This is a genomic window from Nocardia neocaledoniensis (genome assembly GCF_003182135.1).
In the GTDB taxonomy this organism is placed as follows: Bacteria; Actinomycetota; Actinomycetes; order Mycobacteriales; family Mycobacteriaceae; genus Nocardia; species Nocardia neocaledoniensis.
The window spans coordinates 1-110,362 of record NZ_QGTL01000007.1; the positions used below are offsets into that span (position 1 = coordinate 1).

A 110,362-nucleotide genomic window follows, 5' to 3' on the forward strand; every position below is an offset into this window, starting at 1 on the left:
CGCTCGTAGAGGTCGATGCTCACGTCGGCATCGGACTTCATCAACGCGTCGGCGGCGTAGATACCGGCCGGTCCTGCGCCCACGATCGCAATGCGGAGCGGGCGGGTCGCTGCACTCTGTTCGGTCATTTTCTACGCGCACCCTTTGGTCGATAACGTTTGACGGCGTCAACTCAGCCTAGGCTAACTTGACGATCCGGCTGTCGGCAGCTGCCTTCTCCCCGGCAGCGAGCCACACTTCTGGCGATTCTATCTGCGGTGTCGTGGCCGTCCGGCGTGCGGTGTGGTCGCCGGCGCCGGGTCTGTCAGGATTACAGCATGAACGAGGAGCAAAAAGGGTCGGACGACCAGCCCATCGTGGTGGATCAGACCGACAAGCGTTCCATCGTCCCGTTCGTCGCGGCCGCCGTGATCGCGGTCCTCGTGCTCATCGGCATCGTGCTCGGCGGGCTGCTCTCGCCCGCTGAGAAAAATGTCACAGAGGCCGATCGGCTCACGGCCGCCGTCTCCAACTATATCGACGCGCGCTCGCGCAGTGAGCTGCGTCCGCCGCCCGGTGTCGCCTGCCCTGGCTTCGACGAGGTGGCATCCGGCCTGTCCGAGCGGCTCGGCGGCCCGAAATCGGAAGTGACGGTCGACAAGAAGGGTTTCGACAAGGCGACCGTCAACGGCGACCGCGCCAAGATCGACGCCACCGTCCTGATCGGTGACAAGTCCTCGACCAGCACCTGGAACCTGACCCGCGTCGACGGTGCCTGGCTGGTCTGCACGCCCTGACCGTTTGACACGGTGACCTGTGCCGGGGCAATCTCAGACCGCAAGGTCATGAGTGCCAGCGCCAAGCCCCGGCTCGCTGGTCGGCAACCCTCCTCCGCGGTGGGGTGCTCCGGGTGACGACCTGGCCGTGTGCTGGACAACCGCCACGGCAAGAGCGGATTCACGCAGGAGGTTCGACATGACTTACGCCGGCGACATCACCCCTGAGAAGGCGTGGGAGATCCTGACCGAGCATCCCGACGCGGTGCTCGTCGACGTGCGCACCGAAGGCGAGTGGGCGCAGATCGGCATCCCCGACACCAGCTCCATCGGGCGCCCGGCCCACTTCATCGAGTGGGTCGACGGCACCGGCACCCGCAATCCCGAGTTCGCGGCCCAACTCGCGCAGGCGCTGGGCGACCGGCCTGCCGACGCGCCCGTGGTGTTCCTGTGTCGCTCGGGTCAGCGCTCCATCGGCGCGGCGACCGTGGCGACGGCGGCGGGCTTCACCCCGTCCTACAACGTGCTGGACGGTTTCGAGGGCGGCCCCGACGCGTTCGGGCAGCGCGGCAGCGTCGGCTGGCGCGCGGTCGGCCTGCCGTGGCGTCAGGCATAAGGAGAAACGCATGATCACCGGTGGTTCGTTCGACAAGCCACTGCCCGAGGGCGTCGGCCCCGCCACGCTCGGTGTTCGCGGCGGCCTGCGCCGCTCCGGTTTCGAGGAGACCTCCGAGGCGCTGTACCTGACCTCGGGTTTCGTCTACGAGAGCGCCGAGGCGGCCGAAGCCTCCTTCACCGGCGAGGTCGAGCACTTCGTCTACTCCCGCTACGGCAACCCGACGGTGGCCATGTTCGAGGAGCGCATCCGCCTGCTCGACGGCGCCGAAGCCGCGTTCGCGACCGCCTCCGGCATGTCCGCGGTGTTCACGGCCCTGGGCGCGCTGCTGAAGGCGGGCGACCGGCTGGTGGCCGCGCGCAGCCTGTTCGGCTCCTGCTTCGTGGTGTGCAACGAGATCCTGCCGCGCTGGGGCGTCGAGACCGTCTTCGTCGACGGCGACGACCTCGAGCAGTGGGAGCAGGCGCTCTCGGTGCCCACCCAGGCCGTGTTCTTCGAGACCCCGGCCAACCCGATGCAGACCCTGGTCGACGTCCGCAAGGTCACCGAGCTGGCCCACGCCGCGGGCGCGAAGGTGGTGCTGGACAACGTCTTCGCCACCCCGCTGCTGCAGCGCGGGTTCGAACTCGGCGCCGACGTGGTCGTCTACTCCGGCACCAAGCACATCGACGGCCAGGGCCGCGTGCTCGGCGGCGCGATCCTCGGCGCCCAGGACTACATCGACGGCCCGGTCAAGAACCTGATGCGCCACACCGGCCCCGCGCTGAGCCCGTTCAACGCGTGGACCCTGCTCAAGGGTCTCGAGACGATGCCGCTGCGCGTGCGTCAGTCCACCGAGTCGGCGCTGAAGGTCGCCCAGTTCCTGGAGACCAACAAGTCGGTGAACTGGGTGAAATACCCCTTCCTGGAATCACATCCGCAGTACGACCTGGCGACCTCGCAGATGTCGGGCGGCGGTACGGTGGTCACGTTCGAGCTCGCGGGCGAGGACGGCAAGAAGCGCGCGTTCGAGGTGCTGAACCGCCTGCGCATCATCGACATCTCCAACAACCTCGGCGATGCCAAGACGCTGATCACCCACCCCGCCACCACCACGCACCGCGCGATGGGCCCCGAGGGCCGCGCCACCATCGGCCTGTCCGACGGCGTCGTCCGCATCTCGGTCGGCCTCGAGGACCTCGAAGACCTCCTCGGCGACCTCGACCACGCACTGAGCTAGGAAACGGATGGCCCGCCGCGTCAGCCTGTCCAAATCAGGTGGGCCGTCTGTCCTCACCCGAATCCTGCGCTGGATCTTCCGCCTGATCGCGAACTTCTTCGAATGGCTCCTCGGCCTGCTGTTCTGAACCACCGGATTCGGCAGGCGTTGTCGAACCGGCGGGGCTGATTTCTGGCGGTGAAAGTGGCTGGTGGCCACTAGAATCGGTGGATGAGTACCGGGGGAGTGCCGCGTTCGGCGACCAATTTCTATCCGTCTGTTTCACGCATGGTGGGGCTGCTGGCGATCTCGCTGGTGTTCGCCGCCGCCGGCATCTGGATGATGGCGCGCGGCACACCGGTGATGGTGGTCGCCGGTGCCGCGGGCGCGCTGTTCGGCCTGCTCGGCGCGGTGGCCACCGGTCTCCGGTTGATTCTGCGTCGACCGGAACTGACCGTCACCGACATCGGCGTGACCCATCGCCAGGGCGGCTACCTCGCGTGGTCGGACGTGACCCACGCGCGCATCGCCGTCCAGCACACCTCGGGCACCGAGGTCCGCTACGTCCAGCTGGGACTGCGAGACCCGGAAACCTTCTACGCCCAGAGTTCCTGGTGGACCCGCCAATTGGCGAAAGTCAACGCCCGCCTCGGCTACGGCGGCCTCAACCTCCCCGAATCCACCCTCGGCGCCCCCGCCGAACAAATCCTCGAAGCCCTCCGCCACCACCACCCCGACCTGCCCGTGCAGTCCTAGCCGACAGGGTCGAACACCGCGAAGCCGAGCTGTTCGGCCACCGTGGCCACGTTCTTGTCATGGGTCACGATGGTGAGGTCTTCCAGACCGCTACGTAGCGCCGAAGCCAAATGGATGGCATCCAGCGTCCGGATGTGCGAAATGATGGCCTCGGCCTCGTTGAGGACGGCGTGGTCGATCGGGATGATATCGATGTAGTCGATGATCCGATCCCGCTCGAGAACCGGCAGTCCCTCGCGGCGTAGCACCCTGGTCATCTCGGTACGCAGCAACCGGGAGGAGATGACCCGGCTGCCCTCACCGCCCGCGGCATCATCGAACCACTCGGCGGCCTGGGGCGAGTGACCGAGAATGATCCGGATCGCCACCGACGTGTCGAGGTAGAACGACCTCACCACTCGCCCTTCTCCGACTCCAGCAAGTCGTCGATAGAAGCGGCCGTCCGGAGCTCATGACGGCGAATCGCCCTGGTACCGGGCCGCCCGGACGCCTTGCGCGGAATGATCTGTGTCGATGACACGGCGGGCACGATGTATCCCACCCGGTGGTTGTGCCGCGTCAACTCGTAGACCTCGCCCGACTCCACGTCGGCAACCATGGCGGACGGGTTCTGACGCAGCTCACCGACACTGATGGACTTCATATCCGCCAGTATAGGTCTGAATTATCTACCAATGTCTACAGGCGAGCATCCGGGAGGGCTGGCGTCGCGTGGGCTGGCGCACTTCGGCTACTCTGAAGCGGTTCTTCGGCGCCGCTGCGGCTGCGCATGCAGCTGCCCGGCTACGACCAGGGGATTCAACCGTGCAGAGGGGGCACGTCGGTGTTAGAAGCCGATACTCAACAAATCATCGAAGTGGCGAACAAGCTCGACGGCGTCGGAAATCAAGTGGATGCTCTGGACATCAGATCGACTGCCAGTCCGGCGCTCCCAGGCACTGATATAGCGGTTCTCTGTGCAGAACTAGCCGAAAAGACTGAAGGGGCGTATCTGCGAGTCGCCGAGAGAATGAAATCCGTTGCGTCGAATATGCGTACGTGTGCCGCGCAGATTTCTATGACGGACTCGGAATTCGCGGGCAAAATGAATGAAATGGACTACACGGCGGCCCGATCTTGACTAAGCAGATAAAGCCGAAGAAGTCCGAACTGGATCGGTGGGACCTCGATGGTCTGCAGGCCTGGGTGAACAAACTCAAGTCCGTGAACGATGGTTTCCTGGAAAGTATAACCTCCTCGCGGAATTACTTCGGCGAAGTGGCTTCAAGTTGGCAAGGTGTGGCCTACAACGCGGCTTACGAAAGGGTTGACGAGGATTTCGAGCAGTCGCGGCGCATCTTCTATGAAATTGAAGACGTCCCGACTGCTGCACAGTCTTCGGTAACGAATCTCTGGTTGCTTCGCCGTGCGGCGCTGGATAAATATTCGGATGCAACGCTGGCGGGATATGCTGTATCCGATGACTGGATTGTCAGCGGCAGCGACAAAGGTTCAGTATCGAGATCGGATTGCCAGGCGGCCCTGAATATCGCATTGGATTCGCTATCGATCGAGATATTGAACATGCAGGGTATCCTCACGTCCAATGCTCTGACCTACTGGCGCGTTACAACGTTACAGTCGACCCCGACGGAATGACGACATGGCCGAAGCCACCGTTGAGCTGGGTGTTCGGTGCAATGCCGATGACAACCGGCGAAAGTAGGTTGCTGACGGATATTGGACTGGATGGAGCCCGGGATGCATACGGCGTGTACAAGACCGCGGTCCATGAGTCCGAGAACGTTTTTGAGGGTCAAGGAATAACTGACGGTCATTCGGACGCGTTTCGCCATGCATACTGGAACGCCATGCTGGCGAACAGATTCGGTCCAGAATTTGCTGAGGAGTACGCGACGGCCCACGAGAGAACTGGTACCAACACTGCGACGGCCGAAGCGATGGACCTGCATAACAACGAGGTCGGCAGGCGTATCGCTTCAGAACATCCAGATGCTGGCCCAGAGGAATTGGCTGCACGTATCAAGGATGCCGTGCAGGACGGCCAGATGGTCGTAGTCGATTCGAGCGGCCGACTTGTCCCGAGCGACACGGTGGCTCTCGGTCAAACCGGCCGCGCAACAGATCTTCCCGCTACCGGCGGCACCAACCCGGTCGATCATGGCATCGACTTCAAACCTGGTGGCTACAATCCCGGAAGCGACGGTGAGAACTATGGTACGAGTGATAACTAGAGGAGCCCATATTCTTTTTGCGCTGATATTGGGTCTGATCGTGACGGGATGTGGGGTCTTGGGAGATCATCTGCAAGAGGACAAGTTTCTCTCCGGGCAGCTGGCCGACCTTCGGCAGCGCGGAGGCGCGTTGCGGCTCGCGGATATCACCGAGCCGGGGTGGGACAAGGTATACGTATCGCATCACCCGGTCAGCCGCGATTACGTGGAGAAGATGGTCGGTGCAGAGGTGGAAATGGAAGATGCATTTCTGGGGACCGGGAACGTCCTTGTCTTCCTCGAGGGTGGCATCGTGCGCGAGGCGAGCTATATCAGTCCGGATCTGCTGCCGCCCGGCACGTACAGCAACAATGTTCGGATTGTGGCACCTGGCTTCCCCGCCCTGCTCCAAGCGAATGACGGCTAGGGGCAGGGCGGCGAGGCGGTAGTGGATCAGACCTTGTCGTTCTCGCCGTTGGCGAGGGCTTTCTGGAGGGAGTTGAAGACCGTCAGGCCCTGACCGACCATGCCGTTGACGAGTTCGCCGACGCCGTCGGGTCCGTTCAGGACGGTGAGATTGGCGTTGGCGAGGCCGGTGGAGGCCTGCTTGACGATCTCGGGCAGCTGCTCGATGAGGAGCTGGTCGAGGGCGATGCGGTTGTTGGAGGCGGCGGCTTCGGCCTGGATGCGGGTGCGGTCGGCTTCGGCCTCGGCCAGAATGCGGACCCGTTCCGCCTCGGCCAGTGCGGGTTTCACGACCTCGGCCTGCAGCTCCTGCTCGCGCAGTTCGGCGTTCTTGCGGGCCTGCTCGGCCTGCGCGGTGAGCACTTCCTGGCGGGCGATGGCGTCGGCGAGCGGACCCGCCTGTGCCGCTTCGGCATTGGCCTTGTCGATGTCGCGCTGATACTGCGCTTTGAGGATCGAGGTCTCGCGCTCGTACTCGGCGCGGCGGCGCAGCGATTCCTGCTCGGCCTCGGCGGCGCGCTGCGCGGCCTGGGCCTGGGCGATCTGGGCGTCGCGCTGCACGGCCGCATTGTGCGGCGCGGCAAGGGCGTTGATGTAGCCGAGGTTGCCGTCGTCGATGGACTGGATCTGGAACGAGTCGACCCACAGGCCGATGTTGCTCATCTCCACCTTCGAGGCGATCAGCACCTCGTCGGCGAGCTTCTGCCGTTCGCGGATGATCTCCTCGACGGTCATCGAGCCGACGATCGAGCGCAGGTGGCCGGAGAAGATGCGGCCGGTGAGCACCGACATCTCCTGCTCCTGCTCGGACAGGAAGCGCTGTGCCGCGTTGACGATCGACTGGGTGTCGTTGGCGACCTTGAACGCGATCACCGCGCGCACATCCAGCTGGATGGCCTGCTTGGTGACGCAGCGCTCCCTGATCTCGGACTCGAACATGGCCAGCGAGAGGTAGCGGACCTTGCGGAACAGCGGGATCACCCAGGTGCCGCGGCCGATGACCACCTTGAACGGCGCGTTGTCCTTGGTCTTGGCGCCGCTGACCAGCATCGCCTCGTCGGGATCGGGAACGTGATAGCCCAGCATGTTCAGTTCTCCTTTGTGAGCGGAATCCAGGCGACGACGTCGACCAGCCGGCCCGGGTGGACCGCGACGATCAACACGGTGGCTCCGGCCGCGATCGGCTCGTCGGCGCGGGCGAGATAGGTCTCGGTGCCCCCGCGGATCGCGACGAGCACTTCGCCCAGCGCTCCCGCCGCACGGATCGGGGAGGTGATGGTTCCCGTCAGGCCCTGTACGGGGTCGGTCATCGCGCTGAGTCTCCTTGTCTCGCACCGAATGACGTCAGCGTACGACGTGGGACCTGCGGGCGGGTTTCGAAATTCTTATTGACAGTATGCTGTCGAATATGACAGCATACTGTCATGACGATCAAGACAGTCCACATGGCCGTGTACGACACCCTCGCCGACTGGGAAGTGGGCGCGGCCACCGCGCACATCGCCAACAACGGCTGGCATCGCGAGCCGGGAACGTTCCAGGTCGTGACGGTCGGGCTGAGCACCGACCCGATCACCACCGCGGGCAGGCTGCGGGTGACGCCGGACCTCGCGCTCGCCGATCTCGACCCGGCCGACAGCGCGATGCTGATCCTGCCCGGCGCCGACCTGTGGGAGGGTGACGCGCTGGCGCCGTTCGAAGAGGCGGCGCGGCGGTTCGTCGCGGCGGGCGTGCCGGTCGCCGGCATCTGCGGCGCCACCTTCGGGCTGGCCCGCGCCGGTCTGCTCGACGATCGCGCGCACACCTCCAATGCCTCGGAATACCTTGCCTACAGCGGGTATTCGGGTGGGGCGCACTACGTCGACGCGCCCGCCGTCACGGATCGCGACGTGATCACCGCCGACTCCATGTCGCCGTTCGAGTTCGCCAGGGAGGTCTTCACCCGGCTGGAGGTGTCCGAGCCGCGCATCATCGAGGCCTGGTATCAGCTGTTCGCGCACCGGGATCCGGCGGCCTACGCGGTGCTCGCCGAGTACGAGGCCGCCCACGCCTGATGAACGATCAGGAACTGTTCTCCACCGCCGCCATCACCTCATTTCGCCTCAACGGCCAATTCCTCGCCATCGCCGAGGAATTGGCCGCGCCGGCCGGTCTCACGGCCGCCTGGTGGCAGGTGCTCGGCGCCGTGCTCGCCGAACCGCTGCCGGTGGCGGGGATCGCTCGGCAGATGGGCATCACCCGCCAGAGCGTGCAGCGCGTCGCCGACCTGCTCGTCGCCAAGGGCCTGTGCGAATACCGCCCGAATCCCGCCCACCGCCGCGCCAAACTGGTCGCGGCCACCGATCAGGGCCGTGCTGCCGTCCAGCAGATCAACCCCCAGCACGCGGTCATCGCCCGCAAACTCGCCGCCGCCCTCGGCCCCACCCAATTCGCCGCCACCGTCACCACCCTCACCCACCTCTCCACCGTCCTCGACACGATCCTCACCGAGGAAACGTCCTAGGCGACGGTCGAAGTCTGCGAGCCGTCCTGCGCGCCATGGCCTGGGTGGATACGCTCGCCGGGTCGAGGCATTCGAATTGGAACTATTCGAGAGCGGCAGGTCTCGTCATCCGGCCGGCGGGCACGATCCTGCCCGCGTCGCGGCCGTGCGGAAGAAGATGCGCTCCGTGGAACGGGCGTATCGGCTGGCGGAATTGCGGGAAGCCAAGCACCTCAATCAAACCGAACTGGGCAACAAGATCGGGATCGGTCAGCGAACCGTCTCCAAGATCGAGCACGGTGAGATCGAGCGATCGCGGCTGGAGACGATCCGGAAGTACGTCGAGGGTCTTGGTGGGGAGGTCGAGGTGGTCGCCCGGTTCGGCGACGAGGCGTACACGATCGCGTGATGCGGGGCGGCCTGGTCAGTAGCAGGAGGCTTGGAAATTCCTGCGGATCAGGGGGTCGTCGGTGGCGGCGAGGTCGGGGAGGGTGCCGGATGCGGCCTCGGGCGATGATCGCCAGGTGGTCGGCGTAGCCGGTGGTGAGGAGGAGGGGGAGGTCGTGGGTGATGACCAGGACGGCGGCGCCGGTGTCGGCGTAGGCGCGGAGGGATTGCCAGACGGCGTGGGCGGTGCCCTGGTCGAGGGAGGCGGTGGGGCTGTCCGCGACGAGGAGATCGGGGGCGGCACGCAGGGCGGCGGCGACCGCGGCGCGCTGGATCTGGCCCGCGGAGTGCTGTTTCGGCAGCAGGTCCATCACCTCGCGCGGGTAGTACGCGGCGGCGCACGCTCGGTCGAGGGTCATGGCTCTGTCGGGGGCGGCTATGCTCCTGAGCTGCTCGCCGACGGGCCGGTGCGGGCCGAAGGCGTCGATGCCGTCCTGGGGGATGTAACCGACGCTGCCGTCGACCACCACCTCGCCGGTGACTCGTGCCGACGCGGGCAGACGACCGGTCAGGGCGTAGGCGATCATCGTCTTGCCGGCGCCGGGGCCGCCGAGCAGCGCGGTGATCCGGCCGTCGGGCACCCGTAGATCCACGTTCGTGAGCACGGTGTCACGCCAGCGGCCGGTGTCGATGTCGACGGTGAGAGAACGCAGTTCGGCTGCCACTCTCCCAGTGTGCCCGCCGGACAGCGCGACGCCCCCGGCACCGGGCGGGTGACGGGGGCGTCGGAGCGGGACTCAGCTCTGCAGAACGGCTTCGATCTCCAGGGTCAGGGTGATCTTGTCACCGATGACCGCGCCGCCGTCGGGCAGCGGCATGTCGATGTCGAGGCCGAAGTCGCGACGCGAGACCACGGTCTTGGCCTCGAAGCCGGCGACCGGGCCGTTGCCCATGCCCGGGTTGACGCCGAGGAACTCGACCTCGAGGGTGACCGGCTTGGTGTTGCCACGCACGGTGAACTCGCCGTCGACGACGAAATCGTTGCCATCGCCGCGGAAGGCGGTGGACTTGAACGTCATCACCGGGAACTGCTCGGCGTGGAAGAAGTCGGCGGTGCGCAGGTGGCCGTCGCGCTGGGCGTTGTCGGTGGTGAGGGAGTCGACCCGGATCTCGGCGGTGGCCGAGGCGGTGCCGTCCTCGCCGATGACGAGCGCGCCGTCGAAGTCGGTGAAGCGGCCGCGGACCTTGCTCACCATCAGGTGGCGGACCGAGAAGCCGACGGTGGAGTGGGTGGGGTCGATGGCCCAGGTGCCCGCGGTGAGGCCGTTGGTCAGTGCGGTGGTCATGGAAACTCCTTGTGGGTCGGTGTCTAGCGGGGCAGGTTGGCGGCGAGCAGGTCCGCGAACGGGGTCGGCTCGTCATAGGGGTCGGCTGGTCCGGCGCTGGGCCTGCCGAGGATCTGGGTGGCGAATTCGCCTGCGGCGCGGTCGATCCGGTTGGTGAGGGACTGGTCGGCGCCGCGCGCGCCCCAGTCCGAGGAAGCGGCGTACACGGCGGTGGGTACGACGACGGAGCGCAGGTAGGCGAACAGCGGACGGACCGCGTGTTCCAGTGCCAGCGAGTGGCGTTCGGTCCCGCCCGTGGCGCCGGCCAGGACCGGCTTTCCCGCGAGCGAATCCGGTTCCAGCACATCGAAGAAGGTCTTGAACAGACCGCTGTAGGACGCGCTGAAGATCGGGGTGACCGCGATCAGGCCGTCGGCGGTGACGACCTGGTCGATCGCGGTCCGCAGCGACGGCGCCGGGAATCCGGTGAGCAGATTGTCGGCGAGATCGCGGGCGTGGTCGCGCAGGTCGACGAAGTCGAGTTCGACCTCGGCGCCCGCGGCGCGCAGTTCGCGAGCGGTGGCGGTGGCCAGCCGGTCGGCCAGCAGCCGGGTCGACGAGGGCTGCGACAGCCCGGCCGACACCACCGCGATGCGGGTGGTCATGCGGTCACCTCCGTGGCATTCTCGGCCGCGAGCAGCGATGCGTGGGTCGGGGCGTCGGGCACGTGGGCGGGACGGCCCGCCGCGAACTCCTTGCGCAGCACCGGGACCACTTCCTCGCCGAGCAGGTCGAGCTGCTCGAGCACGGTCTTCAGCGGCAGGCCCGCGTGGTCCATCAGGAACAGCTGGCGCTGGTAGTCGCCGAAGTTCTCGCGGAAGGTGAGCGTCTTCTCGATCACCTGCTGCGGGCTGCCCACGGTGAGCGGGGTCTGCGCGGTGAATTCCTCCAGCGACGGGCCGTGTCCGTAGACGGGCGCGTTGTCGAAGTAGGGCCGGAATTCCCGGACGGCGTCCTGGGAGTTCTTGCGCATGAACACCTGCCCGCCGAGGCCGACGACGGCCTGGTCGGCGCTGCCGTGGCCGTAGTGCTCGTAGCGGCGGCGGTAGAGCTCGATCAGCCGCTGGAAGTGGTCGGTGGGCCAGAAGATGTGGTTGGCGAAGAAACCGTCACCGTAGTAGGCGGCCTGTTCGGCGATCTCCGGGCTGCGGATGGAGCCGTGCCAGACGAACGGCGGGACGTCGTCGAGCGGACGCGGCGTCGAGGTGAACGACTGCAGCGGGGTGCGGAACTTGCCTTCCCAGTCCACGACGTCTTCGCGCCAGAGCCGGTGCAGCAGGTGGTAGTTCTCGATGGCCAGCGGGATGCCGTCGCGGATGTCCTTGCCGAACCACGGGTAGACCGGGCCGGTGTTCCCGCGGCCGAGCATCAGGTCGACGCGGCCGTCGGCCAGGTGCTGCAGCATCGCGAAGTCCTCGGCGATCTTCACTGGGTCGTTCGTGGTGATCAGCGTGGTCGAGGTGGACAGCATGATCTTGTCCGTGCGGCCGGCGATGTAGCCGAGCATGGTCGTCGGCGAGCTCGGGACGAAGGGTGGATTGTGGTGCTCGCCCATCGCGAACACGTCGAGCCCCACCTCCTCGGCCTTCTGCGCGATCGCGACCATCGCCTTGATCCGCTCGGCCTCGGTGGGGGTGCGGCCGGTCGTGGGATCGGTGGTCACATCACCGACGGTGAAGATTCCGAACTGCACGTGCCCTCCTTTGGTTGCCATGGCAACTATAACTCAGGGTGGTCGTGGCGTATTCCCGAACTCGTTCAGGGACGGGCGGAGGGGTTGATGACCCGGCCGAACGCGTGCAGATCGGACTCGAGCGCGTAGTAGACGCGCAGGGCGACGACGAAGGCGACGAGGCCGCCGACGCAGAGGGCGACGATCGAGGCGAGCACGGCCTGCTGCTGGGTGGGGTCGAGGAACACCAGACCCACGGCGACGCCGAGCAGCGGAACCGACGCGGCGATGCCGAGATAGATCCGGCTGCGCCGGGCCAGGCGACGCAGCGGAACGGTTTCGGCCGGGGATCGGTGCCCGGCGGCGATCAATGCCGGGTAGTACCAGCGGAGGACGAAGAACGTCACCGGGAAGTAGCTGTAGACGACGGCGATCGCCGCGGCGATCATCTGGGAGGCGATCAGGTTGGCATACAGCCCGGCCGACAGATCGGCGGTCTCGCGCAACTGAATCAGGAAGACGACCATGGCGATCATCCACCCGGCGAACGCGACGACGGCGACGCGATCGCCGCACGCGAGTGTGTCCGCGCGAGCCTTGACGAGGGTCCGATCGTCGTAGTGTTTGCCACGCCGTAGTCCCTCCGGGACCAGGAACACCAGTCGGCACCAGTACAGCAGCAGCGCGACACCCAGCGGATAGCCGATGCCGGCGGCGATCACGGCGAGTCTGGTGATCTGGCTCTGCGCGTCCGCGTCGAGTTCGAGGGACAGCAGTTCGGTGTTGTGCGCCGAGAGGTACAGGGCGCCGAGCACCTGCCCGATCACGCTCGACAGGGTCACGACCGGCAGCGGCCGGTTGTGCAGCCGTCCGCGCACGCTCTGGGCGGGTGGGTCGACGAGGTCGCGGGCCTTGCGGTCCAAGGCGAGGTCGAGATGCCGGGCGAGGTCGGCGCCGGAGGCGAATCGGTCGTCGGGGTCGGGCGACAGGCAGGTCAGCAGGGCATGGCACAGCACCTGTGGGCAGTCCGGCGGCGCGGCGGCCCGCAGGCGGGCGTCGATCGGCTGCCGGCGGCGTTCGATCATCCTGGTGAGCACACTGTCGGAATCGCCCGTCGCGACGTCGTCGGCGAACGGATTGCGGCCGGTCAGCAGTTCCCACAGGACCACCGCGAGCGCGTAGAGGTCGCTGCGGGTATCGAGGTCCGCGGCGGAGGTCGGTAGGCCGGGATCGCAGGCTTCCAGCTGCTCCGGTGACATATAGGCCAGCGAACCGCCGAAGTACGCGACGGGGCTGGCGCCGGGGATGTGGGTGCTGAAGCTGATGTTGAAGTCCGCGAGTTTCGGTTGGCCGTCCGCGGTCAGCAGCACATTGGCCGGTTTGACGTCGCGGTGCAGCACACCGCACCGGTCGGCGTAGTCCAGCGCGGTCGCGAGTCGGCTGCCCAGCCAGGCCACTGCCTCGGGCCAGGTCAGCTTCGCCAGGGCGGCGCGGGTCGTGGACGCCACCGGCGTGAGCACGCCGTCCGCGGCGATCGCGGCATCCACCGCGTCGAGCAGCAGCTGACCGGTCCGCCGTTCCACCGGCGTGGCCCGGACCAGGCGCAACACGCCCAGCAGGGTGCCGCCGGGCACGTACTGCATGTACATCAGCTTCAGATGCTCGTCCGTGCGCCGGCGCTGGTCGAACACGCGCACGATGTGCTCGTGATCGAGTTGGGCCAGGGTCTGCGGTTCGGTGCCGCGATCCTGCGAGATCTTCACCGCGACGAGCCGCTGCATGGACCGTTGCCGAGCGAGGAACACCCGCGCGAACGCGCCCTGCCCGAGCCGGAGCAGCAGGTCGAAGTCGTCGATGGTGCTGCCGACGACCAGGTCGTCCAGCGCGTCGACGGTGGCCGGATCGGCGATGAGCGTGGTACGGAAGCTGTCGGAGGTGAGGGTCGCGGTGTCGAGCCGGGTCGCGATCTGCGCCATCTGCGGCGCGAACTCCTGCTCGTATTCGCTGAGATCGAGGTCCTGATCATGCCCCCGGCTGCGCACACTGATCTCCTCGTAGATCAGGTCCGGCGGCAACGGCGCCGAATCCAGTTCCGGAAATTGCGCCCGGTACTCCGCGAGCCGCTTGCGGGTGCCCGCTCCCCGCCACCGCCTGCGCAGATCGACCTTGATCAGCTCGATCAACGCCGAGCGCCGCAACCCCCGGTCAGCGGGCAGATGGGCGGCCAGATCCGGCGGCTCACCCGAACTCTCCCACGCGTCGTCGAAGCCCGCGACCAGCCGCGTCAACGCGCTCCGCGTCGCCGCTGCCCGATCAACACCGCCGTCCGAATCCATGTGGCCACCCGATCCCCATGATTTGCCGCGCACTCCGAGGATATGTGATCAGCGTCTCATGCTCCGGCGGCTATGCCAGAAACGGCGTGCGGGTGCGATTGAGCAGGTCGGCGACCGAATCGACCACCAGCGTCGGGCGGAACGGGTACTGCTCGACCGAACTCTTGGTGGAGATGCCCGAGGTGACCAGGATCGTGCGCATCCCGGCCTCCAGGCCGGAGATCACGTCGGTGTCCATGCGGTCGCCGATCATGACCGTCGACTGGGAGTGCGCGCCGATGCGGCGCAGGGCCGAACGCATCATCAGCGGGTTCGGCTTGCCGACGTAGTACGGCTCCTTGCCGGTGGCGCGGGTGATGAGGGCGGCGACCGAGCCGGTGGCGGGCAGCACGCCGTCGCGGGACGGGCCCGTCGCGTCGGGGTTGGTGGCGATGAACTTGGCGCCGCGGTCGACCAGCCGGATCGCGGTGGTGATCGCCTCGAAGGAGTACGTGCGGGTCTCGCCGAGCACCACGTAGTCGGGGTCGCTGTCGGTGAGCACGTAGCCGATCTCGTGCAGGGCGGTGGTGAGACCGGACTCGCCCACGACATACGCGGTGCCGTGCGGGCGCTGGTCGTCGAGGAAGGTGGCGGTGGCCAGCGCGGAGGTCCAGATGGATTCCTCGGGGATGTCCAGGCCGGTGTGCCGCAGACGCGCCTGCAGGTCGCGCGGGGTGCGGATCGAGTTGTTGGTCAAGACGAGGAAGGGGATCTCGTTCTTCCGCAGCTCGGCCAGGAACTCGTCGGCGCCGGGGATCAGTTGATCCTCGTGCACCAGCACACCGTCCATGTCGGTCAGATACGACAAGATCTGCTCATCCTTGGCGGTCATCAGCTAATCATCGGCTAAAACCGGCGACCGTGCGACCAGACAGTAGGGATCGGCGTTGGTTAGTGTCGAAGCGGCAGGGGCTGCGACGAAGCGAATGACAGGAGTGGCTGAGATGGTTGATCTCAAGCTCGGATACAAGGCGTCGGCGGAACAGTTCGGGCCGCGTGAGCTCGTCGAGCTGGCGGTGGCGGCCGAGGAGCACGGGCTCGACAGCGCGACCGTCAGCGATCACTTCCAGCCGTGGCGGCACAACGGCGGCCACGCGCCGTTCTCCCTGGCCTGGCTGGCCGCCGCCGGTGAGCGCACCGAACGCATCATGCTCGGCACCTCGGTGCTCACCCCGACCTTCCGCTACAACCCGGCCGTCATCGCGCAGGCCTTCGCGACCTTCGGCTGCCTGTACCCGGGACGGGTGATGCTCGGTGTCGGCACCGGCGAGGCGCTCAACGAGATCGCGACCGGCTACAAGGGCGAATGGCCCGATTTCAAGGAGCGTTTCGCGCGCCTGCGCGAGGCGGTGAACCTGATGCGTGAGCTGTGGACCGGCGACCGCGTCGACTTCGACGGCGAGTACTACCACACCGTCGGCGCCTCCATCTACGACGTGCCCAAGGGCGGCATCCCGGTCTACATCGCCGCGGGCGGCCCGGTCGTCGCGCGCTACGCGGGCCGCGCCGGCGACGGTTTCATCTGCACCTCGGGCAAGGGCATGGACCTCTACACCGAGAAGCTGCTGCCCGCGGTCGCCGAGGGCGCCGAGAAGGTGGGCCGCGACCTCGCCGGCATCGACAAGATGATCGAGATCAAGATCTCCTACGACACCGATCCCGAACTGGCACTGCAGAACACGCGCTTCTGGGCTCCGCTGTCGCTGACCGCGGAACAGAAGCACGACATCACCGACCCCATCGAGATGGAGGCCGCCGCCGACGCGCTGCCGATCGAACAGGTCGCCAAGCGCTGGATCGTGGCCAGCGACCCCGATGAGGCCGTCGCCCAGATCAAGCCCTACTTGGACGCGGGCCTCAACCACCTGGTCTTCCACGCCCCCGGCCACGACCAGCTGCGCTTCCTCGACCTGTTCAAGCGTGACCTGGCTCCTCGCCTGCGCGCCCTGGCCTGACCGCGAGCCCGAACCGCTCGGCCAGCTTCGACATCTCGTCGAACTGCCGAGCGGGTTCACTCGCCGACGCGCCGACGACAATGCGGGTGACTCCCTGGGAGGCAAGGCCTTCCGCGCGTTCGGTCGGCATGTCGATCGAACCCCAGCGGGTGTACTCCAGCGCGGCGGGATCGCGACCCGCCTCGATCGCGGTGTCGCGCACCAGCTCCCACTGCCTGGCTCGCTCGAGCGGGGCGAGCATGCCGCCGGGGAACCAGCCGTCGCCGTGTCGACCTGCCCGGCGTGCGGCGGCGAGGCTGGAGCCGCCGATGTGGACGGGCAGTTCGGTGGTCCCGTACGGCTTGGGATAACTGCACAGCCCGGTGAAATCGAAGAACTCGCCGTGGAATTCGGTGCCGTCGGCGCCACCGGACCACAGCGCGCGCAAGACCTGGATCGCCTCGTCGGCGCGCCTGCCCCGGCTGCGATAGTCCACACCGAGGGCCTCGGCTTCCCCGGGCAGTGCGCCGAGCCCCACCGTGAGCAGCCGCATCCGGCCGCGCGAGAGCTGGTCGATGGTGGCCAGCCGCTTGGCCAGCACCACCGGATGACGGTAGGGCAGCAGCAGCACGCCGGTGCCGAGCAGCAGGCTGCTCGTCGAGGCCGCCACGAAACTCAGGGTGTCGAGCGGGTCGACGAAGGCGAGCGTCGGATCCAGTTCGATCGGCCCGACCTTCGCACCGGGATGGAGCGCGATGTGATCGGGGAGGTAGAGGCCTTCGAAACCGCATCGCTCCGCGTGCTGGGCGAAGGCGACCAGCCGATCGGGGTCGGTGCCGTAGAGCGGGGTGTTGTAGCTGATCGCGAACTTCACGATCATCGGCAACGCGCGTGGGGCGCGACCTATGCCCGGCGCAGGGCGAAGATGCGGAGGTCGCGGGTGGTGCGGTCGCGGTAGGCGGCGTAGGCGCCGGTGATCTCGACGAAGCGGGCGAAGACGGCTTCCTTCTCCGCGTCGGGGACGAGGGTGGCGATGACGGGGATGCGCTCGCCCGCGATGGCGACGGTGGCCGAGGGGTTCGCGAGCAGGTTGGCGGTCCACGCGGGGTGATGGGCCTGGCCGAAGTTGGAGCCGACGACGTAGAGGGTGTCGCCGTCGTGCACGTAGAGCAGCGGCTGGGTGCGCGCGACACCGGACTTGCGGCCGGTGGTGGTCAGCAGGATCACCGGCGCGCCGATCGGGCCGAGCACGGTGTACTTGGCGTCGGTGCGCTCGAGCAGGGCCCGGTCCAGCGGCGTCGCGGTGCGGATCAGCCAGGAGCCCGGCTTGGTCGCGGCGAAACGATTGGCGGCACGGGAGACCAGGGAGGTGCGCGAACCCCACTGCCGATCCGGGAACTGCGGTGTCATGGGCCGGACTATAACGTGGCCGATCGCGCCACACCGAACGCCCGAATCGCCGAGAATTCACTAAGCTCGCGAGCATGGTCGAACAAGCGCCGTCCACCGTGTACATCGCCTCACCGGAGGGTGACACCGGAAAATCCACGGTGGCGCTCGGCGTGCTGCAGATGCTGTGCGCGACCACCGCCCGCGTCGGGGTGTTCCGCCCGATCACCCGCTCCACCGACGAACCGGACTACATCCTGGAGCTGCTGCTCGAGCACAGCACCGCCGACATCGGCTACGAGCAGGCCGTCGGCGTCACCTACGAGGACGTGCACCGCGACCCCGACGCCGCGATCAGCGAGATCGTGATGCGCTTCCACGACGTGGCCAAGGCGTGCGACGCGGTGGTGATCGTCGGCAGCGACTACACCGACGTGGCCAGCCCGAGCGAGCTGCGTTTCAACGCCCGCATCGCGGTGAACCTCGGCGCGCCGGTGTTGCTGGTGGTGCGCGGGGCCGAGCGCAGCCCCGGCGAGGTGAAGCAGCTGGCCGAGCTGTGTCGCAGCGAACTGGTGGCCGAACACGCCCAGCTGGTCGCGGTGGTGGTGAACCGGTGCGCGCCCGACGAGATCAACGAGATCGGTGCCGCCATCGCCGATTTCGACGTGCCGTCGTGGACGCTGCCCGAGGTGCCGCTGCTGATGGCGCCCACGATGGGCGAACTGTGCGGGGCCATCGACGGCGAGATCTACAGCGGCGACCCGGAACTGCTGCAGCGCGAGGCGCTGCGCATCATGGTCGGCGGCATGACGGCCGAGCACATCCTGGAGCGGCTGTCCGACGGCGTGGTCGTCATCGCGCCGGGCGATCGCTCCGACGTGCTGCTCTCGGTGGTGAACGCCCATGAGGCGGCGGGCTTTCCGTCGCTGGCCGGCATCATCATGAACGGCGGCATCCGCCCGCATCCCGCGATCGCGCGCCTGATGGACGGCCTGCACCCGAAGCTGCCGATCCTCACCACCGAACTCGGCACCTACGACGCCGCCAGCGCCGTACACCGCACCAGGGGCCGGATGTGGGCGGGCAGCCCGCTCAAGGTCGACACCGCGCTGGCACTGATGGAGGAGCGTGTCGACGCGCCGGAGCTGCTGAAACGCATCCAGGTGCCGCCGTCGCACGTGGTGACCCCGCAGATGTTCGAGTACCAGCTGATCGAGCGGGCGCGCGGCGACCGCAAGCGCATCGTCCTGCCCGAGGGCGACGACGACCGCATCCTCCGCGCCGCCGGGCGGGTGTTGCAGCGCAAGATCGCCGACCTCACCATCCTCGGCGACGAGACCGCCGTGCGTGCGCGCGCCGCCGAACTCGGCGTCGACATCGCCGCGGCGCAGGTGCTCGATCCGCGCACCTCCGGCTACCTCGACGAGTTCGCCGCCGAGTACACCGAACTGCGCAAGCACAAGGGCATGACGCTCGAGCGCGCCCGCGAAACCATGGCCGACATCTCGTATTTCGGCACGATGATGGTCTACAAGGGCATCGCCGACGGCATGGTCTCCGGTGCCGCGCACACCACCGCGCACACCATCCGGCCCTCCTTCGAGATCATCAAGACGGTGCCGGGCGTGGCCACGGTGTCGAGTGTGTTCCTGATGTGCCTGGCCGACCGGGTGCTCGCCTACGGCGACTGCGCCGTGGTGCCCGATCCGACCTCGGAGCAGCTGGCCGACATCGCCGTGTCCTCGGCGGGCACGGCCGCCAGGTTCGGCATCGAACCCAGGGTGGCGATGCTGTCGTACTCGACGGGCGAGTCGGGCAGCGGCGCCGATGTCGACAAGGTGCGCACCGCCACCGACCTGGTCCGCGAGCGCGCGCCGCAGCTGCCGGTGGAGGGCCCGATCCAGTACGACGCGGCCATCGAGCCCGCCGTGGCCAGCGCCAAGCTGCCCGATTCGGACGTGGCCGGGCGCGCGACGGTGTTCGTGTTCCCCGATCTCAACACCGGCAACAACACCTACAAGGCGGTGCAGCGCAGCGCGGGCGCCGTCGCGATCGGCCCGGTGCTGCAGGGTCTGCGCAAGCCGGTCAACGATCTGTCGCGCGGCGCGCTGGTCGCCGACATCGTCAACACGGTGGCGATCACCGCCATCCAGGCGCAGGGGGAGCAGGCGTGAGCGACCTGGTACTGGTCCTGAACTGCGGGTCGTCCTCGATCAAATACCAGCTGCTGCACGCTGATTCGGCCGAGGTGCTGGCTTCGGGACTGGTCGAGAAGATCGGTGAGGCGCACGGCGGCCGGATCGTGCACGAGTGCGGTGACCGGAAGCTGGTGCACGACGGGGAGATCGCCGATCACCGGGCGGGTCTGCGGCAGGCGTTCGCGATGTTCCGCGACACCGGGATCGACCTGACCACCATCGGGGTGGGTGCGGTCGGGCACCGGGTGGTGCACGGCGGCGAGGTGTTCTGGCAGCCCACGCTGATCACCGACGAGGTCGTGCGCACCATCGACGAGCTGTCGGTCCTCGCGCCGCTGCACAACCCGGCCAATGTGATCGGCATCGAGTCGACCAGGGAACTGCTGCCCGGCATTCCCGAGGTCGCGGTATTCGACACCGCCTTCTTCCACACCCTGCCCGAGGCGGCCAAGACCTACGCCATCGACGCGAAGATCGCCGCGGCGCACGGTGTTCGCAAGTACGGCTTCCACGGCACCTCGCACCAGTACGTGTCGGAGAAGGCGGCGCAGTTCCTCGGCAGACCGGCGAGCGAGCTCAATCAGATCGTCTTCCACCTGGGCAACGGCGCGTCGGCCTCGGCCGTGCGCGGCGGGGTCGCGGTGGACACCACCATGGGCATGACCCCGCTCGAGGGACTGGTCATGGGCACGCGCCCGGGCGATCTCGACCCCGGCATCATGCCGCAGCTGATGAACGCGGCCGGGCTCGATCTGCCCGCGGTGGAGCAGCTGCTCAACCGCAATTCCGGGATCAAGGGCCTGTCGGGGGTGAACGATTTCCGCGAACTGCAGCAGCTCATCGACAACGGTGACGCGGCGGCGAAACTGGCCTACGACGTCTACATCCACCGCCTGCGCCGCTACCTCGGCGCGTACCTGGTGGAGCTCGGGACCCTCGACACCGTCGTCTTCACCGCGGGCGTCGGCGAGAACAGTGCCGCGGTGCGCGCCGACGCGCTGGCTGGGCTCGCGGGGCTCGGCATCGAGGTCGACGCGGAGCGCAACGAGACCAGAACGCCTGGCGTGCGGGTGATCTCGCCGGACTCGGCGCCGGTGACGGTGCTCGTGGTGCCGACCAACGAGGAGCTCGCCATCGCGCGGGCCGCGCACCGGTTGGTCGGCGGCTAGAACCAGGACTTCGCGCGCAGCGAGTTGGCGAGGTCGACCAGGGCGTAGCGGTGCACGCGGCCGGGGGCGTTGCGCGCGATCGAGCGCAGGCCCGATTCGGTGCCGTCGCGCAGGTCTCGCTCGTCGAAGGGATGGCCGAACAGCTTGGCGTCCTTGCGTTTCGGTGTGTTGCCCGCCTGCAGCCAGGCCAGCGCGGTGCCCTGGACCAGGGTGCGCATGAGCGTCGAGCGATGCTCCCCCGGCGGGATGGACTGGGCGCGCGAGGCGGCCAGGCGCAGCACCTGCTCGTCGAGCTCGGCGACGGGAGCGCTGGTGAGTAGCAACAGGATCGCGGTGGTCTGCGCGGTGGTGAAGTGCCGCGACGACGCGGGCACGTCGTCGAGCGCGTGCACCGCCTCGCCCACCCGGCCTGCCACCGCCTGCTGCCTGGCCAGGCCGAACGCCGCGCTCACCACGGCGCGGTCGGTGCGCCACACGGTGCCGTAGTAGCGCTCGGCGAACGCGCGCCACTGCTCGGGGGAATCGGTGTCCCAGTGCTGCAGAATCAATTCCGCGGTCGCGGCCAGCGCCAGTTTGGGCGCGATCTCGCCGGGCAGCACCCGCAGCACCGCCTCGAAGGCCGCGAAGGCGGACTCGTAGTCGAGTTCCAGCAGACACGCCTGGCCGGTGAACCAGTCGGCGCGCCAATCGGATTCACCGGAGACGCGGTCGAGCAGGTGCAGGACGGCCGCCGATTCGCCGAGTTCCAGGCGGGCCCGTGCCTCGGCGAAGACCAGCTCACCGGCGAGGGTCTCCGGCGCGTTGTCCGGGTCGGCCTCGGCGCGCTCGCGCGCCTCGTGCAGCGCCTCCAGCACGCGCTCCGGTTCGAGGTTGGCCGTGGCGGCCAGCAGCGGCGCCGAGGGATCGGCGGGGTCGAGCAGCGGGACTGGCAGCGCGGCGACCACATCGCCGGAGTCGAGCAGCGGCGAGCGGCCGACGCCGTCGAGGTAGGCGTCGGTCTGGCTGATCAGTTCCTCGGTGCCGAAGCTGGCGCGCTGGGGACTGAACACTGTGGACAGCTGGGGATGTTCGGTGTCGGTGTCGTAGGCGAGGATCTCGCGCAGCACACCGGCCAGCTGGGCCGACATCGCCCGCGCCGACGGAAACCGTTGCGCCGGATCGGGGTCGGTCGCGGTGAGCAGAAAACGGTGGAAGAACTCGTAGCGGGCCAGCAGCGGTTCGGTGGCCGGGTCGGGAATGCCGTCGACGTAGCGGCCGTGCTCGGTGGGCAGCGCCAGGGTGAGGGCCGCGAGCGTGCGCCCGACGGTGTACACGTCGGAGGCGGGGGTCGGGCCGGTCCTGGCGATCTCCGGAGCCTGGAAGCCCTTGGTGCCGTAGAGGTTTCCGTACGCCTCGATGGGGGCCACGGCGCCGAGGTCGATGAGCTTGACCTGGTCCTCGGTCACCATCACGTTGTCGGGCTTGAGGTCGTTGTAGGTCAGGCCGATCGAGTGCAGGTGTTCCAGCGCGGGCAGGATCTCCAGCACGTAGGCGATGGCCTCGGCCAGCGGCATCCGTTCACCGGACGGCCTCGCGTCGAGGATGTCGCGCAGCGAACGGCCGCCGACGTACTCCATCACGATGTAGCCGATGCTCGAGCCGTCCGGGGCGGTGTGCTCGACGAAGTTGTGGATCTTGACGATGCTCGGGTGCGTCACCTCGGCCAGGAACTGCCGCTCGGCCACGGCCACCGCCTGCGCCTCCGCGTCACCGGCGTGCAGCAGGCCCTTGAGCACCACCCAGCGGTCGCTCACATTGCGGTCGATCGCCAGGTAGATCCAGCCGAGCCCGCCGTGCGCGATGCAGCCCTGGATCTCGTACTGCCCGGCGACCATGTCGCCCTCGTGCAGGGACGGCCGGAAATCGTATGCGGCGCCGCAGGTCTCGCACACCCCTGCTGAGGAGGCCGCGCGCGCGGGCGTCGACCGGCCCACCGGATTCGCGCACCGCCAGCAGAACCGCCGTCCCTCCGACACCACCGGGTCCGACAGCACGGCCGCGCGCGGATCCGCGGGCGTGACGGTCGGAATCGGCACCAGCCCGGCGCCGAGCCGCCGCGTCGGGCGCGATCGCGCCGTCCGCACGCTGCGGCCCGACCGCGCGGTGCTCGGGCCGGTGTGCGGCGTGGAGGTGCCGGGTTCGGCGGTGGTCGCCGAGGTGTCCGGCGGTTCCGTCACCCGCCAGGGCGCGTCGTCGGCGGGAACGTCGGCGCGCTGCGTGGCGGGCGCGTCATCCAGTTGCGCCCCCAACGGCAGGAAGGGGCGCTGGGCGGCCTGCGTCGCCGGTGAGAGGCCGGCTCGCGGCGTCATCTCGGTGGGCGGTGGAACGTCTGGATGCGGCGTGCCTTCGGCGGTGTCGGGGCGGTGGGCGGCTTGCGTCGCCGGCGGGAGGTCGGTGCGCGGCGTCATCTCGGTGGGCGGAGTGTCGATGTGGCCCCGGGTCGCCGGTGGGAACTCCGCACGCGCCGTCGCCTGGATGGGCGGCGGGACGTCTGCGTGGGGCGCGCGCTGCGCCGAGTCTGGGCGCTGGGCGGCTTCGGTCGCCGGCGGCAGGTCGGGCCGCGGCGTCGCCGGTGGAATGTGCGGGTCGACGGGAACCGCGGCCGGGCGGTACGCGACTTGGGTGCCCCGCGGCTGGTCGGGCTGGGCGCGCTGGGCGGCATGGGGCAGCTCACCGGCGTCGGCCTGCCCGTGTTCGGCGCGCGGCTGTTCCGCGCGGGCGCCGACGATGGGGAGGGGGAGGGTTTCGTCGTCGGCGGGGGCGGGCGGCAAAGTCCAGCCGCCGGGGAGCTCGCCTTCGGGGCGGTGGGACAGCTCGGTGGGCTGGGACTCCGGATCGGGCTGGGCCGGAGCGTCTTTCGGTGACTTCTCGCTCATGGCCTCAGTCCCGGTAGGTGGGGGCGGGCGGGCTCGGCGGCTCACCGAGGGAGGCGAGCCAGCGGCGGTGGATGCGGGTCCAGGTGCCGTCGTTGCGGATCCGGTCGAGGGTGGCGTTGACGAAACGGACCAGGTCGTCGTCGCCCTTCGGGATGCCGATGCCGTACGGTTCGGCGCTGATGCTCGCGCCCACCACCTCGGTGTAGGGGTCCTGGGCGGCCAGCCCGGCCAGGATCGCGTCGTCGGTGCTCACCGCGTCGACCTGGCGTTGCTGCAGCACCACCAGGCAGTCGGCCCAGGTGGGCACGGTCAGGATGGTGGCGGCGGGCTGATCGCGGCGGATGTGGTCGAGCGAGGTGGTGCCGCGCGCCACGCACACCCGCTTGCCCGCCAGGTCGGCCAGGCCGTTGATCCCGGAGTTCTTCACCGCGAGCACCCGCTGATCGGCGCGCAGGTACACGGTGGAGAACGCCACCTTCTCCTTGCGTTCGCAGGTGATCGTCATCGTCTTGGCGATCAGGTCGACGGTGTGCTCCTGCAGTGCCCGCTCGCGCTCTTCCGAAGCGAGACTGCGGTATTCGATCAGGTCCGGGTTGCCGAGCAGGTCGCGCGCGATCTCGCGGGCGATGTCGGCGTCGAAGCCGACGATCCGGCCGGTGAGCGGATCGCGGAAGCTGAACAGGTTGCTCCCGGCGTCCAGGCCGACGATGAGCCTGCCGCGGGCGCGGATGGCGTCGATGGTCGGCCCGCGCGAGGTGCTCGGCCGCAGGCTGGCCGTCGGGTCGCCGCAGTCCACCTCGGAGCGCGGCGGCACCGGCGTGTCGGTGCCGATCGGAATCGCCTTGGCGGGCAACGGTGGTTCGGAGTACACGGTGTGTTCGGCAGGGGTCGGCGTGCTGTCGGAACAGCCACCCGCCAGCGCGGCGACCGCGAGCACCAGCGCCGCCGCGGCTCGGCCGGGCCTCACCGGTACTCCCGCAGTCGCGGCCACAGTCCCAGCGCCACGCACACCGCGCCGATGACGCCGAGTACGAACGCGCCGGGCGCCAGGAACGCCAGCACCTCGATGGCCTGGGACACCTTGCTGCGCAGGGTGTCTCGGGCCGAGGCGGCGGCCTTGTCGAGGGCCTTGTCGATCGCGTCGACCTGTGCGGCCGAGTCGGCCACGCTCGCGCCGGTGGCGACGGCGGTCGCGCCGGCGAAATCGCCACGGGCCAGGGTGTCGTTCATCCGCTGATGGGCGGCCTGCCAGCGGGTCAGCGCGGCACGCGCGTCGGCGACCTCGGCGCGGGCGGGCGCGTCCTGCGGGTAGCCGGTGAGTAGTTCGGTGAGCCGGGTGGTGTTGGCGTCGAAGGTGCGGTCGTAGTCGCCGGTGGCGTCGCGGCGCACCAGCTTCACCATCTCTGCGGACCTGGCCTGCTGCACCAGGATTCGGCTCTCGGCCAGCCGGGCAGCAGGCACCGCGCCCTGATCGCGGCAGCGGATCATCGCCACCGCCGACACCGAGCCGGCCGCCACGGTCCACACCAGGGTCAGCGCCAGCGCGCCGGTGCCGATCAGCAGGCCCATGTTGAACACCCGCCGCGATCGGCGCGCCAGCTCCACCTGGACCCAGAGCAGCGCCGCCAGCGTCAGCATCAGCAGCACGATCGCGGGCCACGGCGGCAGCACGTGCCGGTGCTGGGCGCCGGTCACCGCGTCGAGCCGATGGTTCTCCAGCTCCTCGGCCATCGGCAGCAGCGTGGTCTGCATCTGGTGCGAGGCCTCGCTGAGATAAGCCGCGCCCACCGGATAGCCGCTGCGGTTGTTGGCGCGCGCGGTCTCGATCAGACCGGTGTAGACCGGCAACCCGGTGGCGATCCCGGTGCGGAGTTTGCGGTCGGCGCCCGTGGGGTCGGCGGCCTCCTCCTCGGACAGATGGCCCGATTGGGTCACCAGTTCGGCCGCGGCCTCGCCGATCGCCTGGGTGTAGCGGTCACGCACCGCCACCGGCTCGAGGCCACCGGCCAGGAACGCGGTGCCCGCGGCGGCGTCGGCGATGGAGAGGGAGGTGTAGAGGTGATTGGCCGAGTGCGCGTCGGGCTCGGTGTCGTCGAGCAGGACGCCGAGAGCTTGCTGACGGTCGCTGACGGTCGTCGAAGTCACCGCGCCCGCCGTCACGCACAGCACCATGAGCACCAGTCCGGCCGTGACCAGTCGCCCCGGTGAGGACCGCACGAACCCGCGCAGGCGGGCCGGGTGCAGCTGGGCGCGCAGGGCCCGCACATCGGGCGCGGGTGGTCGTTCGGTGACGATCGCGGGCCGGCGCAGCGACGTGCGCCTGCCCGTCAGTGGCTTGTTCGCGGCGGCGTCCGCGCTGTTGGCACCGGGTGTGGCCTGGGCCGACGAGGCCGAACGGACGGCCGCCACCTCGGTCGAGGCAGTCCTGTTCCCCGAGTCGACCATCGTTCACCTCCCGGTGCTGTCCGCGCACCCATCGTGGTGCGGAGTTTATTGTGGTCTTACTGGTGGCGCAGCCCCTCAGACACCCCCGAAGCGGTTGCTGCTCGGCTGCTACGGAGGAAAGAGTATTGGATGCGCGGTGACGGGGACGGCTGGTCCAACAGCCCGGGTGGTGTTCGGCACTGGGGGAAATTCGGTGCGGCGGGTCTGCTGCTGCGCGCACCGCTGCCCGGCGGCGGCTCGGCGGTGCTGTTGCAGCACCGGGCACCGTGGAGTCATCAGGGCGGCACCTGGGCGATCCCCGGCGGCGCGCGCGATTCGCACGAGACCGCCGAACACGCCGCGGTGCGGGAGGCATGGGAGGAAGCGGGCATCACCGCCGACGCGCTGTGCGTGCGCGCCGAACGACTCACGATGACCGCCCCGAGCGGCTGGACCTACACCACCGTCGTCGCCGATGCCGAGAGTCCGCTGGCGACCGTCGCGAACAGGGAGAGCTCCGAGCTGGTCTGGGTGCCGGAGAACGAGGTGAGTGACCTGCCGCTGCATCCCGGCTTCGCCATGGCCTGGCTCGAGCTGCGCGCGGTGCCGGTGCGCGTGCGGTTCGCCGCCGAGCCCACGGTCGCGCTGCCACGCACGGTCGAACTCCCCGAACGTGGCTTTTACTGGCTGCACACCGCCGACGGCCCCGGCGACGACGTCGTCATCGGTGGCGACCCCGCCGACGAGCTGGCCGAGGCCCTCACCCGGGTGCTCACCTAGCTATTCGGCCGACGCCGCGACCAAGGCCTGCTTGAGCTCCCGCGCCGCCGCCTCCGGATCGGCCGCCTCGGTGATCGCACGCACCACGACGACCCGCCGCGCGCCCGCGCTCAACACCTCGGGCAGCCGTTCGGCGTCGACTCCGCCGATCGCGAACCACGGCATCGTCGGATGCGCCTCGGCGGTGGAACGCACCAGGTCGATCCCGGCCGCCTGGCGACCCGGCTTCGTCGGCGTGGTCCAGACCGGGCCGGTGCAGAAGTAGTCGAGATGACCCTCGATCGCGGCGAGCCCGGCCTGGGCGCGATTGTGCGTCGAGCGGCCGATCACCACATCGGGGCCGAGGATCCGGCGCGCGTAGGCGGGCGGCAGGTCGCCCTGGCCGAGGTGCAGGACGTCGGCGCCCGCGGCCAGCGCGATGTCGGCGCGGTCGTTCACCGCGAGCAGCGCGCCGTGCCTGCGGGTCGCGGCCTTGATCTCGGCGAGCGCGCCGAGCTCGGCCTTGGCCTCCAGCGGGCCGAACTCGGCCTCACCGGGTGACCCCTTGTCTCGGAGCTGCACGATGTCGACACCGCCCGCGAGCGCGGCGTCGACGAAGCGGGCCAGATCGCCCTTCTCGCGGCGCGCGTCGGTGCACAGATACAGCAGCGCGTCGGCCAGACGCTCCCTGGGCGGGACGGATCGGTTCGGATGGGAGGGCTGCACCTCCCAAACGGTAGTCGCGCTACCGTTGAGACGCGAACGCCGAGGCGCTCGGCAGGCGGAAAAAGACAGGTGGAACGGTGATGCGAACTCTGGCGGTCGTTGGCGGCGGCGCCGTCGGACTCGCCGTCGCCTGGCAGGCCGCCGAGGCGGGCTGGACCGTCACCGTCTTCGATCCCGCGCCCGGCTCCGGCGCGTCGCACGTGGCGGGCGGCATGCTCGCGCCGCTGTCGGAGGGCTGGCCGGGGGAGGACCGGGTCCTGGAATTCGGCGCCGCCGCGCTCGCGGCCTGGCCCGCGTTCGGTGAGCGGCTGCGCGCGGTGACCGGTGAATCGGTGTTCGTCGCCGACGAGACGCTGACCGTCGCGCTCGACGGCGCCGATGCCGCCGACCTGCGCACCGTCGCCGACTGGCTGGCCGGCTTCGGCCACGACCTGCGCGTGCTCGACCGCGCGGGGGTGCGCGCGCTGGAACCCGCGCTGGCCCGCACCGTCCGGGCCGGTCTGCGCGCCGACACCGAACTCGCCGTCGACAACCGCCGCGTGCTGCGTGCGCTGCGGGCCGGGTGCGCCGCCGCCGGTGTCGAGATGCGCGCGCAAGCCGTCGCCGCGTTGGACGAACTGCCGCACGACCGGATCGTGCTCGCGGCGGGCGCGCGCTCGGCCGAGCTGTGGCCCGGGCTGCCGGTGCGGCCGGTGAAGGGTGAGATCCTGCGGTTGCGGCACCGTCCGGGCGTGCGCCCGGCGCCGAGCCGGGTGATCCGGGCCAGGGTGCACGGGCGGCCGGTCTACCTGGTGCCGCGCGAAGACGGACTCGTGCTCGGCGCGACGCAATACGAGGCGGGGTTCGACACCACCGTCACCGTGGGCGGTGTCCGTGACCTCATCGCCGACGCCGAGACGATTCTGCCCGGCATCGGCGAATACGAGCTGGCCGAGGCCAACGCGGGCTCGCGCCCCGGCACCCCCGACAACCTGCCGTTGCTCGGCCCGCTCGACGAGCGCGTCGTCGCCGCCACCGGGCACGGACGCAACGGCATGCTCACCCTCGCCCTCACCGCGACCCTCGTGCCCGCGCTGCTCGAAGACGAGTCGCCCGCGCTCGCGGAACTCGCCGCACCGCAACGCTTTCCGGCGTTGCGTTTGTCGTCCTCAGGAGGAGTTCGATGACCTCGACCAGTATTCCGATCGGCGTCACCGTCAACGGTGTCGACCACGAGTTCGCCGAGCCGCTCAGCGTCCGCGAGCTGCTGACCAGGCTGGAGCTGCCGTGTCAGGGGGTCGCCCTCGCGGTCGACGGCGCGGTGTTCCCGAAGTCGCGGTGGGACGAGCAGGTCGAGCGCGGCTGGACCATCGAGGTGCTCACGGCGGTGCAGGGTGGCTGAGGTCGCGCCGCTGCGGATCGCGGACAGGGAGTTCGGCTCGCGCCTGATCATGGGCACCGGCGGCGCCGAGAACCTGGCCGTGCTCGAGGACGCCCTGGTGGCCTCGGGAACCGAGCTCACCACCGTCGCCATGCGCCGCGTCGACGCGGCGGGCGGGACCGGGGTCCTCGATCTGCTCAAGCGCCTCGACATCACCCTGCTGCCCAACACCGCGGGCTGCCGCAACGCGGCCGAGGCCGTGCTCACCGCGCAGCTGGCGCGTGAGGCGCTCGACACCAACTGGGTCAAGCTCGAGGTCGTCGCCGACGAGCGCACCCTGCTGCCCGACCCGTTCGAGCTGCTCGACGCGGCCGAACAGCTGGTCGACGCCGGTTTCGTCGTGCTGCCCTACACCAACGACGACCCCGTGCTCGCCAAGCGCCTCGAGGACGCGGGCTGCGCCGCCGTGATGCCGCTGGGTTCGCCGATCGGCACCGGCCTCGGCATCGGCAACCCGCACAACATCGAGATGATCGTCGCCGCCGCGGGCGTGCCGGTGATCCTCGACGCGGGCATCGGCACGGCCAGCGACGCCGCCCTCGCGATGGAACTCGGCTGCTCGGCCGTGCTGCTCGCCACCGCCGTCACCAGGGCCCGCGAGCCCGAACTCATGGCCACCGCCATGGCCGCCGCCGTCCGCGCGGGCCACCTCGCCCACCTCGCGGGCCGCATCCCCAAACGCTTCTGGGCCCAGGCTTCCTCCCCGGCGAGGTAGTCCTCGTCTCAGGGTCGGGTCATCCTCGAGGATGACCCGACTCGCGACCTCACGGGGACGCGGGGGCGACGGATCTGCGGCAAGCTGGTGGGCATGATCGAGCTGAAGGGCCTGACCAAGCAATTCGGCCAGACCGTCGCGGTGCAGGACCTCACGTTCACCGTCCGCCCAGGACAGGTGACGGGATTCCTCGGCCCGAACGGCGCCGGTAAATCGACGACCATGCGGATGATCCTCGGCCTGGACCGGCCGACCTCGGGTTCCGCGCTGATCGACGGCAAGAGCTACCAGGAGCTCGAGCGCCCGCTGACCCAGGTCGGCGCGCTGCTCGACGCCAAATGGGTGCATCCGAACCGGTCGGCGCGCGCGCACCTGGAGTGGCTCGCCGCCTCCAACGACCTGCCCAAGTCGCGGGTCGAGGAGGTGCTGCGGCTCGTCGGTCTCTCCGAGGTGGCGAACAAGAACGCGGGCGGTTTCTCGCTGGGCATGTCCCAGCGGCTCGGCCTGGCCGGTGCGCTGCTCGGCGACCCGAAGGTGCTGCTGTTCGACGAGCCGGTCAACGGCCTCGACCCCGAGGGCATTCTGTGGATCCGCCGCTTCATGCAGCGGCTGGCCGCGGAGGGCCGCACCGTGCTGGTGTCGAGCCACCTGCTCTCGGAGATGGCGCAGACCGCCGAGCACCTGATCGTGATCGGCCGTGGTCAGCTCATCGCCGACACCACCACCAAGGACTTCATCGACCGCGCCTCCGAGCAGTCGGTGCGCGTGCGCAGCCCCCAGCTCGACCAGCTGCGCAGCCTGCTCACCTCGCACGGCATGACCGTGCGCGAGGAGGGCGATTCCGCGCTTCTGGTCGCCGGCGTGACCAGCGACGAGGTCGGCAAGGTGGCGGGAACCAACAACGTGACCCTCTACGAGCTGGCGCCGCAGCAGGCCTCGCTGGAAGAGGCGTTCATGCGGATGACCGGCGGCGCCGTGGAGTACCACGGCGCGGGCCTCGACCAGGTGATGGGAGGTGCGCTCTGATGGGCGTGCTCGCTGCGGAACGGATCAAACTCACCTCGACGCGCTCGCCCTGGTGGTGCTCGGCCGTCGTGGTCCTGCTCAGCGTCGGCCTGGCCGCGCTGATGGCCCTGATCACCAATATCGACGCCGAGCCGGGGCAGGGGCCGCCGCCGCTCACCCCCGCGCTGGCCGCCTCCGGTGTCGCCGGGTTCGGCGTGATGGTGCTGATGATCATGGCCGCGCTGACGGTGACCAGCGAATACCGCTTCGGCGTCATCCGCTCCAGCTTCCTCGCGGTGCCGAACCGGTCGAAGGTGATCGTGTCCAAGGCCGGCCTGGTCGGTGTGTACGCCGCGGTGCTGACCGGAGTTCTCGCGCTGGTCGCCTTCGTGGTGGCCAAGGTGATCGTCGGCGACGAGGCCCCGATGCTGGTGCTCGACGGCAACTGGCGCGCGATCTACGGCATTCCGATCTACGCCTTCCTGTGTGTGCTGCTCGCGATCGGCGTCGGCGTGCTGGTGCGCCAGGCCGCGGCCGCGATCTCGCTGATCGTGTTGTGGCCGCTGCTCATCGAGGGTCTGCTCGGCGCGTTCGGCAGCTTCGGCCGCGCGGTGAACCCGTTCCTGCCGTTCGCCAACGCGAACCGCTTCCTCACCACCGAGGAGGTGTCGGGTAACTGGCACTGGGGCGTGTGGGGCAGCCTGATCTACTTCGCCGTCTTCGTGGCGATCGTGTTCGCCGGCGCGCTCGTGGTGGTCAACCGCCGCGACGCCTGACCAAGCCAGCCCGGGCTGCCCTCGCAAGTGCCCGGGCCACCAGGGTCGCGACCTTGTCGGGAGGTCGCTCGACCCGGCCTTCGGCTTCCGCTGCCCGGTCGCCGAAGGTACGACCGCCGATCCGCTGGACACAAACAGCGGATCGGCGGTTGTCGTTGGGTGATATACCCTCGGTGCGTGAGTGAAACGCCTTCTGGCGGGATGGATCCGCGGCGGCGCGACAAGGCCGCGGAGGTGGTGATTCCCTTGGAGCCCACCGTCACCGAGCCCTCGGAGCCGACCTCCGAGGAGCCCGAGGCGCGATCGGGTCGGCGGCGCGCCCAGATCTCGTCGAAGCTGCAGGCGGCCAACCGCCGCGCCGACCTGATCGGCGCCGTGCGCAAGGCCAGGCAGCAGCTGCCCGGCGACCCGTCGTTCGGCGATCCGCTGTCGGTGAGCGGCCCCGGTGGCGCCCGAGCCGTCGCGCGCGCCGCGGACAAGTTCGTCGGCGGCACCCCCAGCGCCGCGAAGGAGATCGGTTTCGGCGCGCTGCAGGTGTGGCAGGCCGCCCTGGAGCGGATCGGGCGTGGTCGCGGCACCGAGGAGGTGACCGTCGTGTTCACCGATCTGGTGTCGTTCTCGAGCTGGTCGCTCGCCGCGGGCGACGAACGCACCCTGGAGCTGCTGCGCAAGGTCGCCAGGGCGATCGAGCCGCCGATCGCCGAGCGCGGCGGTCAGGTGGTCAAGCGGATGGGCGACGGCCTGATGGCGGTCTTCTCCTCGCCCGACCGCGCGGTCCGCGCGGCCGTGGCCGCCCGTCGCAACCTCGCCTCCGTCGAGGTAGACGGGTACCGGCCGCGCATGCGCGTCGGCCTGCACACGGGAACCCCGCGCGAGATCGGCGGTGACTGGCTCGGCGTCGACGTCAACATCGCCGCCCGCATGATGGAGGCGGGCGGCAACGGCAACATGATGCTGTCCAGCACGACTCTCGCCGCCTTGCGCCCGGAAACCCTCGAGGAGCTCGGCGCGATCGTCAAGCCCTACAAACGCAACTTCTGGGCCGCCCCGCTCACCGGCATCCCCGAGGACGTCCGCATCTTCAAGCTCAGCGTGCCCAGCTGAGGCCTACTGCAGCCAGAGCACCGCGCCCACTGCGGCCATGACGGCGGCCACGAGCAGTCCGATCGACATCGATCGATTGGTCTTCCAGGTGGTGAAGGCACCGCCGATGAGGAACCCGGCGAGGGCGAACAGCAGGATGACGGCGGTGGAGGACGACATGTCCCCATCTTGCCTGGTGAATTGCTCGCGATTAACAAGCACGCATGCTTGCTTTTTTCTTGACCCGGTGTGATCCTGGGGTTCATGAGTGCACTCTCGGCGAACCCGGACCTGATCCGGATCGGCAACTGCTCCGGGTTCTACGGCGACCGGCTCAGCGCGATGCGCGAGATGCTGGAAGGCGGCGAGCTCGACGTCCTGACCGGCGACTACCTCGCCGAACTCACCATGCTCATCCTCGGCCGCGACCGGATGAAGGACCCGAGCCTCGGCTACGCCAAGACCTTCGTCAAGCAGATCGAGGACTGCCTCGGCCTCGCGCTCGAGAAGAACGTGCAGATCGTCACCAACGCGGGCGGCCTGAACCCGGCCGGGCTGGCCGAGCGGCTGCGCAAGGTCGCCGCCGACCTGGGGCTGGATGCCAAGATCGCGCACGTCGAGGGTGACGACCTGGTCGCCCGCGCCGGTGAGCTCGGCCTGGGCCAGCCGCTCACCGCCAACGCCTACCTGGGCGCGTGGGGCATCGTCGAATGCCTGAACTCCGGCGCCGACATCGTCGTCACCGGCCGCGTCACCGACGCCTCGGTGATCGTCGGCCCCGCGGCCGCGCACTTCGGCTGGGGCCGCACCGACTACGACGCCCTGGCCGGCGCGGTGGTGGCCGGGCACGTCATCGAGTGCAGCACCCAGGCCACCGGCGGCAACTTCGCCTTCTTCACCGAACTCGCCGACCTCGGCCGCCCAGGTTTCCCGATCGCCGAGATCCGCCGCGACGGGTCGAGTGTCATCACCAAGCACGAGGGCACCGGCGGCGCGGTCACCGTCGACACGGTCGAAGCGCAGCTCATGTACGAGATCCAGAGCGCGCGCTACGCGGGCCCCGATGTCACCACCCGGCTCGACAGCATCACGCTCAGCCAGGAGGGCGCGGACCGGGTGCTCATCAGCGGTGTCACCGGCGAGGCGCCGCCGCCGCAGCTCAAGGTCTCGCTGAACACCCTCGGCGGCTTCCGCAACGAGATGTCGTTCATCCTCACCGGCCTCGACATCGAAACCAAAGCCGCGCTGGCACAACGACAGTTGGAGTCCTGGCTGCCGGTGCGGCCCGCCGAGCTCAACTGGACCCTGGCCCGGCTGGACCGGCCCGACGCCGAGACCGAGGAGCAGGCCAGCGCCATCTTGCGCTGTGTGGTGCGCGATCCCGACCCGAACAAGGTCGGCCGCGCGTTCTCCAGCGTCGCGGTGGAATTGGCGCTGGCCAGCTACCCCGGCGCGAGCTTCACCGCGCTGCCGGGCAACGGCTCGCCCTACGGCATCTTCACCCCCGGTTTCGTCGACGCACACGAGGTCCCGCACACCGCCGTGCTGGCCGACGGCACCCGCGTCGCCATCGAGCCCGCCGCCGAAACCGCTGTGCTCGAGCCGGTTTCCGAGCCGGAACTGCCCGCCGATCTGCCGCCGTCGGAGACCACGCGTGTTCCGCTCGGCACGATCGCGCTCGCCCGCAGCGGCGACAAGGGCGGCGACGCGAACATCGGCGTCTGGGTGCGCACCGACGCGCAGTGGCGCTGGCTGGTGCACACGCTCACCGTCGAGAAGCTGCGGGAACTGCTGCCCGAGACGGCCGAACTCGACGTCACCCGCCACGTGCTGCCGAACCTGCGCGCGGTCAACTTCATCATTTCCGGCCTGCTCGGCAAGGGCGTCGCCTACCAGGCGCGTTTCGACCCGCAGGCCAAGGGGCTCGGCGAATGGCTGCGCTCCCGCCACATCGACATGCCGACGGAGCTGCTCGCATGACATCTGTATGGGACACGCCGGAACGAAAAGAACTGCGCGCCACCGTGCGCGGGTTCGTCGAGCGGGAGATCCTGCCCGATCTGGACACCTGGGAGCGCGAGGGTCTCATCCCGCGTGAACTGCACAAGAAGGCGGGCGAACTCGGCCTGCTCGGTATCGAGTACCCCGAATTCGCCGGTGGCGAGGGCGGTTCCGCGATCGACGGTGTGGTGCTGAGCGAGGAGCTGCACTACGCGGGCGCCTCCGGTGGTCTGTGGGCGTCGCTGTTCACCTGCGGAATCTCGTTGCCGCACATCATCGCTTCGGGCAATCAGGAGCAGATCGACCGCTGGGTGAAGCCCACCCTGGCCGGTGACCTGATCGGCTCGCTGGCCATCACCGAGCCCGGCGGTGGCTCCGACGTCGGTCACCTCACCACCTCGGCGGTGCGCGACGGCGACGACTTCATCATCAACGGCGCCAAGACCTTCATCACCTCGGCCTGTCGCGCCGACTTCATCGTCACCGCCGTGCGCACCGGCGGGCCCGGCGCCGCCGGTGTCTCGCTGATCATCGTGCCCACCGACACACCGGGTTTCGAGGTCACCCGCAAGCTGGAGAAGATGGGCTGGCTGGCCTCCGACACCGGGGAGCTGTCGTTCACCGATGTGCGGGTGCCCGCGACCAACCTGGTCGGCGCGGAGAACTCCGGATTCGCGCAGATCGCCAGCGCGTTCGTGAGCGAGCGGGTCGGCCTGGCCGTGCAGGCGTACTCGATGGCTCAGCGCGCGCTGGATCTCACCCTCGAGTGGTGCCGTAACCGGGAGACCTTCGGCCGCCCGCTGATCAGCCGCCAGTCGGTGCAGATGACGCTGACCGAGATGGCCCGCCGCATCGACACCGCGCGCGTGTACACCCGCTCGCTGGTCGAGCGAGTCGAAAACGGCGAGCAGGGCCTGATCGCCGAGGTCTGCTTCGCCAAGAACACCGCTGTCGAGACCGTGGAGTGGGTGGCCAACCAGGCCGTCCAGCTGCACGGCGGCATGGGCTACATGCGCGAGTCCGAGGTGGAGCGCATCTACCGCGACATCCGCATCATCGGCATCGGTGGCGGCACCAACGAGATCCTGACCATGCTGGCGTCGAAAGTATTGGGGTTCCAGTCGTGACGACCTTCCGTTCCACCCTCGACACCGCGTCGCCGGAGTACATCGCGGCCGCGGAGGCGATGGCGACCAAGCTCACCGAGGTCGAGGCCGAGTTCGCCAAGGCCATCGCCGGCGGCGGCCCCGAGAAGGTGGCCCGTCATCACAAGCGCGGCAAGCTCACCGCCCGCGAGCGCATCGAGCTGCTGCTCGACGAGGACTCGCCGTTCCTGGAGCTGTGCCCACTCGCGGCCTGGGGCAGTGACTTCCACGTCGGCGCATCGACGATCGCCGGTATCGGCATCGTGGAGGGCGTCGAGTGCATGATCGTCGCGCCCGACCCGACCGTGCGCGGCGGCACCTCCAACCCGTGGACGCTGCGGAAGACCCTGCGGATCAACGACATCGTGCGGGAGAACCGGCTGCCGGTGATCTCGCTGGTCGAGTCCGGCGGCGCGGATCTGCCGACGCAGAAGGAAGTCTTCATCCCGGGCGGCGCGATGTTCCGCGACCTCACCCAGGCCTCGGCCGCCGGAATCCCCACCATCTCCCTGGTTTTCGGCAACTCCACCGCCGGTGGCGCCTACATCCCCGGCATGTCCGACTACGTGGTGATGGTCAAGGAGGGCGCGAAGGTCTTCCTGGCCGGGCCGCCGCTGGTGAAGATGGCCACCGGTGAGGACTCCGACGACGAGACCCTCGGCGGCGCCGAGATGCACGCCCGCACTTCGGGTCTGGCCGACTACATGGCCGCCGACGAACAGGACGCCATCCGCATCGGCCGCGGCATCGTGCGCAGGCTGAACTGGAAGAAGCAGGGCCCCGAGCCGCGCGCCGAGGTGATCTCGCCGCTCTACGACCCCGAGGAACTGCTCGGCATCGTGCCCTCGGATCTGAAGATCCCGTTCGATCCGCGCGAGGTGATCGCCCGCGTCGTCGACGGTTCCGATTTCGACGAGTTCAAGCCGCTCTACGGTTCCAGCCTGGTCACCGGCTGGGCCGAGATCAACGGCTTCCCGATCGGCATCCTGGCCAACGCGCGCGGCGTGCTGTTCTCCGAGGAGTCGCAGAAGGCCACCCAGTTCATCCAGCTGGCGAACAAGAAGAACACGCCACTGCTGTTCCTGCACAACACCACCGGCTACATGGTCGGCAAGGACTACGAGCACGGCGGCATCATCAAGCACGGCGCGATGATGATCAACGCGGTGGCCAACTCCAAGGTCCCGCACATCTCGCTGCTGATCGGCGCCTCCTACGGCGCCGGGCACTACGGCATGTGCGGCCGCGCGTTCAACCCGCGCTTCCTGTTCGCCTGGCCGAGCGCGAAGTCGGCCGTGATGGGCGGCGCGCAGCTGGGCGGCGTGCTCACCATCGTGCAGCGCGGCGCGGCCGAGGCCAAGGGCCTGCCGTTCGACGAGGAAGCCGCCGCCGGTCTCGCCGCCATGGTCGAGGCGCAGATCGAGGCCGAGGCGATGCCGATGTTCCTGTCGGGCAGGCTCTTCGACGACGGCATCATCGACCCCCGTGACACCCGCACCGTGCTGGGGATGGCCCTGTCGGCCATCCACACGGCACCGATCCAGGGCGCCGAGGGCTTCGGCGTCTTCCGAATGTGAGGCGCGACGACATGCCAATCACCAATGTTCTTGTCGCCAACCGTGGTGAGATCGCGCGCCGCGTGTTCGCCACCTGCCGTCGGATGGGTATCGGCACCACCGCGGTGTACTCGGACGCCGACGCCGCGGCACCGCATGTGTCCGAGGCCGACGCCGCCGTCCGGCTGCCCGGCAACACCCCGGCCGAGACCTACCTGCGCGGTGAGCTGATCATCGAGGCCGCGCTGTCGGCCGGTGCCGACGCCATCCATCCCGGCTACGGATTCCTCTCCGAGAACGCCGAATTCGCGCGCTCGGTGCTCGACGCGGGCCTGGTGTGGATCGGTCCGCCGGTCGCGGCCATCGAGCAGATGGGCTCGAAGGTCGAGTCGAAGAAGATGATGGACGCCGCAGGTGTCCCCGTCCTCGCCGAGCTCGATCCCGCCGAGGTCACCGAGGCGCACCTGCCGGTGCTCATCAAGGCCTCCGCCGGTGGCGGCGGTCGGGGCATGCGCGTGGTGCGCGAGCTGGGTGAGCTGAAGGATCAGATCGCCGCCGCGCAGCGCGAGGCCGAGTCGGCCTTCGGCGATCCGACCGTGTTCTGCGAGCGCTACCTCGAGACCGGCCGCCACATCGAAGTCCAGGTCATGTCCGACACGTTCGGCAAGACCTGGGCCGTCGGCGAGCGTGAGTGCTCCATCCAGCGCCGGCACCAGAAGGTCGTCGAAGAGGCGCCGTCGCCGCTCGTCGAGAAGATCGACGGCATGCGCGATCGCCTGTTCGAGGCCGCGCGCCTGGCCGCCGAGGCGATCGGCTACGAGGGCGCGGGCACCGTCGAGTTCCTCGCCGACGAGAAGGGCGACTTCTTCTTCCTGGAGATGAACACCCGTCTGCAGGTGGAACATCCGGTCACCGAGCAGACCACCGGCCTCGACCTGGTCCGCCTCCAGCTGCAGGTGGCCTCCGGCCTGCCGCTGCCCGCGAACCAGCCCGCCCAGCGCGGCCATTCGATCGAGGTCCGGCTCTACGCCGAGGACCCCGCGCAGGACTGGCAGCCGCAGAGCGGGCCGGTGCACAAGATCGAGATTCCCTTCACCGCAGGCGAATTCACCGTGCTCGACCAGGCCGGTGTGCGACTGGACACCGGCGTCGTGGACGGCTCGGTCGTGGGCGTGCACTACGACCCGATGCTGGCCAAGGTCATCTCCTACGCCGAGACCCGCGCCGAGGCGGCGCATCTGCTCGCCACCGCGCTCCAGCGTGCCAAGCTGCACGGCCTGGTCACCAACCGCGACCTGCTCGTGCGCGTGCTGCGGCACCCCGCCTTCCTCGCCGGCGACACCGACACCGCCTTCTTCGCCACCCACGACCTGGCCGCGCTGTCGGCGCCGCTGGTGTCGGAGGCCGACGAGGCGCTCTCGATCGTCGCCGCCGCTCTGGCGGATTCGGCCGCCAACCACGCCGCCAACCGCTTCGGCAGGCTGGCGCCCAGCGGCTGGCGCAATCTCGCCTCCGAGCCGCAGCGCAAGTCCTACGAGAGCCGCACCAGCGGCACACACGAGGTGCGCTACCGCTTCGACCGGTCCGGCGCCGTGACGGTCGAGGGCCACGACGGTCTGGCACTGATCTCGGCGACGCCGAACCGGGTCGTGCTCGCCGTGCCGGGTGAGCGTGGTCCGGTGCGTCGCCAGTTCGACATCGCTCGCTACGACGACCTGGTGACGGTCGACTCCCCGCTCGGCCCGGTGGCGGTGCGCAGGCTGCCGCGCTTCACCGACCCGTCCGAGCAGGTCGCGGCGGGTTCGCTGCTCGCGCCCATGCCGGGCAGCGTGATCCGGCTCGGCGCCGCCGAGGGCGATCACGTCCAGCAGGGCCAGCCGATCCTGTGGCTGGAAGCCATGAAGATGGAGCACACCATCGTCGCGCCGGCCACCGGCGTTCTCAGTGCGTTGAACGTGACCGTCGGCCAGCAGGTCGAGGTCGGAACCGTCCTCGCGGTCGTCGAGGAAGAAGAGCAGGAGCAGGCATGAGCTTCCACGAAACCGAAGAGCAGAAGGCGCTGCGCGCGGCGGTCGCGTCGCTTGCGGCCAAATACAACTACCGCGACTACGTGCTGCCGCTCTCGCGCAAGAACGAGCCGCTGAGCGAACTGTGGGACGAGGCGGGCAAGCTCGGCTTCCTCGGGGTGAACCTGCCCGAGGAGTACGGCGGCGGTGGCGCGGGCATGTACGAGCTGGCGCTGGTGCAGGAGGAGCTCTCGGCGCAGGGCGCCGGACTGCTGCTGATGGTGGTCTCCCCGGCCATCTGCGGCACCATCATCACCAAGTACGGCACCGACGCGCAGAAGCAGACCTGGCTGCCCAAGCTGTCGGACGGCTCGGCGAAGATGGTCTTCGCGATCACCGAACCCGACGCCGGTTCCAACTCGCACCAGATCACCACCACCGCCCGCCGCGACGGTGGCGACTGGATCCTCAACGGCCGCAAGATCTTCATCTCCGGTGTCGATCAGGCCGAGGCCATCCTCGTGGTCTCGCGCACCGAGGACCACAAGACCGGCAAGCTCAAGCCCGCGCTGTTCATCGTCCCGGTCGACGCGCCCGGCCTGGTGAAGAACGTCCAGGAGATGGACGTGATCGAGCCGGATCACCAGTACACGCTGTTCTTCGACGACGTACGTCTGCCCGCCGACGCTCTCGTCGGCTCCGAGGACGCGGCCATCGCGCAGCTGTTCGCCGGTCTGAACCCCGAGCGCATCATGGGCTCGGCCATGGCCATCGGTCTGGGCCGCTACGCCATCGACCGCGCGGTGGAGTACGCCAAGGAGCGCACCGTCTGGAAGACGCCGATCGGTGCGCACCAGGGCATTTCGCATCCGCTGGCCCAGATCAAGATCGAGCTGGAACTGGCCAAGCTGATGATGCAGAAGGCTGCCACCCTCTACGACGCGGGCGACGAGTTCGGCGCCGCGGAGGCCGCCAACATGGCCAAGTACGCGGCCGCCGAGGCCAGCATCAAGGCACTGGACCAGGCCATCCAGACCCACGGCGGGTCGGGCCTGACCAAGGAGGTCGGTCTGTCGGCCATGCTGCAGGCGGCGCGCATCATGCGCATCGCCCCGGTGAGCCGCGAGATGATCCTGAACTTCGTGGCCCAGCACTCGCTCGGCCTGCCGCGCTCGTACTAGATCCCACGGTGGTCGCCCCGGTGGTGGGGCGACCACCGTCCTCTCCCCGGACGAACAGGAGTCCCGATGAGTGACGTGACGGAAGCACCGTTCGTCCGCTACGAGGTCGTCGACGGGTTCGCGACGCTGACCTTCGATTCGCCGCACAACCGTAATGCGCTCTCGTCCAAGCTCGTTCGCGAGTTGCTGGCCGGGTTGGACGCGGCGAACGCCGATCCGGCCGTGCGCGGCATCGTGCTCACCCACACCGGTGACACCTTCTGCGCCGGCGCCGACCTGAAAGAGGCGAGCACGGCCGATCCCGCGACCGCGGCCGATCAGCGCACGCGCGTGATGATCGACGTGCTGCGCGGCATCCTCGCCTCGCCCAAGCCGGTCGTCGCGCGGATCGACGGCAATGTCCGCGCGGGCGGCATGGGCATCATCGGCGCCTGCGATCTCGTCGTCGCGGGACCGGAGAGCAGTTTCGCGCTCACCGAGGTGCGGATCGGCATGGCGCCGTTCATGATCTCGCTCACCCTGGTGCCGCGGATGGACCAGCGCGCGGCGAGCCGCTACTTCCTCACCGGCGAGAAGTTCAACGCGGTGACCGCGCAGGAGATCGGCCTGATCACCGTCGCCGCCGCCGATGTCGCCGCCGAGGTGAAACGCCTGTGTGGTGAGCTGCGCAAGGGCTCGCCGCAGGGTCTGGCCGAGTCCAAGCGGCTGGTCAACGCCGCGCTGCTGGCCCGCTTCGACGCCGAGGCCGAGGAGCTCGCGCAGCGCTCGGCCGGCTTCTTCGGTACCCCCGAGGTGATCGAGGGCATGACGGCCTTCTTCCAGAAGCGCCCGCCGAGCTGGGCACAATAGTCCGATGGCGACACCCCACGAACCCAAGCAGGACCGCAGCCGGGCCACCCGGCTGCGGCTGCTCGAGGCGACCATCGACTGCCTGGCCGAGACCGGCTGGGCCGCCGCCACCGTGTCGGTGGTCGCCGAACGGGCCGGGGTGTCGCGCGGTGCCGCCCAGCACCATTTCCCCACGCGCGAGGATCTGATCACCGCCGCGCTCGAGTACATGTTCGACGTGCGGATGGACCAGTCGACCGTCGAGGACGAGCTGGTGAACGAGGTCGCGCAGGGTGAAGGGCGCACGCGCGCGGTGGTGTCCGCGCTGGTGGAGTCCTACACCTCGCCGCTGTTCAAGGCGGCGCTGCAGGTCTGGACGCACGCCGCCGCCGATCCGGCGCTGCGCGAACGCATCGTCCCGCTGGAGGCCCGCTTCGGCCGCATCGCCCACCGGCGCGCGGTACAGGCGCTCGGCGTCGACGATTCCGATCCGGTCGCCCACCACCTGGTCCAGGCGACCCTCGATCTGGCCCGCGGGCTCGGTCTCGCCGACGTCCTCACCGACGACTCGGCGCGCCGCAAACAGATCGTCGACCAGTGGGCCGCGACCCTGCACAGGGCCCTGCACGCCGCTGTTTGACCCTTGTGACCTGCGCCGTTTCTGGTATATGTTTCCTTCATCGAACGTATATCGAGGGGGGTAACGTGAGGGACACCGACATGACCAAACGGCTGATCGAGATCGAGGACGAACTACTCGAATCCGCTCGAAACGCGCTCGGGACGTCGGGCGTCTCCGATACGGTTCGCGCCGCGCTGAGTTCCGCGGTCGTGTCCCGCGCGCGGGCCGCCGAAGTCGAGTGGTTGGTCAACGGCGGAATGGCCGAGATGGCCGACAAGGAACGGCGCGATGACGTATGGCGGTGACCGCGCGCTACCTGCTCGATACGAGTGCCGCGGCGCGGATGCCGCACAAAAAGGTCGCCGCGGAACTCGCTCCGCTGATCAAGGCGGGCTTGGTCGCCACCTGCGCCCCGCTGGATTCCGAGGCTCTCGACAGCGCCCGCAACCCCACCGAGTACGAGGAGATTCGCTCGCGTAGGCGGGAGGCCTATGAGTACCTCCCCACCAACGACGAGCATTGGCACAGCGCGTTCGTCATCCAGCGTGAACTCGCCCGCTCCGGTCGGCATCGCGCGGTGGGGATCCACGACCTCCTGGCCGCGGTCGTCGCGGTCGAACACCGCCTGGTGCTCGTCCACTACGACGCCGACTTCGAAGCCGTCGCGTCGATCGTCGATCTCAACCACCGCTGGATCGCACCCCGCGGGACCCTGGGCACCTCCTGATCGCCCGCGCGCCGACACGAATTCGCGGTGACTGCCTCATTCGTGTCGGCGCCGCTGGCCGACCGGGTCCGCCCTGCGCGGATTGCGGTTGGATCGGCTGCCCATTACCCGGATTCACTGCACCGCAACCGATTCGGTGCTGTCGCAAGTGGCCATCGACCCCTCGACGAAGTAGGGTCGGAGTGGCCCGATCGGCACGGATCACGCAGGAGAATCGACGACCTGTGACTTGGAGAATATGGTGTACGAGGAAGTTCTAGGTGGCGAAAATGGGCAGGCTCCGCCGATCAAGAGTTACGATACTTCGATCCATCCAAATTTTCCGATAGTCGATACGAGTAAATTCAAGACGCTTCGCGATTTTACCGGCGAGTTGACTCAGGCAAATGCCACGCAAGCGGCTGCTGTAGGAATGTATTTCAGTGCGAGAGATCGGCCCGTCGCCAAGAAATTGTTCGACCACTATTACCGTGTCACCGGTGACGATTACGTGCTGGATGAATCGACGATCGAAAATTGGATCAGCGAAGACGGTCATGCATACAACAGCTCCGCTGTTTCGACCTGCCCTGCGGCGATATCCGCCAACAAGGAGGCCGCGATAAGCCGGGCGATCGCCGAAGTTGACAGCACCCACAACTCGGTCAAGGTCATCCTGTCTACCGATTGGGTCGTCGTTGCCGGAATCTCAAACGATCACGTCCAATCGCTCGGCCGGTACAGCCTTGCCTCGACCACGGTGGTGGTCGCCCTTCCGGGTGTGTCCGGATCGCATCAGATCGAACTGAGGCAGCAATCTCACATTTGTGATATCTATAATTTTCATACCGACGACGACTACGGAAACATGGCCCAGTCTGCCGTGAACACCATGGCCCAGAGTGAGGAGCTCGGCCTCGCTAAGTCGTTCCTGGTATATGGTTCTGGTGCGGTGCATTCCTGGTCGGGTTCGAAATAGGTGGGGATATGGCTGACAGGAACAATAGGGCGGAAGACGTCGTGGTCCCGGCGTTTTTCGGGGCCATCATCGGCGTCGTACTGGCGGTGATCGCCTATTTCCCCATGGTCGTGATGCTGCAGAACGTCTTCGACGTGCCCGAGCCCACGGCGACTCCCAAGAAATACCGCGGCGACACGGAACCGATCTCGCCGGGGTATTGGATAACATGGATGGTTCCGGTGCTCGTCGCGATTCCCGCCGGACTGGTGTTGTCCTGGTGGCGGCGCAGGCGGGTGTTCGCCCTGGCGGCTACGTTTACTTTCGTCCTCGGCGCTGCTGCGGTCGCCGCTGTCGTAATCTCATTCGAACTCAACGGATTCGCGCCCGACTGACCTGGCCGGCGCAGTGGGTCAGACGGAGACGGCCAGTTCGAACCATACGTTGTCGCCATAGCCGTACCGAATGGTGCCGGTGTCGATGATCACCTTCTCCGGGAGTTCGAATTCGCTCGCGTTGTAGACGGGGGCGGCGCGGCCGGACTCGTAGCCCAACGCGCCGGAGATCCGCTGGATCGTGGTCGTGATCGCGTCCTGGCGCGTCGCGACCGACTTCTTCAGCTCGTCGACAGCGGAGGTGATCTGCGACTTGGCGGACTCGTCCATCGGCTGGTCGATCAGCTGCGCCCAACTGGCCAGTGGGAGTGTGAAATTGGCGAAGGTCATGCGCTTCGTGAGGGAGCCTGCCAGGTCCGCGGCTTGGTTGTATACGAGCCGTTCGAGCAGCAATGCTCCGTTCTCGACGATTTTGGAGACGGCATCGAGATCGATGCTGCGGGTGTCGAGCGACTGCCCGAGGGCCGTCGCGGTAGCTGCGAACGAGGTTGCGGCGGCACCGATCCAGTCGGCCTGTATCCACCCGATGCCCGCGAACAGGTTCTGCGAGTGAGCGAAGTCATTGATGCCGAGTAGGCCGATCCGCTTACCCACGCCCCGCAGCGCCTCCCAATCCGCCTCCACAGGCGCCAGGTATTCGGCAATTGGCTTGATACCGATGGTCCGGCCGAGCGGCTCGTCGTAGGAGGTGAGCAGTTCGATGCAGCCGGTGACGGCCTGGCGGACCGTGTACTGGGCTTCCTCCACGTTCTGTAGACTGAGCTCCTGCAGGCCTGTGAATCGGCGAATATCCACGGCCGAGCCTGTCGCCGCGACACTCTGCCCGTCGGTCAGGCTCGCCCCGGCCTGGTTGAGCGAGACAGCGTGCTGCTCATCGGAATTCTGGTACGCCGTGGCCGAGGTCCCCAGACCGGAGCCGAGCGTGCCGAGGGCACTCGTGTCCTTCTGATGGTCGCCGGAAAGCGTTGCTTGCAGCTGCTGAATGGGTAGCGACAGCTGTGCCAGCTGTCCAGAGGTTCCGGCTGGTAGCACTAAACCCGGTAGCAATCGGCCCGCGTTCTCCGTGAAGTTGGCGCCGATGTCTTGGAGATCCAGCGTAAAGCCGGTCAGCTTCGACAAAGCAACAGTGAGGTCGACCATTCCAAATCCCCCGGAACAACGCTGCGTACATGCTGAGCCTGATCGGTCACAGCCGGTCATCGAGGCGCGGCCGGGCAGACCGGCGGCCTGACTCGGCAACCGCTGAATTCAACGCGGCCACAATCGGTCCCAACACTACACACGCTACATCAGCCCTGCGCGCGACTCAGTTGAGATCGGTCCGGCATCGGGCAGTCGGCATCCATGATCTGCTCGCGTCCGCCTTGGCGATCGAACACCGTCTGTTCTCTACCACTACGACGCCGACTTCGAAGCCGTCGCGTCGATCGTCGATCTGAACCACCGCTGGATCGCACCCCGAGGCACCCTCGGCACCTCCTGATCGCACCCGCCTGCGGTGTGAATTCGTGGTGCTCGCCTCCGGCGTGGTGGGGTGTCGTGGTGGGAGGATTGCGGCAGGTCGGGTCTCATCTTCCTGGTGAAGGGGTTGTCCATGCCGCGAGCGCCGAGGTGGTCAGTCGTCGATTCCGAGCCGGTGAGAGGTCATCGGAAGCGACTCCGGGTGGCCGGGTTGCTGGTGCTCGGGGTGGGGTGGGTGAAGGCGCAGAGTGTGGGCGCGGTGGCGATGGCCGCGACGACGGCGCTGATCGTGCCGGGTACGGGCACCAGTGATCCGGGTGTGGCGCACAATTTCGAGAGCAACGCCTACCAGCACTTCATCGCGCCCGGCGCGAGTGGCTGTACGGACAACGCGTGTCCCGGCGTCGTCTTCGTTCCGGTGCCCTATGACGCCGCGCTGTGGCCGGTCATCTCGTCGAAGGGACCGGAGGCGTCGTCGGCGAAATGGGATACGTCGGTGGCCGACGGGGTGGCCAGTCTGGGAGCGTTGCTGAGCGGGCAGTTGAGCACGGGGCCGAGCGGTCCCGTTGTCGTTTTCGGCTACTCGCAGGGGTCGACGGTGGCGAGTGCGCAGAAGGCCGCCTCGGCCGGACTCTCGCAGGCCGACAAGGATCGGCTTTCGTTCGTGTTGATCGCCAATCCCAACCGCCCGAACGGCGGCATCATCGAGCGGCCGGTGCGGTTCGGCGGAATCCCGGTCGCCGACATCACCTTCGGGCCGCCGACGCCCACCGACACCGGCATCGCCACGACCGACATCGCGATGCAGTACGACGGCATCTCCGACTTCCCGGCCTATCCGCTCAACCCGCTCGCGGTGTCGAACGCGCTGCTCGGCACGCTGCTGATCCACCCCTCGTACCTGCAGCCCAAGGGCAACGGGGCCGGGGGAGAGCCGAAGGCAGGCGCCGCCGTCTACGGCTACCGGGACCCGGCCGAATACATCGCCCAGCAGGACTGCGACCTGCACCCCGAGAACTGCCAGACCCTGGGCGACACCACCTACGTCACGATTCCCAACCCGGAAGCGACTCTGCCCCTGCTGTATCCGCTGCGCGCCGTCGGCCAGCGCACGAACCACACCGCGGTGACAGAGCCCGCCGCCGCCCTCCTGGAACCGGCCCTGCGCGTCCTCATCGAAACCGGCTACGACCGCGACAACTACGGCGAACCGACCCCGCTGCGCTTCGACCAGCCGCTGAACCCCGAGAAGGTCGCCACCCTGCCGGCCGACCTCCCCGCCGCCATCGACCAGGGCATCGCCGACGCCCGCGCCGAAATGGAACGCCCCTCCGACAAGCCCCACCGCATCCTCCCGCCCGAAGCCGTCCTGGCGAACCTCGAAGACCTGCTGCCACCCGCCCCTGACCTGCCCGCCGTCGCCGGCCTTGTCCCGTTGCCGTAGCCGCGGGGACGATCCGACCACGCGAAGGTCGACCCGGCGAACATGCCGTTGCCCGGCCACGAGCGCGTCCGCAGGATCTCGGCGGTCCCGAGCCCCGGCAGACCGGATGGTGCCGCGTCGGCGGCTGGCCGTGGTTGCCCGGTGATCGAGCGTGTGGTCAGGGGATGCGGGCAGCGCCACCGGATGCCGGCCCTGCCCGCCGCCGTGGGCCATCGCCATGCTCGGAGATGGTGGGGCCCGCCCGGGCCGGGCACGACTCCGGTCGCCGGGACCGCACGCGGTGCGCCCGAACGTGTTCCGGCGGGGCCGCCAGGTGCGCCGGAACACGGTGTGCGACTACGACTTCGGTTGGGTGAGGTCGTACAGGGTGACGCCGTCGACGGTGGTGGCGGTGTAGTTGGCCGTGACCCAGGCGGTGATCGCCGACGCGGTCGACTCGTTGTTTCCGCCGGGGCCACCGCGGCCGCCCGCGATGAAGTAGCGAATCTCGCCTTCGGCGACGTAGCGCTGGAACTGTTCGAGGGTGGGGGACGGGTCGCTGCCGTTGAAGCCGCCGATCGGCATGACCGGGAGTTCGGTGGCCAGCTGGTATCCGGCGGCGCTGTTGGAGCCGACGGTGGCGGCGACCCAGGTGTAGGAGGTGCCGTTCTGCTCGAGCAGGCCGACGATCTGATCGCTGGGACGTGACCCGCCGAGCAGGCCACCGGCCCCACCCATCGGACCGCCTCCGTCACCATCGGCCTGCAGGCGGCCGTCGGTCGCGGAACCGTCGCCCTGCGCGCTCCCTGAGGTGCCGTTCGTCGACGCATTGCCATCCCTCTGCGCACCACCGTTCGGCTGCGCACCACCGGTCGGCGCGACGCCCGGTGGAACAGCGGTGCCGTCGGTTTGTCCGTTACCGCCACGACCGTCCGGGCCCGTACCCATCTGTCCGTCGGGCCGCATCCCCGGTCCGCCCCGACCACCCATGCCACCGACGTTCGGCCCGGCGGAGGGGATGGCGCCCGAGTGGGCCGAGGCGAGGGTGTCGACGGAGTACGCGACCGGCCCGGCCAGGCCGACGAAGGCCGCGGCCAGCGCGGCGACCAGAGACTGCTTGCGTGCCAGGGGAAAGGCGAGCGCCACGGTGGTGAGCACGCCGACGACCAGGATCGCCCACCGCAACCACGGCTGGAAGGAAGCGCTGCGCGACAACAGGATCCACGCGGTCGTGGTGCTGAGCCCGAGGGTGAGGGCGCAGGTCAGCCGCGCCCACGGCCGGCCGCGCGCACCCCACAGCTGTACCGCGCCGATCCCGACGAGCGCGGCGACGGCGGGGGCCAGGGCCACCGTGTAGTACTGGTGGAAGATCCCGGCCATGTAGCTGAAGACCAGCCCGGTGACGAGAAGCCAACCGCCCCAGAGGATCAGCGCGGAGCGGCGCTTGTCGGTACGTGGCGTCCGTCCACACAGCACCAACCCGGCAACCAGCGCCACGAGTGCCGCCGGCAGCAGCCAGGCGATCTGACCACCCTGCGCCGGCTCGAACAGCCGGGTGATGCCCGTGCTGCCCCACATCCCGTTGCCGCCGGGAGGCAGTTCGCCGCCCGGGCCAACGCTGCCGGTCTCGTTGCCGTTCAGCCGGCCGAGTCCGTTGTAGCCGAGGGTGAGCTCGATGATCGAATTGTTCTGCGACCCACCGATCCACGGCCGCTGGTCGGCGGGCCACAGCTCGACGGCCAGCAGCCACCAGCCGGCCGCCACGACCATCGCCGCACCGGCGGCGAACAGTTGCGCGATCCGCTTGCCGAGCTTCGGCGGCCCGGCGATCAGGTAGGTCAGCGCCAGCGCCGGGACGACGAGCAGCACCTGCAACTGCTTGGCGAGGAACCCGAAGCCGATGAGCGCGCCGGTGAGCAGCAGCCACCGCCACCTGCCGTCCGCGACGGCGCGGGTCATCGCCCAGGCCGCGGCCGTCATCAGCAGCACCAGCAGCGCGTCGGGGTTGTTGAACCGGAACATCAGCACCGCGACGGGGGTCACCGCGAGCACCGTGCCCGCGACCAGTCCCGCCACCGGCCCGAACGAGCGCCGCACCGCCGCCCACAGCGCCGCCACGCTCGCGACGCCGAGCAGGACCTGCGGCACCAGCATGCTCCAGCTGTTGAGCCCGAACAGCCGCACCGACAGTTCCATCACCCACAGCGACGCGGGCGGCTTGTCCACGGTGATCGAATTCGCCGCGTCGGACGAACCGAAGAAGAACGCCGTCCACGACTGTGAGCCGGCTTGCACTGCGGCGGCGTAGAAGTCGTTCGCCCAGCCGTTGGCGCTCAGATTGCAGAGGTAGGCGATGAGCGTTCCGGCCAGCAGGGCCGTCAATGCAGGTATTTCCCAACGCTTCCGGCGCTCTGTCGGCGCCGCGCTGGCGGCGCGGACCGGCGCCGTGATCGTCGCGGTCATCGCCACACCTCCGTGGACCTCGGCGGGATCGCCGACTGGGCGGATCATGAGCGGACCTCCACGGCGGCGGTCTCGTGCTCGCGGGGGAGACCGGCTGAAGCGGGCGGGACGACGTGGGCCGACGCGTCGCCACCGGGCGTATGGCGTGGTCCCGTGTTCCGGAACACCCAGCGCAGACCGACGAAGCGGGCCAGTGTCGCGATGAGATTCGCGGTGATCAAGGCTGTCAGCTCCACCGCGACCGGCGCGTCGGGTGCCCAGCGGTGCAGCGCGAACAGCGATCCGCTGGTGACCGCCAGGCCGAAGGCGAACAGGGCGAGGCCCTGGAACTGGTGCGCGACAACATCTTCGCGGCCACGCACGCCGAAGGTGAACGCGCGATTGGCCGCGGTGTTGGCCACGGCGGTCACCAGCAGCGCCACCAGATTGGCGCCCTGCCCGCCGAACAGCGGTTGCAGTAGCAGATACAGCACGACGTAGGCCAGCGTCGACAGCACGCCCACGATCGCGAACCGCACCAGCTGGCCCACCATGCCGAGCGGAACTCCGGCGACGAGCGGCTCCCGGCCGATGGCGGCCCGTAGCTCCGGCAGCGGCAGGGCGCCGGTGGCCAATGCCCTGGTCAGCCGCCAGATCCCGCACAGATCCTTGCGTGCGGTGTCGACGATGTCGACGCGGCTGTCGGGATCGTCGATCCAGTCGACGGGCACTTCGTGGATCCGCAGCCCGGCCCGCTCGGCCAGCACGAGCAGCTCGGTGTCGAAGAACCACTCGCCGTCACGCACCAGCGGCAGCAGTTCGCGCGCGACCTCGGCGCGGATCGCCTTGAAGCCGCACTGCGCGTCCGAGAAGTGCGCGCGCAGAGTGGTTCTCAGCAGCAGGTTGTAGCAGCGGGAGATGATCTCGCGTTTCGGCCCGCGCACCACCCTGGCCGCGGCGTCGAGCCGGGTGCCGATCGCGAGATCGGAGTGCCCGGACACCAGCGGCGCGACCAGCGGCAGCAGCGCGTTCAGATCGGTCGAGAGGTCGACGTCCATGTAGGCGACCACCGCGGCGTCCGACTCGGTCCACGCGGTCCGCAGCGCCCGGCCGCGGCCCTTGGCGTCCAGGTGCAGCACCCGGACGCCGTCGAGTTCGGCGGCGAGCAGCTGCGCCACGGCGAAGGTGGCGTCGGTGCTCGCGTTGTCGGCGATCGTGATCCGGGTGCTGAAGGGGAACCCGGCGCGCAGGTGGGCGTGCAGACGCCGCACGCACAGCCCGAGATCGGTTTCTTCGTTGTAGACGGGGATCACCACGTCGAGCACCGGCGCGCGGGTGCTCGGCATGGGTTGTGGCTCGGTCTGGGTCATGGCACCCACCCTCGACGGCGGCGCTGCCACCGAGCTGGGACCGAGCTGGGAGGTTGCTGGGGATCCTCAGCCGCGGCGCACGCGCAGTACGCTGTCGGCGCGCTCGCCCTCGACGCCCTCGGGGCTGGTCGACGGGCTGTAGACGAGTTCGGCGGTCTCCACCTGCCACTCGGGGCCGAGCGCGAGCTGGTCGAGCACCTGCTCGATGGTCGGGAAGTCGACGTGGTGCGGCGGGGTGGTCACCCAGGTGGGCCAGCCGTGGTGGCCGCCGACCACCAGCACACCGCCCGGTGCGACGGCGGCCGCGGCCTTGCGCAGGATGATCGCGCGCTCCTCGGGCTGCTCGACCGGCGAGTGCAGGAACTGCGCGGAGACCAGGTCGAAGGTGCCCTCGGGGAAGTCGGCGTGCAGGTCGTGGCGCGCCCAGGTGATCTCCACCCCGGCGGCGGCCGCGTGCTCGGCGCCGCGGGCCATGGCGGTCGAGGAGATGTCGACGGCGGTGACCTGCCAGCCGCGAGCGGCCAGCCAGATCGCGTCGCCGCCCTCGCCGCAACCCAGGTCGAGCGCGGTGCCCGGGGTGAGCTCGCTGACCTCGCGGACCAGCGTCTTGTTCGGATTACCGGTCCAGACCTGGTCGTGTTCGCGGTAGAAGTCCTCCCAGAACTGCTCGGCGGTCGGTGCGGTCTCGGTCATCGGTGCTCCTTGTCGATCGGGGATGATTCGATGGTGGGCCACCCTCGGGAAAACTCGCAAGAAAAGCTGCCGTTCCGGCAAAGTCTGCCCCGGCAACACCCCAGGTCGACCCCGCCAATAAGCTTCTGGCCGTGACGCGCGGTTACCGGAAGGCAGACGAGGGCCGCCGGGTCGACGCGCGTACCGAACGGTGGCGCGAACACCGGGTGCGGGTTCGGACCGAATTCGTCGACGCCGCGTTCCGCGCGCTCGACCGGGTCGGGCCCGAGGTGAGCATGGGCGATATCGCCAAGGAGGCGGGAGCCGCCAAGCCGAAGCTCTACCGCCACTTCGAGGACAAGACCGACCTGTACAACGCGATCGTCGACCGCGTGCGCGACATGCTGTGGGAACGCATTCTCACCGGCGTGAACCTCACCGACGACTCCGTGGCCGACCTCGTGCACCGGGCCGCCGCCGAATACGTGGCGGTGGTGTCGGAGCATCCGAACGTCTTCCGCTTCATGCTGCACAGTCATTTCAGCCAGCAGGCCAAGGAGACCGAACGCGCGCTCGTCGCCGCCAGGCAGTCCGCGCGGCGCGCCGCGGAGTTCTTCGCCGGCCTGCTGCCGACCGAGTCGATCGACGTGGCCGGGATCGAACTGGTGAACTATTCGATTTTCGGCGCGGTGGCCTCGGCGACGGACTGGTGGCTCGGCGCCAATCAGCGCGAGGTCTCGGCGATGCCGGTGGAGCGGTTCATCGACTATCTCGCCGAGAGCATCTCGGCGCTGGCGCGGGCGCACGCGCGGTTCAACGGGGTCGCGATCGACCCGTCGCGGCCGCTGCGCGACGCCTTCGTTGTCGGCTGAAAACCCTCGCGCCCTGCGCGAACTCCGTTGTTCTCCCGGCTACGTCGTTGGAACCGGTGGGGTGCGATGAGTTCAGTATGAACCCGCCCACCGACAAGTTCGCGACGCCACGCTAGGCGTCGGTGCGCAACCGCCACAGCGGCGACACGGGGCCGTGGCCGGCGCCGAGATCGTAGGAGGCGGCCAGGCAGCGGTAGGTCCATTCCTTCGCGAAGGCGACCGCGTCGGGCACCGAGTAGCCGTTGGCCAGCGCGCTGGCGATGGCCGCGGCGAGGGTGTCGCCGCCGCCGTGGTCGTTGCCGGTGGCGATGCGCGGTGCGGTGAACTCGCGGAAGGTGTCGCCGTCGTAGAGCAGGTCGGTGCTCACCTCCGAGGCCCGCAGGTGCCCGCCCTTGACGATCGCCCACTGGGCGCCGAGCGCGTGCAGCGCCTCGGCGGCCTTGCGCGCGGTGGGGTCGTCGACGACCTCGATGCCGGTGATCAGCCGGACCTCGTCGAGATTGGGGGTCACCACCGTCGCCAGCGGGATGAGGGTGTTGCGGACCGCGTCGAGCGCTTCGGCGTGCAGCAGCGGGTCGCCGTGCATGGACGCGGCCACCGGGTCGACCACGAGCGGCACTGCCGCGTCGCGCCCGATCCCCACCTCGCGGCAGACTCCGGCCACGGCCTCGATGATCGCGGTGGAGGCGAGCATGCCGGTCTTGGCCGCGCCGATCCCGATGTCGCGCACGACCACACGCACCTGGTCGGCCACGATGTGCGGCGGGATCTCGTGGAAACCGCTGACGCCCACCGTGTTCTGCACCGTCACCGCCGCCACCGCCACGCACGCGTGCACGCCGCACAGCGCCATCGTGCGCGAGTCGGCCTGGATACCGGCGCCGCCACCGGAGTCGGTGCCCGCGATGGTGAGCGCGCGGACGGGGGTCTGGCCATCGGGGGTCAGCGGCAGCATCTTCACGCTCCAACCCTACGACCGCGTGTCCGATTTCGAGACCCCGCCCGCTACAAGCAAATGAAAACCATTATCATTAACTCGTGACCAACTCCGACGCCCTCGCGAACCTGCCCGTCACCGTGCTGTCCGGCTTCCTCGGCGCGGGCAAGACCACGCTGCTCAACCACATCCTCGCCAACCGGGACGGCCGCCGGGTCGCGGTGATCGTCAACGACATGAGCGAGGTGAACATCGACGCGGCGCTGGTCGCGGGGCAGGGCCACCTGGACCGCACCGAGGAGAAACTCGTCGAGCTCACCAACGGGTGCATCTGCTGCACCCTGCGCGAGGACCTGATCGAGGCGGTCGCACGGCTGGCCCGCGACGGCCGGTTCGACCAGCTGGTGATCGAGTCCACCGGGATCTCCGAGCCGATGCCGGTGGCCGCGACCTTCGACTGGGAGTTCGAGGACGGCTTCCGGCTCGGCGACATCGCCCGCCTCGACACCATGGTGACCGTCGTCGACGCCTCGACCTTCCTGGCCGAGCTGGTCAAGGGCCAGGCACTGGCCGAGCGGGAACTCGAAGCGGGCGAGGGGGATTCGCGCACCATCGCCGACCTGCTGGTCGACCAGGTGGAATTCGCCGACGTGCTGCTGATCAACAAGACCGACCTGGTGAGCGCCAATGCCGCGGCCACCGTGGAGGCCACGATCCGCAGGCTCAATCCCCGCGCCCACATCCTGCGTACCGAACGCGGCGTCGTCGACCTGGGCGAGGTGCTCGGTACCGGTCGCTACAACCCGGTGGTGGCCGCCGAGGCGGAGGGTTGGGCCGAGGAGCTGGCGGGCGGGCACACGCCCGAGACCGAGGAGTACGGGATCAGCGGCCTCACCTACACCGCCGACCGGCCGTTCCATCCCGAGCGGCTCGGTGACGCGCTGGCGACGCTGCGGGGAATGTTGCGCAGCAAGGGCTTCTGCTGGATCGCGAGTCGGCCGGAGCTGGCCGCGATCTGGTCGCAGGCCGGGCCGAATCTGACCTTCGAGCCGGGCGCGTGGTGGTCGTCGCTCGATGTGCCCGCCGGGCAGGAGATCGTGTTCATCGGCGTGCGCCTCGACGCGGCCGCGGTGCGCCGAGAACTCGACGCCGCGCTGCTCACCGACGCCGAGTTCGCCGCGGGTCCGGCCGGGTGGGTGACCTACGCCGATCCCTTCCCCGCCTGGGGTGACCTGCACGAACACCACTGATTGCCCCCTTTGGTGCGCGTATCACCCTGCGCTGGTGCATGATTCGAAAGGGCCGCGACCCACGCGCCGATGAGGGGAGCGTGGGCCGCGGCACCGAGGGCGCGGTCAGCGCAGGGTCGCGAAGAACTGGCGGATGTCGCCGACGAGCACCTCGGGCGCCTCGTGCGCGGCGTAGTGCCCGGCCGCGTCGTTCGCGCCCCCGGAGGCCGCGGCGGTGTCATAGGAATTCCAGCTGACGATATTGCTGTGGTCACGCTCGGCGAAGCGGCGGATCGACTGGAAGTCGCCGGCGAACATCGCCAGTGCGGTGGGCACCACGGTCGGCTCGGTCGGGTGCTCGGTGGTGTGCGCGTCCTCGTAGTAGAAGCGCAGCGCGGAGCCCGCGGTGCGGGTGAGCCAGTACAGCGCCACGTTCGCGACGACGAAGTGCGCGTCGAGCGACTCGCCGAACAGCTGGGAGTTCCAGCCGAGCAGGCCGACCGGCGAATCGGCGAGGGCGTAGGCCAGCGTCTGCGGCTGCTGGCTGTGCAGGGTGTTGAACGACATCTTGTTCTCGTGGAACCACTGCAGATGCTGCAGCGCGGCCATGTCGGCCGCCGACAGGTTCTCGAATTCGGCCGGGTCGCCGGAGGGGAACGAGAACAGCTGGGTGACGTGCACGCCGATCACCCGCTCGGGCGCGATCCGCCCGATCTCCGGCGAGACCATCGAGCCGCCGTCGTTGCCGATGGCGCCGTAGCGCTCGTAGCCGAGGCGCGCCATCAGTTCGGCCCAGGCGCGGGCGGTGCGGTAACGGCTCCAGCCGGTGCTGCGGGTAGGGCCGGAGAATCCGAAGCCGGGCAGCGACGGGATGACCAGGTGAAAGGCCGGGTCCTCGGCCGATTCCGGCTCGGTCAGCGGCGCGATCACGTCGAGGTATTCCAGGATCGAGCCCGGCCAGCCGTGGGTGAGGATCACCGGCGTCGCGTCTTCCCTGGACGACCGGATGTGCAGGAAGTGGATGTCCTCGCCCTCGATCTCGGTGGTGAACTGCGGGTAGGCGTTGAGCTCGGCTTCCAGTGCGCGCCAATCGAACTCCTCCAGCCAGTACTGCGCCAGCGTCCGCACCCGGCCCGCCGGAACGCCGTAGGCGTCGCCGACGCCCGGCAGTTCGTCGGGGAAGAGCGCGCCCCGCAGGCGAGCGGCCAGATCGTCGAGCTGGGCCTGCGGGATGTCGATGCGGAAGGGGGTGATGGTGGCCGTGGCGGTCATGGCGAATCCTCGTCTTCGGAGCGGAATGTTTCGTTCTGTTTCAAACATAGCAGAACGGATCATTCCGTTTCAAGTGGTAAGCTGACATGCATGCCGAACAAGACCGAAACCCCAGCTCAGCCCCGTCTGCCCGGGCGTAAGGCGCAGGCCGCGCGCAACGACGGCCTCATTCTGGAGGCCGCCCGCGCCGTCTTCCTGGACGATCCCGGCGCGCCGATCGCGGCCGTCGCGACCAAGGCGGGCGTCGGGATCAGCGCCCTCTATCGCCGCTATCCGAGCAAGGAGGTGCTGCTGCGCACGCTGTGCCACGAGGGCCTGCGCCGCTACAACGCCGAAGCCGATGCGGCACTGGAGGATTCGGACGGCTGGCGCGGATTCGTCGGCTTCCTGCAGCGGGTCGTCGAGGCCGATGTGCACTCGCTGACGGTGAAACTCGCGGGCACCTTCCCGCCCGACGAGTCGATGCTGCCGGACGTGACGCACTCCGGCGAGGTGTCCGCGGAACTGGTGCGCCGGGCGCACGCGAGCGGCCGGCTGCGATCGGATTTCGGCGCCCAGGACCTCGGACTGCTGCTGGAAGCCTGCGCCGCGGTCACCATGCCGGATCCCGCGCGCACCGCGCAGCTGCGGCAACGGGTGCTGGCCCTGCTGCTCGACGGCATGACCGCCGACGGCGAGTTACCCGGCCCACCGCCGGCCGACGGCGAATACGCGTGGCGGTGGGAATACCGGGGCTGAGCTGGCCGTTCGTGCGGCGCTGAAGCCGTCGCGGTGGCAGACTCGGACCCGTGAACTGGACCTTGGAAGTGGTGATCGTCCCGGTCTCCGACATCGACCGGGCCAAAGCGTTCTACGCCGACCAGCTCGGCTTCGCCGTCGACCACGACACCGTGCTCTCCGACGACGTCCGCATCGTGCAGCTCACCCCGCCGGGGTCGGGCTGTTCGATCGTCATCGGCAAGGGCGCGGTGCCCGAGATGCCGCCCGGCTCGCTGAAGGGACTGCAGCTGGTGGTGCCCGACATCGAACGGGCGCACGCGGAACTGGCGGCCCGCGGCGTCGAGGTCTCCGAGGTGCGCGAGATGGGCGTGAACCCGCGGCCCACCCCGCATCCGCTCGACAATGTCGGCTTCGTGTTCTTCAGCGATCCCGACGGCAACGAGTGGGCGGTGCAGCAGATCTCGAGCCGGGCCGAGTAAGCCTCGAGCTGATTCGAACCCTGTCGGCGGGCGCGGCCGGGCGGGCACCATGCACGCATGCTGTTGGCGAAACCCACCGAAACCGACGCGCGACGGACCCCGCTGTACCGTCGCGCGGGGTTCCTGCGTGCGATCTCGCCCCTCGTGCTGCTGCTCGTCTGGCAGATCGGCAGCACCAGCGGCTGGATTCCGGCCAAGAAGCTGCCCGCCCCGTCGGCGGTGCTCGACGCGGGCCTGGAGACCTACCGGTCCGGGCAGCTCACCGACGCCCTGCTGGTCTCCGGGCAGCGCGCGCTGTACGGCTTCGTGCTCGGCGCGGTGCTCGCGCTCGCGCTCGGCGTGCTCGCCGGGCTGAGCCGGATCGGGGAATACGCGGTCGACCCGCCGTTGCAGATGATCCGCACGATTCCGCTGTTCGGGCTGATCCCGCTGTTCATCATCTGGTTCGGGATCGGCGAGGAACCCAAGATCTACCTCATCGCGCTCGGCGTGTTCTTCCCGCTGTACCTCAACACCTACTCCGGCATCCGCCAGCTCGACCCCAAACTGCTCGAACTCAGCGAGGCGCTGCACCTCGGCCTGGCCGAGCGGCTGCGGCTGCTGATCCTGCCGGGCGCGCTGCCGCAGATCCTGGTCGGCGCGCGGCAGAGTCTCGGCATCGCGTGGCTCTCGCTGATCGTGGCCGAACAGATCAACGCCAGTGCTGGTCTGGGCTTCGTGGTCAACAACGCGCGCGAGTTCCTGCGCACCGACATCGTGGTGTTCGGGCTGGTCATCTACAGCCTGCTCGGCCTGCTCACCGACTCCATCGTGCGCGTGCTCGAGCGCCGCGCACTGCGCTGGCGCCCCGCCGCCCTGCGCTGACACCCACCCGTACCGACTCCGTCGACCCGGGGCACACCCCGCCCCGTGCTCGACCGCACAGCCATCCGCCGTCCGATCGTGAGGTCCACACCATGACCGCTGCCACCGTCACCACCCAGCCCGGCGCCGAGCGCCTGGCCGCTGCCCGGGTCACCGGTCTGCGCAAGAGTTTCGGCGAACGCGCAGTGCTCGACGGGATCGATCTCGAGATCGGCGCGGGCGAGATCGTCGCCCTGGTCGGGCGCAGCGGATCGGGCAAGTCCACGCTGCTGCGCATCCTCGGGGGGCTCGACACCGCCACGCGCGGTGAGGTTTCCGTCGACGGCAGGCCGACGATCGTCTTCCAGGAGCCGCGCCTGATCCCGTGGCAGCCGGTGGCGCGCAATGTCGCCCTCGGCAGGCCCAAGCCGCGCGATCGCAAGGCCGACGAACGCGCCGCGCGCGAGCTGCTCACCGAGGTCGGTCTCGGTGAGCGCGCCGACGCGTGGCCGCTGACCCTCTCCGGCGGCGAGGCGCAGCGCGCGGCACTGGCCCGCGCTCTCGTCGCCGAGCCGACCTTGTTGCTGCTCGACGAGCCCTTCGGCGCGCTCGACGCGCTGACCCGCCTGAGCATGCACGAGCTGCTGCTTGGCCTGCACGCCCAGCGCGCCTTCGGCGTGCTGCTGGTGACCCACGACGTGCTCGAGGCGATCACCCTGGCCGACCGCGTGCTGGTGCTCGACGAGGGCCGCATCGCCGCCGACGTGCCCATCGATCTGCCGCGCCCGCGCGCCGCCGCCTCGGGCGAGGTCGCCGGGTACGCGACCCGGCTGCTCGCCTTGCTCGGTGTCACGCACTGAGCGCCCCGAAACCCCGCTCCATCGCACGAAAGTTGTCGCCGTGAACCGCACTCCGAAGTCCCGCCTGGCCGGGCTCGCCCTCGCCGTCGTCGCCGCGCTGTCGCTGAGCGCCTGCGGCGACGACGCGGCCACCGAGGCCGCGCCGTCGGGGCCGGTCGACCTGAGCACCGTGACGCTGAAAGTCGGTGACCAGAAGGCGATCTCGATCGAAGTCCTGATGAAGGCGTCCGGCCAGCTGGAGAACCTGCCGTACAAGATCGAGTTCTCCACCTTCACCGCGGGCCTGCCGCTGGTCGAGGCGGCCAGCGCGGGCGGCATCGACATCGCCCAGACCGGCAACACCCCGGTGATCTTCGGCGCGGCGGCCGACGCCGACGTGCGGGTGGTCGGCGCGCTGTCGGCCACCGGCAAGGGCGACGCCATCCTGGTCGGCAAGGACTCGGCGATCGGGTCGGTCGCGGCGTTGAAGGGCAAGAAGGTCGCCGTCTTCAAGGGCAGCTCAGCCAACGCGAACCTGCTGCTGCAGTTGCAGAAGGCCGGCCTGTCCCTGCGCGATGTCGAGCCCGTCTACCTCGCTCCCGCCGACGGATACGCGGCGCTGACCCGCGGCGACGTGGACGCCTGGGCCACCTGGGACCCCTACACGGCCATCGCCGAGAAGGAGATCGGCGCCAAGTCGATCGCCACCGCCGACCAGGCCGCCAACGGCTACAACTTCTGGGCCGCCGGCAACAAGGCGCTCGGCGACGCGGGCAAGTCCGCCGCCATCGCCGACTTCTTCCAGCGCTACGCCGCCGCCACCCGGTGGTCGTCGGAGAATCTCGACGTGTGGTCGACGAAGTACGCCGAGCTCACCCAGATCAGCGTCGACGCCTCCCGCACCACCTGGACCCGCTCCATCAAGGAACCGATCCCGTTGGACGCCGAGGTGATCGCCTCCGAACAGCAGATCGCCGACGCCTTCACCGAGGCCAAGGCCATCCCGGGCAAGGTCGACTTCGAGTCCTTCGTCGACACCCGTTTCGACAAGCGCTGATTCACGCCCGGCCGAACGCGAGCGCCACATTGTGCCCGCCGAAGCCGAAGGAGTTGTTGAGCGCGTAGTCGATGCGCTGGGCCCGCGCCGATCCGGCGACGACATCCAGGTCGATCGCCGGGTCGGCGTTGTCGTGGTTCAGGGTGGGCGGCACGATCTGTTCGCGCAGGCTCAGCACGGTGAGGACGGATTCCAGCGCGCCGACGGCGCCGATCGAATGGCCCAGCGCCGATTTGGGCGCGTAGACCGAGGCGCCAGGCGCCACCGCGGTGATGGCCGCGGCTTCGGAGGCGTCGCCGATCGGGGTGGAGGTGGCGTGGGCGTTCACGTGATCGATGTCGGACTCCCGAAGCCCCGCTGTGCGAACGGCTTTGCGCATCGCGCGGGCCGCGCCGACACCGGCGGGATCGGAGGCCACGATGTGGAAGGCGTCGGAGGTGATGCCGGCGCCGAGCACCCTGGCGTGGACCCGCGCGCCGCGCGCCCTGGCGTGCCGCTCGGATTCGAGCACGAGCAGGGCGCCCGCCTCACCGAAGACGAAGCCGTCGCGGTCGCGCTCGAAAGGCCTTGAGGCGCGGTCGGGTTCGTCGTTGCGGGTGCTCATCGCCCGCATCATGGCGAAGCCCGCGATCGGGACGGCGTGGATGTGACCCTCCACGCCGCCGGTCACCACCACGTCGGCCTCGCCGGTGGCGATCAGCCGCCAGGCGTGCGCGATCGCCTCCGACCCCGAGGAGCAGGCGGAGACGGGTGCGAAAACGCCTGCCTGCGCGCCGAGTTCGAGTCCGACCGTGGCGGCGGGACCGTTCGGCATGACCATCGGCACGGCCAAGGGAGACACCTTGCGGTAGCCGCCCGCGCGCATCGCGTCGACCGCGTCGATCAACGCGTCACCGCCGCCGAGGCCGGTCCCGATGGCGACCGCCAGCCGCTCCGGGTCTACCTCGGGCGCGCCCGCGGCCTGCCAGACGTGGCGGCCGAGCACGAGCGCCATGCGTTCGACGTAGGAGTGCCTGCGCTGTTCGACGCGGGTCAATTCCGTGTCCGGTGAGGTGACCAGCGGTCCGCCGATCCGCACCGGCAGGTCGTACTCGGCGAGGAATTCCGGTGCCAGCGCACGGATTCCGCTCTCGCCGCGCAGCAGTCGCGTCCAGGTCTCGTCCATGGTGTCGGCCAGGGCGGTGGTCGCCGCGTAGCCCGTCACGACGACGCCGTCAGACACCGCGCACACCGCCTCGGCCGCCGCGTGCCGGAGTTTCTGAAGCGATCGGTACAGTCATGCCGTCATGAATACCTGTAGCGATCGGTACAGTCAACCCATGGCCCGCCCCCTCGACCACCGCAAACGCGCCGAACTGCTGGCAGGCGTCGTGGCGTACATCGCCGCGCACGGCCTGGCCGAGCTGTCGTTGCGCCCGCTCGCGGCCGCGCTCGGCACCAGCTCGCGCATGCTCATCTACTACTTCGGCACCAAGGAGGAACTGCTCGTCCAGGCCCTGGCCACGCAGCGGCCCGACCTCGCCGCGGTCTTCGCCGACGTGACCGGGGCCGGGCAGCTGCGCGAGCGGCTGATCGGCTTCTTCGACCTGAACTCCATCGGCGTCGAGGCCGACAGCTCACGGGTGCTGCTGCAGGTGATCGGCGCCGCGTGCGCTCCCGATTCGCCGTACCAGGACTACGCGAACGCGGCGATCGCCACGTTCGTCGCCGAGCTCGCCGCGGCGCTGCACCGCACCGGCCTGGCCGACGACCCCGAGGTGGTGGCCACTCTGCTCGTCTCCGGGTTGCGCGGGATCCTCCAGGACCGGGTGATCACCGGCGACCGCGAACGCACGGGCCGGGCGGCGCGCACGCTCATCGACGCGGTGCTGCCCGGACGCTGACGCCGCCCGCGACGCTGCCGTCGGAACCGCGCGCGACTGGGTAGGTTGAGCAGCGGATCGAGCGCCACGGATCCGGAAACCGGCCATGACCAGGAATCGGCGGTGAGCGAGATGGTGAGCGAGACGACCGAGACCTACGGTGCGATCCGCTGGGTGATGCTCGGCGTGCTGTGCGCCAGTCTGTTGCTGGTGGCCATGGACGCCACCATCCTCAATGTCGCGCTGCCCTCGCTGATCGACGATCTCCAGGTCGGCCCGCTCGAGCAACTGTGGATCATCGACATCTACGGCCTCGTGCTCGGCGGCCTGCTCATCACCACCGGCGCACTCGGCGACCGGGTGGGTCGAAAGCTGTTGTTCCTCAGCGGTTTCGTGCTGTTCGGTGTGGCCTCGGTGATCGCGGCGACCGCCGGCAGCGCGGCCCAGCTGATCGGCGGACGCGTCCTGCTCGGCATCGGCGGCGCGATGGTGATGCCCTCGACGCTCTCGCTGATCCGCAACATCTTCACCGACGCGCGTGAGCGCACCATGGCCATCGGGATCTGGGCGGCGGTGGCCGGTGTCGGCGCGACGATCGGGCCGATCATCGGCGGATTCCTGGTCGAGCACTTCGGCTGGGCCTCGGCGTTCTGGCTCAACGTGCCGGTGGTGCTGGTGACGGTGGTGGTCGGGCTGTGGGTGCTGCCGGAATACCGCGCGCCGCAGGCGGGCGGCCTCGACTGGTTCGCGGCGGTGCTCTCGGTGGCCGGCATCGTCTGCCTGGCCTGGGGCATCAAGCATCTGGCGAAAGGTGAAGCGAGCGTGGTCGACTGGGTGATCCTGGTCGTCGGTGTCGGCGCGCTGGCCTGGTTCACCCGGCGTCAGCTCACCGCGGCCGACCCGCTGCTCGACGTGCGGCTGTTCCGCAACGGCGCGTTCACCGCGGCCGCCGTCGCGACACTGCTGGCGATGATGGCCATCGGCGCGGCGATGTTCCTGATCTCGCTGTGGCTGCAGTACGTCCACGGGTACAGCCCGTCGCAGGCCGGCGTGCGGATGCTGCCCGCCGCGCTCACCCTGCTCACCGCCTCGCTGCTGACCCCGATGCTGATGGACAAGCTCGGGGTGCGCACGGTGCTCGGCGTCGGCCTCGGCGCGGTGGCGCTGGGTTTCCTGCTGCTGGCCATGAGTCCGGAGCCGACGACGTATCCGGTGATCGCGCTGGTGCTGGTGTCGTTCGGGATCGGTGACGGCATGGCGGTGACCGCCGCGGCCGCCGTCCTCGTCGGGGCCGTGCCCGCCGATCGCGCCGGTCAGGCCGGTGCGGTGGAGGAGACCAACTACGAGGTCGGCGTCGGGTTCGGGGTGGCGCTGCTCGGCAGCCTGCACGCCCGGATCTTCAGTCAGCACATGACGGCTCTGCCCGTTCCGGCCGACAAGCTGGAGCAGGCCGCGGGCTCCGTCGGCGGCGCGGCCGAGGTGGCCACCGAGCTGCCCGAACCGGCCCGTACGCAACTCCTCGACGCGTCCGAGCACGCCTTCGACACCGCTCTCACCGCCACGTCCTACCTCTCCGCCGCGGTGGTGGCGGTGGTCGCGGTCGGTGCGGTGTGGCTGGTCCCGCGCGGTTTCCGGGTGACCGGCGGACACTGACCCTTGACGCAACCAATCGGTTGCCATACCGTGAGTTGCAACCAACTGGTTGCTATCAAAGGAGGCGTCATGGGATTCCCTGATCAGATCGTGCGCACCGTCGAGCTCGCGCACCCGCCGGCCAAGGTCTGGGCGGCGATCACCACGGCCGAGGGGCTGGCGAGCTGGTTCGGCAACACCGCCGAGATCGACCTGCGGCCCGGCGGTGACATGCGGATGACCTGGAAGGAAGGGTTCTCGGCCGACATGCGGGTGGAGCGGGTCGAGGAACCCTCGGTGTTCGGCTACACCTGGCCGATCAACGGGCTGCCCGACGAGGACCCGCGCCGCACCTATGTGGAGTTCACCCTCGAACCCGTCGGCACCGGCACCCGGCTCACGGTCGTCGAGACCGGATTCGCCCAGCTCCCCGAGGACCTGCACAAGGAGGCGTTCGAGGGCAATGTCGGCGGCTGGAAGAGCGAGCTGGGCGAGCTCGTCGAGTACCTCGATGCGGCCTGAACCGGAGGCCACCGCCGAACGGGTCTTCGTCGCGCTGGCCGATCCGAGCAGGCGGTCGGTCCTGGCCGTGCTCGCCGCGCGGGGGCCGGCCACCGCGACCGAGCTCGCCGATCGACTGCCCATCAGCAGGCAGGCGATCGCCAAACACCTCGCCCTGCTCGCCGAGGCGGGCCTGGTGATCGCGGAACCGGGCGAGCGGCGCCGGGTGCGCTACCGGCTCGATTCCGCGCCGATGCAAGTGGCACAACAATTCCTGGCTGCCCTCGCACGAGACTGGGACAGCCCTCTCGACGCGCTCCGCCGTCACCTGGACGGCTGAGCCGGAAGGAAAAGCGATGAGCGACAACGATTACACCGTGACCATCACCGTCGACAAGACGCCGGGGGAGGTGTTCGCCGCCGTCAACGACGTGCGGGCCTGGTGGTCCGAGACCATGCGAGGAAGCACCGGAACCGTCGGCGACAGTTACCTTTTCGAGGTCCCCGGTATCCATCGCTGCACGATGACCACCACCGAATCGGTGCCCGGCCGCCGCCTGGTGTGGCATGTCAGCGACTCGTGGCTCGGCTTCCTCGCCGACACGGCCGAATGGGAGGGCACCGACATCGTCTTCGACATCACCGAGACCGCCGAAGGCACCGAACTCCGGTTCACCCATGTGGGTCTGCGGCCCGCGGTCGAGTGCTACGAGGTGTGCACCAACGCCTGGGGGGCCTACATCACCACCAGTCTGCGCGGCCTGCTCACCACCGGTGTGGGTGATCCGTTCCGGCGCACCAGCACCGCCGAGTCGGAGTTGCGCAAGCACGGCAACGCCGACCTCGTCGACCTGGACGCCATCGGCTGATCAGCCGCGCGGGGCGATCAGCAGGGTCTGGGTACTGCGGCCGAGCGGGCCGGTCTCGTCGAACAGCGCCGATTCGGCGAGGCCGATGCCGTGCGGCTGCGGGTGGGTCACCGCGTCCAGGCAGACCCAGTCGCCGACCGGGTGCCGGTGCAGCGTCACCGTGAGATCGGTGTTGATGAACAGGTACTTCGACCAGTCGAGCACGGCGCTGACGCCGTTGCCGGAGTCGGCGGCGGCGAGCGTGCGCTCCAGCGGGCTGGGCGTGGTGCCCGCGACGATCGGGTACTTCAGCCGGATCCAGCAGACCGCGGGGCCGGGCGCGGCGAAGGAGCCGCTGGCGAAGCGGTATTCGATGCCGGTGTGGAAGCCGATCTTCTGGTCGGAGGGGAACACCTCCGGCTCCTGCGCGGCGGGCATGGTGCGCTCGCCGCTCGGCAGGAACTCCGGCGGGAGGTCCAGCGGCGGCTCGGCCAGCTTGAGCCGCCACGCGTTGGCCTGCATCACCGGCCCCCGCTCGGTGGACAGCGTCGCCTGGATCAGCTCGACACTGCGCCCCGACCGGACCACCTTGGCCTCGGCGGTCAGCGGCGCCAGCGGCACGGGTCCGAGGATTTCCACCGCGACACGGCCCACCTGGAACCCCTCGCGCGGCGCACATCGCTCGATGACGTGGCCGAGCAGCGCCGACGGCGGCCCGGCGTGCTGCGCGTCCGGTGACCACGGCCCCCGGGTCAGCTCGGTCGAGACGAAGCGATTCGGATCCGCCGGGTCGGGCACGTAGAAGGCATCGGTCACAGCTCGACGGTACCGCCGCTCGCCATCGAATGAACAGCACCCGGGTCGTCGCGCGCCTGGTCTACGGTCGGCACTGTGTTGTGGTTCTGCCTGCTCGTCGCCCCGCTGCTCATCTGGTCGTTGACCGCCACCACGCTGCGGGTGTGGGTGCCGGGGTTCGTGGTGCTCGCGGCGGTGGCGGCCGGTCAGTACGTGGTCGGAAGGCGCTGGGTCTTTCCCGACGGGCAGTTCACCGTGCTGGCCGCACTCACGCTGATCACGGCCGCCGTCCTGGTGTTCGGGCCCTTCCTCGAACGTGGCGAGGGCCGGAGTGCCCTGTGGCGCAGCCGAATCGGCTACAGCCTCGGGTTCGTGGCTGGCCTCATCGCGGTGAGCTGGATCGTATTGTTCGGGCCGGTGTTCTTCCTCATGGGCCGGTGGTCCTTCGTCCCCGCCTCGACCGCGCTCGATCCGCTGCCCGCCGGCCTGTCCGTGCGCGAGACCGTGGACAAGGGGTGCACGAGCCGGTCCTCCGACAGTGACTGCGCCCGACGCTTCGTACTCACCGGGACCGAGTCGCCCGACAGCCTCGCCGCTCTGCTCCGCGGTCACCTCACGGACACGCGAGCGTGCGCGTTCGAACGGAGAGAAGCCCAGGGTCGCGAATACTGGTGGGGCACTTGTCCGATAGCGGGTTGGCCCCTCGACCGCCACGAGACCACCGCCGCCATCTCCGCCGGACGCGACGCCGTGACCCTGGATCTCGCCTACCTCGACGACTGGTGATCGCGCCGCCGGAGCTGTTTGGAGCCTGCGGTCGGACTGCTTTCCGGTCTCCTGATTCCTGAACTCCCAGCGCGGTGTCTTCCCAGACGTGTCGAAGTTGCGAAGCGATGAGATCGGTGCGGGTGCAGTAGACTCGTGATGGAGTATGGTAACGGAAAGCGGATATTGAGCGTATGGCCGCAGATTCTCGGGGGGAAAGATGGCAAGTGGTATCGATGCAGCCGGGGCTCTCGGCATCATTCCAGATGACGTACAGAGCTTTGGGCGCGAAGCCTATCGTATCGCTGAGGAGTTGCGTTCGGCGTCATCGAGCCTCGACACCGAAGTGCAGGGCTTGATGTCGACCTGGAAAGGCGCGGCAGCAGACTCTTACTTGACTGGGTGGGACGAAATGCATCGAGGTGCCTTGGACGTATGGGACACCCTCTTCGTGCTGGCGGAAAAACTCGGAATCACCGCTGAAAACTTCCGCATATCGGATGGCGACCACGCCGCCGTGATCTCGTTGCTGGATCTGCCGTGAGTACTTCAGAAGATGGGTTCGCGGTCGATCTTGAGCACTTAGATGCGGTTACCGCGAGAATGCGTGGACTAAAAGGCTTTGTCGTGGATCAACTCGCCGCACTCGACGCGAAGGCCAAGGCGGTAATGCCCGCCTGGAGCGGTGAGGCTGCGACCGCCTATCAAACCGCGCACGCCGAGTGGGCCGATGGCGCAACAGATGTTCAGGATGGACTTGTGGTCATGGAGAAAGCGGCGCAATCTGCGCACTCCAACTACAGCACGGCGATGGCCGCGAACCTCAAAAGGCTCGGTTTGTAGCGAGCTGCTGCGATATTTCGAGGGAATTTCATATGGACCTCACTTTCGGAGCTTACTACTCCGTCGGAAACGCATGTTTCGGCCTCGCGGACGACCTGCACACTGCATTTAACACCGAAACCGGAAAGCTGAATAACTGTGACGGCATGGCTGGGGTGGATGAAGAAGGGAAGTCGTGGGCCACTGATTACGATGCCAGAGTCGCCGAACTGCTGACCTTGGTCGCCGACCTTGGTGAAGCCGTACAGAAGCTCGGTCGTGTCGCAGTTCATTGCGGATATGAGCTGTACTTGGCTAACTATCGCAGCATAATCAATCCGACTTCTCCGCCGGCCGCCATGCCTGCGATGCCGACCGTGGAAAGGCGCTTCTATGGTGCACCGTGCAAGGCGGGCGCGGACCTACAAGGAGGGCTCCGTGACGCGGCAGACGACGTCATCGGCCTAGCCAATAAGGTCGGAATCGCAATCCCGGACGGCGACACCGACCAGCTTCAATCCGCTGCGGAGGCATGGAATCGGCTACAGCACAACTACACTGCAGAACTCGTCTCCGTCCTGACGAAGGCCGCAGACCTCATGGACACCTGCGATGCCGACGACGCTCGCGCGATCGCCGGGAAGTTGCGTGGTCTAGAGGGTGTTGTCGGCGATGTCCTTGCGGCATGCGGCGAGTTGTCTGCAATGTGCACCGAATTCAAAGATGCTCTGTGGGCACTCCGTAGGCAGATGCTATGGAGTATCCTCGAGGAGCTAGCGCTCAAGGTTGCGGAACGATTCGTTCTCACGGCCGCTACCTCATTTCTTACTTTTGGTGTTTCTGCGGTAATCGGAGCAGCTGCGATAACGGATACAGTTATCGACTATGCTCGCAAGATCGCCGACAAGGTTGCAGACTGGCGAAGATTGCGGGCGCAGGCGAAAGCCAGCCGCAAGCAAAGAGACCTCGGAGAATCCAAGCGTAAGGCAGACGAGGCGAAGAACCTGGATGACGATAGCCCGAATGGGGCCGGGAAAAACCCGAAGTCCACGAAGTCGCCAGAAGAACTCGACCGTCTCGGGCAAGATATAGGGGACGAAGTGTCGCGTATCCCCCGCGGCTCGGGGCAGCTGGATACGTTGGTTGCCAGGGTCAACGAACTGGGGCTTAGTCATGATGAAGCAGTAGCGGTGACCAAGAAGGCAACCGAAACGGGTTTGGGGGGCACAGGTGGAGTCGCCCACCTTCCCGATGGCAGTAAGATGATCCTACCTACGTATATTCAGCTGGGTAAATCATTTGTCGTCAACGCAGATGGAACGGTTGTCAAATATGAGGGCAACCTAGAGCAGTTCGTGCAGTACATACCGGCATGAAAGGGAGCGGATTTGAGTGAGAATGCAATAGTCGGTGCATTGAGTTTTGAGATTCATCAACTCATGCTGATGCGCTGTTCTGATGTTGAGAAAATGGACAAGCTGGCGGAGTTCAATGTTTCTCTGCCGGAAGCGCGACGGCTGTCGTCGCAGGTCCAGCAAAATCTCCGTCCTAGCCCGGAGCAGTTCCGCAACTTGAAAGAACTTATCGGCGGATCAAACTCGGCGGATTCTTCCATCCGATATGCCAGTCGGCTGTGGCCACAGTTTATGTTTGAAGCAGCGTCAACAAATTCCGGAATGATCGGGGACGCTCGGTATGTGCGTAGGAAAGGCGTCCCGCCAGCTGTCTTGCATCCCGCAGCCCTGGGAACATGGAGTGTCACTGTCGACGAGTTCAGCGCACTCTTCGGCCCGCTGCAGTCTGTCGATAGTTGGTACCCGAACGAAGAATACGTCTTCGAGTCAGCGGGCCGACGATATGGTGTCGGCTTCGGATGGGGTCTTTTCCTCGGGGTCGATCAGCTCTGACCGAGGAGTCGCCGCCTGGCTACCCCGGGCGGGCCGGTTCCGCTCGCGATTCTTCTCGAGTGGAACCGGCCACTTGGTCAGGAGACGACCGGGAGGTAGACCTGGTTGCCGTGGTCGGCGAATTCGGCGGACTTCTCGGCCATGCCGGCTTCGATGGCGGCTACGTCGGTGAGGCCCTGCTTCTCGGCGTATTCGCGCACGTCGGCGGAGATGCGCATGGAGCAGAACTTCGGGCCGCACATGGAGCAGAAGTGGGCGGTCTTGGCGGGCTCGGCCGGCAGGGTCTCGTCGTGGTATTCGCGGGCGGTGTCCGGGTCCAGCGAGAGCGCGAACTGGTCGTGCCAGCGGAATTCGAAACGGGCCTTGGACAATTCGTTGTCGCGGTCCTGCGCGTGCGGGTGGCCCTTGGCGAGGTCGGCGGCGTGCGCGGCGATCTTGTAGGTGATCACGCCGACCTTCACGTCATCGCGGTTGGGCAGGCCCAGATGCTCCTTGGGCGTCACGTAGCAGAGCATCGCCGTTCCGGCCTGGGCGATGATCGCGGCGCCGATGGCCGAGGTGATGTGGTCGTAGGCCGGCGCGATATCGGTGGCCAGCGGGCCGAGGGTGTAGAAGGGGGCCTCCTCGCAGAGCTCCTCCTCCAGCCGCACGTTCTCGACGATCTTGTGCATCGGCACGTGGCCTGGCCCCTCGATCATCACCTGCACGCCATAGGATTTCGCGATCTTGGTGAGCTCGCCGAGGGTGCGCAGCTCGGCGAACTGGGCCTCGTCGTTGGCATCGGCGATGGAGCCGGGACGCAGGCCGTCGCCGAGGGAGAAGGTCACGTCGTACTTCGCGAGGATCTCGCACAGCTCACGGAAGTGCGTGTACAGGAACGACTCCTGATGGTGCGCCAGACACCACGCGGCCATGATGGACCCACCGCGCGAGACGATGCCGGTGACGCGCTTGGCGGTGAGCGGGATGTAGCGCAGCAGCACGCCCGCGTGCACGGTCATGTAGTCCACGCCCTGCTCGCACTGCTCGATCACGGTGTCGCGGTACAACTCCCAGGTGAGCTTGGTGGGATCGCCGTTGACCTTCTCCAGCGCCTGATAGATCGGCACCGTGCCGATCGGCACCGGCGAATTGCGCAGGATCCACTCGCGGGTCTCGTGGATGTTCTTACCCGTCGACAGGTCCATGATGGTGTCGGCGCCCCAGCGCGAGGCCCACACCATCTTCTCCACCTCCTCGGCGATCGAGGACGAGACCGCCGAGTTGCCGATGTTGGCGTTGATCTTCACCAGGAACTTCTTGCCGATGATGGTCGGCTCGAGCTCCGGGTGGTTGTGGTTGGCCGGGATCACCGCGCGCCCGGCGGCGACCTCCTCGCGCACCAGTTCCGGCGCGACGCCCTCGCGGGCGGCGATGAAGCGCATCTCGGGGGTGATGATGCCCTGGCGAGCCCAGTGCAGCTGGGTACGCGGGCCCTCGACCCGCGGCTTGTCCCATTCGTCGCGCAGCTTCGGCAGCCCGGCCTCGAGATCGATCACCGCGTTCTCGTCGGTGTACGGGCCGGAGGTGTCGAAGACGTCGAAGTGCTCGCCGTTGGTGAGATTGATCCGGCGCACCGGAATGCGCAGACCGTCGACTTCCCTGTAGTGCTTGACGCTGCCCTCGATCGGGCCGGTGGTGACAGACGTGGCTGTGCCCATGGTGTTTCCTCCCTACGCCGGCATTACCCGGTCAGGTTCATACGGTCGACGGCCCTGATCGCCCATCGAATGGGCTAGCCGTCCTCTCAGCCCGCTGGTGCGAGCCCCCGTTGGCATGTGAAATTTTCCGTCGCCGACCCTACCCCGAGACGACGGCGGCCCGCCCGGGAAGTCCGGACGGGCCGCGCGCGTGACTCAGGCCGAGGTGGCCGCGGGCTCGGGTTTCGCCGGCTCGGCGGGCACCGGCTCGTCGGCTTCCTTCAGCCCGAACTTGTCGTGCAGCTTCACGAGCGGCTTCGGTGACCACCAGTTCCAGGTGCCCATCATCCGCATCAGCGCCGGGGCGAGCAGCCCACGGATGACGGTCGCGTCGCTGATCACCGCCAGCGCGCACCCCAGACCGAACAGCTTCATCATCGACACGCCAGAGGTCGCCACGCCGAGGAAGACGATGCTCATGAGCAGCGCCGCGGCGGTGAAGATGCGGCCGGTGCGCGCCACGCCCATGGCGACCGCCTCGGTGTTTCCCTCGGTGGTCTTGGGTCCGGCCAGCCATTCCTCGCGGATGCGCGAGAGCAGGAAGACCTCGTAGTCCATGGACGCGCCGAAGGCCAGGCTGAACATCAGGATGGGCATGGCCAGGTTGAGCGTGCCGGTGGCGGTGAAGCCGAGCAGGCCGGACAGATGCCCGTCCTGGAAGATCCACACCATCGCGCCGAACGTCGCCGCCAGCGACAGCATGTTGAGAATCAGCGCCTTCACCGGCAGCACCACGCTGCCCGTGAACAGGAACAACAGCACCAGGGTGGCGAGCGCGATCAGGGCACCGGCCAGCGGCAACTTGCCGGTGATCGCCTCGACCGAGTCCTGGTTGAGCGCGGCCGGGCCGGTGATCAGCGCCTCGGTGGGCGCGTCGACGGCGCGGATCGCGTCGAGCTGGGCGCGCCCGGCGTCGGAGTACGGATCCAGGCTGGTGGCGACCGACAGGTACGCGCCCTTGGCCGGGTCCGACATCTCCGGCACGCCGGCGGCGACCCGTAAGCCGTTGCGGTAGACGGCGGCACTGCTCAGCACGGCGGGCACATCGGGCACCTTGGACAGCTCGAGCGCGTAGGCGTGCAGGTCGGCGGGCGCGCCGCGGAACTCCGGCAGCACGACGGTCGCGCTCGCGGCCATGTCGGCGTCGAACTCGGTGCGCAGCACGTCACCGACATCGCGGCTGGCCACGCCGGTCGGCAGCGACCGGTCGTCGGGATAGCCGAACTGCACACCGAGGAACGGCGAACCGAGCAGCAACAGGAACGCCGTGGTCGCCAGGGCGATCGGCAGCGGCCGCTTCATCACGGCGGTGACCAGGCGGTACCAGAACGTCTCGCGCGGCTGCTTCTCCGCGCGCGGCGCGAGCCGGAACAGCCTGCGCAGCGGAGCGCGCAGATCGCCCGCGTCGATCCGGCCGCCGACGAGGATCAGCAGCGCGGGCAACACGATCACGGCGGCGCCCGCCGCGGCCGCGACGACGGCGATGCCCGCGTACGCGAACGACTTGAAGAAGTACTGCGGGAACACCAGCAGCGCCGACAGCGACAGGGCGACCACCAGCGCCGAGTAGACGACCGTGCGACCGGCGGTCCGGATCGAGCGGTGCACCGCAGCGGCCGGGGTGGCGCCCGCCGCCAGCTCCTCGCGATACCGGCTGACGATGAACAGGCTGTAGTCGATGGCCAGCGCCAAGCCGAGCGCGGTGGTCATGTTCAGCGCGAAGATCGACACGTCGGTGACCGCGGTGAGCACCCGCAGGATGCCGAGCGCGGCGGCGATCGCGAACAGGCCGATGGCGATGGGCAGCGCGGCCGCGACCAGGCTGCCGAACACCAGCGCGAGCAGCAGGCCGGTGATCGGGATCGCCACGGCCTCGGCGATCACCAGATCCTTGCTGATCTGGGTGTTGATGTCGGAGAACGAGGCCGCGAGGCCGCCCGGCACGATCGTCACGGGGCCGCTGTCGACCTGCAGTTCCTCGCTGAGCGCGGCCGCGCGCACGGGCAACTCGGCGTCGTCGCCCTCGATGCTGGCCATGATCAGCGCGCGCTTGCCGTCCTTGCTGCGCAGGGCCTGCTTCAGATCGGGCCGCGAGGTCCAGTACGACTGCACACCGCTGACGATGTCGGGATGGGTCCCCAGCTGGGCGATCGCGCTCTCCGCGGCCGCGCGCGCGGCCGGGGAGTCGGCGCCCTCGTCGGCGGTCACGAGCAGGACGTAGTTCGGCTCGCTGCCGGGGAAGTGCTCGCTCAAGTATTGGCTCGCGCGCACCGAGTCGAGGTCGTCGGTGACGAACCCGCCCGACTTCATGTGCGAGTGCACCGTGGCGCCGATCGCGCCACACAGGATCATCAGCAACAGGGCGACCGCGACCACCAGCCGTGGTCTGCCCACGGCGGCGCGGGCGATTCTCGTCAACATCGTCGGGGGCTCTCTCTAGGGAACGTCGAAAGTCACCGTATCCCGCACGGAATCTCGTCGATACCCCCTCGGGGCGGAGATGAGGCGAGTACCATCTCCGCCCCTGGGCGGATGCCAGGGGGCTGCGCCACTACCCGCGCGCGGGCAGGATCCGGCCGCTGACCGCGCCGAGGCCGATCGGCCGGCCCGCGGTTCCCGGCGCGGTCGCGGTGATGACGACCTCGTCGCCGTCGGCGAGGAAGGTGCGCTCCGCGTCGCCGACGGTGATGGGTTCGGCTCCACCCCAGGACAATTCGATGAAGGACCCGCGCTGGTCGCGTTCCGGGCCGGAGATCGTGCCGGAGGCGAACAGATCACCGGGACGCACCGAGGCCCCGTTGGCCGTGAGATGCGCCAGCATCTGCGCGGGCGACCAGTACATCCGCGCGTAGGGCGGCCGTGCGACGACCTCGCCGTTCCAGGCCACCGCCAGCTCGATGTCGAGCCCGTGATCCTCGGTGCCGCGCAGGTAGGGGAGCGGTTGCGGGGTTTGGGTCGGTAGTGGAATCCGGGCCGCGGCCAGCGCGTCCATCGGCGTCACCCAGGCCGAGAGCGAGGTACTGAACGACTTGCCGAGGAACGGGCCGAGCGGCTGGTACTCCCAGGCCTGGATGTCGCGGGCCGACCAGTCGTTCACCAGGGCGACGCCGAACACGTGCTCGGCGAACTCGTCGACCCCCACCGGAACGCCGAGCGGCGACCCGGCGCCCACCACGAATCCCAGCTCCGCCTCGATGTCCAGCCGCCGCGACGGCCCGAAGTCCGGTGTCCCCGAATCGGTTCGGCGCTGACCGCGCGGCCGGATCACCGGCGTCCCCGAGACGACGACCGTCCCGGCCCGCCCGTGATAACCCACCGGCAGATGTCGCCAATTCGGCAGCAGCGGTTCACTGTCCGGCCGGAAGAGGCGGCCGAGATTGGTGGCGTGATCGATGCTCGCGTAGAAGTCGACGTAATCGCCGATGCGCACCGGCAGGGCCAGCTCGACGCCGTTGATCGGGTGCACCGCGTCGATCGGCAGTTCGGCGTCGGCGAGCTCGCGCAGCCGGGCGCGGACGGTGCGCCAGCGGTCGGGTCCGGCGGCGAGGAAGGCGTTCAGGTCGGGCCGCGCGAAGATCGGATCACCCAGCAGCGCCACCAGATCGAGCACCGTGTCGCCGAGTCGCGCGCCCACCCGGAGTTCTCCGCCCGGCGGCGCGAAGACGCCGTAGGGCAGGTTCTCCGGCCCGAACAGCGAGTCCGGCGCGACCTCGACCCGCAGCAGCCGCGCGCTCATCGCAGCCCCGGCCCGCGACCCGACCAGGTCCAGGCGTAGGCCGGATCCTCGCAGGCCAGCGCGCCCTCGCCGAGCTGCAGCGGCCGGAAGGTGTCGACCATCACCGCCAGCTCGTCGAAGAACTCCGCGCCGATGCTGCGCTCGTAGGCGCCGGGTTGCGGTCCGTGCGCGTAGCCGCCGGGATGCGCCGACACCGAGCCCTGCGCGATCCCGGAACCCTTGCGCGCCTCGTAGTTTCCGCCGCAATAGAACATGATCTCGTCGGAGTCGACATTCGAGTGGTAGTACGGCACCGGGATCGACAGCGGGTGATAGTCCACCTTGCGCGGGACGAAATTGCAGATCACGAAGTTGATCGCCTCGAAGGCCTGATGCACCGGCGGCGGCTGGTGCACCCGGCCGGTGAGCGGCTCGAAATCGGCGATGTTGAAGGTGTACGGGTACAGGCAGCCGTCCCAGCCGACCACGTCGAACGGGTGCGTCGCGTAGACCATCCTGGTGCCGACCACCTCGGCGCCCGGCCGGTGCTTCACCAGCACCTCCACCTCGGTGCCCTCGGCGAGCAGCGGGCTCGCCGGCCCGTGCAGGTCGCGCTCGCAGTACGGCGAATTCTCCAGCAGCTGACCGAATTTGGAGAGGTACCGCTTCGGCGGGGTGATGTGGCTCGATGCCTCGATCACGTACGCCCGCAACGGTTCCTCGCCCGCGGGCAGCCAGCGGTGGGTGGTGGCGCGCGGCATGATCACCTGGTCGCCCTGCCGCACCGGCAGCGTGCCGAACACGCTCTCCACCACGGCCGCACCGGATTCCACATACACCAGCTCGTCGCCGATGGCGTTGCGGTACAGGGGCGACGCGCCCTTGGCGACGACGTAGGAGATCCGCACATCGGGATTGCCGAGCAGGAGCCTGCGCCCGGTCACCGGGTCGGTCGCGGCCGGGGTGTCGGCGGGGAACAGGTCGGGCAGGCGCAGATGCCGGTGGCGCAGTGGATGATTCGGGGTCAGTGTCTGGTCGGGGAGTTCCCAGACCGTCGCGTCGACGATGGCCGGTGGCATGCCGCGGTGGTAGAGCAGCGAGGAGTCGCCGGAGAACCCCTCCTCGCCCATCAGCTCCTCGTAGTAGAGGTGACCGTGCTCGTCCCGATGCTGCGTATGCCGCTTCGGGGGCACATTCCCCACCTGCCGATAGAACGCCACAAGCACACCTCCCGCTACGTCGCAGGCCGGATGGACCTGCTTCCACGGTACCGCCGACGGCGTGGTCAGTCGGTGAACTCCGCGATCACCGGGGCGTGATCGCTGGCGCCCTTGCCCTTGCGTTCCTCGCGGTCGATGGACGCGTCCTTGACCTGGTCGGCCAGCGTTGGGGAGGCCAGGATGAAGTCGATGCGCATGCCCTCCTTACGGGGGAAGCGCAGCTGGGTGTAGTCCCAGTAGGTGAAGGCGCCCGGGGTGAACGAGCGGACGACGTCACGCAGGCCGGTGTCGAGCATCGCCTGGAAGGCGGCGCGCTCGGGGCCGGAGGTGTGGGTCTTGCCCGCGAAGAACGCAGGCGACCACACGTCCTCGTCGGTGGGGGCGATGTTCCAGTCGCCGACCAGCGCGATCTTGGCGGCGGGGTCCTGCGCCAGCCAGCGGGCGGTGCTGTCGCGCAGGGTCGAGAGCCAGCTCAGCTTGTAGGCGTAGTGCGGGTCGTCGAGCGACCGGCCGTTGGGCACGTACAGGCTCCACACCCTGACCCCGCCGCAGGTGGCGCCCAGTGCCCTGGCCTCCACGACGGGCGTCTCGATCAGCGAATCGCCCGCGTTCTTGTCGAAGCCGGGCTGGTCGGGGAACCCGATCTCGACATCGGTGAGCCCCACCCTGGACACGATGGCCACGCCGTTCCACTGATTGAGGCCCACGTGGGCGACCTCGTAGCCGGCTTCGTCGAACCGCTCGTACGGGAACTGGTCGTCCCGGCACTTGGTCTCCTGCAGCGCCAGCACATCGATGTCGTGGCGGTCCAGGAAGGCGATCACCCGGTCGACGCGGGAGCGCACCGAGTTGACGTTCCAGGTGGCGAGACGCAACGGAGGTCCTTTCTAGACCGCGCTCGGCGGCGCGGCGTAGCGGTAGCTGTGGTGTTCGAGGAAACCGAGCTCGCGGTACAGCGCGAGACCGGCGGCGTTGCCGACCTCCACCTGGACGTAGGCGTGGGTGGCGCCGTGCTCGGCGCCCCAGCGGATCAGCTCGGCGCACAGCAGCGCGGCCAGCCCGTTGCGACGATGCGCGGTCGCGACCGCGACGCAGGTCAGGCCGACCCAGCGGCGGCCGTCGGGCGCCGTGGTCACCGCGCCGCGGCCGATGGCCAGCGGGTCGGGCACGCCGAGCGAGGCGAAGCCGAGGGTGCCGTCGAGTACGGCGCCGAGGACGGCCCGATCCGGTTCGCGCACACCGGGATCCAGCGGGATCTCGCCGCGGTAGCGGTGCACGGCCAGCCACCCGTCGTCGGGTTCGGCCGCGATCCGCACCATCGACGGGCCTTGCGGCAGGACGAGATTGGCGATGTCGAGACCGAGCACGACCGTCTCGTTCCAGGTGCTCCAGCCGGGTGGTACCGGGGCGAGACGATCGGGCAGCTGCAACAGCAGCGGAAGGCCGCGCTCGGTGTACCAGTCCGCGATGCGGCGCATGGTGTCGATCGAGAGCACCGCGGGCACGCCGGACTCACCCAGCGGCACCGCGGAATTCGCGCGGCCGGTGTAGGAATTGCCCGCGCGCGCCAGCCAGCCGTCGATCCACAGGTGCTCGACGCCGGGCCAGGCGCCCGCCGCCGCCGTCTCCAGCGAGCGGATCTCCTTGGTGCGAATCGGCCTCGGCCCCAGGGCCTTCAGCGCGACGACGCGGTCCGGCGCCACCGAGACCAGCTCGCCCTCGGCGGTGCGCACCGACGGCGGATCCACCGAGACCAGCTCGCCGATCACATCGGTGAGCGGCTGGGGATAACCCTCGGGCAGTTGGTACCGCATCACCACCCGGCGGCCGAGGGGGATCTCAGTCGTCATGGCCGAACGGGTCGGGCACGGTGCCGGGGATCCAGCTCAGACCCGGTGTGCCCCAGCCGTTGCGCTTGATCGCCTTCTTCGCCGCGCGGGCGTTGCGGCCGATCAGCACGTCGACGTAGAGGAAGCCGTCGAGGTGGCCCACCTCGTGCTGCAGCATGCGGGCGAAGAACCCGGTGCCCTCGATGTCGACCGGCTCGCCGTGCTCGTCGGTGCCGGTGACCCTGGCCCAGTCGGCCCGGCCGGTCGGGAACTGCTCACCCGGCACGGACAGGCAGCCCTCCTCGTCGTCGTCGGGGTCGGGCATGGTCTCCGGGATCGCGGAGGTCTCCAGCACGGGGTTGATCACCGCGCCCTTGCGCCGCACCGGCTTGCCGGAGCCGTCGACATCGGGGCAGTCGTAGACGAACAGCCGCTTGCCGACGCCGACCTGGTTGGCCGCCAGGCCGACACCCTTGGATTCGGCGAGGGTGTCGTACATGTCCGCGATCAGCTCGGCCAGCTCGGCCGGCGTCTCCGTCACCGGTGCGGTGGGGGTGTGGAGGACGGGGTCGCCGACGATCACGATCGGGAGAATTGCCATGGCCGCCATTATCGCCGGACCCGTGCGCCGGGCGGCGCCGACCCCTGTGGCCGACACGACACCTACTGGCGCTGGGTCTATGGCGCCGACCCTCGAGGGCCCTGCGTGGTTACACTGCGCTACCGCCTCCGGGCCCGCCGTGGCTCGCCGCGGCCAACACGCCGAGACATGGCTCCTACGATCCGCCGCACCCGTGGTTCAATGATCCGCGACGTGCAAGCGTCATTTTCATCTCGTGATACTCGGCGAGGGAGCAAGATGGACGGCGCAGCAGCTCGCAACATCGAAGCTGGGAATTCGCACGACGCGACCATCGACGAGCCCGGCGGCCTGAGTCGCCGCGAGCTCGAGATCCTCGACTTCGAACGAAAATGGTGGAAGTACGCGGGCGCCAAGGAAGACGCGATCCGTGAACTGTTCGCCATGTCGGCCACCAGGTACTACCAGGTTCTCAACGCGGTCGTCGACAAGGAAGAAGCCCTGGCCGCCGACCCGATGCTGGTCAAACGCCTGCGCAGGCTGCGGGCCAGCAGGCAGAAGGCCCGCGCGGCCCGCCGACTCGGTTTCCAGGTCTGACATGACAGCCACACTCGGCTCGTTGCGACTAGGGTTGCGCGGGTGAGCAACCCGAATCCCACCCCCGGCGGCCCACCGCTGCGCGCGCTGGCGATGGTGTTGATCGCGCTGGCCATCGTCTTCGCCGGCCTGGGTGCGATGTCGCTGTCGAACTCCGGCGCCGAGGCGGCCGACCCGGCCGAACAGACAGAGACCACCAGCTCCAGCGCGGTCGCGCAGGCGCCGGCCACCACGGCCGCGCCGACGACGACCAGCGCCGCCGCGGCGCCGACCACCACGACGGTCGCGCCGACCACCACCACGACAACCACAGCGCCGACGACCACCGCGTCCGGCGGTGCCGTGGATCAGAGTGTGCCGGTACGGGTGCTGAACAACAGCCTGGTCGCCGGGCTGGCCGCGCGCACCGCGAGCCAGCTGACCTCCTCGGGCTGGAGCAACGTCAGCACCGGCAACTACTCCGGCGCGAATCTCACCGCGACGACGGTGTTCTACGGCGGCGGCGCGGGCGACAAGGCCGCCGCCACCGAGATCGCCGCGGAGATCGGCGGAACGGTCGCGCCGAAGACCGGTGACACCTCGCCGGGCGTCGTCGTCGTGCTGACCGGCAGCTGACGACGGGCGCGGCACGCCGTGCCGTGCGCGGTGAAAGCGCTGTGGCATCATCTTGAGCGGTACAGCCCCTGCACTGAAGGAGTTCCCTGATGGCCACGTCGACAACCCGTCGCCCGTCCTGGCGCACCGTCACCCCGGTGCTCGCGGTTGCCGTGTTCGGACTCGCTGCGTGCACCAACAGCCAGGAGTCGAGTGACGTCAAGGGGACCACGCCGCCGGTGTGGACCAGCTCGCCCGCGCCCGGTGGCGAAGGCCACGGCGGTAGCGGCGGTCACGGCGCGCCGACCACCGCCGACAGCCACGGCGGCAGCGGCGATCACGGTACCCCGGCGGCCGGCGGCCTGAAGGCGGAACTGAAGAACGGCTCCGGCGGCGGCGTCGGCACCGCGACCATCGCCTCCGAGGGTGGCCACCTGGTCATCACCGTCGAGGCGCACGGTCTGACCCCCGGCTTCCACGGCCTGCACTTCCACCAGAACGGCACCTGCGAGGGCGATTTCGCCTCGGCGGGCGGCCACCTGCAGGTCGGCGCCGCCAACGCGCACCCGGCCAGCGGCGATCTGTCCTCGCTGCAGGTCGGCGCCGACGGCACCGCGAAGCTGGTCACCACCACCGACAGCGTCACCCTGGACCAGGTCAAGGGCAAGGCGCTGATCGTGCACTCCGGCGCCGACAACTTCGGCAACATCCCGCCCCGGTACTCCCGCGAGGGCGGCACCGGCCCCGACGAGGCCACGCTGTCCACGGGCGACGCCGGTAGCCGGGTCGCCTGCGGCGTCGTCGGTTAGCGAGACGCGCATGGCCGGGGCAGCCCAGTCGGTACCGTTCCCCGGCTCACCGCGGCCGACCATCGGTATCGAATGGGAGATCGCGCTCGTCGACAAGGTGACGCGCGATCTGTCCAACACCGCGGCTGCGGTGTTCGACGCCGTCGGTGACCGGCGTGCCCACGACGGCACGCCGCAGGTCACCAAGGAATTGCTGCGCAACACCGTCGAATTGGTGACCGGCGTGCACGACACGGTCGGCGGCGCGGTGGAGGATCTGCGCGGGACGATGGACGCGGTGCGCCGCGCGGCCGATCCGCTCGGCGTCGACCTGTTCTGCGCGGGCACCCACCCGTTCGCCCAGTGGTCGGCCCAACAGCTCACGCGCTCACCGCATTACGACGAGCTGATCGAGCGCACCCAGTGGTGGGGCCGCCAGATGCTGATCTGGGGCGTGCACGTGCATGTCGGAGTCTCGCACCGGGACAAGGTCTTTCCGATCCTGAACTCGCTGCTGCTGTCGTACCCGCATCTGCTCGCGCTCTCGGCGTCCTCGCCCATGTGGTCCGGCGACGACACCGGCTACGCCAGCAACCGGGCGCTGATGTTCCAGCAGCTGCCGACCGCCGGGCTGCCCTTCCAGTTCGAGAACTGGGGCCAGTTCGAGGGTTTCGTGCACGACCAGCTCAAAACAGGTGTGTTCGAACAACTCGGCGGCATGCACTGGGACATCCGGCCCGCACCCAAGTGGGGCACGATCGAGATCAGGGTGTGCGACGGGCTGTCCAGCCGGGCCGAGCTGGCCGCGGTGGCCGCGCTGATCCACTGCCTGGTCGTCGACCTCGAACGCAGGCTCGACAACGGCGAGCAGCTGCCGACGCTGCCCCCGTGGCACGTGCAGGAGAACAAGTGGCGGGCCGCGCGCTACGGGCTCGACGCCATCGTGATCGTCGACGACGCCAGCAATGAGCGTTTGGTCACAGACGATCTGATGGATCTGCTCAACCGGTTGGAGCCGACGGCCGCCCGCCTCGGCTGTGCCGACGAGCTGGCCGCCGTCGCCGAGATTCCCCAGCACGGCGCCTCCTACCAGCGGCAACGCCGGGTGGCCGCGCAATCGCAGGGCGATCTCGTCGCCGTGGTCGATGCCCTGGTGCGCGAGCTGGATCAGTAGCGTTCAGCTGTCCGGCGGGGTGGCGTTCACCCGCCGTTTACGATGTTTGGATGCTTGTCGAACATCCGCGTTCAGCGGCGGGGGGTGTCGCCGCCTGGGACCGCCTCCGTGAACCACGCGTGCTCGCCGCCGTCGGGGTGTCGTCGGTGCTCGCGCTGCTCATCGGACTGCAGGTGGCCGCCTCGCTCAACGGCTTCGACGGGCCGCTGGCAAGCCTGGCGCGCGACTACATCGGCACCCCCAAGTCGATGTCGGTGCCGTGGGCCGGGCTGGTGCTTGCGCTGGTCGGCGTCAACGCGCGCAGGCGGGTGTACGCGGTGTCGGCGGCGGTGGCGATCGACGCGGTGTATGCCGCGCTGCGGATGCTGGACGGCAAGCCGTTCACGGTCGGCAACGGGCCGACGATCGTGCTGACCGTGCTGGCTGTCGTCGCGGCGGTGCGCTGGCAGGGGCGCGAACGCACCGACGCGGTGAAGGCGGCCGCGCTCGGCGCGCTGCTGATCCTGGCCACCAAGGTCGGTGACGTGTGGCTGCACGTCACCTCGGCGGCCCGGCCCGCGGTGTTCGACGAATACCTGCTGCTGGCCGATCACGCCCTCGGTGATCCGTCATGGGTGCTCGGCCGGGTGGTCGACGCGCTCGGACCCGAGGTGTACGCGGTGCTGCACTGGGTCTACATCGAATTGCCGGTGGCGGCGATCGTCGTCGCGGTGTGGCAGCTGCGCCGGGTGGTGCCGACCGGGCAGTGGCCCTCGCATTACCTGGTACGTACCTTCCTGGTGCTCGGGCTGGTGGGACCCGCGTTCTACGTGCTGTTCCCGGTCGTGGGGCCGATGTTCGCCTACGGCGCCGACGGGCACGGCTTCCAGGTGGGCGACTTCTGGCCGATGGCCCTGCCGCCGCTGGACCACAGCCCGGCCGCGCTGCCGTTCGACGAGTTCACCCCCCGCAACTGCATGCCCTCGATGCACACCGCGTGGGCGCTGTCGCTGTTCATCCACACCCGCCGCGACATCGACGGGACACGCGCGCCCGCGTGGCTGCGCTGGGGCGGTGCGTTCTGGCTGGCCGCGACCGTGGCCGCGACGCTCGGCTTCGGATATCACTACGGCGTCGACCTGATCGCGGGCGCGGTGCTGTGCCTGACGGTGGAGTCGGCGCTGCGCGCGCCCGAGCGCGGGTGGGGCGCGTTCCGGTGGCGGATGGTCGGTTTCGGCGCGGCGGTGTTCGCCGGCCTGCTGCTCTCGTACCGGTACCTCGCGGTGCCGATGGCCGAGTATCCGGTGGTCGCGGGCGCGCTGGTCATCGGGGCGGCCGCGGGCGTGGCGATCGCGTTCCACGCCACCTGGTTCGCCGCCGCGCCCGCCCGGGTGGCCGCGCCGACGGCGGTCGCCGGTTAGTCGTCGCGGTCGTATTCGTTGACGCGCAGCAGGCCGTCGCGGTGGCGCTGCTCGCGGTAGGCGGTGCGGCCGAGCAGGTGCGCGATGACGGGCGCGGTGATGATCGTGAACAGCCCGGTGAGCACCAGCATCCACACGTTGACGTCGTGCCTGATGTCGATGCCGGTGCCGACCAGCACCAGGATCAACCCGACGACCTGCGGTTTGGTCGCCGCGTGCATACGGGTCAAGGTGTCGGGAAAGCGGACGATGCCCAGCGACGCGGTCAGCGCCAGCGCGCAGCCGGTCAGGATGAGCACCGCCGACACCCACTCCCAGCCGGTCATCGGTCGTCCCGCACGCGGAACCGCGAGACCGCGGCCGAGCCGAGGAAGCCGACCAGGGCCAGCGCGACGATCGCCGGGATGACGGTGGTGTCGCCGCTGTAGGCCGCCCAGACCGCGAGGCCGGAGGCGGCGATGGCCATCAGCGAGTCGATCCCGACGACCCGGTCGAGGGTGCTCGGTCCCGCCAGCACCCGATAGCTGGTGATCACGGCCGCGGCGGTGAGCAGCACCCCGGCGATGACGGCGACGACGGTCACGACAGCGCCTCCGGTTCCCGGCCGAGGCGGCGGCGTTCGCGTGGGCGTTCGAAGGCGTTGATCAGCAGGTGCTCCAATCGCCGGGTGGTGGAGTAGAACTTCACCACCGACTTCTCGCTGCCCACGTCGAGCACGTGGACGTAGATGACGCAGCGCGCCCGGTCCACCTCGAGGACCATGGTGCCGGGGATGAGGTTGAAGATGTCGGTCGCCATCACCAGGACCAGATCGGACTGGATGCTCAGGTGCACCCGCAGCACGCCCGAGACCGGTGGCCCGGCGGGCCTGATCGCGAACCAGGCCACCTGCAGGCTCGACTCCAGCGCGTAATACGCGCTGGTGGCGATCAATTGGAGGAACGACAGCGGGTGGAAGCGCCCTGCCACCGGAACCTTCGGCAGCGGCAACGCGAACACGACGATCAACGCGACGGCGAAACCGGCGAGCACGTTCGCGGCGCTGAGATCACCCCACAGCGCCACCCAGACGGCGGTGAGCCAGCCGAGCACGCTGACCCGCAGCACGTTGTCGCGGTTGACCAGTCGGCTCATCGCGCCTCCGGGCCGAGCACCGAGCCGATGTAGACCGACGGATCGTCGAGGTCGTCGGCGGCGCGCTCGGCGATGCCGAGGACGGGCCCGGCGAGCACGGTGAGCGCGAGGCCCGCGACGACGAGGCCCGTGGTGGCGAGCACCATGAGCACCGGCATCCGGCCGGGGTCGGTGCGGTCCTCGTAGTACACGTCGGTCGAATCCTCCACCAGGGTGGGCGGTTTCGCGGCGGTGAGGTGGCCCTCGGGCGCGTCCTCGCGCGGTCGCCAGAACGCCTTGCTCCACACCCTGGCCACGGCGTAGAGCGTGAGCAGACTCGTCACCACCGAGCCGCCGACGAGCACCCAGGCCAGCACGCTGCCGTCGGCGGCGCCCGCCTCCAGCAGCGCGACCTTGCCGATGAAGCCCGAGAAGGGCGGGATGCCGCCGAGATTCAGGGCGGGGATCAGGAACAGGATGGCCAGCAGTGGGCTCGCGGCGGCCAGCCCGCCGAGGCGGCGCAGCGACACCGACCCGGCTTGGCGTTCGATGAGACCGACCGTGAGGAACAGCGCGGTCTGCACCAGGATGTGGTGGGCGACGTAGAAGATCGCGCCGGTGAGACCGGCCTTGCTGGCGAGGCCGATGCCGAACACCATGTAGCCGATGTGGCTGACCAGGGTGAACGACAGCAGACGCCGGATGTCGTTCTGCGCGATCGCGCCGAGGATGCCGATCAGCATCGTCGCCAGGCCCGCGACCAGCAGGATGTTGTCGAAGGCGCCGTCGGGGAACCACAGCGTGTGCGTGCGGATGATCGCGTACACGCCGACCTTGGTGAGCAGGCCGGCGAACACCGCGGTCACCGGCGCGGGCGCGGTGGGGTAGGAGTCGGGCAGCCAGCTCGACAGCGGGAACACCGCCGCCTTGATGCCGAACGCCACCAGCAGCACGGCGTAGCAGGCCGTGCGCACGCCGCTCGGCGTGGCCTCGAGCCGCACCGCCAGTTGCGCGAGGTTGAGGGTGCCGGTGGCGGCGTAGGTGAGGCCGATACCGATCAGGAAGATCAGCGACGACACCATCGACACCATCACGTAGGCGATGCCGGTGCGGATGCGCTCCTCGGTGGCACCGACGGTGAGCAGCACGAACGACGCGGCCAGCAGGATCTCGAACGCGACGAACAGGTTGAACAGGTCGCCCGCGAGGAACGCGGCCGAGACGCCCGCGGTGAGCACGAGGTAGGTGGGCCGGTAGATCGAGGTGGGCTGGTGCTCGTCGCCGTCGGAGATGTTCTGGCCCGCACCGTAGATCGACACGACGAGCAGCACGAACGCCGAGACCAGCAGCATCGCCGCCGAGAGCCGGTCGACCACCAGGGTGATCCCGATGGGCGAGGGCCAGCCGCCGACCTGCACGGCGGTGGTGCCGTCGCGGTCGGCGAGGTAGAGCAGGAAACCGCTGATCACCAGCACCGCCGAGAGCGCGGTCAGCGAGATGATCGCCTGGATGCGCGGCCTGCGGCCGAACACCAGCGTGCCCGCGGCGCCGAGCAGCGGAACCAGCACCGGCAGGGCGGCGAGGGCGGGCAGCAGGTCGGGGGACAGGGTCATTCTTCCGGGTCCTCCTGCTCCCTGGTGGCCGCGATCTGCTCGTCCTCCGGGTCGTTGCGCACGTCCTCGGAGGTGGTCAGCATGTAGGAGCGGTAGGCCAGGGCCAGCACGAAGGCGGCCAGGCCCATGGTGATGACGATGGCGGTGAGCACCATCGCCTGGGCCAGCGGGTCGGCCATGCCCTCAGGCGAGGTGTCGGAGCCGCCGAGGATCGGCGGCTTGCCGTCGGGACCGCCGCCCACGGTGAGGATCAGCAGGTTCACCGCGTTGCTGAGCAGGATCATGCCGAGCAGCATTTTCGAGACGACCCGCTCGAGCAGCAGATACACCCCGCACGCGGTGAGCGCGCCGATGACGATCAACAGAATGAGGTTGCCGCTCATGCCTCCGCCTCGCTGGCGCTCGGCTGCGGCATGCGCGATGCGCGCTGGCACATGATTCGCTCGCTGCGCTCCCTCATACGAGTTCCTTGTCCAAGCGGGCGCCCAGGCTGCGCAGGACGTCGAGGGCCAGGCCGACGACGACCAGGTACACCCCGAGATCGAAGAACAGCGCGGTGACGAGCTTGATGTGGCCGAGAACCGGCAGGGTCACCTCGATGATCGCCGAGGACAGCGGCGGGGCGCCGAGCAGCAGCGAGGCCGTCGCGGTACCCGCCGCGAGGGTGAGCCCGGCGCCGAGCAGATGTCCCGCGTCCACGGGCAGCGCCTCACCGAGTTCGTAGCGGCCGCCGGCCAGATAGCGCAGAGTGAGCGCGAGTCCGGCGATCAGGCCACCGGCGAAACCGCCGCCCGGCGCGTTGTGCCCGGAGAAGAAGAAGTACACCGACAGCACCATGATGGTGGGGAAGATCAGCCTGGTGGTGATCTGCAGGACCATCGAGCGCTCGCGGCGGTCGTCGAGCCGGGCCGCGGGCAGCCAGCTCACCTTGTCGGGGTCGTAGTCCGGCGCGTCGGCGGCCCTTGGCGCGCTGCCGAAGCGGCGGCTGCGGAACACCAGCGAGGCGACGCCGGTCGCGGCGACGACGAGCACCGAGATTTCGCCGAGGGTGTCCCAGGCGCGGATGTCGACGAGCAGCACGTTGACCGCGTTCTTACCGGCACCGATCGTGTAGGCCGCGTCGGGGATGGCCGTCCAGATCGGTTCGCTGTGCCGGGCGGCGCTCGCGAAGGCGGCCAGCACCGCGACCGCGACACCGACGCCGATCGCGAGCAGGGCCCGGCGCACCTTGAACGCCGTCGCCTGGTTCTCGGCGATCTCGGCCGGGAAGGCCCGCAGCACGAGCACGAAGATCACCAGGGTCAGCGTCTCGACGAGGAACTGGGTGAGCGCGAGGTCGGGCGCACCGTGCAGCGCGAAGATCACGCCGCAGCCGTAGCCGGTCACGCCGACGACGAGCACGCTGGCCAGGCGATTGCGCAGCACCGTGGCCGCCAGCGCCATCGCGACCATGATCGCCCCGATCGCGGCTTGCAGCGGCGAATCCCACAGGCGCAGCTCGACGCCGGTGCGGGTGCCGAGCGCGAGCATGAGGGTCGGCAGCACGATCAGCGTGCCGAGGATCATGGCCTGGCTGACCGGCAGCGAGCCGGACTGCACGGTACCGGTGATGCGCAGCGAGAGCTTGTCCATCGCGCGCAGGGCCGCGTCGTAGTTGCGATCGGCGTTGCCGAGGCGTGGATGCCCCGGCTCGCCGATCCGGCTGCGGATCAGGAACAGCGCGACACCGGCGGCGATGACGAACACCGTCAGCACGAGCGGGCCGTTGACGCCGTGCCAGAGCGCGAGATGGGTGTCCAGGACCCCGGGCAGGGTCGCGGCGTAGGGGCTGAGCCAGCCATCCATCGCGGAGGCCCCGAGCCCACCCGCGAGACCGGCCACCGCGAGCACCGCGGGCGGACCCAGCAGCAGGGGACCCGGCGCGTGCCAGCGCATCGACGGATCCGGATTGGCGGTGACGCCGAACGCGCCCCAGACGAACCGGATGCTGTAGGCCACGGTGAACGCCGACCCGACCGCCACCGCTGCCAGCATCGCCACCCGCACCGGATCGCTCAGCACGTCGGCCGACCACAGCGCGCCCAGCGCCGACTCCTTGCCGACGAACCCGAGCAACGGCGGCAGCCCGGCCATGCTCAGCGCGGCCGTCACCGCGATCGCGCACAGCCACGGCGCCCGCCGCCCGAGCCCGGACAGCCTGCGCAGATCCCTGGTGCCCGCGCCGTGGTCGATGATCCCGACGACCATGAACAGGCTCGCCTTGAACAGGCCGTGCGCCACCAGCAGCGTCAGCCCGGCCAGCGCGGCGTCCGGGGTGCCCACCGCCATCATCGTGATGAGCAGACCCAACTGGCTGACGGTCCCGAAGGCGAGCACCAGCTTCAGATCGTGCACCTGCATCGCCCGCCATCCGGCGAGCAGCAGCGTCGCGAGGCCGAGCGGCAGCAGCACGAGGTGCCACGGCGGAGTCTGCGCGAACGCGGGCGCGAGCCGCGCCACCAGGTAGATGCCCGCCTTCACCATCGCGGCGGCGTGCAGGTACGCGCTGACCGGCGTCGGCGCGGCCATGGCGCCGGGGAGCCAGAAGTGCAGCGGCACGATGGCCGACTTGCTGATCGCGCCGACCAGCACGAGCGCGAGGCCGACCGAGACCGCGGTGCCGTCGGGCGGCGGGGTGGCGAGCATGTCGGAGAGCAGGAAGCTGTCGTAGCGCAGTCCGAGGACGACGATGCCGACCAGCATCGTCAGCCCACCGGCGCCGGTCACCAGCAGCGCCTGGATCGCGGCCCGCCTGCTGATCGCGCGCTCGGCGTAGTGCCCGACGAGCAGGAACGACAGCACCGTCGTGATCTCCCAGAACACGAAGAGCAGCAGCGTGTTGTCGCTGGTGACCAGACCGAACATGGCGCCGGCGAAGGCGATGAGCTCGGCGGCGAACACCCCGAGCCTGGCCTCCCCACGGTCGAAGTAGCGGCCGCAATAGGCCAGGATCAGCGCGCCGACACCGAGGACGAGCACCGACATCACCGCGGCGAGGGAATCGAAACGCAGGTCGATGTCCATCGAGATCTGCGGCGCCCACGCGGTGTGCGAACGCACGGTGGTGCCCCAGTGCGCGAGCACCCAGCCGAGACTGCCCAGCGGGACCAGCGCGAACAGGTAGAAGGCGTTGCGCCCGAGCAGCCGGACGCCGACCGGCGCGAGCGCGGCGGCCAGCGCGTGGGCGAGGAGGACGGCGAGCACGATCCTCCTTCGTCAGCGCGAGAGCGTTCCGGTCAGGCGCCTGCGATCCTACGGGCGTCGGCGGCCCGTTTCCCGGTACCACAGCTGTCGCGTCGGCCATGTCGACCGGCGCGCGGCTATTGTTCGGCGGCCTGCCGCTGTGGACGGATCCGGTAGAGCAGCGCCAGCGCGAGCGCCGCGCCGAGCGTGACGGCCAGTCCGGCGCGGCCCGGCAGGCTTTCCGCCGCCGGGGTGCCTGCCGTCGGCCAGTCCCGATGCCGGGTGGGAATCGACCACAGGATCGACGGCAGGTACAGCGCGCCCAGGGCGAGCACGGCGCTGGGCAGGTACTCGTACCGGATCGACCCGGCGGTGTACCCGGCGAGGCAGGCCAACGCGACGGCGCCGATCGGCCAGGCCAGCGACCACGGCAGGCGCGGCGCGAGCGCGGCGAACACGCACAGCGCGCCGACCGCGAGCATGGCGAGCAGCGGACTCGACCGGCGCAGCCCGGCCAGGATCGTCACCGCGCCGAGGCCGAGCACCAGGAGCAGGTACCAGCCGAGCCGCGCGGCGTCACCGAGCGCGTCACCCGCAGCGGCCACCCCCACCGCGAGGAGCAGCCAGGCACCGTCGCGGCCGGGCAGCAGGGTGGCGGCGACGAACGCCGCGATGACGGTGACGGCCACCGCGACGGCGATCTGCCAGGTACTCCCGTCGCGCCCGTCCCATTCCCGCGCGAGCCACTCGGTGGCGAGCAGCACCGACACCGACAGCACGGTGGCGGCCACGATCGGGCTGATCGGCAGGTCGGCGGCCAGGCGCGGCACCGCGGGCAGCATGATCCCGTGCCGGTGCCGCAGCGCGTTGACGGCCAGCAGGACGACCGCGGTGCCGACCAGCCAGGCGGGCGTGTAGGAGGCCTCCAGGCTCGAATCGGTGGCGCTGAACACCCCGACGACCTCGCCGTAGACGAACACCAGCACGGTGCCGAGCATGAACCCGACCGCCGACCAGCGCCGTCGCAGCGCGACGATCCCGAGCGCGCCGAACAGCACGCCGCCGCACAGCGAATCGAGGTAGTTCTGGCTGGTGAGTACGTCGGCCGAATGCATCATTGTGCCGATGAAGTAGTTCAGCGCCAGCGCCGCCGCCCCGCCCGCCGCGGTGAGCCAGATCAGCCCTGGCCGGGTGATGGGCCTGGCCAGCACGGCAACGACCATGGCGACGATGAGCCCGAGCGCCGCCGCGCGCGGCACGCTGTTGAGCAGGCTGGTGACGTGGAACGCCGAATGGACCTCCGACCGAGCGCCGAAGGTGAACGGCAAGAACAGCGCGATCCCCGCCGAAGCGGCCCCGGCGAAGGCCGCGACCGCGTCCAGCAGATCATCGCCGATCCGGGGCACCCTGTCGACGATACCGGTGGTCAGCCCGGCGGGCGGGGAACGCGCGCGTGGTTCAGGCCCGGCTCTCCGCGTACCGGCGCAGTGACTCGACCTGGGCGGCGTCGAGCGAGGGTCGCACCGTCGCGCGGGCGGTGGCCACGTCGTCGGCGGTGACGTCGGCCGCTGCCATGTCGCGGCGCAGGGCCGCCAGCGCGGCCTCGCGCAGCAGCGCCGCGCAGTCGGCGGCGGAGTAGCCGTCGAGGTCGGCGGCCAGCGCGGCCAGGTCGACGTCGTCGGCCAGCGGCACCGAGCGGCCCGCGGTGCGCAGGATGTCGAGCCGGGCGTCGGCGTCCGGCGGCGGCACGAACACCAGCCGGTCGAGCCGGCCGGGACGCAACAGAGCCGGGTCGATCAGCTCGGGCCGGTTGGTGGCGCCGAGGACGACCACATCGCGCAGCGGCTCGACCCCGTCGAGTTCGGTGAGCAGCGCCGCGACCACGCGGTCGGAGACGCCGGAGTCGCTGCTCTGGCCGCGTCGCGGCGCCAGCGCGTCGACCTCGTCGAGGAAGATCAGCGACGGCGCGGAGTCGCGGGCCCGCTGGAACAGCTCACGTACCGCCCGCTCGGAGGAGCCGACCCACTTGTCCATCAGCTCAGCGCCTTTCACCGCGTGCACGCTGAGCTGACCGGTCCCGGCGAGCGCGCGCACCAGGAAGGTCTTGCCGCAGCCGGGCGGTCCGTAGAGCAGCAGGCCGCGCGGCGGATCGATGCCGAGGCGGGCGAAGGAGTCGGGATGGCGCAGCGGCCACAGGACCGCCTCGGTGAGCGCCTGTTTGGTCTCCACCATGTCGCCGACATCGTCGAGGTCCAGCGAGCCGATCGCCAATTCCTCGGTCCCCGAACGTGACAGCGGCCGAATGACCTCGAGTGCCCCGACCAGGTCGTCCTGGGCGAGCTCCGGCTCGGACTGCTCGCGACTGGCCCGCCCCGCCGCCCGGACCGCCGCCTCCCGGCACAGTGCCGCGAGATCGGCCACCACGAAACCCGGCGTGCGCGAAGCGATCACCTCGAGGTCGAGCGTGCCTGCGGGCACCTTGCGCAGCAACTGTTCCAGCAGGGCGCGCCGGATCGCGGCCGTCGGCAGCGGCAGCGCGAGTTCGCGGTCGCACAGGTCGGGCGCGCGCAGCCGCGAATCCACCTGCGCGGGATGGGCGGTCGTGGCCAGCAGGGCCACGCACGGCGCCTTCATCGCCGCGCGCAGCTGGTCGAGGATGAGGGTGGCCACCGGCTCGGCTTCGGCGGGCAGCAGCGCGTCGATGTCGGTGATGAGCAGGACGCCGCCGCGTCCACCGGCCACGTCGCCCACCGCCTCGGCGACCTCGCGTAGCCGCGAACCGCTCTCCATCGCACCGACACTCGGCCCGTCGAGCTCGACGATCCGGCGCGGCGCGGCCACCGCCCTGGCCAGGGTTGTTTTGCCGACCCCGGCGGGGCCGGTGACCAGCACGCCCAGATGCGCGGGCGCGCCGAGGGTTTTCAGCAGCTCGGGTTCGTCGAGCGCCAGGCTCAGCCACTCCGCGAGCTTGGCGGCCTGGGCTTGGACGCCCGCCAGGTCCTCGACCGGGATGGCCGCGCTGCCCGAGCTCACCGAGACCGCGCTCTCCGGCGCTCCGTTGGCGCCCGCGTCGGTGTCGCGCTCCACCGCGTGCATGATCGCGGCGGGCCCGCGGCCCCAGCCGACGGCCGAATTCGGTTGCACGCTCACCGGTCCCGGCATCGGATCGATCGCGGTGACGGTGAGCAGTTCGGTCGTCCAGGCGATGCCGAAGGCGCGCGAGAGGGCCTGGGTCGCCGCCGCGGAACTGATGTCGGGGCCGAGATCGCGCGGCAGCAGCGAGACCGTGTCGCCGACGGTCACCACCTTGCCGAGCAGTGCCTGGCGCAGCGTGGCCGCGGGGATGCTGGCCGTCGCCTGCGCCGAACCGCTCAGCGAGATCTGCTTCGCGCCGTACACCGTCACCGGGGTGACGGTCACCGCCGCGTTCTCCCGTAGCCCGACATTCGACAGGGTCACGTCATCGAGCAGCGCCACCCCCGGCGCGGTGCCCGCCGGCGCCTTCGCCACCACCGCGGCGGTGCGGCGCGCGCCGATCAGCGCGATACCGTCCCATTCGCGCAGGCCGAGCGCGGTGAGCGTCTCGGGGTGCAGACGCACCACCCCGCGCCGGGCATCGGCTGCCGAGGGATTGAGCCGGGCGGTCAGCGAGAGTTCAGCCACCGTGTCATTCTGCCGCGCCTCGGCGCCGGCGCGCTCGGACGATCAGGAAACGTTTGGCGGGCGGCAAGCGCGCACGGCCAGAGTGACTGACATGACACTCCACCGCTACCAGCCGGTACGCTGCATCGGACGCGCCGGAGGTTCCGGCGCCGAGATCCACCGGGGAATGCAGCAGATGAATCGAATCTCCCTCGTCGTCCTGGCCGCCGGCGCGGTCTGCCTGACACTGGCCGGGTGCGGTTCCGACGAGTCCGCCGACGCCAGCGGGCTCCGCAAGGGCACGCCGTCATCCAGCGCGAGCGCGAGTGCTACGACCACCAAGCCGGCGGCGAGCACCACGCAGGCGCCTGCCGCCGCAGGCGCCGACATCACCTGCGCGCAGTTCAAGACCCTCGACGGCGAGGGCGAGAAGAAGGCGATCGACGAGATCCTCGCGGCCAACCCCGGTGGCCCCTTCGAGGGTAGCCCGAACGTGGCGCTCGGCACCGCCAAGCTGGTGTGCCTGGCGCCCGGCAACGCCGACAAGACCGTCGCCGAGGCCGCCGGGATCAAGCCGCAGGGCTGATCAGTGGATGTGTGACTGCCAGTCGGCGGGCACCCGGTCGGCCGGGCCGGGCACCGTCTGGCCGATCGGGTGACTCGTCGGCGCGGCGAGCTCGGGACCGCCGCTGTACATCTCCTCGGTCGAGAAGTTGTAGAACCAGTCCTCGCCGGGCTCGTAGCTCTGCATGAACGGATGCCCGCTTGCCTTGAAATGCTTCGTGGCGTGCTGGCTCGGCGAGCTGTCACAGCAGCCGATGTGCCCGCACTCGGCGCAGCGGCGCAGGTGCACCCACCAGCCGCCCGCGGCGTCGCACTCCACACACCCGGCGCCGCTGGGCGGCACGCTCGGATCGATACCGTCGAACTCTTCCGACATCATTGATCTCCTGCCTGTGGGTCCAGCGGCAGCCGGACGATGAATCGGGTGTCGCCCGGCTCGGACTCGACCCGGATGTCGCCGTGGTGCTTGTTGACCACGATCCGGAACGAGATGTCGAGGCCGAGCCCGGTACCGTCGCCGACCGGTTTGGTGGTGAAGAAGGGTTCGAAGATCCGGCCGATGGCCTCGGGCGCGATACCGGGCCCGGTGTCACCGATCTCGACGACGGCGCAGTCGTTCTCCTTGTAGGTCCGCACGGTCAGGGTGCCGGTGCCGCCCATCGCGTACACCGCATTGTCGATCAGATTGGTCCACACCTGGTTGAGCTCGGCCGCGAAACACGGCACCGGCGGCAGCGCGCGGTCGTAGTCCTTGACCACCGCGACGCCGTCGCCGAGCTTGCGGTTGAGCATCACCAGCGTGGAGTCGAGCAGTTCGTGCAGGTCGACGACCTGGTACGGCGCGCGGTCCATCTGCGAGTACTGCTTGGCCGCGCCGACCAGCGTGGAGATGCGGGTCGTCGAGTCGGCGACCTCGTTCATCAGCAGCTCGGTCTCGATGGTGTAGTTCAGCCAGCGGATCGCGCCCTCGAACACCTGCGCCTGGCAGGCCTCGAGGGTGGCGTGCACGCCCTCGAGCCAGTCGACGTCGAGGCCGGCCTGGACGAAGGTCGGCGCGAGGTTCCAGCCGTCGGCCAGGCCGTGCTCGTCGAACCAGTCGGCCAGCGCGTCCTCCCGGTCGGCCGCCTCGAGCGGGGACAGGTCGGGCGCCTTGGCGACCTGCTCGGCGGCCTGTTCCTGCAGTTCCACGAGTTTCACGAACGCCTCGGGCTGGAACTTGCCCTCGGCCATCATCTTCAGCTTGTGCCGCATTCCGGCCACCCGCTCGCGCAGGCCCGCCGTCGCGCGGACCGCCGCCGCGGCCGGGTTGTTGAGCTCATGGGTGAGCCCGGCGGAGAGCGAACCGAGCGCGAGCAGCCGCTCCCGCTCCGCGATCCGCTGACTCGACTTCTGCCCGCCGTAGAACGCGCCCTCGAGCAGGTGCACGGCCATCGGGAACCAGTCCTTGACCATCCGCGCGAAGTCGGCGGCGGCCAGCACCAGGAACCGGGACCGCCGCTCGACGTACATCGACCCGGCGTAGTCCTGGCTCACCTTGTCGCCGAGGTAGGCCATCCAGGCGCCGGCGTAGACGCCGCGCTGGTCGGTGCGGTTGATCTCGATCTCCATCCCGCCCGAGAGCTTGGTGAGCCGCACCTCGCCGTTGATCAGGACGTAGAAGCAGGTCGCCGGGTCGCCCTCGCGATACACCTGGCCCGCGTCGATGTACTCGATCCGGCCGACCGCGCACAGCTGCGCGAGCTGGTCGTCGTCGAGCTTCTCGAACAGGAACAGCGTGCGCAGTTCGTTCGGATCGCAGATCAATTCGCTCACAGCCACTCCTAGGCCAGGTACCGGTGGACGAGCATGACGGCCATCGCGCCCTCGCCGACGGCGGAGGCCACCCGCTTGGCCGATTCGGCGTGTACGTCGCCCGCGACGAAGACGCCGGGGACGCTGGTCTCGAGATGGTGTGGCGGCCGCGGCAGTTCCCAGCCGGGCGGGCGGTTGCCGTCCACCATCAGGTCCGGCCCCGCGACGACGTAACCGGCCTCGTCCCTGATGACGACCCCGTCGAGCCAGCCGGTCTGCGGCGCGGCGCCGATGAACAGGAACAGCCGGTGCGCCTCGACCTTGTCCTCGGTGCCCGCCTTGTTGTCGCGCAGGATGATCCGTTCGAGGTGATCGTCACCGTCGACGCCGACGACCTCGGTCTCGGTGTGCACCACGATGTTCGGGATCTGCGCGATCTGCTGGATGAGGTAGTGCGACATGGACTTCTCCAGCGCGTCGGCCCGCACCACGATGTGCACGCGACGCGCGTTGCGCGACAGGAACACCGCCGCCTGGCCCGCCGAGTTGGCGCCGCCCACGATGTAGACGTCCTGGTCGGCGCACTCGGCCGCCTCGGTCATGGCCGAGCCGTAATACACGCCGCGTCCGGTGAATTCGTCCACGCCCGGCGCCGGATGACGCCGATAGTCCACGCCGGTCGCGATGAGCACGGTGTGCGCGCACAGCCTGCCGCCGTCGGCGAAGCGCACCGTGCGCGCCGAACCGTTGACCTCGAGGCCCACCACGTCGCGGGTGGTGATGATCTCGGCGCCGAACTTGGCCGCCTGCCTGCGCGCCCGGTCGGCCAGCTGCGCGCCGGACAGGCCGTCGGGGAAGCCGAGGTAGTTCTCGATGCGCGAACTCTGCCCGGCCTGCCCGCCGGTGGCGGTGCGCTCGACGAGCACCGTGCGCAAGCCCTCCGACGCGCCGTACACGGCGGCGCCGAGCCCCGCCGGGCCGCCGCCGACCACGATGAGGTCGTAGAAGTCGCCGCTGGGTTCCACGGTGAGCCCCACGTTCTCGGCGAGCTCGCTGTCGCTGGGCTGGATCAGCGCCGAGCCCGCGGCGGTGATCACCACCGGACAGCGCAGCGGATCGGCGCCCGCGGCCTCGAGCAGTCGCGCGCCCTCCGGCTCGTCGACCGGGTACCACCGATAGGGCAACTGGTTGCGCGCCAGGAACTCCCGCACCTGCGAGGAGCGCGGCGACCACCGGTCACCGACGACCTTCGTCTCGTACACCGGCCGGTGCTCGGCGCTGCGCCAGGCGGCGAGCAACTCGTCCAGCACCGGATAGAGCTTCTCCTCCGGCGGGTCCCACGGCTTCAGCAGGTAGTGATCGAGGTCGATGACGTTGATCGCGTCGATCGCGGCATTGGTGTCGGCGTAGGCGGTCAGCAGGACGCGCCGCGCGAACGGATGCAGGTCCATCGCCTGCTCGAGGAACTCGATGCCGTCCATGCCCGGCATCCGGTAATCGGCGATCAGCACCGCGACGGGCTGTCCGCGCAGCTTCATCTCGCGCAGCGCCTCGAGCGCCTGTGGGCCGGACTCGGCGCGCAGGATCCGGTAGTCGGCGCCGTAGCGGCGGCGCAGATCGCGCACCACGGCCCGGGAGACCCCGGGATCGTCGTCAACGCTCAGGATGGCCGGTTTGGTTACCGCGGGAGTGCTCACCCGTCGAGTATCCCCCTTCGCCCCCGCGCGTGCTCAGACCTGGTTGTGCAGCACCAGGTCGAGTTCGCTGGGTGTCAGCAGGCGTTCGAGGCGCTCGTCGCGTTTGCGGCGGGTGAGGGCGGCGCGGAGCGCGGAGCTGTCGTCCGGCTCGATGGTGGGCAGCAGCGGGACGTCGTTGATGTTCCTGCGTGGCAGGAAGGAGCGCAGTTTCACGGCCGATCACCTCGGTTCGACGACAGGGACGCGGTGGCTGAGCTTCGTCGGTCAGCAACGTCGATTAGCGAAGAGTTTGCCAGCATGTCCGGGTTGGTGCAACTGGGACGAGGTGGACACGGCGAGCCCACCGCTCGGCGGTCCGCTCGGGGCGGACCGCCGCCGCGGTGGGCGGATTTGCTGGTCGGCTAGCGCCAGGCCGGCATGGTGACAACCTGTGCGGCGTAGGAGAGTCCGGCGCCGAAGGCGATCAGCAGCGCGGTGTCGCCGGGCTTCGACTCGCCCTTGCGCAGCAGCGCCTCCATCGCCAGCGGGATCGATGCTGCCGAGGTGTTGCCGGCTTCCTCGATGTCGTTGGCCAGCGCGCAGTCCTCGGGCAGCTTCAGCACCCGCGCCATGATCTCGATGATCCGGCCGTTGGCCTGGTGCGGGATCATCGCGTCGAGGTCGTCGGTGGTGAGCCCCGCCTTGTCGATGGCTTCGCGGCACACCTTCTCCAGCGAATGCGCGGCCCAGCGGAACACCGCGGTGCCCTCCATCGCGAGGTAGGGGCGCACCGCGTCGGTGCCCTTCTCCTCGATCTCGGTGAAGAACTCCATCCAGTCCTTGCTCTGCCGGATGGCGTGGTGCTGGGTGCCGTCCGAGCCCCACACGGTCGGGCCGATGCCCTGTTCCTCGGCGGGACCGACGATCACCGCGCCCGCGCCGTCGGCGAACAGGAACGCCGTGGAGCGGTCGGTGAAGTCGACGGTGTCGGTGAGCTTCTCCACACCGATCACGAGCACGTTCTTCGACGTGCCCGCCCGCACCAGGTCCGAGGCCATGCCGAGGGCATGGCAGAACCCGGCGCAGCCCGCCGAGATGTCGAAGGCGGCGGCGCCGGTCATGCCGAGGTCGGTGGCGATCTGCGGCCCGATGGCGGGGGTCAGCAACAGATGGGTCGACGTCGCCACGATGACGCAGTCGACCTGATCGGCGGCGACGCCCGCCGAGGCCAACGCGCCCTCGGCGGCGGCGACGCTCATGGACTTGACGGTCTCCTCGGCCGAGGCGAACCGCCGGGTGCTGATGCCCGATCTGGTGCGGATCCACTCGTCGCTCGAGTTGATCGGCCCCGCCACCTCGTCGTTCGTGACCACCCGGGCGGGGCGGTAGACGCCCAAACCGAGAATCGCGGTGTGCTCAGCCCCAGTCGTCTGGGCGATTCGAGCAGCCATTGTGCGTCTCCTATGTACCTGTCAACCTGCGGTCGCACCGCTGGGTGTACCTGAAGCATCGAAATCTGTCGCTCATCGCCCATGACCCCCGTATGGACAACATGTGAACGGGCAGACATGAGGCTTCCTCATATTAGCGCGTCCGGCCGGCGAATTCGTGGCTTCGGTCACATCGGCCGCGCACCGCCCATCGGTGGCTGACGGTGGGCTCGGCGTAAGGTGTGAACGCTTGTGTTGTCGTCACCCCACGAAAGAGGGAGCCCGTGGCCCGCCGCCCCACTCCGCCCGGCACGCCCGAAACCACCGGCATCGGCCATGTCGTCGACCTGGTCCGGGCCGCCGTCCCACCACTGCACCCCGCCGGACTGCCGTTCGTCGCGGTCCCGCTGGCGGTCGCGGTCGTCGGCGGCCGGAACAAGTGGGTCCGCCGGGCCGGTCTCGGCGCCGCCGCGGCCTGCGCGGCCTTCTTCCGGCATCCGCACCGCGTGCCGCCGAACCGGCCGGGCATCGTCGTCGCGCCCGCCGACGGTGAGGTCGCCCTCGTCGACACCGCGGTGCCGCCCGCCGAGCTCGGCCTCGGCGATCAGCCGCTGCCGCGCGTGAGCATCTTCCTGTCGGTCCTCGACGTGCACGTGCAGCGCGTGCCGGTGTCGGGCACCGTGCGCGAGGTGCAGCACCAGCCGGGCAAGTTCCTCTCGGCCGACCTGCCCGAGGCCAGCGACGCCAACGAGCGCAACAGCATGGTCATCGACACCGCCGACGGCAAGCAGGTCGTGGTCGTGCAGATCGCCGGGCTGCTGGCCCGCCGCATCGTCTGCGACGCCCGCGCCGGTGACGTGCTCACCATCGGTGACACCTACGGCCTGATCCGTTTCGGCTCCCGCGTCGACACCTACTTCCCGGTCGGCACCGAACTGCTCGTCGCCCCGGGGCAGCGCACGATCGGCGCCGAAACCGTGCTGGCTGTGCTGGGATGATCGAACAGGCCGCCCGCCGCAAGCGCCCACGCTCGGTGCGGCTGCTGCCGAGCGTCGTCACCATCCTCGCCCTGTGCGCCGGCCTGTCCGCGGTGAAGTTCGGCCTCGACGGCGAGCTGGAAGTGGCGCTGGCCATGGTCGGCGCCGCCGCCGTGCTCGACACCCTCGACGGCCGCCTGGCCAGGATGCTCGACGCGACCAGCAAGATGGGCGCTGAACTTGACTCGCTCTCCGACGCGATCTCCTTCGGCGTCGCGCCCGCGCTGGTCCTCTACGTCACCCTGCTCGACGGCAACAGCGCCGGGTGGATCGTGGCGCTGCTGTTCGCGGTGAGTCTGGTGTTGCGCCTGGCCAGGTTCAACACCCTGCTCGACGACGACTCCCGCCCGAACTGGGCGCGCGAGTACTTCACCGGGGTCCCCGCGCCGGCGGGCGCGTTGATCGCGCTGGTCCCCATCGCGCTGCACGTGCAGTTCGGGGACGGCTGGTGGACCGGCTTCACCTTCGTCGCCGCGTGGACGATCTTCGCCGCCCTGCTGTGCGTGAGCACCATCCCGACCCTGGCGATGAAGTCGGTGTCGGTGGCTCCGCAGGCGGCGGCCGGTCTGCTGGTGCTGGTGGCTCTGGCGGCGGCCCTGCTGGTGACCTACCCGATCGTGCTGCTGCTGATCCTGGTCGGCCTGTACCTGGTACACATCCCGTTCGCCTGGCGCTCGGCCCGCTGGGTCGCGGCCCGGCCGGAGACCTGGCAGCACAAGCCGTCGGAGCGCCGCGCGCAGCGGCGGGCCCAGCGCAAGATGCCGCAGATCCGCCGTCCGGCGATCCGCGGTTCGGCCCGGCTGCGGCTGCGTCGTCCGCGCGACTGAATCCCCGGGTTCGTGCGCGGAGGAGGAGCGGTGGAGTCCGGCGGGGTCGAGGAGTTCCTCACGCATCGGCCGCGGTTGTTCGCGCTGGCGTATCGGATGTTCGGTGCGGCGAGTGAGGCCGAGGACGTGGTGCAGGAGGTCTACCTGCGGTGGGCCGACGCCGAGCGCGGCGAGATCGTCAACGCCGAGGCGTGGCTGACCACCGTCACCGTCAATCTCTGCCGCACCGCGCTCGTCTCGGCGCGGGCGCGCCGCGAGACCTACATCGGCCCCTGGCTGCCCGAACCGGTGCCGACCGGTTCGGGCGCGCTGGGCCCGCTGGAGACGGTCGAGGAGCGCGAGTCGGTGTCGCTCGCGCTGCTCACCGCGATGGAGCGGCTCAATCCGGTGGAACGCGCGGTGTTCGTGCTGCGCGAGGCGTTCGGCTATCCGCACGCCGAGATCGCCGCGATGCTCGAGATCTCCGAGGCCAACTCCCAGCAGATCCTGCACCGGGCCGCCGCCCGGGTGCGCGCGGACAAACCGCGCTACACGGTGCCCGCCGATGCGGCCCGCACCCTGATCGAACGCTTCCTGATGGCGGCGGCGACCGGCGACATCGCCGGTCTGCGCGCGCTGCTCGCCGACGACATCGTGTCGACGGCCGACGGCGGCGGCAAGGTCACCGCGGCGCGCCGGCCGGTCACCGGAGCCGATCACGTGGCGCGCTACCTGCTCGGCCTGACCAGGTTCCTCACCCCGGCCAGCACGTTCGGCTTCGCCGAGGTCAACGGCGAACTGGCGCTGATCGTGCGCGAGGACGGTGTGGTCGCGAGTTCGGTGATGTTCTTCGCCGTCGACGGCGCCGGGCTGGTCGACACGGTGCGCATCGTGGTCAACCCCGACAAGCTGGGATTTCTGGTCGCCACCGGCGCGTGAGCCGGATCACTCCGTCGAGTTGTCAGGAATCCGGCGGCTGCGCGGTCTGGTCCGTATCGGCAACGTCGAGAGGAGCCACACATGACCGGGCAGCAGCGAATCGTCGTCCTCGGCGCGGGGTACGCGGGACTCAGCGCCGCGCGCCGCTTGGCGAAGGCGCGCGACACCACGATTACCGTGGTCGATACGCGCGCGGAATTCGTCGAACGGGTGCGGCTGCACCAGGCTGCGGCAGGCCAGCGGATTCGGCGCTGGGACCTGCGGGAGATGCTGGAGCGCAAGGGGATCGAGTACATCCGGGCCATGGCCACCGCCATCGATCCCGATGCGAAGCGGGTGCATCTCGACGGTGAGTGGTCCATCGGGTACGACACCCTGGTCTACGCCCTCGGCAGCGCCGCCGATCGCACCAGCGTGCCCGGCGTGGCCGAACACGCGCACTTCGTCGCGACCCCCGAGGATGTGCGCGCCCTGCCCGCGGGTCCGGTGATCGTGGTCGGCGCGGGTTCGACCGGCATCGAGCTCGCGGCGGAACTGGCTGAGTCGCGCCGGGATCCGGGCGTGCGTGATGGTGCGTCGGCGGCGGAACCGGCCGGGGTGCGCCGGGATTCGGCCCGGGTGCGTAATGGCGCGTCGGCGGCGGAACCGGGCGGGGCGCTTCCGGATTCGGACGGCTCGAGTGAGGGCGAGCAGGCGAACCGACCTGCGGGTGAGTGGGCCGCCGTCACGTTGCTCGGCGCGGAGGAACCGGGCGCGTGGCTCTCCGCGCGCGCTGTCGAGCACATCCGCGCCACGCTGACCCGTCTCGGCGTCGAGATTTGTGCCGGTGTCAAGGTCGCCGAGGTGCTGCCCGACGGTGTGCGGCTGGTCGACGGCACCGTGCTGTCCGCCGCGGCCGTCGTCTGGACCGCCGGTTTCACCGTGCCGGATCTGGCTCGCAGCGCCGGTCTCGACGTGGACGAACAGGGCCGCATCCGCACCGACGAAACCCTGCGCTCGCTGTCGCATCCGGACATCTACGCCGCCGGTGATGCCGCGCTCGTCGCGGGCCCCGGCGACCGCCCCCTCCGAATGGCTTGCGCGACAGCCCTACCCACCGGTTCCTACGTCGCCCGCGCGATCCAGGCCCGAGCCCGCGGCACCGAACCGAAGCCGATGACCTTCCGCTACCACCTGCAGTGCCTCAGCCTCGGCCGCCACGACGCCGTCATCCAGCTCCTCAACGCCGACGACACCCCGGCCGAGCGCGTGATCCGCGGCCGGACCGGGGCGTGGGTGAAGGAGAACATCGTCCGCTTCGCGGGCAAGGCCGCCGGCCTGCGCTGAGCTGATCGCGGGCCCGGTCCCGGCCTCGGAGACCGGAAGGCGTGGGGCGCGGGGCCGATCACCCCTGTGTGTGTGAGCGGTACCCGGCCCGCGCCGCGTCTGCTCGCGGCGACGGCGGCACTCGGCCGGAACGGGCCGTCGGGTCGCGCGCTCGCAGCGCGTGGGGGTCGCACCGGGTTCCAGCTCAAGGGCCCCAACGGGCGCTGGCGCTGCTGTTGGCCCCCTTCGCTTTTCGTGCGGACTCCCGTCCCGATGTGTTGCGGATCGCCGCGACGAGTCGCCCTGTCCAGGGGAGGACGGCGATCAAGCCGAGCAAGACCAGCCACGGCACGCGCCACCACCAGCGTGTCTCCCAGTCGCCCACGGTCGGCTCGGTGGTCAGCAGCCGGGCGGTCGACGACCACACCACGAACGCGTCGCCGATGGGCACCGCGCCGAGCGCGTACCGCTTGGAGCCGGGCAGGTCGACCGGCAACCCGAGCAGTTCACCCTCGGCGCCGATCGCGGCCGCCAGTTCGCTGTCGCCGTTCACCCGGGCGGCCCCGAGCCCGACGACCGTGGCGGACAGGCTGATTCCGGCGACCAGCGGACCCGAATCCACATCGCCGACCCCGTCGACACCGCGCGGATACTCCCGCAGGGCAGGCCCGAACCCGCCCGGGTGGGCGAGGTACCGGTCGCGGTACGCGGTGTACTGCTCGCGCGCGAAGGCCGCGTCGATCTCCGGCAGGAACCGGTGGATCACGGACTGCGAAGTGGCCCGTGCTCCGTCGAGCTGGGCGCCGTCAGGCGAAACCTCGTGCGGCAGTAGTCCGGTGGCGGGATCCAGGCGGGCGCGCACCGCGTCGAGCCATCGCGCCGTCACCGCGGCGTACCGGTCCTCGAACAGGTGGTCGTGCAACCGCAGCGAGGCCATCGCCACGGTCGAGTCGACCGGCCACGCCTGCCGGGGATAGGCCTGCAGGAACGGTGTCGCCGACGCGGCGAAGGCCTGGGCGATCTCCTCACTGTGCGTGGAAAATCGCTGGACCGCAACGGGATCGGTGGCATCGAGGGTCAGGATCGCACCGCGCAACCAGTTGGTCCAGCCGGCCCAGAAGATCCCGTACGCGGGCCGCAGGGCAGGGCTGAACACCGCGCGGCCCTGCTCGGACTCCACTCGGGCCAGGGCCCACCGTGATTCCCGCAGCGCCTCGTCGCGCAAAGTCGGATCGGTGTGGGCCGCCTGCACCCACGCCAGGCCGTAGAGCGCGTTGAGGAAGAAGTGGCCCTCCGGAAACTGTTGCTGAGCAGCGGTATCCGCCCCGTCGTCGAGCGCGGCCCGCACAAAGGCCAGCTGCCGCTCGGTCGACCCCGGCTGCGCGGTGATGTCCGGCTGCGGCCAGAGAAACCGGCAGGCGGCGACCACGCACGCCAGTGTCACCACGATCCCCACGCCGCGCAGTCCCCATCGGGCCGCGCTCCGACCTCTCCCCATGCCGACAACTCTGCCATGTCCGAATCGTCAACTAATGGTTGACGGCCGCGGTTCGTCAACTTAGAGTTGACGACATGAGCACTCCGAACTTCCGCCTCGACGATCTGATCGACGGCATCAAGAAGGCCCGTCCCGACAACGTCCTCGACCAGCTCTCCGACGCCGTGGTCGCCGCCAACCACCTCGGCGAGACCGCCGACCATCTGATCGGCCACTTCGTCGACCAGGCCCGCCGCTCCGGCGCGTCCTGGACCGACATCGGCGCCAGTATGGGCGTCAGCAAGCAGGCGGTGCAGAAGCGATTCGTCCCCAAGGGGCCGAGCGACACCGCCGCCATGGATCCGCAGGCCGGCTTCGCCAAGTTCACCGATCGCGCCAGGCAGGTGGTCGTCGGCGCGCAGGAAGAGGCCAGGAAGACCGACAGCAGTCAGATCGCGCTCGGGCACCTGATCCTCGGCCTGATCGGCCAGTCCGAGGGGCTGGCCGCGCGCGAGATCGTCGCGCGGGGTGTCTCGCTGGACGCCGTGCGTGCGGCCGCCGTCGCCTCGCTGCCCGTCACCGACGGTGAGGTTCCCGCCCTCATCCCGTTCGACGGCGACACGAAAAAGGTGCTGGAACTGACGTTTCGGGAGGCGCTGCGCCTCGGCCACAACTACATCGGCACCGAGCACATCCTGCTCGCGCTGCTGGAGCAGGAGAACGGCACGGGCGTGCTCAGTGGCCTCGGTCTGGACAAGGCTGTCGTGGAGGCCGAACTCGTCGAGCTGCTGAATCAGTTCCTGGCCGCGCCGGAGAAGCAGGACTGAGGTTCGCCCTCGCGCCCGGCCGCGGCCCCGCGCGCCGGGCGCAACCTTGCACTCTCACCACCCGAGTGCTAAAAATGGCTTGGCACTCGCATCTGTTGAGTGCCAGGTCGGGACGGTGAGACCGGGTTCCATCGACACCCTCGGTCGTCCGTCGCGGGCACCGCACCTGGCCAGCGTACTTTGGGGCGATCCAACCTGTGGTCGTCTCGTGTGTCAGCCATAGACATGTGGAGGATCTCAACGCAATGGCCAAGACAATTGCGTACGACGAAGAGGCCCGTCGCGGTCTCGAGCGGGGTCTGAACGCCCTCGCCGACGCTGTCAAGGTGACGCTGGGCCCGAAGGGTCGCAACGTCGTGCTCGAGAAGAAGTGGGGCGCCCCCACGATCACCAACGATGGTGTGTCCATCGCCAAGGAGATCGACCTCGAGGACCCGTACGAGAAGATCGGCGCCGAGCTGGTCAAGGAAGTCGCCAAGAAGACCGACGACGTCGCGGGCGACGGCACCACCACCGCCACCGTGCTCGCCCAGGCGCTCGTGCGTGAGGGCCTGCGCAACGTCGCCGCCGGCGCGAACCCGCTCGGCCTGAAGCGTGGCATCGAGAAGGCCGTCGAGGCCGTCACCGCCAAGCTGCTCGACACCGCCAAGGAGGTCGAGACCAAGGAGCAGATCGCCGCTACCGCCGGTATCTCGGCCGGCGACGCGTCCATCGGTGAGCTGATCGCCGAGGCCATGGACAAGGTCGGCAAGGAAGGCGTCATCACCGTCGAGGAGAGCAACACCTTCGGGCTCCAGCTGGAGCTCACCGAGGGCATGCGCTTCGACAAGGGCTACATCTCCGGTTACTTCGTGACCGACCCCGAGCGTCAGGAAGCGGTCCTCGAGGACCCGTACATCCTGCTGGTCTCGTCGAAGATCTCGACCGTCAAGGACCTGCTGCCGCTGCTGGAGAAGGTCATCCAGGCCGGCAAGCCGCTGCTGATCATCGCCGAGGACATCGAGGGCGAAGCCCTGTCGACCCTCGTCGTGAACAAGATCCGTGGCACCTTCAAGTCCGTCGCCGTCAAGGCCCCGGGCTTCGGTGACCGCCGCAAGGCCCAGCTCGCCGACATCGCCATCCTCACCGGTGGCGAGGTCATCAGCGAAGAGGTCGGCCTCTCGCTGGAGACCGCCGGCATCGAGCTGCTCGGCCAGGCGCGCAAGGTCGTCGTCACCAAGGACGAGACCACCATCGTCGAGGGCGCGGGCGACGCGGAGGCCATCAAGGGCCGCGTGGCGCAGATCCGCAGCGAGATCGAGAACTCGGACTCCGACTACGACCGTGAGAAGCTGCAGGAGCGCCTGGCCAAGCTGGCCGGCGGTGTCGCGGTGATCAAGGCCGGCGCGGCGACCGAGGTCGAGCTCAAGGAGCGCAAGCACCGCATCGAGGACGCCGTCCGCAACGCGAAGGCTGCCGTCGAAGAGGGCATCGTCGCCGGTGGTGGCGTGGCTCTGCTGCAGTCGGCCCCCGCGCTGGACGAGCTGAAGCTCGACGGCGACGAGGCCACCGGCGCCAACATCGTCCGCGTGGCGCTGTCGGCTCCGCTGAAGCAGATCGCCTTCAACGCCGGCCTCGAGCCCGGCGTCGTGGCCGAGAAGGTCGCCAACCTGCCCGCGGGTCAGGGCCTCAACGCCCAGACCAACGAGTACGAGGACCTGCTGGCCGCCGGCGTCGCCGACCCGGTCAAGGTCACCCGCTCGGCCCTGCAGAACGCGGCCTCCATCGCGGCCCTGTTCCTCACCACCGAGGCCGTCGTCGCCGACAAGCCGGAGAAGGCCGCCCCCGCGGGCGACCCCACCGGCGGCATGGGCGGCATGGACTTCTGATCCCCCGGATCAGCTAGCCCCCGCAACACCCGAAGGCCGGTCCACCCCAAGTGGACCGGCCTTCGGTCTGTCCGCGGTCAGACGAGCCACGACCTCCCGCCATCGGGGTACTCGTCGAAGTCATCCGGCCAATCACTGGGGCCAACGGCGTCAGGCTCGAGTTTGGTCCGAGGAACGGACGGTGGCTCGGGTGGTGCCGGAGAAGCCCACTGCCACACGAATTGCGGCGAGTTCTTCAGTTCGAAGACCTCCGGTGGCACCGTGCCGGCTGTGAACTCGATCTCGCCCCATGTGCAGTCGCCCTCCCGCACGCGGGCGGCGAATGCGACGAGCGCCGGGGAGGCTTGGTCTGCTGCTGCTAGAGCCGACATGAACTCGGCATCCACCATCGTCGGTTCCGTCATCAGCGCATCGACGTCGAGATTATCGAGTTGGATGCGTGCCGTCCGCAGATCGTCGACGGCGCCCATCACCTCGCGCACAAGCGCCTCCACGCCGGAGTCGAGATTCGCCTCTGATCTTCTGCGCCACTGTGGTGAGGTCATCATCTTCCTTTCGGCGGTGTGGACTATTTCGAATCCAGGCTGGCGGCCAGTATGGGAGCCACAGTGCGCACCTGGTCACATGGCCCGACGGAATCTTCCGCGACTGGCATGTATGTCATCCGCAACATGCCCTCGTCGGTGTCGACAGCTGCGGTACACGTTTCAGGCAGCGCTTTCAACGTGTACAGGACAGCACGTCGGCCGTTGATTTCGTACTTGTCGACGACATCCTGGAACTCTGAACTGGTTTCGACTTCGGACAGTGCGGTATTGGTCGCCTGAACGGTGAGACCTGCGAGAATCGTCTCTTCGCCATCCACCGTCGTCACGCGATAGAACGAACAGCCGATGACAACCATCGAGTCAGTGGCGGACTCGCCGGCTGACCGCGCACGAGTAATCGGCGAGAAACCGGCTTCGGCTACAAGGTCATCGCCGATACGGAAGCACGGGTCGAAAGTGACGGGCTTCTTCAGTCCCGCTTGCGGCGGCCCGGGCGATACCGGACGGGCAAATGTGCTGGTGAGCGAAGATCCCGAGGGCGTCGGTGTCGATGCGGTCTCGCTCGTTTCGCTGGTTGCACACGCGCTCATCACCGCACACAGAGCGACGATCGTGCCCGCGGCTAGCTGGTCTGCTCGGACTCGAGACTCGGAACGCTGATTCATGAGTCTGCCCACGGTTCTGTACCGGACCCGATTTCATATCCGGTATCGGGACTGTTGAGAGTGTCGTTCACTTGCGATATTTTGGCGACGTCTTGTGCGATGGCAGCTTTGTGCGTGGCGTCGGCGACTTTGTCCATGACGGGTGCCATGTAGTCGTTCAACATTTGTTTTCCGCCCGCAACCGGGTCCTTCAGGAAGTCGAGTAGTTTGATCACCTTGTCGACAAGTTCTTTGATCTTCTTGACAGCATCGATCGCGAATTGGACGATCTCGGCGAACTTCAAGCCGAGGGAGATCAATTCGTAGGCCGTCCCGACCCCTGGAACCTTCCGGAAGACTGTCTTGAAGGCGCCCTTCAGGTCCGAGAAATCGATCTGGCTGTTGATGACATCCCACAGCTTGGTAAGAACAACTCGGATTGCTTCCCGGATCTCGTTGGCGACAACACCGAAAGCATCGCTCACAACTCGGCCGACGGGGCCTTCCCATTTCATGGCGGGAATCTGCTTGTTGGCCCAGTCGTTGAAGGAAATGGCTGCCTTGCCGTTCCAGGAGCGGTCGACCTGTTTCATGCCGGACTCGAGATTGTCGCCGCAGGCCTCCATGCCGTTTCCGGCAGCCTTGTGGGCTTCTCCGATCCGCCGGATTTCGCTCCAGTTTCCGGGGATCTTGTCGAGGCACATGCCTAGCGGATCGATGTCCTTGCCCGCCATGCGAGCGACATCTTTGATGGTGTCGTTGACGTCTTTGAGCGTCGGCGCGATCTGGCCGATAAGTTCGGCTGTGTCTTCTTTGTTTGCCTGCGGCTCTTTCAGTTCGAATTTCTTGGGCTTGCTGTAGGTGGCCGCGCCATCATATTGCTGGGTGATGCCCGACCGCTCGACATTGGGACTCGACGATTGACCATCGTCGATGTACATCGTGTGGCTGTTGAGTGCGTTGTAGTTCTGCTGATCCTGGTCGTGATACATCCAGGCAGCTTTATTGAGTTCGGTGCCGGTGTCCTGCGTTGTGCGGGCGGCGAGCGCCATGCGAACTTTCGTGGCGTTGGCGACTTCGATGAACGGCTGGATCAAGTCATCGATGATCGGGCCGTGAAGCCAATCGGCAGGTTGGCCGTGTTGTCCTATGAAATGTGCTGCGCTATTCGCATCTGCGCCCACCTCGCTAGTGAGATTGCCCAGGCCAGCGATTTCGCTGGGCACGGCAAGCAAAGTCTCGCTCACTTCTCTCCCCTCTCCGTCGCACCGAACCTATCAGTCTGCATCTGAGTAGGGGCTGCCACGCCTACAGCGGCAAGCTCCGCGCTGAGAGCGCCTGCAATCTCCGGTGCTGAACCTGTTGCTGCTTACGGGCACCGGGGTCCCGCGCGATTCGTGAGCGGGCTCTGGCACCATGACTACCGGTCACCGTGTATCGGGCGGCCCCAAGAGGGTAGCGAGGGCGCATCCGGTTTGTCGGGTCGCTTGCCTTCGCATAATCGGGAGTTGACATGGCGATCGTGCGAACGGTGCGCAAGTACTGGGTGTTCAGTGTGTTGCTGGCAATCATCTGCGGCTGGCTGGTCCTGTCGGGGCTGTTCGGTCTGCTCAACGACGTGGTTACCTGCCCGACCTGGAACGTCTTTCTCTTGGACTTCTCCGGCTATGACCTGCGCCCGGGCGAAACGTGCGCAACGGCGAAATCCGGTGGCAGCTACGAAGACGTGAGGTTCGCCAACAACGCGATCGACTGGGCCAAGATCGGTGTCGGAGCGGTACTGCTGTGGGCGGGCGTGGGTAGTCTGATCGGTCTGTCGAAGAAAGCGGCTGACGGGGAAAGCGCTGACCACTAACCTCAGCCCACCGGCGTCAACCGCAATCTCTCGGCGAGTTCGTTGAAGATGTAGAAGTTGGGGATGGTGCTCACGGGGGTGAGGGAGAGCCAGGTGCCCGCGTGTTTGACGCGGATGTGGCCGCTACGGGCGTCGATGAGCTGGATGTTCTCCCAGGGGAAGGATTCGCCGCGCCAGGTGAGGGCGTCCAGGGAGAGGCCGAGGTCGCCGAAGGCGACGGTTTCGCCGTTGTCGATGGCGGCGACGGCGAGGGGGAGTTGTGTTGCGGTGACGGCGGATTGGATGGCGCGGGCCCATTCGCGGGCGCGGGCGAAGCCCTCTTCGTCGATGGTGGTCTCGGCGGTGCCGGGTCCGGTGAGTTCGAGCACGTAGGACACGGCCGCGGTGTCGTGGAAGGGGATCATCTGCTGGCGCACTTCGGTACTGTCCCAACGGAATCCGGCGACGCGCTGGCCGGAGCGATAGACGGTGACCCCGTTGTCGAACAGGTCGATCCGCGCGGCCCGGTTCTGCCGGTTGAGGATTCCGCGCCGCAGCGCGAGCAGGACGGGCACAGCGGCGAGCACGAGCAGCGCCACACCGCCCTGCCAGGAGCCGACGGCGGCGGTGATCACGCCGATGGTCGCGGTGGTGCCCGCGATGATGCCGCAGCCGCGCACGAAGGTGTCGTCGGCGGGCGTGGCGAGGAAGGTGTCACGGTGTGCGCCGAGCTGCTGATACTCCGCCATCAGGTGTATCAGCTGGGTCAATGGCACGGTATGCCGGGCGTCGGCCACGTCCTCCGGCCTGTGCGGAGTGATCACTCGTCCCTCCATGAGGCGTCTTCATCCGCGGCGAAGCGTATTCGACGCGCCCCGTTACCGCTACTGCTAGGCGGCGAATGATACCTGCCCGCAGAATATTCGCAGCTGAGCGGCTGTCAATGGGTGTTCAACCGGCGCGACTACCGTGGGCGACATGTCGCTTTCCTCCTCGGCGCCGCTCGCCGCCGCGGCCATCGTCGACCCCGACTATGTCGACGAGTATTCCGTCGCGGTGCCGCCGGGCGCGAGCACCGACCCCGCCGCGTGGACGCGCGCCATCTTCGGCCGCAATGCCTTCCCCGACCAGGCGCGCTCGGATACCGAACACCTCACCGGCAAGACCATGCCGATGCTCGAGTTCGTCGCCTCGGTCCGCGTCGTCGACGGCACGGTGACACTGACGACCGTTGTGCGCTACCGCAATCGGTTCGGCCGGATCTACTTCGCGCTGGCCGGCCTCGCCCACCGGCGGCTCGTGCCGCGCATGATGACCCGCGCGCGACGCCGCATGACCCGCTGACTCACCCCAGCGCGAAGGCGACGAAGAACCCGGCTGCCGTGGCCATCCCCACCCACCAGCCGCCCTCGCGATAGGCCTCCGGA

At 69.1% G+C, this 110,362-nt stretch carries 114 protein-coding genes, 2 pseudogenes and 1 riboswitch (1 of these 117 cut by a window edge); of the genes and pseudogenes, 64 read left to right on the forward strand and 52 right to left on the reverse strand.

The features are described from left to right. Positions 1 to 128, reverse strand: a 128-nt coding sequence (locus tag DFR69_RS35305) for an FAD/NAD(P)-binding protein (RefSeq protein ID WP_244198377.1), incomplete at its 3' end; no start/stop codon positions are given. Between the two features lie 189 nt (positions 129 to 317). Here DFR69_RS35305 and DFR69_RS19220 point away from each other — a divergent pair. The 4 genes from DFR69_RS19220 to DFR69_RS19235 all read left to right on the forward strand — a co-directional run bounded on the left by DFR69_RS19220 (position 318) and on the right by DFR69_RS19235 (position 3,325). Continuing rightward, positions 318 to 776 carry an Rv0361 family membrane protein gene (locus tag DFR69_RS19220; protein ID WP_110038998.1) on the forward strand — a complete coding sequence of 153 codons (459 nt, stop codon included), beginning with the start codon at positions 318 to 320 and terminating at the stop codon, positions 774 to 776. 44 nt (positions 777 to 820) lie between these two features. Continuing rightward, positions 821 to 937: riboswitch (SAM riboswitch) on the forward strand. 17 nt (positions 938 to 954) lie between these two features. Further along, positions 955 to 1,371: a rhodanese-like domain-containing protein gene (locus DFR69_RS19225; protein ID WP_110038999.1), complete on the forward strand. Its 417-nt coding sequence runs from the start codon at positions 955 to 957 to the stop codon at positions 1,369 to 1,371. 10 nt (positions 1,372 to 1,381) lie between these two features. Further along, the gene (locus tag DFR69_RS19230) at positions 1,382 to 2,590 is read left to right on the forward strand and encodes an O-succinylhomoserine sulfhydrylase (protein ID WP_110039000.1); all 1,209 of its coding nucleotides are present in this window, start codon (positions 1,382 to 1,384) and stop codon (positions 2,588 to 2,590) included. Positions 2,591 to 2,800: 210 nt separating this feature from the next. Further along, positions 2,801 to 3,325: an STM3941 family protein gene (locus tag DFR69_RS19235; RefSeq protein WP_146229359.1), complete on the forward strand. Its 525-nt coding sequence runs from the start codon at positions 2,801 to 2,803 to the stop codon at positions 3,323 to 3,325. On the opposite strand, the gene DFR69_RS19240 is transcribed toward DFR69_RS19235, so the two are convergent. Together DFR69_RS19240 and DFR69_RS35310 are read right to left on the reverse strand one after the other, a co-directional pair. Beyond that, positions 3,322 to 3,720 carry a type II toxin-antitoxin system VapC family toxin gene (locus tag DFR69_RS19240; protein WP_208644015.1) on the reverse strand — a complete coding sequence of 133 codons (399 nt, stop codon included), beginning with the start codon at positions 3,718 to 3,720 and terminating at the stop codon, positions 3,322 to 3,324. The two genes, DFR69_RS19235 and DFR69_RS19240, sit on opposite strands and share 4 nt — an antisense overlap. 92 nt (positions 3,721 to 3,812) lie before the next feature. Beyond that, positions 3,813 to 3,968 (reverse strand): annotated as a pseudogene (locus DFR69_RS35310) (type II toxin-antitoxin system Phd/YefM family antitoxin); the annotation flags it as partial. A gap of 180 nt (positions 3,969 to 4,148) precedes the next feature. Here DFR69_RS35310 and DFR69_RS34080 point away from each other — a divergent pair. The 4 genes from DFR69_RS34080 to DFR69_RS19255 are packed head-to-tail and all read left to right on the forward strand — an operon-like array spanning position 4,149 to position 5,965. Continuing rightward, the gene (locus DFR69_RS34080) at positions 4,149 to 4,445 is read left to right on the forward strand and encodes a hypothetical protein (RefSeq protein WP_146229360.1); all 297 of its coding nucleotides are present in this window, start codon (positions 4,149 to 4,151) and stop codon (positions 4,443 to 4,445) included. Next, entirely contained in the window at positions 4,442 to 4,963 is a 522-nt protein-coding gene (locus tag DFR69_RS34085) for a hypothetical protein (RefSeq protein WP_146229361.1), read from the forward strand. The genes DFR69_RS34080 and DFR69_RS34085 overlap by 4 nt, the downstream gene beginning before the upstream one ends. Then, entirely contained in the window at positions 4,960 to 5,559 is a 600-nt protein-coding gene (locus DFR69_RS19250; protein WP_208644016.1) for a DUF6973 domain-containing protein, read from the forward strand. The genes DFR69_RS34085 and DFR69_RS19250 overlap by 4 nt, the downstream gene beginning before the upstream one ends. 58 nt (positions 5,560 to 5,617) lie before the next feature. Further along, positions 5,618 to 5,965: a hypothetical protein gene (locus tag DFR69_RS19255; RefSeq protein WP_110039004.1), complete on the forward strand. Its 348-nt coding sequence runs from the start codon at positions 5,618 to 5,620 to the stop codon at positions 5,963 to 5,965. A gap of 26 nt (positions 5,966 to 5,991) precedes the next feature. Here DFR69_RS19255 and DFR69_RS19260 read toward each other — a convergent pair whose 3' ends face one another. Both DFR69_RS19260 and DFR69_RS19265 read right to left on the reverse strand, forming a co-directional pair. Further along, the gene (locus tag DFR69_RS19260) at positions 5,992 to 7,089 is read right to left on the reverse strand and encodes an SPFH domain-containing protein (RefSeq protein WP_110039005.1); all 1,098 of its coding nucleotides are present in this window, start codon (positions 7,087 to 7,089) and stop codon (positions 5,992 to 5,994) included. A 2-nt stretch (positions 7,090 to 7,091) separates the two neighbouring features. After that, on the reverse strand, positions 7,092 to 7,313 hold the full coding sequence (locus tag DFR69_RS19265; RefSeq protein ID WP_110039006.1) for a hypothetical protein: 222 nt from the start codon (positions 7,311 to 7,313) through the stop codon (positions 7,092 to 7,094). Positions 7,314 to 7,427: 114 nt separating this feature from the next. Between DFR69_RS19265 and DFR69_RS19270 the strand changes: the two genes are divergently transcribed. From DFR69_RS19270 to DFR69_RS19280, 3 genes are all read left to right on the forward strand, one after another. Next, a complete protein-coding gene (locus DFR69_RS19270; RefSeq protein ID WP_167456333.1) occupies positions 7,428 to 8,057 on the forward strand; it encodes a DJ-1/PfpI family protein in 630 nt (209 codons plus the stop codon). Then, entirely contained in the window at positions 8,057 to 8,506 is a 450-nt protein-coding gene (locus DFR69_RS19275; protein WP_110039007.1) for a MarR family winged helix-turn-helix transcriptional regulator, read from the forward strand. Before DFR69_RS19270 ends, DFR69_RS19275 begins: the two co-directional genes overlap by 1 nt. 166 nt (positions 8,507 to 8,672) lie before the next feature. After that, positions 8,673 to 8,894: a helix-turn-helix domain-containing protein gene (locus tag DFR69_RS19280; RefSeq protein ID WP_208644017.1), complete on the forward strand. Its 222-nt coding sequence runs from the start codon at positions 8,673 to 8,675 to the stop codon at positions 8,892 to 8,894. A 301-nt stretch (positions 8,895 to 9,195) separates the two neighbouring features. Here DFR69_RS19280 and DFR69_RS35795 read toward each other — a convergent pair. The 6 genes and pseudogenes from DFR69_RS35795 to DFR69_RS19310 all read right to left on the reverse strand — a co-directional run. Beyond that, positions 9,196 to 9,597: pseudogene (locus DFR69_RS35795) on the reverse strand (ATP-binding cassette domain-containing protein); the annotation flags it as partial. Positions 9,598 to 9,669: 72 nt separating this feature from the next. Further along, positions 9,670 to 10,218 (reverse strand): YceI family protein, encoded by a 549-nt coding sequence (locus tag DFR69_RS19290; RefSeq protein WP_110039008.1) that lies wholly within the window; start codon positions 10,216 to 10,218, stop codon positions 9,670 to 9,672. A 23-nt stretch (positions 10,219 to 10,241) separates the two neighbouring features. Beyond that, the gene (locus DFR69_RS19295; protein WP_110039009.1) at positions 10,242 to 10,862 is read right to left on the reverse strand and encodes an FMN reductase; all 621 of its coding nucleotides are present in this window, start codon (positions 10,860 to 10,862) and stop codon (positions 10,242 to 10,244) included. Continuing rightward, entirely contained in the window at positions 10,859 to 11,950 is a 1,092-nt protein-coding gene (locus DFR69_RS19300) for an LLM class flavin-dependent oxidoreductase (RefSeq protein ID WP_110039306.1), read from the reverse strand. Before DFR69_RS19300 ends, DFR69_RS19295 begins: the two co-directional genes overlap by 4 nt. A 65-nt stretch (positions 11,951 to 12,015) precedes the next feature. Then, on the reverse strand, positions 12,016 to 14,265 hold the full coding sequence (locus DFR69_RS19305) for a serine/threonine-protein kinase (RefSeq protein ID WP_110039010.1): 2,250 nt from the start codon (positions 14,263 to 14,265) through the stop codon (positions 12,016 to 12,018). Between the two features lie 70 nt (positions 14,266 to 14,335). Next, positions 14,336 to 15,136 (reverse strand): HAD-IIA family hydrolase, encoded by an 801-nt coding sequence (locus DFR69_RS19310; protein WP_110039011.1) that lies wholly within the window; start codon positions 15,134 to 15,136, stop codon positions 14,336 to 14,338. Positions 15,137 to 15,248: 112 nt separating this feature from the next. Between DFR69_RS19310 and fgd the strand changes: the two genes are divergently transcribed. After that, positions 15,249 to 16,259, forward strand: a complete 1,011-nt coding sequence (gene fgd, locus DFR69_RS19315; protein ID WP_110039307.1) for a glucose-6-phosphate dehydrogenase (coenzyme-F420) — start codon at positions 15,249 to 15,251, stop codon at positions 16,257 to 16,259. Here the strand turns inward: fgd and DFR69_RS19320 are convergent. Together DFR69_RS19320 and DFR69_RS19325 are read right to left on the reverse strand one after the other, a co-directional pair. Then, positions 16,219 to 17,118: a TIGR03619 family F420-dependent LLM class oxidoreductase gene (locus DFR69_RS19320; RefSeq protein ID WP_208644018.1), complete on the reverse strand. Its 900-nt coding sequence runs from the start codon at positions 17,116 to 17,118 to the stop codon at positions 16,219 to 16,221. The two genes, fgd and DFR69_RS19320, sit on opposite strands and share 41 nt — an antisense overlap. A 23-nt stretch (positions 17,119 to 17,141) precedes the next feature. After that, positions 17,142 to 17,648, reverse strand: a complete 507-nt coding sequence (locus DFR69_RS19325; protein WP_110039012.1) for a nitroreductase/quinone reductase family protein — start codon at positions 17,646 to 17,648, stop codon at positions 17,142 to 17,144. A 74-nt stretch (positions 17,649 to 17,722) separates the two neighbouring features. On the opposite strand from DFR69_RS19325, the gene pta reads away from it, so the two are divergent. Together pta and DFR69_RS19335 are read left to right on the forward strand one after the other, a co-directional pair. Further along, complete coding sequence (pta, locus tag DFR69_RS19330; RefSeq protein ID WP_110039013.1) at positions 17,723 to 19,801, forward strand: phosphate acetyltransferase; 2,079 nt, start codon at positions 17,723 to 17,725, stop codon at positions 19,799 to 19,801. Beyond that, complete coding sequence (locus DFR69_RS19335; protein WP_110039014.1) at positions 19,798 to 20,994, forward strand: acetate kinase; 1,197 nt, start codon at positions 19,798 to 19,800, stop codon at positions 20,992 to 20,994. Before pta ends, DFR69_RS19335 begins: the two co-directional genes overlap by 4 nt. Here the strand turns inward: DFR69_RS19335 and DFR69_RS19340 are convergent. The 3 genes from DFR69_RS19340 to DFR69_RS19350 all read right to left on the reverse strand — a co-directional run bounded on the left by DFR69_RS19340 (position 20,991) and on the right by DFR69_RS19350 (position 26,354). After that, complete coding sequence (locus DFR69_RS19340; RefSeq protein ID WP_110039309.1) at positions 20,991 to 23,342, reverse strand: serine/threonine-protein kinase PknG; 2,352 nt, start codon at positions 23,340 to 23,342, stop codon at positions 20,991 to 20,993. The two genes, DFR69_RS19335 and DFR69_RS19340, sit on opposite strands and share 4 nt — an antisense overlap. Positions 23,343 to 23,913: 571 nt before the next feature. After that, complete coding sequence (locus DFR69_RS19345; RefSeq protein ID WP_110039310.1) at positions 23,914 to 24,876, reverse strand: glutamate ABC transporter substrate-binding protein; 963 nt, start codon at positions 24,874 to 24,876, stop codon at positions 23,914 to 23,916. Further along, positions 24,873 to 26,354, reverse strand: a complete 1,482-nt coding sequence (locus DFR69_RS19350) for a hypothetical protein (protein ID WP_244198357.1) — start codon at positions 26,352 to 26,354, stop codon at positions 24,873 to 24,875. Before DFR69_RS19350 ends, DFR69_RS19345 begins: the two co-directional genes overlap by 4 nt. Positions 26,355 to 26,483: 129 nt before the next feature. On the opposite strand from DFR69_RS19350, the gene DFR69_RS19355 reads away from it, so the two are divergent. Continuing rightward, positions 26,484 to 27,113: an NUDIX hydrolase gene (locus DFR69_RS19355; RefSeq protein WP_110039015.1), complete on the forward strand. Its 630-nt coding sequence runs from the start codon at positions 26,484 to 26,486 to the stop codon at positions 27,111 to 27,113. Here DFR69_RS19355 and thiE read toward each other — a convergent pair whose 3' ends face one another. Next, positions 27,114 to 27,818: a thiamine phosphate synthase gene (thiE, locus tag DFR69_RS19360; RefSeq protein ID WP_110039016.1), complete on the reverse strand. Its 705-nt coding sequence runs from the start codon at positions 27,816 to 27,818 to the stop codon at positions 27,114 to 27,116. 80 nt (positions 27,819 to 27,898) lie between these two features. On the opposite strand from thiE, the gene thiO reads away from it, so the two are divergent. From thiO to DFR69_RS19390, 6 genes are all read left to right on the forward strand, one after another. Beyond that, complete coding sequence (gene thiO, locus DFR69_RS19365; RefSeq protein ID WP_110039017.1) at positions 27,899 to 28,984, forward strand: glycine oxidase ThiO; 1,086 nt, start codon at positions 27,899 to 27,901, stop codon at positions 28,982 to 28,984. Beyond that, positions 28,981 to 29,199 carry a sulfur carrier protein ThiS gene (gene thiS / locus DFR69_RS19370; RefSeq protein WP_110039018.1) on the forward strand — a complete coding sequence of 73 codons (219 nt, stop codon included), beginning with the start codon at positions 28,981 to 28,983 and terminating at the stop codon, positions 29,197 to 29,199. The genes thiO and thiS overlap by 4 nt, the downstream gene beginning before the upstream one ends. Continuing rightward, a complete protein-coding gene (gene thiG, locus DFR69_RS19375) occupies positions 29,192 to 29,953 on the forward strand; it encodes a thiazole synthase (protein WP_110039019.1) in 762 nt (253 codons plus the stop codon). The genes thiS and thiG overlap by 8 nt, the downstream gene beginning before the upstream one ends. 93 nt (positions 29,954 to 30,046) lie before the next feature. Further along, the gene (locus DFR69_RS19380; RefSeq protein WP_110039020.1) at positions 30,047 to 30,979 is read left to right on the forward strand and encodes an ABC transporter ATP-binding protein; all 933 of its coding nucleotides are present in this window, start codon (positions 30,047 to 30,049) and stop codon (positions 30,977 to 30,979) included. Beyond that, positions 30,979 to 31,734: an ABC transporter permease gene (locus DFR69_RS19385; protein WP_110039021.1), complete on the forward strand. Its 756-nt coding sequence runs from the start codon at positions 30,979 to 30,981 to the stop codon at positions 31,732 to 31,734. The genes DFR69_RS19380 and DFR69_RS19385 overlap by 1 nt, the downstream gene beginning before the upstream one ends. 177 nt (positions 31,735 to 31,911) lie before the next feature. Continuing rightward, the gene (locus tag DFR69_RS19390; RefSeq protein ID WP_244198358.1) at positions 31,912 to 32,838 is read left to right on the forward strand and encodes an adenylate/guanylate cyclase domain-containing protein; all 927 of its coding nucleotides are present in this window, start codon (positions 31,912 to 31,914) and stop codon (positions 32,836 to 32,838) included. A 3-nt stretch (positions 32,839 to 32,841) separates the two neighbouring features. Here the strand turns inward: DFR69_RS19390 and DFR69_RS34550 are convergent, their stop codons facing one another. Further along, the gene (locus tag DFR69_RS34550) at positions 32,842 to 32,997 is read right to left on the reverse strand and encodes a hypothetical protein (RefSeq protein WP_167456334.1); all 156 of its coding nucleotides are present in this window, start codon (positions 32,995 to 32,997) and stop codon (positions 32,842 to 32,844) included. A gap of 84 nt (positions 32,998 to 33,081) precedes the next feature. Between DFR69_RS34550 and DFR69_RS19395 the strand changes: the two genes are divergently transcribed. From DFR69_RS19395 to DFR69_RS19440, 11 genes are all read left to right on the forward strand, one after another. Continuing rightward, positions 33,082 to 34,797 (forward strand): acyclic terpene utilization AtuA family protein, encoded by a 1,716-nt coding sequence (locus DFR69_RS19395; RefSeq protein ID WP_110039313.1) that lies wholly within the window; start codon positions 33,082 to 33,084, stop codon positions 34,795 to 34,797. After that, the gene (locus tag DFR69_RS19400; RefSeq protein WP_110039022.1) at positions 34,794 to 35,945 is read left to right on the forward strand and encodes an acyl-CoA dehydrogenase family protein; all 1,152 of its coding nucleotides are present in this window, start codon (positions 34,794 to 34,796) and stop codon (positions 35,943 to 35,945) included. The genes DFR69_RS19395 and DFR69_RS19400 overlap by 4 nt, the downstream gene beginning before the upstream one ends. After that, positions 35,942 to 37,540: an acyl-CoA carboxylase subunit beta gene (locus DFR69_RS19405; protein WP_110039023.1), complete on the forward strand. Its 1,599-nt coding sequence runs from the start codon at positions 35,942 to 35,944 to the stop codon at positions 37,538 to 37,540. Before DFR69_RS19400 ends, DFR69_RS19405 begins: the two co-directional genes overlap by 4 nt. Positions 37,541 to 37,551: 11 nt before the next feature. After that, complete coding sequence (locus DFR69_RS19410) at positions 37,552 to 39,549, forward strand: acetyl/propionyl/methylcrotonyl-CoA carboxylase subunit alpha (protein ID WP_110039314.1); 1,998 nt, start codon at positions 37,552 to 37,554, stop codon at positions 39,547 to 39,549. Continuing rightward, on the forward strand, positions 39,546 to 40,706 hold the full coding sequence (locus DFR69_RS19415) for an acyl-CoA dehydrogenase family protein (protein WP_110039024.1): 1,161 nt from the start codon (positions 39,546 to 39,548) through the stop codon (positions 40,704 to 40,706). Before DFR69_RS19410 ends, DFR69_RS19415 begins: the two co-directional genes overlap by 4 nt. A gap of 66 nt (positions 40,707 to 40,772) precedes the next feature. Beyond that, positions 40,773 to 41,555: an enoyl-CoA hydratase family protein gene (locus tag DFR69_RS19420; RefSeq protein ID WP_110039025.1), complete on the forward strand. Its 783-nt coding sequence runs from the start codon at positions 40,773 to 40,775 to the stop codon at positions 41,553 to 41,555. A 4-nt stretch (positions 41,556 to 41,559) separates the two neighbouring features. Next, positions 41,560 to 42,174, forward strand: coding sequence for a TetR/AcrR family transcriptional regulator (locus tag DFR69_RS19425; RefSeq protein ID WP_110039026.1), 615 nt, complete (start codon positions 41,560 to 41,562; stop codon positions 42,172 to 42,174). Between the two features lie 80 nt (positions 42,175 to 42,254). Beyond that, a complete protein-coding gene (locus tag DFR69_RS19430) occupies positions 42,255 to 42,461 on the forward strand; it encodes a DUF2191 domain-containing protein (RefSeq protein WP_110039315.1) in 207 nt (68 codons plus the stop codon). After that, positions 42,452 to 42,883 (forward strand): PIN domain-containing protein, encoded by a 432-nt coding sequence (locus tag DFR69_RS19435; RefSeq protein WP_110039027.1) that lies wholly within the window; start codon positions 42,452 to 42,454, stop codon positions 42,881 to 42,883. Before DFR69_RS19430 ends, DFR69_RS19435 begins: the two co-directional genes overlap by 10 nt. 241 nt (positions 42,884 to 43,124) lie before the next feature. Next, a complete protein-coding gene (locus tag DFR69_RS34090; protein WP_146229362.1) occupies positions 43,125 to 43,841 on the forward strand; it encodes a hypothetical protein in 717 nt (238 codons plus the stop codon). A gap of 8 nt (positions 43,842 to 43,849) precedes the next feature. Then, the gene (locus tag DFR69_RS19440; RefSeq protein WP_110039028.1) at positions 43,850 to 44,215 is read left to right on the forward strand and encodes a hypothetical protein; all 366 of its coding nucleotides are present in this window, start codon (positions 43,850 to 43,852) and stop codon (positions 44,213 to 44,215) included. An 18-nt stretch (positions 44,216 to 44,233) separates the two neighbouring features. Here the strand turns inward: DFR69_RS19440 and DFR69_RS34095 are convergent, their stop codons facing one another. Continuing rightward, positions 44,234 to 45,355 (reverse strand): hypothetical protein, encoded by a 1,122-nt coding sequence (locus tag DFR69_RS34095; RefSeq protein ID WP_146229363.1) that lies wholly within the window; start codon positions 45,353 to 45,355, stop codon positions 44,234 to 44,236. 556 nt (positions 45,356 to 45,911) lie between these two features. On the opposite strand from DFR69_RS34095, the gene DFR69_RS19450 reads away from it, so the two are divergent. Next, a complete protein-coding gene (locus DFR69_RS19450) occupies positions 45,912 to 47,120 on the forward strand; it encodes a PE-PPE domain-containing protein (RefSeq protein ID WP_167456335.1) in 1,209 nt (402 codons plus the stop codon). 336 nt (positions 47,121 to 47,456) lie between these two features. On the opposite strand, the gene DFR69_RS19455 is transcribed toward DFR69_RS19450, so the two are convergent. The 3 genes from DFR69_RS19455 to DFR69_RS19465 all read right to left on the reverse strand — a co-directional run bounded on the left by DFR69_RS19455 (position 47,457) and on the right by DFR69_RS19465 (position 51,604). Continuing rightward, positions 47,457 to 49,562 (reverse strand): glycosyltransferase family 39 protein, encoded by a 2,106-nt coding sequence (locus DFR69_RS19455; protein WP_110039316.1) that lies wholly within the window; start codon positions 49,560 to 49,562, stop codon positions 47,457 to 47,459. A 44-nt stretch (positions 49,563 to 49,606) separates the two neighbouring features. Then, the gene (locus DFR69_RS19460; RefSeq protein ID WP_110039031.1) at positions 49,607 to 50,911 is read right to left on the reverse strand and encodes a bifunctional glycosyltransferase family 2/GtrA family protein; all 1,305 of its coding nucleotides are present in this window, start codon (positions 50,909 to 50,911) and stop codon (positions 49,607 to 49,609) included. Positions 50,912 to 50,977: 66 nt separating this feature from the next. Beyond that, positions 50,978 to 51,604 (reverse strand): class I SAM-dependent methyltransferase, encoded by a 627-nt coding sequence (locus DFR69_RS19465; RefSeq protein WP_110039032.1) that lies wholly within the window; start codon positions 51,602 to 51,604, stop codon positions 50,978 to 50,980. A 131-nt stretch (positions 51,605 to 51,735) separates the two neighbouring features. Here DFR69_RS19465 and DFR69_RS19470 point away from each other — a divergent pair, with 131 nt between their 5' ends. Beyond that, positions 51,736 to 52,455, forward strand: a complete 720-nt coding sequence (locus DFR69_RS19470; RefSeq protein ID WP_110039033.1) for a TetR/AcrR family transcriptional regulator — start codon at positions 51,736 to 51,738, stop codon at positions 52,453 to 52,455. A 112-nt stretch (positions 52,456 to 52,567) separates the two neighbouring features. Here DFR69_RS19470 and thiD read toward each other — a convergent pair whose 3' ends face one another. Next, positions 52,568 to 53,416, reverse strand: coding sequence for a bifunctional hydroxymethylpyrimidine kinase/phosphomethylpyrimidine kinase (thiD, locus tag DFR69_RS19475; RefSeq protein ID WP_110039034.1), 849 nt, complete (start codon positions 53,414 to 53,416; stop codon positions 52,568 to 52,570). Between the two features lie 77 nt (positions 53,417 to 53,493). Here thiD and DFR69_RS19480 point away from each other — a divergent pair, with 77 nt between their 5' ends. Further along, positions 53,494 to 54,642 (forward strand): GTP-binding protein, encoded by a 1,149-nt coding sequence (locus DFR69_RS19480; protein WP_110039035.1) that lies wholly within the window; start codon positions 53,494 to 53,496, stop codon positions 54,640 to 54,642. A 105-nt stretch (positions 54,643 to 54,747) separates the two neighbouring features. Here the strand turns inward: DFR69_RS19480 and DFR69_RS19485 are convergent, their stop codons facing one another. Beyond that, positions 54,748 to 55,893, reverse strand: coding sequence for an epoxide hydrolase family protein (locus DFR69_RS19485; protein ID WP_110039036.1), 1,146 nt, complete (start codon positions 55,891 to 55,893; stop codon positions 54,748 to 54,750). Positions 55,894 to 55,983: 90 nt separating this feature from the next. On the opposite strand from DFR69_RS19485, the gene DFR69_RS19490 reads away from it, so the two are divergent. The 5 genes from DFR69_RS19490 (at position 55,984) to DFR69_RS19510 (ending at position 59,831) form a co-directional block, all read left to right on the forward strand. Then, positions 55,984 to 56,631, forward strand: coding sequence for a TetR/AcrR family transcriptional regulator (locus DFR69_RS19490; RefSeq protein WP_110039037.1), 648 nt, complete (start codon positions 55,984 to 55,986; stop codon positions 56,629 to 56,631). A gap of 50 nt (positions 56,632 to 56,681) precedes the next feature. Next, the gene (locus DFR69_RS19495) at positions 56,682 to 57,092 is read left to right on the forward strand and encodes a VOC family protein (RefSeq protein WP_110039038.1); all 411 of its coding nucleotides are present in this window, start codon (positions 56,682 to 56,684) and stop codon (positions 57,090 to 57,092) included. Between the two features lie 57 nt (positions 57,093 to 57,149). After that, entirely contained in the window at positions 57,150 to 57,956 is an 807-nt protein-coding gene (locus DFR69_RS19500; RefSeq protein WP_110039039.1) for an ABC transporter permease, read from the forward strand. A gap of 92 nt (positions 57,957 to 58,048) precedes the next feature. After that, on the forward strand, positions 58,049 to 58,795 hold the full coding sequence (locus DFR69_RS19505; RefSeq protein ID WP_110039040.1) for an ABC transporter ATP-binding protein: 747 nt from the start codon (positions 58,049 to 58,051) through the stop codon (positions 58,793 to 58,795). Positions 58,796 to 58,835: 40 nt separating this feature from the next. Continuing rightward, positions 58,836 to 59,831, forward strand: coding sequence for an ABC transporter substrate-binding protein (locus DFR69_RS19510; protein WP_110039041.1), 996 nt, complete (start codon positions 58,836 to 58,838; stop codon positions 59,829 to 59,831). 1 nt (position 59,832) lies between these two features. On the opposite strand, the gene DFR69_RS19515 is transcribed toward DFR69_RS19510, so the two are convergent. Next, on the reverse strand, positions 59,833 to 61,053 hold the full coding sequence (locus DFR69_RS19515) for a KasA/KasB family beta-ketoacyl-ACP synthase (RefSeq protein WP_373867000.1): 1,221 nt from the start codon (positions 61,051 to 61,053) through the stop codon (positions 59,833 to 59,835). Between the two features lie 97 nt (positions 61,054 to 61,150). On the opposite strand from DFR69_RS19515, the gene DFR69_RS19520 reads away from it, so the two are divergent. The 5 genes from DFR69_RS19520 to DFR69_RS19540 all read left to right on the forward strand — a co-directional run bounded on the left by DFR69_RS19520 (position 61,151) and on the right by DFR69_RS19540 (position 64,695). Further along, positions 61,151 to 61,714 (forward strand): TetR family transcriptional regulator, encoded by a 564-nt coding sequence (locus tag DFR69_RS19520; RefSeq protein ID WP_110039043.1) that lies wholly within the window; start codon positions 61,151 to 61,153, stop codon positions 61,712 to 61,714. A 111-nt stretch (positions 61,715 to 61,825) separates the two neighbouring features. Next, the gene (locus DFR69_RS19525; protein ID WP_110039317.1) at positions 61,826 to 63,346 is read left to right on the forward strand and encodes an MFS transporter; all 1,521 of its coding nucleotides are present in this window, start codon (positions 61,826 to 61,828) and stop codon (positions 63,344 to 63,346) included. Positions 63,347 to 63,415: 69 nt separating this feature from the next. After that, positions 63,416 to 63,847, forward strand: coding sequence for an SRPBCC domain-containing protein (locus DFR69_RS19530; protein WP_110039044.1), 432 nt, complete (start codon positions 63,416 to 63,418; stop codon positions 63,845 to 63,847). After that, positions 63,837 to 64,166: an ArsR/SmtB family transcription factor gene (locus tag DFR69_RS19535; protein WP_110039045.1), complete on the forward strand. Its 330-nt coding sequence runs from the start codon at positions 63,837 to 63,839 to the stop codon at positions 64,164 to 64,166. Before DFR69_RS19530 ends, DFR69_RS19535 begins: the two co-directional genes overlap by 11 nt. A gap of 16 nt (positions 64,167 to 64,182) precedes the next feature. Continuing rightward, on the forward strand, positions 64,183 to 64,695 hold the full coding sequence (locus DFR69_RS19540) for an SRPBCC family protein (RefSeq protein ID WP_110039046.1): 513 nt from the start codon (positions 64,183 to 64,185) through the stop codon (positions 64,693 to 64,695). Here the strand turns inward: DFR69_RS19540 and DFR69_RS19545 are convergent, their stop codons facing one another. Next, positions 64,696 to 65,490: a thioesterase family protein gene (locus DFR69_RS19545; protein WP_110039047.1), complete on the reverse strand. Its 795-nt coding sequence runs from the start codon at positions 65,488 to 65,490 to the stop codon at positions 64,696 to 64,698. Positions 65,491 to 65,565: 75 nt separating this feature from the next. Here DFR69_RS19545 and DFR69_RS19550 point away from each other — a divergent pair, with 75 nt between their 5' ends. The 5 genes from DFR69_RS19550 to DFR69_RS34105 all read left to right on the forward strand — a co-directional run bounded on the left by DFR69_RS19550 (position 65,566) and on the right by DFR69_RS34105 (position 68,963). After that, a complete protein-coding gene (locus DFR69_RS19550; protein ID WP_110039048.1) occupies positions 65,566 to 66,255 on the forward strand; it encodes a hypothetical protein in 690 nt (229 codons plus the stop codon). Between the two features lie 199 nt (positions 66,256 to 66,454). Then, the gene (locus DFR69_RS19555) at positions 66,455 to 66,778 is read left to right on the forward strand and encodes a WXG100 family type VII secretion target (protein ID WP_110039049.1); all 324 of its coding nucleotides are present in this window, start codon (positions 66,455 to 66,457) and stop codon (positions 66,776 to 66,778) included. Beyond that, on the forward strand, positions 66,775 to 67,077 hold the full coding sequence (locus DFR69_RS19560; RefSeq protein WP_146229365.1) for a WXG100 family type VII secretion target: 303 nt from the start codon (positions 66,775 to 66,777) through the stop codon (positions 67,075 to 67,077). Before DFR69_RS19555 ends, DFR69_RS19560 begins: the two co-directional genes overlap by 4 nt. A gap of 32 nt (positions 67,078 to 67,109) precedes the next feature. Beyond that, entirely contained in the window at positions 67,110 to 68,432 is a 1,323-nt protein-coding gene (locus tag DFR69_RS34100) for a hypothetical protein (RefSeq protein WP_146229366.1), read from the forward strand. Positions 68,433 to 68,444: 12 nt separating this feature from the next. Further along, positions 68,445 to 68,963 carry a hypothetical protein gene (locus DFR69_RS34105; RefSeq protein ID WP_146229367.1) on the forward strand — a complete coding sequence of 173 codons (519 nt, stop codon included), beginning with the start codon at positions 68,445 to 68,447 and terminating at the stop codon, positions 68,961 to 68,963. 77 nt (positions 68,964 to 69,040) lie between these two features. On the opposite strand, the gene thiC is transcribed toward DFR69_RS34105, so the two are convergent. From thiC to DFR69_RS19595, 7 genes are all read right to left on the reverse strand, one after another. Continuing rightward, entirely contained in the window at positions 69,041 to 70,663 is a 1,623-nt protein-coding gene (gene thiC, locus DFR69_RS19565) for a phosphomethylpyrimidine synthase ThiC (RefSeq protein WP_110039051.1), read from the reverse strand. Between the two features lie 195 nt (positions 70,664 to 70,858). Next, the gene (locus DFR69_RS19570) at positions 70,859 to 73,123 is read right to left on the reverse strand and encodes an MMPL family transporter (RefSeq protein WP_110039052.1); all 2,265 of its coding nucleotides are present in this window, start codon (positions 73,121 to 73,123) and stop codon (positions 70,859 to 70,861) included. Positions 73,124 to 73,253: 130 nt separating this feature from the next. Then, positions 73,254 to 74,438 (reverse strand): fumarylacetoacetase, encoded by a 1,185-nt coding sequence (fahA, locus tag DFR69_RS19575; RefSeq protein ID WP_208644019.1) that lies wholly within the window; start codon positions 74,436 to 74,438, stop codon positions 73,254 to 73,256. Beyond that, positions 74,435 to 75,637, reverse strand: a complete 1,203-nt coding sequence (locus DFR69_RS19580) for a homogentisate 1,2-dioxygenase (RefSeq protein WP_110039053.1) — start codon at positions 75,635 to 75,637, stop codon at positions 74,435 to 74,437. The genes fahA and DFR69_RS19580 overlap by 4 nt, the downstream gene beginning before the upstream one ends. Positions 75,638 to 75,702: 65 nt before the next feature. Further along, positions 75,703 to 76,512, reverse strand: a complete 810-nt coding sequence (locus tag DFR69_RS19585; RefSeq protein ID WP_110039054.1) for an exodeoxyribonuclease III — start codon at positions 76,510 to 76,512, stop codon at positions 75,703 to 75,705. A gap of 12 nt (positions 76,513 to 76,524) precedes the next feature. Next, positions 76,525 to 77,487: an N-acetylglutamate synthase, CG3035 family gene (locus DFR69_RS19590; protein ID WP_110039055.1), complete on the reverse strand. Its 963-nt coding sequence runs from the start codon at positions 77,485 to 77,487 to the stop codon at positions 76,525 to 76,527. After that, complete coding sequence (locus tag DFR69_RS19595; protein WP_110039319.1) at positions 77,477 to 78,067, reverse strand: peptide deformylase; 591 nt, start codon at positions 78,065 to 78,067, stop codon at positions 77,477 to 77,479. The genes DFR69_RS19590 and DFR69_RS19595 overlap by 11 nt, the downstream gene beginning before the upstream one ends. A 258-nt stretch (positions 78,068 to 78,325) precedes the next feature. Here DFR69_RS19595 and DFR69_RS19600 point away from each other — a divergent pair, with 258 nt between their 5' ends. From DFR69_RS19600 to DFR69_RS19620, 5 genes are all read left to right on the forward strand, one after another. Next, positions 78,326 to 78,643 (forward strand): nucleoid-associated protein NapA, encoded by a 318-nt coding sequence (locus DFR69_RS19600; RefSeq protein ID WP_110039056.1) that lies wholly within the window; start codon positions 78,326 to 78,328, stop codon positions 78,641 to 78,643. 42 nt (positions 78,644 to 78,685) lie between these two features. Further along, complete coding sequence (locus DFR69_RS19605; RefSeq protein WP_244198359.1) at positions 78,686 to 79,258, forward strand: LytR C-terminal domain-containing protein; 573 nt, start codon at positions 78,686 to 78,688, stop codon at positions 79,256 to 79,258. A gap of 89 nt (positions 79,259 to 79,347) precedes the next feature. After that, the gene (gene sodC / locus DFR69_RS19610; RefSeq protein WP_110039057.1) at positions 79,348 to 80,046 is read left to right on the forward strand and encodes a superoxide dismutase[Cu-Zn]; all 699 of its coding nucleotides are present in this window, start codon (positions 79,348 to 79,350) and stop codon (positions 80,044 to 80,046) included. Between the two features lie 10 nt (positions 80,047 to 80,056). Continuing rightward, complete coding sequence (locus DFR69_RS19615) at positions 80,057 to 81,199, forward strand: glutamate--cysteine ligase (RefSeq protein ID WP_110039058.1); 1,143 nt, start codon at positions 80,057 to 80,059, stop codon at positions 81,197 to 81,199. Positions 81,200 to 81,318: 119 nt separating this feature from the next. Continuing rightward, on the forward strand, positions 81,319 to 82,599 hold the full coding sequence (locus tag DFR69_RS19620; protein ID WP_373867002.1) for a phosphatase PAP2 family protein: 1,281 nt from the start codon (positions 81,319 to 81,321) through the stop codon (positions 82,597 to 82,599). Here DFR69_RS19620 and mnhG read toward each other — a convergent pair. The 8 genes from mnhG to DFR69_RS19660 all read right to left on the reverse strand — a co-directional run bounded on the left by mnhG (position 82,596) and on the right by DFR69_RS19660 (position 92,210). Next, a complete protein-coding gene (gene mnhG / locus DFR69_RS19625; protein WP_110039060.1) occupies positions 82,596 to 82,925 on the reverse strand; it encodes a monovalent cation/H(+) antiporter subunit G in 330 nt (109 codons plus the stop codon). The two genes, DFR69_RS19620 and mnhG, sit on opposite strands and share 4 nt — an antisense overlap. Beyond that, positions 82,922 to 83,182, reverse strand: a complete 261-nt coding sequence (locus tag DFR69_RS19630) for a monovalent cation/H+ antiporter complex subunit F (protein WP_110039061.1) — start codon at positions 83,180 to 83,182, stop codon at positions 82,922 to 82,924. The genes mnhG and DFR69_RS19630 overlap by 4 nt, the downstream gene beginning before the upstream one ends. Next, the gene (locus tag DFR69_RS19635; RefSeq protein ID WP_110039062.1) at positions 83,179 to 83,733 is read right to left on the reverse strand and encodes a Na+/H+ antiporter subunit E; all 555 of its coding nucleotides are present in this window, start codon (positions 83,731 to 83,733) and stop codon (positions 83,179 to 83,181) included. The genes DFR69_RS19630 and DFR69_RS19635 overlap by 4 nt, the downstream gene beginning before the upstream one ends. Continuing rightward, complete coding sequence (locus DFR69_RS19640; RefSeq protein WP_110039063.1) at positions 83,730 to 85,325, reverse strand: Na+/H+ antiporter subunit D; 1,596 nt, start codon at positions 85,323 to 85,325, stop codon at positions 83,730 to 83,732. The genes DFR69_RS19635 and DFR69_RS19640 overlap by 4 nt, the downstream gene beginning before the upstream one ends. Next, positions 85,322 to 85,708, reverse strand: a complete 387-nt coding sequence (locus DFR69_RS19645) for a Na(+)/H(+) antiporter subunit C (RefSeq protein ID WP_110039064.1) — start codon at positions 85,706 to 85,708, stop codon at positions 85,322 to 85,324. Before DFR69_RS19645 ends, DFR69_RS19640 begins: the two co-directional genes overlap by 4 nt. Before the next feature lie 73 nt (positions 85,709 to 85,781). After that, complete coding sequence (locus DFR69_RS19650; protein ID WP_110039065.1) at positions 85,782 to 88,568, reverse strand: Na+/H+ antiporter subunit A; 2,787 nt, start codon at positions 88,566 to 88,568, stop codon at positions 85,782 to 85,784. A 116-nt stretch (positions 88,569 to 88,684) separates the two neighbouring features. After that, positions 88,685 to 89,953: a hypothetical protein gene (locus DFR69_RS19655; RefSeq protein ID WP_110039066.1), complete on the reverse strand. Its 1,269-nt coding sequence runs from the start codon at positions 89,951 to 89,953 to the stop codon at positions 88,685 to 88,687. A gap of 52 nt (positions 89,954 to 90,005) precedes the next feature. Then, positions 90,006 to 92,210 (reverse strand): AAA family ATPase, encoded by a 2,205-nt coding sequence (locus DFR69_RS19660; protein WP_110039067.1) that lies wholly within the window; start codon positions 92,208 to 92,210, stop codon positions 90,006 to 90,008. 175 nt (positions 92,211 to 92,385) lie between these two features. On the opposite strand from DFR69_RS19660, the gene DFR69_RS19665 reads away from it, so the two are divergent. Beyond that, entirely contained in the window at positions 92,386 to 92,775 is a 390-nt protein-coding gene (locus DFR69_RS19665; protein ID WP_110039321.1) for a hypothetical protein, read from the forward strand. On the opposite strand, the gene DFR69_RS19670 is transcribed toward DFR69_RS19665, so the two are convergent. From DFR69_RS19670 to DFR69_RS19690, 5 genes are all read right to left on the reverse strand, one after another. Further along, the gene (locus DFR69_RS19670; RefSeq protein WP_110039322.1) at positions 92,776 to 93,129 is read right to left on the reverse strand and encodes a UBP-type zinc finger domain-containing protein; all 354 of its coding nucleotides are present in this window, start codon (positions 93,127 to 93,129) and stop codon (positions 92,776 to 92,778) included. It lies immediately after the preceding gene. Then, a complete protein-coding gene (locus DFR69_RS19675) occupies positions 93,129 to 94,565 on the reverse strand; it encodes an ATP-binding protein (RefSeq protein WP_208644020.1) in 1,437 nt (478 codons plus the stop codon). The genes DFR69_RS19670 and DFR69_RS19675 overlap by 1 nt, the downstream gene beginning before the upstream one ends. 8 nt (positions 94,566 to 94,573) lie before the next feature. After that, entirely contained in the window at positions 94,574 to 96,241 is a 1,668-nt protein-coding gene (locus DFR69_RS19680) for an NAD(P)/FAD-dependent oxidoreductase (RefSeq protein WP_110039069.1), read from the reverse strand. A gap of 33 nt (positions 96,242 to 96,274) precedes the next feature. Next, positions 96,275 to 96,454, reverse strand: coding sequence for a hypothetical protein (locus tag DFR69_RS19685; RefSeq protein WP_110039070.1), 180 nt, complete (start codon positions 96,452 to 96,454; stop codon positions 96,275 to 96,277). 188 nt (positions 96,455 to 96,642) lie between these two features. After that, positions 96,643 to 97,671, reverse strand: a complete 1,029-nt coding sequence (locus tag DFR69_RS19690; RefSeq protein ID WP_110039071.1) for a beta-ketoacyl-ACP synthase III — start codon at positions 97,669 to 97,671, stop codon at positions 96,643 to 96,645. A gap of 263 nt (positions 97,672 to 97,934) precedes the next feature. Between DFR69_RS19690 and DFR69_RS19695 the strand changes: the two genes are divergently transcribed. The 4 genes from DFR69_RS19695 (at position 97,935) to DFR69_RS35315 (ending at position 101,758) form a co-directional block, all read left to right on the forward strand. Further along, complete coding sequence (locus DFR69_RS19695) at positions 97,935 to 98,648, forward strand: phosphatidylserine decarboxylase (protein WP_110039072.1); 714 nt, start codon at positions 97,935 to 97,937, stop codon at positions 98,646 to 98,648. Continuing rightward, a complete protein-coding gene (locus DFR69_RS19700; RefSeq protein ID WP_110039073.1) occupies positions 98,645 to 99,514 on the forward strand; it encodes a CDP-alcohol phosphatidyltransferase family protein in 870 nt (289 codons plus the stop codon). The genes DFR69_RS19695 and DFR69_RS19700 overlap by 4 nt, the downstream gene beginning before the upstream one ends. A gap of 30 nt (positions 99,515 to 99,544) precedes the next feature. Next, the gene (locus DFR69_RS19705) at positions 99,545 to 100,432 is read left to right on the forward strand and encodes an RNA polymerase sigma-70 factor (RefSeq protein ID WP_110039074.1); all 888 of its coding nucleotides are present in this window, start codon (positions 99,545 to 99,547) and stop codon (positions 100,430 to 100,432) included. Positions 100,433 to 100,513: 81 nt separating this feature from the next. Continuing rightward, positions 100,514 to 101,758, forward strand: coding sequence for an NAD(P)/FAD-dependent oxidoreductase (locus DFR69_RS35315; protein WP_110039075.1), 1,245 nt, complete (start codon positions 100,514 to 100,516; stop codon positions 101,756 to 101,758). A gap of 184 nt (positions 101,759 to 101,942) precedes the next feature. Here DFR69_RS35315 and DFR69_RS19715 read toward each other — a convergent pair whose 3' ends face one another. Then, entirely contained in the window at positions 101,943 to 103,235 is a 1,293-nt protein-coding gene (locus DFR69_RS19715) for a hypothetical protein (protein WP_146229368.1), read from the reverse strand. A gap of 74 nt (positions 103,236 to 103,309) precedes the next feature. Here DFR69_RS19715 and DFR69_RS19720 point away from each other — a divergent pair, with 74 nt between their 5' ends. Next, a complete protein-coding gene (locus tag DFR69_RS19720) occupies positions 103,310 to 104,041 on the forward strand; it encodes a Clp protease N-terminal domain-containing protein (protein WP_110039077.1) in 732 nt (243 codons plus the stop codon). Between the two features lie 245 nt (positions 104,042 to 104,286). Further along, positions 104,287 to 105,909, forward strand: coding sequence for a chaperonin GroEL (gene groL, locus DFR69_RS19725; RefSeq protein WP_110039323.1), 1,623 nt, complete (start codon positions 104,287 to 104,289; stop codon positions 105,907 to 105,909). A 77-nt stretch (positions 105,910 to 105,986) separates the two neighbouring features. Here groL and DFR69_RS19730 read toward each other — a convergent pair whose 3' ends face one another. From DFR69_RS19730 to DFR69_RS19740, 3 genes are read right to left on the reverse strand one after another with little or no spacing between them, the layout of a single operon-like run. Further along, the gene (locus DFR69_RS19730; protein WP_110039324.1) at positions 105,987 to 106,454 is read right to left on the reverse strand and encodes a hypothetical protein; all 468 of its coding nucleotides are present in this window, start codon (positions 106,452 to 106,454) and stop codon (positions 105,987 to 105,989) included. Between the two features lie 23 nt (positions 106,455 to 106,477). Then, positions 106,478 to 107,122, reverse strand: coding sequence for a DUF3558 domain-containing protein (locus tag DFR69_RS19735; RefSeq protein ID WP_110039078.1), 645 nt, complete (start codon positions 107,120 to 107,122; stop codon positions 106,478 to 106,480). Beyond that, a complete protein-coding gene (locus DFR69_RS19740; RefSeq protein WP_146229369.1) occupies positions 107,119 to 108,348 on the reverse strand; it encodes a hypothetical protein in 1,230 nt (409 codons plus the stop codon). Before DFR69_RS19740 ends, DFR69_RS19735 begins: the two co-directional genes overlap by 4 nt. 266 nt (positions 108,349 to 108,614) lie before the next feature. Between DFR69_RS19740 and DFR69_RS19745 the strand changes: the two genes are divergently transcribed. Further along, entirely contained in the window at positions 108,615 to 108,956 is a 342-nt protein-coding gene (locus tag DFR69_RS19745; protein ID WP_110039080.1) for a LysM peptidoglycan-binding domain-containing protein, read from the forward strand. Between the two features lie 2 nt (positions 108,957 to 108,958). Here DFR69_RS19745 and DFR69_RS19750 read toward each other — a convergent pair whose 3' ends face one another. After that, a complete protein-coding gene (locus tag DFR69_RS19750; protein ID WP_244198360.1) occupies positions 108,959 to 109,759 on the reverse strand; it encodes a DUF6585 family protein in 801 nt (266 codons plus the stop codon). A 154-nt stretch (positions 109,760 to 109,913) separates the two neighbouring features. Between DFR69_RS19750 and DFR69_RS19755 the strand changes: the two genes are divergently transcribed. After that, entirely contained in the window at positions 109,914 to 110,279 is a 366-nt protein-coding gene (locus DFR69_RS19755; protein WP_110039081.1) for a DUF2867 domain-containing protein, read from the forward strand. 1 nt (position 110,280) lies between these two features. Here the strand turns inward: DFR69_RS19755 and DFR69_RS19760 are convergent, their stop codons facing one another. Then, positions 110,281 to 110,362 carry the final stretch of a ZIP family metal transporter gene (locus DFR69_RS19760; protein ID WP_110039082.1) on the reverse strand. It continues 605 nt past the right edge of the window, so only the last 82 of its 687 coding nucleotides appear in the window; the start codon falls outside the window, past its right edge — the gene reads right to left on this strand; it ends in the stop codon at positions 110,281 to 110,283.

What these genes read in the sequence shown, in the direction of transcription:
- DFR69_RS19400 (WP_110039022.1), top strand. Translation starts at nt 34,794, where the DNA reads ATGACATCTGTATGGGACACGCCGGAACGAAAAGAACTGCGCGCCACC.
- DFR69_RS19535 (WP_110039045.1), top strand. Translation starts at nt 63,837, where the DNA reads ATGCGGCCTGAACCGGAGGCCACCGCCGAACGGGTCTTCGTCGCGCTG.
- DFR69_RS19320 (WP_208644018.1), bottom strand. Translation starts at nt 17,118, where the DNA reads ATGATCGTGAAGTTCGCGATCAGCTACAACACCCCGCTCTACGGCACC.
- DFR69_RS19355 (WP_110039015.1), top strand. Translation starts at nt 26,484, where the DNA reads ATGCGCGGTGACGGGGACGGCTGGTCCAACAGCCCGGGTGGTGTTCGG.
- DFR69_RS19730 (WP_110039324.1), bottom strand. Translation starts at nt 106,454, where the DNA reads ATGACCTCACCACAGTGGCGCAGAAGATCAGAGGCGAATCTCGACTCC.
- thiC (WP_110039051.1), bottom strand. Translation starts at nt 70,663, where the DNA reads ATGGGCACAGCCACGTCTGTCACCACCGGCCCGATCGAGGGCAGCGTC.
- DFR69_RS19440 (WP_110039028.1), top strand. Translation starts at nt 43,850, where the DNA reads ATGGCTGACAGGAACAATAGGGCGGAAGACGTCGTGGTCCCGGCGTTT.
- DFR69_RS19425 (WP_110039026.1), top strand. Translation starts at nt 41,560, where the DNA reads ATGGCGACACCCCACGAACCCAAGCAGGACCGCAGCCGGGCCACCCGG.
- DFR69_RS19670 (WP_110039322.1), bottom strand. Translation starts at nt 93,129, where the DNA reads ATGTCGGAAGAGTTCGACGGTATCGATCCGAGCGTGCCGCCCAGCGGC.
- DFR69_RS19745 (WP_110039080.1), top strand. Translation starts at nt 108,615, where the DNA reads ATGGCGATCGTGCGAACGGTGCGCAAGTACTGGGTGTTCAGTGTGTTG.
- DFR69_RS19690 (WP_110039071.1), bottom strand. Translation starts at nt 97,671, where the DNA reads ATGGCTGCTCGAATCGCCCAGACGACTGGGGCTGAGCACACCGCGATT.
- DFR69_RS19590 (WP_110039055.1), bottom strand. Translation starts at nt 77,487, where the DNA reads ATGACGACTGAGATCCCCCTCGGCCGCCGGGTGGTGATGCGGTACCAA.
- DFR69_RS19430 (WP_110039315.1), top strand. Translation starts at nt 42,255, where the DNA reads ATGACCAAACGGCTGATCGAGATCGAGGACGAACTACTCGAATCCGCT.
- DFR69_RS19270 (WP_167456333.1), top strand. Translation starts at nt 7,428, where the DNA reads ATGACGATCAAGACAGTCCACATGGCCGTGTACGACACCCTCGCCGAC.
- fgd (WP_110039307.1), top strand. Translation starts at nt 15,249, where the DNA reads ATGGTTGATCTCAAGCTCGGATACAAGGCGTCGGCGGAACAGTTCGGG.
- DFR69_RS19460 (WP_110039031.1), bottom strand. Translation starts at nt 50,911, where the DNA reads ATGACCCAGACCGAGCCACAACCCATGCCGAGCACCCGCGCGCCGGTG.
- DFR69_RS19220 (WP_110038998.1), top strand. Translation starts at nt 318, where the DNA reads ATGAACGAGGAGCAAAAAGGGTCGGACGACCAGCCCATCGTGGTGGAT.
- DFR69_RS19350 (WP_244198357.1), bottom strand. Translation starts at nt 26,354, where the DNA reads ATGGTCGACTCGGGGAACAGGACTGCCTCGACCGAGGTGGCGGCCGTC.
- DFR69_RS19235 (WP_146229359.1), top strand. Translation starts at nt 2,801, where the DNA reads ATGAGTACCGGGGGAGTGCCGCGTTCGGCGACCAATTTCTATCCGTCT.
- DFR69_RS19295 (WP_110039009.1), bottom strand. Translation starts at nt 10,862, where the DNA reads ATGACCACCCGCATCGCGGTGGTGTCGGCCGGGCTGTCGCAGCCCTCG.
- DFR69_RS19250 (WP_208644016.1), top strand. Translation starts at nt 4,960, where the DNA reads ATGACGACATGGCCGAAGCCACCGTTGAGCTGGGTGTTCGGTGCAATG.
- DFR69_RS19615 (WP_110039058.1), top strand. Translation starts at nt 80,057, where the DNA reads ATGGCCGGGGCAGCCCAGTCGGTACCGTTCCCCGGCTCACCGCGGCCG.
- DFR69_RS35315 (WP_110039075.1), top strand. Translation starts at nt 100,514, where the DNA reads ATGACCGGGCAGCAGCGAATCGTCGTCCTCGGCGCGGGGTACGCGGGA.
- DFR69_RS19665 (WP_110039321.1), top strand. Translation starts at nt 92,386, where the DNA reads ATGAATCGAATCTCCCTCGTCGTCCTGGCCGCCGGCGCGGTCTGCCTG.
- DFR69_RS34550 (WP_167456334.1), bottom strand. Translation starts at nt 32,997, where the DNA reads ATGTCGTCCTCCACCGCCGTCATCCTGCTGTTCGCCCTCGCCGGGTTC.
- DFR69_RS19640 (WP_110039063.1), bottom strand. Translation starts at nt 85,325, where the DNA reads ATGACCCTGTCCCCCGACCTGCTGCCCGCCCTCGCCGCCCTGCCGGTG.
- DFR69_RS19340 (WP_110039309.1), bottom strand. Translation starts at nt 23,342, where the DNA reads ATGACGCCGCGAGCCGGCCTCTCACCGGCGACGCAGGCCGCCCAGCGC.
- DFR69_RS19500 (WP_110039039.1), top strand. Translation starts at nt 57,150, where the DNA reads ATGCTGTTGGCGAAACCCACCGAAACCGACGCGCGACGGACCCCGCTG.
- DFR69_RS19715 (WP_146229368.1), bottom strand. Translation starts at nt 103,235, where the DNA reads ATGGGGAGAGGTCGGAGCGCGGCCCGATGGGGACTGCGCGGCGTGGGG.
- DFR69_RS19570 (WP_110039052.1), bottom strand. Translation starts at nt 73,123, where the DNA reads ATGTTGACGAGAATCGCCCGCGCCGCCGTGGGCAGACCACGGCTGGTG.
- DFR69_RS19735 (WP_110039078.1), bottom strand. Translation starts at nt 107,122, where the DNA reads ATGAATCAGCGTTCCGAGTCTCGAGTCCGAGCAGACCAGCTAGCCGCG.
- mnhG (WP_110039060.1), bottom strand. Translation starts at nt 82,925, where the DNA reads ATGACCGGCTGGGAGTGGGTGTCGGCGGTGCTCATCCTGACCGGCTGC.
- DFR69_RS34100 (WP_146229366.1), top strand. Translation starts at nt 67,110, where the DNA reads ATGGACCTCACTTTCGGAGCTTACTACTCCGTCGGAAACGCATGTTTC.
- DFR69_RS19555 (WP_110039049.1), top strand. Translation starts at nt 66,455, where the DNA reads ATGGCAAGTGGTATCGATGCAGCCGGGGCTCTCGGCATCATTCCAGAT.
- DFR69_RS19530 (WP_110039044.1), top strand. Translation starts at nt 63,416, where the DNA reads ATGGGATTCCCTGATCAGATCGTGCGCACCGTCGAGCTCGCGCACCCG.
- DFR69_RS19720 (WP_110039077.1), top strand. Translation starts at nt 103,310, where the DNA reads ATGAGCACTCCGAACTTCCGCCTCGACGATCTGATCGACGGCATCAAG.
- DFR69_RS19305 (WP_110039010.1), bottom strand. Translation starts at nt 14,265, where the DNA reads ATGGATTCGGACGGCGGTGTTGATCGGGCAGCGGCGACGCGGAGCGCG.
- DFR69_RS19645 (WP_110039064.1), bottom strand. Translation starts at nt 85,708, where the DNA reads ATGAGCGGCAACCTCATTCTGTTGATCGTCATCGGCGCGCTCACCGCG.
- DFR69_RS19635 (WP_110039062.1), bottom strand. Translation starts at nt 83,733, where the DNA reads ATGAGCCGACTGGTCAACCGCGACAACGTGCTGCGGGTCAGCGTGCTC.
- DFR69_RS19275 (WP_110039007.1), top strand. Translation starts at nt 8,057, where the DNA reads ATGAACGATCAGGAACTGTTCTCCACCGCCGCCATCACCTCATTTCGC.
- sodC (WP_110039057.1), top strand. Translation starts at nt 79,348, where the DNA reads ATGGCCACGTCGACAACCCGTCGCCCGTCCTGGCGCACCGTCACCCCG.
- DFR69_RS19465 (WP_110039032.1), bottom strand. Translation starts at nt 51,604, where the DNA reads ATGACCGAGACCGCACCGACCGCCGAGCAGTTCTGGGAGGACTTCTAC.
- DFR69_RS19395 (WP_110039313.1), top strand. Translation starts at nt 33,082, where the DNA reads ATGAGTGCACTCTCGGCGAACCCGGACCTGATCCGGATCGGCAACTGC.
- DFR69_RS19260 (WP_110039005.1), bottom strand. Translation starts at nt 7,089, where the DNA reads ATGCTGGGCTATCACGTTCCCGATCCCGACGAGGCGATGCTGGTCAGC.
- DFR69_RS19490 (WP_110039037.1), top strand. Translation starts at nt 55,984, where the DNA reads ATGCCGAACAAGACCGAAACCCCAGCTCAGCCCCGTCTGCCCGGGCGT.
- DFR69_RS19265 (WP_110039006.1), bottom strand. Translation starts at nt 7,313, where the DNA reads ATGACCGACCCCGTACAGGGCCTGACGGGAACCATCACCTCCCCGATC.
- DFR69_RS19520 (WP_110039043.1), top strand. Translation starts at nt 61,151, where the DNA reads ATGGCCCGCCCCCTCGACCACCGCAAACGCGCCGAACTGCTGGCAGGC.
- DFR69_RS19325 (WP_110039012.1), bottom strand. Translation starts at nt 17,648, where the DNA reads ATGACACCGCAGTTCCCGGATCGGCAGTGGGGTTCGCGCACCTCCCTG.
- fahA (WP_208644019.1), bottom strand. Translation starts at nt 74,438, where the DNA reads ATGAGCGCGCGGCTGCTGCGGGTCGAGGTCGCGCCGGACTCGCTGTTC.
- pta (WP_110039013.1), top strand. Translation starts at nt 17,723, where the DNA reads ATGGTCGAACAAGCGCCGTCCACCGTGTACATCGCCTCACCGGAGGGT.
- DFR69_RS19230 (WP_110039000.1), top strand. Translation starts at nt 1,382, where the DNA reads ATGATCACCGGTGGTTCGTTCGACAAGCCACTGCCCGAGGGCGTCGGC.
- DFR69_RS19700 (WP_110039073.1), top strand. Translation starts at nt 98,645, where the DNA reads ATGATCGAACAGGCCGCCCGCCGCAAGCGCCCACGCTCGGTGCGGCTG.
- DFR69_RS19290 (WP_110039008.1), bottom strand. Translation starts at nt 10,218, where the DNA reads ATGACCACCGCACTGACCAACGGCCTCACCGCGGGCACCTGGGCCATC.
- DFR69_RS19435 (WP_110039027.1), top strand. Translation starts at nt 42,452, where the DNA reads ATGGCGGTGACCGCGCGCTACCTGCTCGATACGAGTGCCGCGGCGCGG.
- DFR69_RS19485 (WP_110039036.1), bottom strand. Translation starts at nt 55,893, where the DNA reads ATGACCGCCACGGCCACCATCACCCCCTTCCGCATCGACATCCCGCAG.
- thiS (WP_110039018.1), top strand. Translation starts at nt 28,981, where the DNA reads ATGACCTCGACCAGTATTCCGATCGGCGTCACCGTCAACGGTGTCGAC.
- DFR69_RS19310 (WP_110039011.1), bottom strand. Translation starts at nt 15,136, where the DNA reads ATGACCGCCAAGGATGAGCAGATCTTGTCGTATCTGACCGACATGGAC.
- DFR69_RS19525 (WP_110039317.1), top strand. Translation starts at nt 61,826, where the DNA reads ATGGTGAGCGAGACGACCGAGACCTACGGTGCGATCCGCTGGGTGATG.
- DFR69_RS19420 (WP_110039025.1), top strand. Translation starts at nt 40,773, where the DNA reads ATGAGTGACGTGACGGAAGCACCGTTCGTCCGCTACGAGGTCGTCGAC.
- DFR69_RS19455 (WP_110039316.1), bottom strand. Translation starts at nt 49,562, where the DNA reads ATGACCGCGACGATCACGGCGCCGGTCCGCGCCGCCAGCGCGGCGCCG.
- DFR69_RS19540 (WP_110039046.1), top strand. Translation starts at nt 64,183, where the DNA reads ATGAGCGACAACGATTACACCGTGACCATCACCGTCGACAAGACGCCG.
- DFR69_RS19380 (WP_110039020.1), top strand. Translation starts at nt 30,047, where the DNA reads ATGATCGAGCTGAAGGGCCTGACCAAGCAATTCGGCCAGACCGTCGCG.
- DFR69_RS34095 (WP_146229363.1), bottom strand. Translation starts at nt 45,355, where the DNA reads ATGGTCGACCTCACTGTTGCTTTGTCGAAGCTGACCGGCTTTACGCTG.
- groL (WP_110039323.1), top strand. Translation starts at nt 104,287, where the DNA reads ATGGCCAAGACAATTGCGTACGACGAAGAGGCCCGTCGCGGTCTCGAG.
- DFR69_RS19755 (WP_110039081.1), top strand. Translation starts at nt 109,914, where the DNA reads ATGTCGCTTTCCTCCTCGGCGCCGCTCGCCGCCGCGGCCATCGTCGAC.
- DFR69_RS19415 (WP_110039024.1), top strand. Translation starts at nt 39,546, where the DNA reads ATGAGCTTCCACGAAACCGAAGAGCAGAAGGCGCTGCGCGCGGCGGTC.
- DFR69_RS19385 (WP_110039021.1), top strand. Translation starts at nt 30,979, where the DNA reads ATGGGCGTGCTCGCTGCGGAACGGATCAAACTCACCTCGACGCGCTCG.
- DFR69_RS19505 (WP_110039040.1), top strand. Translation starts at nt 58,049, where the DNA reads ATGACCGCTGCCACCGTCACCACCCAGCCCGGCGCCGAGCGCCTGGCC.
- DFR69_RS19595 (WP_110039319.1), bottom strand. Translation starts at nt 78,067, where the DNA reads ATGGCAATTCTCCCGATCGTGATCGTCGGCGACCCCGTCCTCCACACC.
- thiO (WP_110039017.1), top strand. Translation starts at nt 27,899, where the DNA reads ATGCGAACTCTGGCGGTCGTTGGCGGCGGCGCCGTCGGACTCGCCGTC.
- DFR69_RS19600 (WP_110039056.1), top strand. Translation starts at nt 78,326, where the DNA reads ATGGACGGCGCAGCAGCTCGCAACATCGAAGCTGGGAATTCGCACGAC.
- DFR69_RS19225 (WP_110038999.1), top strand. Translation starts at nt 955, where the DNA reads ATGACTTACGCCGGCGACATCACCCCTGAGAAGGCGTGGGAGATCCTG.
- DFR69_RS19410 (WP_110039314.1), top strand. Translation starts at nt 37,552, where the DNA reads ATGCCAATCACCAATGTTCTTGTCGCCAACCGTGGTGAGATCGCGCGC.